General features: G+C 51.6%; 117 protein-coding genes, 1 tRNA gene and 2 pseudogenes (2 of these 120 only partly in view). 92 read left to right on the forward strand and 28 right to left on the reverse strand.

Annotation, left to right across the window (positions count from 1 at the left end; genetic code table 11):
- The 5 genes from LN341_RS04010 to narQ all read right to left on the reverse strand — a co-directional run.
- A protein-coding gene (locus LN341_RS04010) for a M15 family metallopeptidase (RefSeq protein ID WP_234204086.1) crosses the window boundary here: on the reverse strand, positions 1–498 show its 5' portion. Its footprint begins 192 nt before the window's first position; only the first 498 of its 690 coding nucleotides appear in the window; the start codon lies at positions 496–498; its stop codon lies beyond the left edge, outside the window.
- A complete protein-coding gene (dapE, locus tag LN341_RS04015; RefSeq protein WP_234204087.1) occupies positions 495–1,628 on the reverse strand; it encodes a succinyl-diaminopimelate desuccinylase in 1,134 nt (377 codons plus the stop codon). The genes LN341_RS04010 and dapE overlap by 4 nt, the downstream gene beginning before the upstream one ends.
- 46 nt (positions 1,629–1,674) lie before the next feature.
- The gene (locus LN341_RS04020) at positions 1,675–2,022 is read right to left on the reverse strand and encodes an ArsC family reductase (protein WP_234204088.1); all 348 of its coding nucleotides are present in this window, start codon (positions 2,020–2,022) and stop codon (positions 1,675–1,677) included.
- A 108-nt stretch (positions 2,023–2,130) separates the two neighbouring features.
- Complete coding sequence (locus LN341_RS04025) at positions 2,131–2,766, reverse strand: response regulator (protein ID WP_234204089.1); 636 nt, start codon at positions 2,764–2,766, stop codon at positions 2,131–2,133.
- A gap of 5 nt (positions 2,767–2,771) precedes the next feature.
- Positions 2,772–4,511 (reverse strand): nitrate/nitrite two-component system sensor histidine kinase NarQ, encoded by a 1,740-nt coding sequence (gene narQ, locus LN341_RS04030; protein WP_234204090.1) that lies wholly within the window; start codon positions 4,509–4,511, stop codon positions 2,772–2,774.
- A gap of 238 nt (positions 4,512–4,749) precedes the next feature.
- Here narQ and napF point away from each other — a divergent pair, with 238 nt between their 5' ends.
- Genes napF through LN341_RS04060 form a run of 6 tightly spaced genes read left to right on the forward strand, consistent with a single transcriptional unit; the run spans position 4,750 to position 9,285 of the window.
- A complete protein-coding gene (gene napF / locus LN341_RS04035) occupies positions 4,750–5,238 on the forward strand; it encodes a ferredoxin-type protein NapF (protein WP_234204091.1) in 489 nt (162 codons plus the stop codon).
- Between the two features lie 7 nt (positions 5,239–5,245).
- Positions 5,246–5,575 carry a chaperone NapD gene (locus tag LN341_RS04040; RefSeq protein ID WP_082095810.1) on the forward strand — a complete coding sequence of 110 codons (330 nt, stop codon included), beginning with the start codon at positions 5,246–5,248 and terminating at the stop codon, positions 5,573–5,575.
- On the forward strand, positions 5,572–8,058 hold the full coding sequence (gene napA, locus LN341_RS04045; RefSeq protein ID WP_234204092.1) for a periplasmic nitrate reductase subunit alpha: 2,487 nt from the start codon (positions 5,572–5,574) through the stop codon (positions 8,056–8,058). The genes LN341_RS04040 and napA overlap by 4 nt, the downstream gene beginning before the upstream one ends.
- A gap of 18 nt (positions 8,059–8,076) precedes the next feature.
- A complete protein-coding gene (locus tag LN341_RS04050; RefSeq protein ID WP_082095817.1) occupies positions 8,077–8,547 on the forward strand; it encodes a nitrate reductase cytochrome c-type subunit in 471 nt (156 codons plus the stop codon).
- 14 nt (positions 8,548–8,561) lie between these two features.
- Positions 8,562–9,137 carry a NapC/NirT family cytochrome c gene (locus tag LN341_RS04055; protein ID WP_046221479.1) on the forward strand — a complete coding sequence of 192 codons (576 nt, stop codon included), beginning with the start codon at positions 8,562–8,564 and terminating at the stop codon, positions 9,135–9,137.
- Between the two features lie 10 nt (positions 9,138–9,147).
- Positions 9,148–9,285, forward strand: a complete 138-nt coding sequence (locus LN341_RS04060; protein WP_082095809.1) for a TIGR02808 family protein — start codon at positions 9,148–9,150, stop codon at positions 9,283–9,285.
- On the opposite strand, the gene LN341_RS04065 is transcribed toward LN341_RS04060, so the two are convergent.
- The gene (locus LN341_RS04065) at positions 9,282–9,479 is read right to left on the reverse strand and encodes a hypothetical protein (RefSeq protein ID WP_046221478.1); all 198 of its coding nucleotides are present in this window, start codon (positions 9,477–9,479) and stop codon (positions 9,282–9,284) included. The two genes, LN341_RS04060 and LN341_RS04065, sit on opposite strands and share 4 nt — an antisense overlap.
- Positions 9,480–9,562: 83 nt before the next feature.
- On the reverse strand, positions 9,563–9,901 hold the full coding sequence (locus LN341_RS04070) for a DUF2956 domain-containing protein (protein WP_234204093.1): 339 nt from the start codon (positions 9,899–9,901) through the stop codon (positions 9,563–9,565).
- A 391-nt stretch (positions 9,902–10,292) separates the two neighbouring features.
- Here LN341_RS04070 and LN341_RS04075 point away from each other — a divergent pair, with 391 nt between their 5' ends.
- From LN341_RS04075 to LN341_RS04085, 3 genes are all read left to right on the forward strand, one after another.
- Complete coding sequence (locus LN341_RS04075; protein WP_234204094.1) at positions 10,293–10,736, forward strand: DUF2919 domain-containing protein; 444 nt, start codon at positions 10,293–10,295, stop codon at positions 10,734–10,736.
- 19 nt (positions 10,737–10,755) lie between these two features.
- The gene (locus LN341_RS04080; protein ID WP_234204095.1) at positions 10,756–11,151 is read left to right on the forward strand and encodes a hypothetical protein; all 396 of its coding nucleotides are present in this window, start codon (positions 10,756–10,758) and stop codon (positions 11,149–11,151) included.
- A gap of 222 nt (positions 11,152–11,373) precedes the next feature.
- On the forward strand, positions 11,374–12,273 hold the full coding sequence (locus LN341_RS04085; protein ID WP_046221474.1) for a Dyp-type peroxidase: 900 nt from the start codon (positions 11,374–11,376) through the stop codon (positions 12,271–12,273).
- 81 nt (positions 12,274–12,354) lie between these two features.
- On the opposite strand, the gene crr is transcribed toward LN341_RS04085, so the two are convergent.
- From crr to cysZ, 5 genes are all read right to left on the reverse strand, one after another.
- Positions 12,355–12,864, reverse strand: coding sequence for a PTS glucose transporter subunit IIA (gene crr / locus LN341_RS04090; protein WP_046219564.1), 510 nt, complete (start codon positions 12,862–12,864; stop codon positions 12,355–12,357).
- Between the two features lie 40 nt (positions 12,865–12,904).
- Positions 12,905–14,632, reverse strand: a complete 1,728-nt coding sequence (gene ptsI, locus LN341_RS04095) for a phosphoenolpyruvate-protein phosphotransferase PtsI (RefSeq protein ID WP_046219563.1) — start codon at positions 14,630–14,632, stop codon at positions 12,905–12,907.
- 52 nt (positions 14,633–14,684) lie between these two features.
- Positions 14,685–14,942 carry an HPr family phosphocarrier protein gene (locus LN341_RS04100; RefSeq protein ID WP_027253897.1) on the reverse strand — a complete coding sequence of 86 codons (258 nt, stop codon included), beginning with the start codon at positions 14,940–14,942 and terminating at the stop codon, positions 14,685–14,687.
- A gap of 318 nt (positions 14,943–15,260) precedes the next feature.
- On the reverse strand, positions 15,261–16,229 hold the full coding sequence (cysK, locus tag LN341_RS04105; protein ID WP_046219562.1) for a cysteine synthase A: 969 nt from the start codon (positions 16,227–16,229) through the stop codon (positions 15,261–15,263).
- 254 nt (positions 16,230–16,483) lie between these two features.
- On the reverse strand, positions 16,484–17,251 hold the full coding sequence (gene cysZ, locus LN341_RS04110) for a sulfate transporter CysZ (RefSeq protein WP_046219561.1): 768 nt from the start codon (positions 17,249–17,251) through the stop codon (positions 16,484–16,486).
- Positions 17,252–17,628: 377 nt separating this feature from the next.
- Here cysZ and zipA point away from each other — a divergent pair, with 377 nt between their 5' ends.
- The 4 genes from zipA (at position 17,629) to LN341_RS04130 (ending at position 23,284) form a co-directional block, all read left to right on the forward strand.
- Complete coding sequence (zipA, locus tag LN341_RS04115) at positions 17,629–18,726, forward strand: cell division protein ZipA (RefSeq protein ID WP_234204096.1); 1,098 nt, start codon at positions 17,629–17,631, stop codon at positions 18,724–18,726.
- Between the two features lie 222 nt (positions 18,727–18,948).
- Entirely contained in the window at positions 18,949–20,961 is a 2,013-nt protein-coding gene (ligA, locus tag LN341_RS04120) for an NAD-dependent DNA ligase LigA (RefSeq protein WP_234204097.1), read from the forward strand.
- Positions 20,962–21,139: 178 nt separating this feature from the next.
- Entirely contained in the window at positions 21,140–21,577 is a 438-nt protein-coding gene (tnpA, locus tag LN341_RS04125; protein WP_234204098.1) for an IS200/IS605 family transposase, read from the forward strand.
- A 576-nt stretch (positions 21,578–22,153) separates the two neighbouring features.
- Positions 22,154–23,284 carry a porin gene (locus tag LN341_RS04130; RefSeq protein ID WP_120510244.1) on the forward strand — a complete coding sequence of 377 codons (1,131 nt, stop codon included), beginning with the start codon at positions 22,154–22,156 and terminating at the stop codon, positions 23,282–23,284.
- A gap of 225 nt (positions 23,285–23,509) precedes the next feature.
- Here LN341_RS04130 and LN341_RS04135 read toward each other — a convergent pair whose 3' ends face one another.
- A complete protein-coding gene (locus tag LN341_RS04135; protein WP_234204099.1) occupies positions 23,510–24,148 on the reverse strand; it encodes a DUF2057 domain-containing protein in 639 nt (212 codons plus the stop codon).
- Positions 24,149–24,399: 251 nt separating this feature from the next.
- Here LN341_RS04135 and gltX point away from each other — a divergent pair, with 251 nt between their 5' ends.
- On the forward strand, positions 24,400–25,824 hold the full coding sequence (gene gltX / locus LN341_RS04140; RefSeq protein WP_234204100.1) for a glutamate--tRNA ligase: 1,425 nt from the start codon (positions 24,400–24,402) through the stop codon (positions 25,822–25,824).
- An 80-nt stretch (positions 25,825–25,904) separates the two neighbouring features.
- Here gltX and LN341_RS04145 read toward each other — a convergent pair whose 3' ends face one another.
- The 3 genes from LN341_RS04145 to LN341_RS04155 form a co-directional block, all read right to left on the reverse strand.
- Positions 25,905–26,078 (reverse strand): hypothetical protein, encoded by a 174-nt coding sequence (locus LN341_RS04145; RefSeq protein WP_160296953.1) that lies wholly within the window; start codon positions 26,076–26,078, stop codon positions 25,905–25,907.
- A 262-nt stretch (positions 26,079–26,340) separates the two neighbouring features.
- Positions 26,341–26,417: transfer RNA gene (locus LN341_RS04150), tRNA-Arg, on the reverse strand.
- A 55-nt stretch (positions 26,418–26,472) separates the two neighbouring features.
- On the reverse strand, positions 26,473–27,615 hold the full coding sequence (locus LN341_RS04155) for a flagella assembly protein FlgT (protein ID WP_046219555.1): 1,143 nt from the start codon (positions 27,613–27,615) through the stop codon (positions 26,473–26,475).
- Between the two features lie 255 nt (positions 27,616–27,870).
- Between LN341_RS04155 and LN341_RS04160 the strand changes: the two genes are divergently transcribed.
- Together LN341_RS04160 and LN341_RS04165 are read left to right on the forward strand one after the other, a co-directional pair.
- Entirely contained in the window at positions 27,871–28,506 is a 636-nt protein-coding gene (locus LN341_RS04160; protein ID WP_046219554.1) for a FlgO family outer membrane protein, read from the forward strand.
- Between the two features lie 8 nt (positions 28,507–28,514).
- Positions 28,515–28,943, forward strand: coding sequence for an LPP20 family lipoprotein (locus LN341_RS04165; protein ID WP_046219553.1), 429 nt, complete (start codon positions 28,515–28,517; stop codon positions 28,941–28,943).
- Between the two features lie 64 nt (positions 28,944–29,007).
- Here the strand turns inward: LN341_RS04165 and LN341_RS04170 are convergent, their stop codons facing one another.
- The 4 genes from LN341_RS04170 to flgA all read right to left on the reverse strand — a co-directional run bounded on the left by LN341_RS04170 (position 29,008) and on the right by flgA (position 31,488).
- Entirely contained in the window at positions 29,008–29,649 is a 642-nt protein-coding gene (locus tag LN341_RS04170; protein WP_046219552.1) for a trimeric intracellular cation channel family protein, read from the reverse strand.
- Positions 29,650–29,919: 270 nt separating this feature from the next.
- Positions 29,920–30,345 carry a flagella synthesis protein FlgN gene (locus LN341_RS04175; RefSeq protein ID WP_234204101.1) on the reverse strand — a complete coding sequence of 142 codons (426 nt, stop codon included), beginning with the start codon at positions 30,343–30,345 and terminating at the stop codon, positions 29,920–29,922.
- 42 nt (positions 30,346–30,387) lie between these two features.
- Entirely contained in the window at positions 30,388–30,699 is a 312-nt protein-coding gene (flgM, locus tag LN341_RS04180) for a flagellar biosynthesis anti-sigma factor FlgM (RefSeq protein WP_046219550.1), read from the reverse strand.
- 81 nt (positions 30,700–30,780) lie between these two features.
- Positions 30,781–31,488 carry a flagellar basal body P-ring formation chaperone FlgA gene (gene flgA / locus LN341_RS04185; RefSeq protein WP_370643694.1) on the reverse strand — a complete coding sequence of 236 codons (708 nt, stop codon included), beginning with the start codon at positions 31,486–31,488 and terminating at the stop codon, positions 30,781–30,783.
- A 138-nt stretch (positions 31,489–31,626) separates the two neighbouring features.
- Here flgA and LN341_RS04190 point away from each other — a divergent pair, with 138 nt between their 5' ends.
- The 50 genes and pseudogenes from LN341_RS04190 to LN341_RS04430 all read left to right on the forward strand — a co-directional run bounded on the left by LN341_RS04190 (position 31,627) and on the right by LN341_RS04430 (position 80,753).
- Positions 31,627–32,544 (forward strand): chemotaxis protein, encoded by a 918-nt coding sequence (locus tag LN341_RS04190; protein WP_046219548.1) that lies wholly within the window; start codon positions 31,627–31,629, stop codon positions 32,542–32,544.
- Between the two features lie 19 nt (positions 32,545–32,563).
- Complete coding sequence (locus LN341_RS04195) at positions 32,564–33,394, forward strand: protein-glutamate O-methyltransferase CheR (protein WP_234204103.1); 831 nt, start codon at positions 32,564–32,566, stop codon at positions 33,392–33,394.
- Between the two features lie 175 nt (positions 33,395–33,569).
- Entirely contained in the window at positions 33,570–33,965 is a 396-nt protein-coding gene (gene flgB, locus LN341_RS04200) for a flagellar basal body rod protein FlgB (protein ID WP_046219546.1), read from the forward strand.
- A gap of 3 nt (positions 33,966–33,968) precedes the next feature.
- Positions 33,969–34,385 carry a flagellar basal body rod protein FlgC gene (gene flgC / locus LN341_RS04205; RefSeq protein WP_046219545.1) on the forward strand — a complete coding sequence of 139 codons (417 nt, stop codon included), beginning with the start codon at positions 33,969–33,971 and terminating at the stop codon, positions 34,383–34,385.
- An 18-nt stretch (positions 34,386–34,403) separates the two neighbouring features.
- On the forward strand, positions 34,404–35,117 hold the full coding sequence (flgD, locus tag LN341_RS04210) for a flagellar hook assembly protein FlgD (RefSeq protein ID WP_120510256.1): 714 nt from the start codon (positions 34,404–34,406) through the stop codon (positions 35,115–35,117).
- Between the two features lie 93 nt (positions 35,118–35,210).
- A complete protein-coding gene (gene flgE / locus LN341_RS04215) occupies positions 35,211–36,512 on the forward strand; it encodes a flagellar hook protein FlgE (RefSeq protein ID WP_234204104.1) in 1,302 nt (433 codons plus the stop codon).
- A gap of 231 nt (positions 36,513–36,743) precedes the next feature.
- Complete coding sequence (flgF, locus tag LN341_RS04220; RefSeq protein ID WP_046219542.1) at positions 36,744–37,493, forward strand: flagellar basal-body rod protein FlgF; 750 nt, start codon at positions 36,744–36,746, stop codon at positions 37,491–37,493.
- Between the two features lie 18 nt (positions 37,494–37,511).
- Complete coding sequence (gene flgG / locus LN341_RS04225) at positions 37,512–38,300, forward strand: flagellar basal-body rod protein FlgG (RefSeq protein WP_046219541.1); 789 nt, start codon at positions 37,512–37,514, stop codon at positions 38,298–38,300.
- 18 nt (positions 38,301–38,318) lie between these two features.
- Positions 38,319–39,089 carry a flagellar basal body L-ring protein FlgH gene (gene flgH, locus LN341_RS04230; protein WP_046219540.1) on the forward strand — a complete coding sequence of 257 codons (771 nt, stop codon included), beginning with the start codon at positions 38,319–38,321 and terminating at the stop codon, positions 39,087–39,089.
- Positions 39,090–39,146: 57 nt separating this feature from the next.
- Positions 39,147–40,226 (forward strand): flagellar basal body P-ring protein FlgI, encoded by a 1,080-nt coding sequence (locus LN341_RS04235; RefSeq protein ID WP_046219639.1) that lies wholly within the window; start codon positions 39,147–39,149, stop codon positions 40,224–40,226.
- A 61-nt stretch (positions 40,227–40,287) separates the two neighbouring features.
- A complete protein-coding gene (gene flgJ / locus LN341_RS04240; RefSeq protein ID WP_234204105.1) occupies positions 40,288–41,289 on the forward strand; it encodes a flagellar assembly peptidoglycan hydrolase FlgJ in 1,002 nt (333 codons plus the stop codon).
- A 290-nt stretch (positions 41,290–41,579) separates the two neighbouring features.
- The gene (flgK, locus tag LN341_RS04245; RefSeq protein ID WP_234204106.1) at positions 41,580–43,463 is read left to right on the forward strand and encodes a flagellar hook-associated protein FlgK; all 1,884 of its coding nucleotides are present in this window, start codon (positions 41,580–41,582) and stop codon (positions 43,461–43,463) included.
- A 14-nt stretch (positions 43,464–43,477) separates the two neighbouring features.
- Positions 43,478–44,668, forward strand: a complete 1,191-nt coding sequence (gene flgL / locus LN341_RS04250) for a flagellar hook-associated protein FlgL (protein ID WP_046219536.1) — start codon at positions 43,478–43,480, stop codon at positions 44,666–44,668.
- Positions 44,669–45,009: 341 nt separating this feature from the next.
- Positions 45,010–46,158, forward strand: coding sequence for a flagellin (locus tag LN341_RS04255; protein WP_046219535.1), 1,149 nt, complete (start codon positions 45,010–45,012; stop codon positions 46,156–46,158).
- 343 nt (positions 46,159–46,501) lie between these two features.
- Positions 46,502–47,653 (forward strand): flagellin, encoded by a 1,152-nt coding sequence (locus LN341_RS04260; RefSeq protein WP_046219534.1) that lies wholly within the window; start codon positions 46,502–46,504, stop codon positions 47,651–47,653.
- A gap of 63 nt (positions 47,654–47,716) precedes the next feature.
- Positions 47,717–48,163 carry a flagellar protein FlaG gene (locus LN341_RS04265; RefSeq protein WP_046219533.1) on the forward strand — a complete coding sequence of 149 codons (447 nt, stop codon included), beginning with the start codon at positions 47,717–47,719 and terminating at the stop codon, positions 48,161–48,163.
- 22 nt (positions 48,164–48,185) lie between these two features.
- Positions 48,186–49,559 (forward strand): flagellar filament capping protein FliD, encoded by a 1,374-nt coding sequence (gene fliD, locus LN341_RS04270; RefSeq protein WP_046219532.1) that lies wholly within the window; start codon positions 48,186–48,188, stop codon positions 49,557–49,559.
- Positions 49,560–49,584: 25 nt separating this feature from the next.
- Entirely contained in the window at positions 49,585–49,884 is a 300-nt protein-coding gene (locus LN341_RS04275) for a flagellar rod protein FlaI (protein ID WP_234204107.1), read from the forward strand.
- A gap of 15 nt (positions 49,885–49,899) precedes the next feature.
- Positions 49,900–50,304: a flagellar export chaperone FliS gene (gene fliS, locus LN341_RS04280; RefSeq protein WP_046219637.1), complete on the forward strand. Its 405-nt coding sequence runs from the start codon at positions 49,900–49,902 to the stop codon at positions 50,302–50,304.
- A gap of 228 nt (positions 50,305–50,532) precedes the next feature.
- The gene (locus LN341_RS04285) at positions 50,533–51,996 is read left to right on the forward strand and encodes a sigma-54 dependent transcriptional regulator (RefSeq protein WP_046219531.1); all 1,464 of its coding nucleotides are present in this window, start codon (positions 50,533–50,535) and stop codon (positions 51,994–51,996) included.
- Positions 51,997–52,194: 198 nt separating this feature from the next.
- Positions 52,195–53,253 carry a PAS domain-containing sensor histidine kinase gene (locus LN341_RS04290; RefSeq protein ID WP_234204108.1) on the forward strand — a complete coding sequence of 353 codons (1,059 nt, stop codon included), beginning with the start codon at positions 52,195–52,197 and terminating at the stop codon, positions 53,251–53,253.
- Positions 53,250–54,399: pseudogene (locus LN341_RS04295) on the forward strand (sigma-54-dependent transcriptional regulator); the annotation flags it as partial. The gene LN341_RS04290 and the pseudogene LN341_RS04295, both read left to right, overlap by 4 nt.
- Before the next feature lie 74 nt (positions 54,400–54,473).
- Positions 54,474–54,650, forward strand: a pseudogene (locus LN341_RS21865) (helix-turn-helix domain-containing protein); the annotation flags it as partial.
- Positions 54,651–54,767: 117 nt separating this feature from the next.
- Positions 54,768–55,079 carry a flagellar hook-basal body complex protein FliE gene (fliE, locus tag LN341_RS04300; RefSeq protein ID WP_046219528.1) on the forward strand — a complete coding sequence of 104 codons (312 nt, stop codon included), beginning with the start codon at positions 54,768–54,770 and terminating at the stop codon, positions 55,077–55,079.
- 16 nt (positions 55,080–55,095) lie between these two features.
- Complete coding sequence (fliF, locus tag LN341_RS04305; protein WP_046219527.1) at positions 55,096–56,838, forward strand: flagellar basal-body MS-ring/collar protein FliF; 1,743 nt, start codon at positions 55,096–55,098, stop codon at positions 56,836–56,838.
- A complete protein-coding gene (gene fliG / locus LN341_RS04310) occupies positions 56,828–57,871 on the forward strand; it encodes a flagellar motor switch protein FliG (RefSeq protein WP_046219526.1) in 1,044 nt (347 codons plus the stop codon). The genes fliF and fliG overlap by 11 nt, the downstream gene beginning before the upstream one ends.
- A gap of 18 nt (positions 57,872–57,889) precedes the next feature.
- The gene (fliH, locus tag LN341_RS04315; RefSeq protein WP_234204110.1) at positions 57,890–58,705 is read left to right on the forward strand and encodes a flagellar assembly protein FliH; all 816 of its coding nucleotides are present in this window, start codon (positions 57,890–57,892) and stop codon (positions 58,703–58,705) included.
- On the forward strand, positions 58,702–60,018 hold the full coding sequence (fliI, locus tag LN341_RS04320; protein ID WP_234204111.1) for a flagellar protein export ATPase FliI: 1,317 nt from the start codon (positions 58,702–58,704) through the stop codon (positions 60,016–60,018). The genes fliH and fliI overlap by 4 nt, the downstream gene beginning before the upstream one ends.
- A gap of 36 nt (positions 60,019–60,054) precedes the next feature.
- Entirely contained in the window at positions 60,055–60,495 is a 441-nt protein-coding gene (fliJ, locus tag LN341_RS04325; protein ID WP_046219523.1) for a flagellar export protein FliJ, read from the forward strand.
- A gap of 98 nt (positions 60,496–60,593) precedes the next feature.
- Positions 60,594–62,045 carry a flagellar hook-length control protein FliK gene (locus tag LN341_RS04330; protein ID WP_234204112.1) on the forward strand — a complete coding sequence of 484 codons (1,452 nt, stop codon included), beginning with the start codon at positions 60,594–60,596 and terminating at the stop codon, positions 62,043–62,045.
- A 71-nt stretch (positions 62,046–62,116) separates the two neighbouring features.
- A complete protein-coding gene (gene fliL, locus LN341_RS04335; RefSeq protein WP_234204113.1) occupies positions 62,117–62,605 on the forward strand; it encodes a flagellar basal body-associated protein FliL in 489 nt (162 codons plus the stop codon).
- A 7-nt stretch (positions 62,606–62,612) separates the two neighbouring features.
- Positions 62,613–63,659: a flagellar motor switch protein FliM gene (gene fliM, locus LN341_RS04340; protein WP_046219521.1), complete on the forward strand. Its 1,047-nt coding sequence runs from the start codon at positions 62,613–62,615 to the stop codon at positions 63,657–63,659.
- A 12-nt stretch (positions 63,660–63,671) separates the two neighbouring features.
- On the forward strand, positions 63,672–64,061 hold the full coding sequence (fliN, locus tag LN341_RS04345; protein ID WP_046219520.1) for a flagellar motor switch protein FliN: 390 nt from the start codon (positions 63,672–63,674) through the stop codon (positions 64,059–64,061).
- A 4-nt stretch (positions 64,062–64,065) separates the two neighbouring features.
- Positions 64,066–64,458, forward strand: coding sequence for a flagellar biosynthetic protein FliO (fliO, locus tag LN341_RS04350; protein WP_234204114.1), 393 nt, complete (start codon positions 64,066–64,068; stop codon positions 64,456–64,458).
- On the forward strand, positions 64,458–65,309 hold the full coding sequence (fliP, locus tag LN341_RS04355) for a flagellar type III secretion system pore protein FliP (protein WP_046219518.1): 852 nt from the start codon (positions 64,458–64,460) through the stop codon (positions 65,307–65,309). Before fliO ends, fliP begins: the two co-directional genes overlap by 1 nt.
- A gap of 22 nt (positions 65,310–65,331) precedes the next feature.
- Positions 65,332–65,601: a flagellar biosynthesis protein FliQ gene (fliQ, locus tag LN341_RS04360; RefSeq protein ID WP_027253946.1), complete on the forward strand. Its 270-nt coding sequence runs from the start codon at positions 65,332–65,334 to the stop codon at positions 65,599–65,601.
- Positions 65,602–65,612: 11 nt separating this feature from the next.
- Positions 65,613–66,392, forward strand: a complete 780-nt coding sequence (fliR, locus tag LN341_RS04365) for a flagellar biosynthetic protein FliR (RefSeq protein ID WP_234204115.1) — start codon at positions 65,613–65,615, stop codon at positions 66,390–66,392.
- A 21-nt stretch (positions 66,393–66,413) separates the two neighbouring features.
- Positions 66,414–67,544, forward strand: coding sequence for a flagellar biosynthesis protein FlhB (gene flhB / locus LN341_RS04370; RefSeq protein WP_046219516.1), 1,131 nt, complete (start codon positions 66,414–66,416; stop codon positions 67,542–67,544).
- Positions 67,545–67,725: 181 nt separating this feature from the next.
- Positions 67,726–69,822: a flagellar biosynthesis protein FlhA gene (gene flhA / locus LN341_RS04375; RefSeq protein WP_046219515.1), complete on the forward strand. Its 2,097-nt coding sequence runs from the start codon at positions 67,726–67,728 to the stop codon at positions 69,820–69,822.
- A gap of 66 nt (positions 69,823–69,888) precedes the next feature.
- Positions 69,889–71,466 carry a flagellar biosynthesis protein FlhF gene (gene flhF / locus LN341_RS04380; RefSeq protein WP_046219635.1) on the forward strand — a complete coding sequence of 526 codons (1,578 nt, stop codon included), beginning with the start codon at positions 69,889–69,891 and terminating at the stop codon, positions 71,464–71,466.
- Positions 71,459–72,346, forward strand: coding sequence for a MinD/ParA family protein (locus LN341_RS04385; RefSeq protein WP_027253951.1), 888 nt, complete (start codon positions 71,459–71,461; stop codon positions 72,344–72,346). The genes flhF and LN341_RS04385 overlap by 8 nt, the downstream gene beginning before the upstream one ends.
- Entirely contained in the window at positions 72,339–73,064 is a 726-nt protein-coding gene (locus LN341_RS04390) for an RNA polymerase sigma factor FliA (protein ID WP_234204116.1), read from the forward strand. Before LN341_RS04385 ends, LN341_RS04390 begins: the two co-directional genes overlap by 8 nt.
- Before the next feature lie 56 nt (positions 73,065–73,120).
- Complete coding sequence (gene cheY, locus LN341_RS04395; protein WP_036748874.1) at positions 73,121–73,492, forward strand: chemotaxis response regulator CheY; 372 nt, start codon at positions 73,121–73,123, stop codon at positions 73,490–73,492.
- 35 nt (positions 73,493–73,527) lie between these two features.
- Positions 73,528–74,250 carry a protein phosphatase CheZ gene (locus tag LN341_RS04400; protein WP_046219513.1) on the forward strand — a complete coding sequence of 241 codons (723 nt, stop codon included), beginning with the start codon at positions 73,528–73,530 and terminating at the stop codon, positions 74,248–74,250.
- 9 nt (positions 74,251–74,259) lie between these two features.
- Entirely contained in the window at positions 74,260–76,410 is a 2,151-nt protein-coding gene (locus LN341_RS04405; protein WP_234204117.1) for a chemotaxis protein CheA, read from the forward strand.
- A 67-nt stretch (positions 76,411–76,477) separates the two neighbouring features.
- A complete protein-coding gene (locus LN341_RS04410; RefSeq protein ID WP_234204118.1) occupies positions 76,478–77,626 on the forward strand; it encodes a chemotaxis response regulator protein-glutamate methylesterase in 1,149 nt (382 codons plus the stop codon).
- Between the two features lie 9 nt (positions 77,627–77,635).
- Positions 77,636–78,415: a ParA family protein gene (locus LN341_RS04415; protein ID WP_046219510.1), complete on the forward strand. Its 780-nt coding sequence runs from the start codon at positions 77,636–77,638 to the stop codon at positions 78,413–78,415.
- Positions 78,405–79,805 (forward strand): chemotaxis protein CheW, encoded by a 1,401-nt coding sequence (locus tag LN341_RS04420; protein WP_234204119.1) that lies wholly within the window; start codon positions 78,405–78,407, stop codon positions 79,803–79,805. The genes LN341_RS04415 and LN341_RS04420 overlap by 11 nt, the downstream gene beginning before the upstream one ends.
- Before the next feature lie 22 nt (positions 79,806–79,827).
- Entirely contained in the window at positions 79,828–80,322 is a 495-nt protein-coding gene (locus LN341_RS04425; RefSeq protein WP_046219509.1) for a chemotaxis protein CheW, read from the forward strand.
- Positions 80,322–80,753, forward strand: a complete 432-nt coding sequence (locus LN341_RS04430) for a DUF2802 domain-containing protein (protein WP_234204120.1) — start codon at positions 80,322–80,324, stop codon at positions 80,751–80,753. The genes LN341_RS04425 and LN341_RS04430 overlap by 1 nt, the downstream gene beginning before the upstream one ends.
- 84 nt (positions 80,754–80,837) lie before the next feature.
- Here LN341_RS04430 and LN341_RS04435 read toward each other — a convergent pair whose 3' ends face one another.
- Both LN341_RS04435 and LN341_RS04440 read right to left on the reverse strand, forming a co-directional pair.
- A complete protein-coding gene (locus tag LN341_RS04435) occupies positions 80,838–81,137 on the reverse strand; it encodes an EscU/YscU/HrcU family type III secretion system export apparatus switch protein (RefSeq protein WP_234204121.1) in 300 nt (99 codons plus the stop codon).
- Positions 81,134–81,979: a hypothetical protein gene (locus LN341_RS04440; protein WP_234204122.1), complete on the reverse strand. Its 846-nt coding sequence runs from the start codon at positions 81,977–81,979 to the stop codon at positions 81,134–81,136. Before LN341_RS04440 ends, LN341_RS04435 begins: the two co-directional genes overlap by 4 nt.
- A 108-nt stretch (positions 81,980–82,087) precedes the next feature.
- On the opposite strand from LN341_RS04440, the gene ccmA reads away from it, so the two are divergent.
- From ccmA to LN341_RS04495, 11 genes are all read left to right on the forward strand, one after another.
- Positions 82,088–82,744 (forward strand): cytochrome c biogenesis heme-transporting ATPase CcmA, encoded by a 657-nt coding sequence (gene ccmA, locus LN341_RS04445; RefSeq protein WP_234204123.1) that lies wholly within the window; start codon positions 82,088–82,090, stop codon positions 82,742–82,744.
- Positions 82,744–83,412: a heme exporter protein CcmB gene (gene ccmB, locus LN341_RS04450; protein WP_234204124.1), complete on the forward strand. Its 669-nt coding sequence runs from the start codon at positions 82,744–82,746 to the stop codon at positions 83,410–83,412. The genes ccmA and ccmB overlap by 1 nt, the downstream gene beginning before the upstream one ends.
- A 46-nt stretch (positions 83,413–83,458) precedes the next feature.
- Complete coding sequence (locus LN341_RS04455; RefSeq protein WP_234204125.1) at positions 83,459–84,190, forward strand: heme ABC transporter permease; 732 nt, start codon at positions 83,459–83,461, stop codon at positions 84,188–84,190.
- A gap of 7 nt (positions 84,191–84,197) precedes the next feature.
- Positions 84,198–84,404: a heme exporter protein CcmD gene (ccmD, locus tag LN341_RS04460; protein WP_027253965.1), complete on the forward strand. Its 207-nt coding sequence runs from the start codon at positions 84,198–84,200 to the stop codon at positions 84,402–84,404.
- Positions 84,401–84,886: a cytochrome c maturation protein CcmE gene (ccmE, locus tag LN341_RS04465; RefSeq protein ID WP_120510294.1), complete on the forward strand. Its 486-nt coding sequence runs from the start codon at positions 84,401–84,403 to the stop codon at positions 84,884–84,886. The genes ccmD and ccmE overlap by 4 nt, the downstream gene beginning before the upstream one ends.
- Positions 84,883–86,880, forward strand: a complete 1,998-nt coding sequence (locus LN341_RS04470) for a heme lyase CcmF/NrfE family subunit (RefSeq protein ID WP_046219502.1) — start codon at positions 84,883–84,885, stop codon at positions 86,878–86,880. The genes ccmE and LN341_RS04470 overlap by 4 nt, the downstream gene beginning before the upstream one ends.
- A complete protein-coding gene (locus LN341_RS04475) occupies positions 86,877–87,431 on the forward strand; it encodes a DsbE family thiol:disulfide interchange protein (RefSeq protein ID WP_046219501.1) in 555 nt (184 codons plus the stop codon). Before LN341_RS04470 ends, LN341_RS04475 begins: the two co-directional genes overlap by 4 nt.
- Positions 87,432–87,457: 26 nt before the next feature.
- Positions 87,458–87,958 (forward strand): cytochrome c-type biogenesis protein, encoded by a 501-nt coding sequence (locus LN341_RS04480; protein WP_234204907.1) that lies wholly within the window; start codon positions 87,458–87,460, stop codon positions 87,956–87,958.
- On the forward strand, positions 87,955–89,166 hold the full coding sequence (gene ccmI / locus LN341_RS04485; protein ID WP_046219499.1) for a c-type cytochrome biogenesis protein CcmI: 1,212 nt from the start codon (positions 87,955–87,957) through the stop codon (positions 89,164–89,166). The genes LN341_RS04480 and ccmI overlap by 4 nt, the downstream gene beginning before the upstream one ends.
- 74 nt (positions 89,167–89,240) lie before the next feature.
- Positions 89,241–90,092, forward strand: coding sequence for an MlaA family lipoprotein (locus LN341_RS04490; RefSeq protein ID WP_234204126.1), 852 nt, complete (start codon positions 89,241–89,243; stop codon positions 90,090–90,092).
- 407 nt (positions 90,093–90,499) lie between these two features.
- Positions 90,500–93,007 (forward strand): glycosyl hydrolase family 18 protein, encoded by a 2,508-nt coding sequence (locus LN341_RS04495; RefSeq protein ID WP_370643698.1) that lies wholly within the window; start codon positions 90,500–90,502, stop codon positions 93,005–93,007.
- A gap of 98 nt (positions 93,008–93,105) precedes the next feature.
- Here LN341_RS04495 and LN341_RS04500 read toward each other — a convergent pair whose 3' ends face one another.
- The 3 genes from LN341_RS04500 to LN341_RS04510 form a co-directional block, all read right to left on the reverse strand.
- Positions 93,106–94,350, reverse strand: a complete 1,245-nt coding sequence (locus LN341_RS04500; RefSeq protein WP_046219497.1) for an outer membrane protein transport protein — start codon at positions 94,348–94,350, stop codon at positions 93,106–93,108.
- A 193-nt stretch (positions 94,351–94,543) separates the two neighbouring features.
- Positions 94,544–95,257, reverse strand: a complete 714-nt coding sequence (locus LN341_RS04505; RefSeq protein ID WP_234204127.1) for a DUF3379 domain-containing protein — start codon at positions 95,255–95,257, stop codon at positions 94,544–94,546.
- Positions 95,244–95,822 (reverse strand): sigma-70 family RNA polymerase sigma factor, encoded by a 579-nt coding sequence (locus tag LN341_RS04510; RefSeq protein ID WP_046219495.1) that lies wholly within the window; start codon positions 95,820–95,822, stop codon positions 95,244–95,246. Before LN341_RS04510 ends, LN341_RS04505 begins: the two co-directional genes overlap by 14 nt.
- A gap of 465 nt (positions 95,823–96,287) precedes the next feature.
- Here LN341_RS04510 and fadI point away from each other — a divergent pair, with 465 nt between their 5' ends.
- Complete coding sequence (fadI, locus tag LN341_RS04515; protein WP_027253975.1) at positions 96,288–97,598, forward strand: acetyl-CoA C-acyltransferase FadI; 1,311 nt, start codon at positions 96,288–96,290, stop codon at positions 97,596–97,598.
- A 14-nt stretch (positions 97,599–97,612) separates the two neighbouring features.
- A complete protein-coding gene (gene fadJ / locus LN341_RS04520; RefSeq protein ID WP_370643731.1) occupies positions 97,613–99,763 on the forward strand; it encodes a fatty acid oxidation complex subunit alpha FadJ in 2,151 nt (716 codons plus the stop codon).
- Between the two features lie 107 nt (positions 99,764–99,870).
- Here fadJ and LN341_RS04525 read toward each other — a convergent pair whose 3' ends face one another.
- Positions 99,871–100,176, reverse strand: a complete 306-nt coding sequence (locus tag LN341_RS04525; RefSeq protein ID WP_234204129.1) for a hypothetical protein — start codon at positions 100,174–100,176, stop codon at positions 99,871–99,873.
- A 236-nt stretch (positions 100,177–100,412) separates the two neighbouring features.
- Entirely contained in the window at positions 100,413–103,178 is a 2,766-nt protein-coding gene (locus LN341_RS04530; protein WP_234204130.1) for an insulinase family protein, read from the reverse strand.
- A 211-nt stretch (positions 103,179–103,389) separates the two neighbouring features.
- Here LN341_RS04530 and sixA point away from each other — a divergent pair, with 211 nt between their 5' ends.
- Positions 103,390–103,884 carry a phosphohistidine phosphatase SixA gene (sixA, locus tag LN341_RS04535; protein WP_046219492.1) on the forward strand — a complete coding sequence of 165 codons (495 nt, stop codon included), beginning with the start codon at positions 103,390–103,392 and terminating at the stop codon, positions 103,882–103,884.
- A gap of 97 nt (positions 103,885–103,981) precedes the next feature.
- On the forward strand, positions 103,982–104,341 hold the full coding sequence (locus LN341_RS04540) for a hypothetical protein (protein WP_234204131.1): 360 nt from the start codon (positions 103,982–103,984) through the stop codon (positions 104,339–104,341).
- A 78-nt stretch (positions 104,342–104,419) separates the two neighbouring features.
- Here LN341_RS04540 and smrB read toward each other — a convergent pair whose 3' ends face one another.
- A complete protein-coding gene (gene smrB, locus LN341_RS04545; protein WP_027253981.1) occupies positions 104,420–104,953 on the reverse strand; it encodes an endonuclease SmrB in 534 nt (177 codons plus the stop codon).
- A 53-nt stretch (positions 104,954–105,006) separates the two neighbouring features.
- On the opposite strand from smrB, the gene prmB reads away from it, so the two are divergent.
- The 11 genes from prmB to LN341_RS04600 form a co-directional block, all read left to right on the forward strand.
- On the forward strand, positions 105,007–105,939 hold the full coding sequence (prmB, locus tag LN341_RS04550; protein WP_046219491.1) for a 50S ribosomal protein L3 N(5)-glutamine methyltransferase: 933 nt from the start codon (positions 105,007–105,009) through the stop codon (positions 105,937–105,939).
- Positions 105,940–106,596: 657 nt separating this feature from the next.
- Positions 106,597–107,133: a YqhA family protein gene (locus LN341_RS04555; protein ID WP_234204132.1), complete on the forward strand. Its 537-nt coding sequence runs from the start codon at positions 106,597–106,599 to the stop codon at positions 107,131–107,133.
- A 329-nt stretch (positions 107,134–107,462) separates the two neighbouring features.
- Positions 107,463–107,699 (forward strand): helix-hairpin-helix domain-containing protein, encoded by a 237-nt coding sequence (locus LN341_RS04560; protein WP_218383717.1) that lies wholly within the window; start codon positions 107,463–107,465, stop codon positions 107,697–107,699.
- 412 nt (positions 107,700–108,111) lie between these two features.
- A complete protein-coding gene (locus tag LN341_RS04565; RefSeq protein ID WP_234204133.1) occupies positions 108,112–109,212 on the forward strand; it encodes an ISAs1 family transposase in 1,101 nt (366 codons plus the stop codon).
- Positions 109,213–109,224: 12 nt separating this feature from the next.
- Positions 109,225–109,515, forward strand: a complete 291-nt coding sequence (locus tag LN341_RS04570) for a GFA family protein (protein WP_234204134.1) — start codon at positions 109,225–109,227, stop codon at positions 109,513–109,515.
- A 63-nt stretch (positions 109,516–109,578) separates the two neighbouring features.
- Positions 109,579–109,977 carry a DUF6678 family protein gene (locus LN341_RS04575; protein ID WP_234204135.1) on the forward strand — a complete coding sequence of 133 codons (399 nt, stop codon included), beginning with the start codon at positions 109,579–109,581 and terminating at the stop codon, positions 109,975–109,977.
- An 86-nt stretch (positions 109,978–110,063) separates the two neighbouring features.
- Positions 110,064–110,690: a LysE family translocator gene (locus LN341_RS04580; RefSeq protein WP_234204136.1), complete on the forward strand. Its 627-nt coding sequence runs from the start codon at positions 110,064–110,066 to the stop codon at positions 110,688–110,690.
- Positions 110,691–110,801: 111 nt separating this feature from the next.
- Positions 110,802–111,287, forward strand: a complete 486-nt coding sequence (locus tag LN341_RS04585; RefSeq protein ID WP_234204137.1) for a DUF1456 family protein — start codon at positions 110,802–110,804, stop codon at positions 111,285–111,287.
- A 201-nt stretch (positions 111,288–111,488) separates the two neighbouring features.
- Positions 111,489–111,839: a putative quinol monooxygenase gene (locus LN341_RS04590; protein ID WP_234204138.1), complete on the forward strand. Its 351-nt coding sequence runs from the start codon at positions 111,489–111,491 to the stop codon at positions 111,837–111,839.
- A gap of 217 nt (positions 111,840–112,056) precedes the next feature.
- Positions 112,057–112,818, forward strand: coding sequence for a VIT1/CCC1 transporter family protein (locus LN341_RS04595; protein ID WP_234204139.1), 762 nt, complete (start codon positions 112,057–112,059; stop codon positions 112,816–112,818).
- A gap of 427 nt (positions 112,819–113,245) precedes the next feature.
- Positions 113,246–115,343: the 5' portion of a hypothetical protein gene (locus tag LN341_RS04600; RefSeq protein ID WP_234204140.1), read on the forward strand. The gene runs 1,532 nt beyond the window's last position; 2,098 of the gene's 3,630 nt are visible here — the first part of the coding sequence; it begins with the start codon at positions 113,246–113,248; the stop codon falls past the right edge of the window.

The raw sequence follows: 115,343 nt of genomic DNA on the forward strand, positions 1-115,343 counted from the left end.
AACGGCATAAGGCCGGTAGAAACCAAAACGGCCCATGTTGTCCGTCAGCCAGGTGTTGAATGCGGCCTGATGCCCGCCTTCTTCATACTCCCAGGGCTCTAGCTGTAACTGTGAGCCTTCCGGCAGGCAGTTGCGGGCATAAACATCCAGATCTGTTCCCCAGTGATGGCGACTGGCGCCGGGCAGGGCTGACCAGCGTAAAATGGCCCGGATCTTATCCAGTTCATTCAGACAGCTTGTATCCAGCGGCTGGCTGCAGCTGTCCAGTATCGGACGTACGCCATTGAACTTGTTATTCCAGATCAGCATCTGGCGCTCAAAGGAGCGGAAGGCGCTGGCGATTGTCAGCTCAAATCCGGCTTCAGCGGCCGCCTGTTGTAAGGCGGCCAGCGCATCGTGAACGTCCTGATGGATCAGACGCTGCTGATACTCACAGAGATGGCTTTCGTCCAGCCCTGTGAGTTGCTCCAGCGTCAATGTGCTTTGACTGAGTGTCATGCCAGGGCTTTTTCCATCACTTTCTGGTACATATCGGTGAGCTTTTCCAGATCGGCCATTTTCACACATTCGTTGACTTTGTGAATCGTGGCATTGACCGGTCCCAGTTCGACCACCTGAGCCCCGGTGCGGGCAATGAAACGGCCATCAGAGGTTCCGCCTGTCGTCAGCAGTTCAGGACGCTTATGGTTCACTTCCTCAATGGCGCTGACCACAGCTTCCAGTAAGGTACCTTCGTCGGTCAGGAATGGGTGGCCGCTGAAGGTCCAGATCAGATCATAGTCAAGGCCGTGAGCATCCAGGACAGAATGCACTTTGCGCTTGATATCATCCACTGTCAGCTCAGTGCTGAAACGGAAATTGAACTGGACGTGGAATTCGCCTGGGATGACGTTGGATGCCCCTGTGCCAGCTGCGACATTGGCAATCTGAAAACTGGTCGGTGGGAAGTAGTCGTTGCCGTTATCCCAGACAGTGGCAGAGAGCTCGGCTAAAGCCGGCATGGCTTTGTGAACCGGATTATCGGCCAGGTGAGGGTAGGCCACGTGGCCCTGGACGCCTTTCACGATCAGATCGCCGGTGATAGAGCCGCGGCGGCCGTTTTTCACCACATCGCCGACTTCATGGGTGCTGGACGGCTCGCCGACAATACACATGTCGATTTTTTCCTGTCGCGCTTCAAGCGTATCCACAACCCGGGTTGTCCCATTAATGAAAGGGCCTTCTTCATCGGAAGTGATCAGCAGGGCGATAGAGCCTTTGTGGTCCGGATGCTCAGCCACAAAACGTTCAATGGCAACGATCATGCAGGCCAGTGAACCTTTCATATCGGCGGCGCCACGGCCGTGCAGGTAACCGTCTATGATTGTGGGTTCAAACGGCGGGGTGTGCCATTGCGCTGCAGGTCCGGCAGGCACAACATCTGTGTGACCGGCAAACACAAATAAAGGGGCTTCTGTGCCACGGCGCGCCCAGAAGTTGGTGGTGTCTTCGAAGACCATGGTTTCAATCTTGAAGCCCAGTTTTTCAAGGCGGGCAATCATGACATCCTGACACCCGGCATCGGCAGGGGTGACTGATTGTCGGCTGATAAGGTCTTTGGCCAGGGCGATGACTGGGCTGTCTGACATCCGTGTTTCCTTCTAAATATGACGTAAATTAAAGTGGTTTCAAAAATTAAGCAAAAATGGCCTGATACTGATCCGGTTTGAAACCCAGATGATAACTTTGGTTGTGCACCAGTAACGGGCGTTTGATCATGGCCGGTTGTTCCAGCATCAAGGTGAGAGCGCTGTCACGGTTGAGAGTATTTTTCTGCTCGTCACTGAGCTGACGGAACGTGGTGCCGCGTTTATTCAGTAAGGCTTCCCAACCCAGTTCGGCTTCAAAGGTTTCAAGAAGGCTGCGATCCAGACCGTCGACGCGGTAGTCATGAAAACGGTACTCGATGCCTTGCTCATCCAGCCATTTTTTCATTTTTTTGATGGTATCGCAGTTTTTGATCCCGTAGGCGATGGTGCTCATAATCTAACCTGTTTGTCTGTCTGGCAGGAATAATAAAACAAGCCCCTTTTATAACGGGAATGCGCAGGGTTCGCAATGGCAAACCCTGATTGAAATGGGGGAGGAGGATTATCTGTCCTGCGTTTGCAGGTAGATGACGGTGGCTGCAGTTCGAGAGCCGACGTCCAGCTTTTTCAGCAGGCTTTTGATATGCACTTTCACGGTCGCTTCAGAAATGAACAGCTGAACAGCAATATCTTTGTTGCGTTTCCCCTGAGCGACCAGGTGGAGGATCTCTTTCTCTCTGCCGGTTAATTCATTGAGTGGATCCTCGGTATTGGCGTTGTCTGCCAGATACTGACTGATCTGATGACTGAACACCTGCTGGCCGGCAACGGCCTGATGCAGCAAAACCAGAAGTTGCTCCGGTTCGGTATCTTTCAGCAGATAGCCATCCGCTCCGGCTTTGATCAGGGCACGAATGTCACTGGGATTATCGGACACCGTCAGGATGACGACGATTGCCTGGCAGTTTTGTTCACGCAGCGCACGCAGGGTATCTAACCCGGATATACCTTTCATATTCAGGTCCAGTACAATCAGGTCAGGGTCGTGCTCGCTGGCAAGATCCAGAGCCTGATAGCCGTTGCTGGCTTCACCGACCAGCTCAAAACCGGCCTCCAGTTCGAGTAACTGGCCGAGGCCGCGGCGCATCAAAGGGTGGTCATCAACAATTAAAACCCGGTATGCCGGCGTGTCGCTCATGGTTATTATCCTGTGCTTTGTAATGCAAATTTCAGTTGAATCTGGCAGCCTTCACCGGGGGCGCTGGTAATGGTCAGCTGGCCGCCCAGGCTCTCAGCCCGCTCATTCATGATCGTCAGGCCGTAGTGGGCCGTTTTGCTGTGATCCGGATTGAAGCCCTGACCATCATCGGCAATGTTCACCAGAACATGGTTTTCCTGCTGAACACACTCGACTGTAATCGTTTGGGCTCTGGCGTGTTTTATCGCATTGATGACGGCTTCCCGGGTCAGGTGAAGCAGGTGAATCTGCTGCTGCGCTGTCAATTGAATAGACGGTAACTGATTATGCAGCAAAATGCTGGCATTGGTTTGATTCCTCAGCCCGTTCAGCATGTCGTTCAGGGCATCCCCCAGTTTGCCGGGTTTGACCGACAGACGAAAGGTATTGAGCAATTCGCGAAGCTGGCGGTAAGCCTGCGACAGGCCCTGGTCAATATCATCAATCACACCATTGGCAGACTCTGGTGACGTGGCCAACTGACGCTTGAGTAAAGTGAGCTGAATTTTCAGATAAGACAACGCCTGCGCCAGTGAGTCATGTAATTCTCTGGCGATGGTGGCTCTTTCTTCCATCAGGAGTAACTGCTCGTTCTGAACCTGGATCTGGTGAGCATGGAGGGCGCGACTCAACAGATGGCCGACGCTGATGATCATCGCCGGATCGGGACACGGCAGGGTATGCTGCCACCAGAGTGTGCCCAGATGTTGCGCTTCCTGCTTCAGCGCATGATGATGCCATGACTGGTTCTCGTCAGGCTTTCCGGCCTGAAATTCCGTTCGTATCCCTTGCCCTTCTTCAACCACCAGCCTGATCGCGGCAAAGCCTTCCAGCTGCATCAGCCGGCCCAGAACCTGGCTGAAATGTTTAGCCTGAATCCGGTTCATGGATAATAACTGTGCACAGTCATACAGGGTTTTCAGGGCGTTATTGGCTTCCTGCAGCCGGTGCGTTTTTTCTTCGACCGTGTGCTCCAGCGCCTGATAACTTTGCCCCAGCTCTTCGGCCATCTGATTGAACGCTCTAGCCAGAGTACCCAGTTCATTCTGGCTGTCTTCCTGTACCCGAACGGCAAAATTGCGCGACTGCACCTGCTGGCTGGCGATCAGCAGGTTGTGCAGCGGCGGCACGATAAACCGCCGGCTGTACTGAATCGCAAACAATGCCAGCAGCAGGATCAGTCCCAGACCCAGCCCGGCAATGATGGCCATCATTTGGAGTTTTTGCTTTGAAAAGGCCTGTAATTCATAGACGAAGTGATCGATCCGATCGACAAACTCGGGCACCTGACGAATAAAAAAATCAGGGGGCTGATCGGTTAACAAAGCACTGAGCCGCTGCCAGTCGTCCAGTATCGCCTGATAGCTTTGAGTCAGCTCCCTCGGGGTGGTCAGCCCGAGCAGGGAGGTCATTGCCGGTGTCGCCAGCGTCTGGCTGAACTGGGCGATATCCTGCGCATTCGCCTCACCTTGTTCTGCCAGCTGGAAGGCCAGCCGGTAGCTCTGCATGCGCAGTGAACCGGCCAGATTGACGACCTCAGCGTCATAACGGCTGGCATTGACCGCAAACATGGTTGCGCCTGTGGTCAGCAGGGAAAGTAACACAATGGCCAGCATGACTCTGGCCACAGTTCCCGTGACACTGCCAGCCAGCAGGCCAGATTTTGGCAGGGTGTTTGAGGGGAATAAATCCGGACGTTTGGGCACTCGTTCTCCTGCTCAGTGTGGGAGGCTTTCCATTTCAATAAGACTGTTTTCGCTGATGCTGTGCATTTTGTGAAGTTAAGCGTTGTACTTTCTTGATCTCAAACAAGGTTAGGCCCGAATTACCTCCTTCGGGGTATGTTAAGCCCTGAATACCCACACCTAAACTATGTCTATACTTTGACTGTTTATCTCTGAATATGTTGCCTTTTGCAGGCAGTGGAACCCATGTGTAAGACCTATGGCTGATTTAGCACGACGATTTTGGCTGCGGCGAGACAGTGCGCCGCAGGCGCCGCGTTTACCCTGGATGATCGACGATCACGCGTTCACGAATCAGTGTACGCGCTGTCAGGCCTGTCTGAATGCCTGTGAGACCCAAATCATCGTGCAGGGGGATGGCGGTTTTCCTCAGGTTGATTTTCAGCGCGGTGAATGCACCTTCTGTTATCAGTGCGCGCAGGCGTGTCCGGAACCGTTATTCCGTCCACAACAAGAACTGCCCTGGCAGGTCAGTATTGCCATCTCATCTGCCTGTCTGGCCAAACAAGGGGTGGATTGCCGGACATGCGGTGACGCGTGCGAACCGTTGGCCATACGTTTTGCCTTGCAGCCGGGAAAGGTTGCTCAACCGGTAGTCAATGACGCAGATTGCACTGGCTGTGGTGCCTGTCTGTCCGTTTGCCCAACTCAGGCGATTCAGACTCAGTCTGTCACTCAAGTGGAATAACACACTTATGAAGCAACGAAGTGCACCAAGTCATTCAGGTTCAGCGGTATCGGCCGGAACTTCCTTTTTATCTGAAGAAGTACATATTTCCAGTCTGGTGGTGCATGTCAAACCAGAAGGACTTGCGCAGGTCAAAGCACAGATAACTGCGCTGCCACAGGCCGAGGTGTACGGAGAGAGCCCGATCGGCAAGCTGGTTGTGGTGTTGGAAACGCCAAGCCACAGAGAGGTGACTGACATGATTGACACGATTAATGCATTTGAACATGTGCTGACGACCTTTCTGGTGTTTCACCAGGTTGAGCAGCAGGGACCTGACTTTGAGGACACACCATGAAAATGACCAGACGGGCGTTTGTGAAAGCAAACGCAGCGGCGTCGGCTGCAGCCGTGGCCGGGATTACTCTGCCTGCCTCGGCAACCAACCTGATTGTAAGCTCGGATGAAACCAAAATTCACTGGGATAAAGCGCCTTGCCGATTTTGTGGTACCGGCTGCTCAGTCCTGGTGGGAACGCAGGCGGGTCGGGTGATCGCGACTCAGGCCGATCCTGAAGCGGAAGTGAACCGGGGGCTGAACTGTATCAAGGGCTATTTCCTGTCGAAAATCATGTATGGTGCTGACCGCCTGACGACCCCTTTACTGCGGATGAAAGACGGTAAATATCACAAGGAAGGGGACTTTCAGCCTGTGAGTTGGGAGCAGGCGTTCGACATCATGGCTGAAAAATGGAAAGCAGCGCTCAAAGCCAAAGGGCCAACCAGTGTCGGCATGTTCGGCTCGGGTCAGTGGACTGTAATGGAAGGCTATGCGGCCTCCAAGATGATGAAAGCCGGGTTCCGTTCTAACAATATTGACCCCAATGCCCGCCATTGTATGGCCTCGGCCGTGGTGGGTTTTATGCGGGCGTTCAATATGGATGAACCCATGGGCTGCTACGATGATTTCGAGCACGCCGATGCGTTTGTCCTCTGGGGCTCGAATATGGCTGAGATGCACCCTATTTTATGGACGCGCATTACCGACCGGCGGCTTAGCCATCCACATGTCAAGGTCAACGTCTTGTCGACCTATTATCACCGCTCTTTCGAGCTGGCAGACAATGGGATGATCTTCCATCCGCAGACTGATCTGGCGATCGCCAACTTCATTGCCAATTACATCATTGAAAATGATGCGGTGAACTGGGATTTCGTCAATAAACATACCCATTTCAAGCGTGCGGATACCGATATCGGTTATGGCCTGCGCGATGATGATCCATTGCAGAAAGCGGCTGCGCATCCTAACTCAGGTGTCATGCATGACATGACGTTCGAGGAATACAAAAAATCAGTGGCTGAATACACACTGGAAAAAACCGTTGAAATGTCCGGTGTGGAAAAAGACAAACTGTTGGAACTGGCCAAGTATTATGCCGATCCGGAGACCAAAGTGATGTCGCTCTGGACCATGGGGATGAACCAGCATACCCGCGGTGTGTGGATGAATAATCTGGTGTACAACATTCACCTGCTGACCGGCAAAATTTCTCAGCCCGGCAACAGTCCGTTTTCCCTGACCGGGCAGCCATCGGCTTGCGGTACGGCGCGTGAAGTCGGTACGTTTGCTCACCGTCTGCCCGCAGATTTGGTGGTAACTAATCCTAAGCACCGGGCGACTGCAGAAAAAATCTGGAAACTGCCGGAAGGCACGATTCCGCCCAAGCCTGGCTTTCATGCCGTGCAGCAGGATCGGATGTTGCGTGATGGGGTACTGAATGCCTACTGGGTGATGTGTAACAACAATATGCAGGCAGGTCCGAATATCAACAAAGAACGCCTGCCGGGCTACCGCAGCCCAGATAATTTCATTGTATGTTCAGATCCTTATCCGACCGCCACAGCTCAGTCTGCGGATCTGGTCCTACCAACCGCCATGTGGGTTGAAAAAGAGGGCGCTTACGGTAACGCGGAACGCCGTACGCAAGCCTGGTATCAGCAGGTCGCCGCACCAGGCGAAGCCAAATCTGACCTATGGCAGATCATGGAATTCAGCAAACGCTTCAAAATGGAAGAAGTGTGGGACGAGGCCTTGCTCAACAGTATGCCGGAATACAAAGGCAAGACGATGTACGACGTACTGTTCCGGAACGGTCAGGTCGATCAGTTCCCGCTGGAGCAAGCGCAGGCGCTCAATGATGATGCCAAAGCCCAGGGCTACTACGTTCAGAAAGGGCTGTTTGAAGAATATGCCAGTTTTGGTCGCGGCCATGGCCATGATTTAGCCCCGTACGATGACTATCACAAAGCCCGGGGGCTGCGCTGGCCAGTGGTTGATGGGCAGGAAACACGCTGGCGCTATGCCGAAGGTTCTGACCCTTATGTGCCGGAAGGTAAAGGATTCTACTTTTACGGTCAGCCGGACGGGAAAGCTAACATCATCTTTGCGCCTTATGAACAGCCGCCGGAAGTACCGGATGAAGAATACGATATGTGGCTGTGTACCGGCCGGGTACTCGAACACTGGCACACAGGTACCATGACCCGCCGGGTGCCTGAACTGTACAAAGCCGTGCCGGATGCGGTGTGTTATATCCATCCTGATGATGCGCAAAAACGGAACCTTCGTCGCGGCGATGAAGTCATTCTGAGCTCCCGCCGCGGTGAGGTGCGCTGCCGGGTGGATACCCGGGGCCGCAACAGACCACCGGTCGGACTGGTCTTTGTGCCTTTCTTTGATGCCCGGGTGTTGATCAACAAGCTGGTGCTGGATGCCACAGATCCGCTGTCAAAACAGACAGATTATAAAAAATGTCCAATCAAGATCAGAAAGGCGTAAAGGGAGTCGACCATGAAAATGACAGCTAAATTTGCCAGTGGCTTGATGATCTTGATGCTTGCATTCGGGGCGGCGCATGCCGCTGACGAAGAGCTGGTGGGCGGCAACGGTGGTTTGCATTCGCTACGGGGCCAGACGGAAATTAAAGATACCTTTCCCGGCGAAAGCTGGAAAAAGTATCCCAAAGACGGCCAGCCGATTGACAGCGACTATGTCTACCAGCCGCCGTTGATCCCACACACCATTCGTAACTATGAGGTGTCGCTCAATGCCAATAAGTGCTTGTCCTGCCATAGCTGGAAATATGCCAACGAGATGGGGGCAACCAAAATCAGCGTGACGCATTACCGTTCTCCGCGTCAGGGGCAGGTCTTGTCCGATGTGTCGCCCAGCCGCTACTTCTGCCTGCAGTGTCATGTGCCACAGGCCGATGCAACGCCCCTGGTGGATAACACGTTCAAGCGGGTTGATGCCCTGGACGAAAAATAACGACGGAGCCAGTTATGAATATCATTAAACGCTTCTGGCGTCGTCTGAGTTCGCCGAGTAAAGCGGCAGCAGGTGTGGTGCTGTTTCTGGGCTTTATGGGCGGTTTGCTGTTTTGGGGCGCATTTAACACCGGGATGGAGGCCACGAACACCGAAGCTTTTTGCTCGGGATGCCATGCACCCATAGTGAAGGAGATCCGTGAAACCATTCACTATTCAAACCGATCGGGCGTTCGGGCAATCTGTTCCGACTGCCATGTGCCTCATGAATGGACAGACAAAATTGTCCGCAAAGTCCAGGCATCAAAAGAGCTGTTTGCATTCGCGATGGGGACAATAAACACCGAGGAGAAATTTCAGGCAAGGCGAGGGCATCTGGCGCATCGCGAATGGAGCCGGATGAAAAATAATGACTCCAAGGAATGCCGGAACTGTCATCAGTTTGAGTATATGGATTATTCGGAGCAAGGATTGCGTGCTGTGAAACAGCACTCAGAGGCGCTCGCATCGGGAGATAAAACCTGTGTGGATTGCCACAAAGGGATAGCCCACAAACTACCTGATATGAAAGACGTTGAAGGCTGGCAATAAGGAGAAAGCGATGAGTACACTGGAATCGGTGATCTGGCATGTGCTTGGCTATGCCGCCATGCCCGTGATCATCTTAACGGGCTTTCTGATGGTTGCTGTGGTGTCTTTGTGGATACTCTCAATCGGAAAAGACAAACCCGGCCGTTAGTGGCAGCCATTTCCCTGGCCAGGCGGCTTCCGGCTGACGGCGAAAGCAGCCAGCCAGGCGACATAAAGCGGCAGCCATTCTGTCAGAAATACGGCCAATGACGTGTGGCCTGCAAGCCAGATTTCACTCAAGTGAAGAACAGCAACGCAGGCCAGACCGAGCAAACAGATAATACGTAACACATTCCGCTCCATACAGATATCCTTTGAAAAGCTACGGATAAGTATAGATGCAAATGCTAATTGTTATCAAGTGCGTTTGTGAGGCTATTTATATATCACTTAATAAAATGCCAGCCAATGAAACCGCCCCAAGACAGCAGCAGTAAGATCCAGGGTAACGGACTCTGTCTGACGACTGTCTGCGCTGCATCATCCGACTGAGTTGTGTTCTCGGTATTGAATGCCGCTTTTTCTTTTAGTTGCTTTTTACGCAGTTTATCTCTGTCGCGCGCTTTGGCTTTTTGTTGTTTCTTATAGAGCTCAATACCCTTCTGAATCCCTTGAGCGATCAACTTGGTTTGTTCTTTTGTCTGTCCGGGTTTTTGGGTTGCTTTGGCAATTTGCATCGCTTCGGCTTGCGTTTCTGGTGAAGGGGCGTGGGATGTTCTGGTCATTGCGTACTCGTTAATGGTCAATTGATCGGTTTAATAGCATTTTATGTCGTTGCTATCGTTGTGGGAAATAAACCGGATTATGTAGGAATATTCCTACATTTATCGAAAGTTCAGATCTACCTGTGAGCGAGGTTTCGGCTGGCTCACAGGGGGTAAGTAAATGAAATACCATTAGTTATTATCGTGTTATTAAAAATATGGCTTCTGTAGAAATCATCGTACTTTCTATTGTTTGTTAAATATACGTAAAACCGTGATCATGATTGCAGGTTAAGTAATTAATCCGTGCGTTACAACGCAGAACGAATGTCTGTGCCTTTGCCAATTGATCCATATCATTTATTGTCAGCAGAGATAAATACGTTTTTCCCTGTTTCTGAGCGCCAGACGCATGTATTCAATTGATGCTTACGACAGCAATGGTCTGCTAAAACCTTCCGGCTTGTTATGGGTGAGCATGCTGTTCAGTGCCAGGGGATGGGGCGTGTTTGTCATGGCTGGTGTCAGCAGAACGCAAGGTGCTGAGCTGCTCCAGTTATTTTATCCTCACACAGAGAATTTGTACTTTCTGATGGGGATTGGTCTGCCAGCCTTGTGTTTGATGTGGCTGAGCGGACTGCGTCATAAAAATAACAAAATGATTAACGGCGCATGGCGGTATGGCAGATTGATTCTGCTAGCCGGATATGCACTGGATTTAGCGTTGCAAGTGTACCAACTGACATTGTTAAGAGGCGCCTTCAGCTGGCCAGCAGCGGTGACTTTGCTGGCAACCATCTGGCTGATGGCTTATCTGGTACGAAGTTCCCGAGTCAGACATACATTTGCCAATTAGCCCATGGAGAAAGTGTCAGATGAATGATTTGGGAAAAGGGGTGCTGTTCAGCGCCTTGTTAAGCCCGCTGGCAATGGCAGACTGGTTATTGAATGTGAACCTGGAGCTGTCAAGCGCAGGGGTTCACCAGTCGGTCGCCACCTCATTGCAATTGCTGCCAGGTGAGGAGACGGTGATTTTCGGCACTGCTGATGATGATCAGCGCCGCAAGTTTCTGGGCAGCGCTGAGCTACTTGAAGTGTCTGCGGAAGAAGTGAAAATTGCGTTTAAAATTCAGGAGCAGCTGGATGATGGTGCATGGCGGATATTGGCGGCGCCAGTGATTTCGACCGGACTTGATGCGCCTGCATCCTTTGAGTCATCCCAGGAAGATGAACAGTCGGTTAAACTTCAGGTTGCAGTCATGTCAGCCTAACAGCGTTTGAGTATCCTGGTTTCTGCGATGAAAGCGCCTTTTTGGCGCTTTTTGCATTTTCTCAGCCACATATTGTTGGAAATGAGCGCTTTTCTGACTTGGCTGTCCATGATCAATATGCTTAACTCAGAACGAGTTACAATAGACTTTTCTTCCTGGCTACTGCCATCAGACCGTTGGCTGCAGTCAGGCGCTAAGCATAGAAAATGCAACAATGGGAGAATGAATGTGACACCACAAAGTGCCATTTTACCTGAAGCGGGTCCGTATTCTTTGGTCTGCGTGTTTAACCTGGTTGGAAATAGAGACAAGGTTGTCCGTCAGTGCCAGGGACTGTTTGAAGTCGCGGAGAAGCTAAATCAGCAGCATGTCAGTGCTTGTGTTCGTCTGAGCTTTGGTTTCGGCAAAGCATTCTGGCAGCAATTTGAAAAAGGGTGTCCAAACGATTTTGAAGAATTTGCGCCGCTGGGAAGTGGGGATGTGACCGCACCCTCCACCGGGGGGGACCTATTGCTTCATGTTCACTCGAACCGTCATGATCTGAATTTTCACTTGTTGAGCAGCTTCCTGCAGCCGATTGCATCTGAAGTGGAATTAATTGATGAAACCAATGGTTTCCGGTATCTGGATGCCCGCGATCTGACCGGTTTTATCGACGGCACTGAGAATCCGAAGAAGCAGGCTGCCAGACATGAGGTGGCTATCCTACCTGAAGGACCGTTTGCAGGCGGCAGTTTCGTGATGGTGCAGCGTTTTGTTCATAATTTACCGGCCTGGCATGCTGTTCATGTTGCTCAGCAGGAGAAAATTATCGGGCGTACGAAACCAGACTCGGTTGAGCTGGATGAGGTGCCAGCTGATTCGCACGTTGGCCGGGTGGATCTGAAGGAAGCAGGCAAAGGGCTAAAAATTGTGCGTCATAGTTTGCCATACGGCACGATGAGCGGTGAGCATGGCTTGCTGTTTATTGCTTATTGTGCCCAGCAACGTAACTTTCGTGAAATGCTCAGCAGCATGTATGGTGAAAAAGACGGGCAGACGGATAAGTTGCTGGATTTTACCAAAGCGGTGACCGGGGCTTACTTCTTTGTCCCCTCGACGGAAATGCTGATGCAACTCTAGAGAGGATACACACATCCTTCACTTGTAAAAACGCCGCCTTTCAGGCGGCGTTTGATTCATGTTACGAGAAATCAAGAAACGTTATTTCTTAATGCGCAGTACTGGTGTTTCACCCACAGTCACAGCACCGGACAGTTTGCTCAGCTCTTTGATTTCATCCATGTTAGAAATCACAACGGGTGTCAGCGTTGACTTCGCTTTCTCTTCCAGAACAGCCAGATCGAACTCAATGATCGTGTCACCCACTTTCACGGTTTGACCTTCTTCTGCAATACGCGTGAAGCCTTCGCCTTTCAGTTCAACAGTATCGATACCGAAGTGAACGAACAGCTCTACACCATCGTCAGACTCAATAGAGAATGCATGGTTGGTTTCAAAAATTTTACCGATCGTACCGTTTACCGGGGCAACCATCTTGTTACCTGCTGGTTTGATAGCGATACCGTCACCAACAATTTTCTCAGCAAAAACAACATCAGGCACATCTTCGATATTTACGATTTCACCTGAAAGCGGGGCGATGATCTCAATAGCACCAGTTTCATTGGTGTCGTCAGAAACCAGCTTCTTCAATTTGTCAAACAGACCCATAGTGTTGCTCCTAAGCGTTGTTATTCTATCTGCAGCTATCTTAGCAGATGGTTTTTTCTGCGATAAATGTCTCTACGTGTGCTTCGATTTCAGCGGCAGTTGGAAGCGTAAGTGCTTGCTCTGCCATCAGCTTCACATCAGCAAAGTTACTGTTACGAATCACTTTTTTGATGCGTGGGATTGAAATCGCACTCATGCTGAACTCATCAAGGCCCATACCAAGTAATAGCAGGGTTGCACGATCATCACCAGCTAACTCACCACACATGCCAGTCCATTTACCTTCCTTGTGAGAAGCATCGATGACTTGCTTGATGACAGTTAACACTGCGGGTGACATTGGATTATATAGATGAGAAATCAGCTCGTTACCACGGTCAACAGCCAGAGTATACTGGGTTAAGTCGTTTGTACCAATGCTAAAGAAGTCGACTTCTTTGGCTAAATGGTGAGCAATTGCTGCTGCAGCCGGCGTTTCAACCATGACGCCAACTTCAATCTTGTCGTCGAATGCCAGACCTTCTTCACGAAGCTCTGCTTTGTAAGTTTCCATTTCGTTTTTCAGTTCACGAATCTCTTCGACAGAGATAATCATCGGGAACATCACACGCAGCTTACCGTGAGCAGAGGCACGCAGGATAGCACGCAACTGAGCACGCAGGATTTCACGACGATCCAGGCTGATACGCACAGCGCGCCAACCCAGGAATGGATTCATTTCTTTTGGCAGGTCCATGTATGGCAGATCTTTATCGCCGCCGATATCCATGGTGCGGATAATCACAGACTGACCAAGCATGGCTTCTGCCACATCTTTATAAGCCTGGTACTGTTCGTCTTCAGTCGGCAGTGAGTCGCGGTCCATGAACAGGAATTCAGTACGGTACAGACCGACGCCTTCGCCGCCGTTCCGGTTGACACCTTCACAGTCTTTGACTGTACCGATGTTGCCGCACACTTCAACTTGCTGGCCATCCAGTGTAATCGCCGGCAAATCTTTCAGTTTCGCGAGTTCATCTTTTTCTGCCTGATACTCATCGCGAATCGCTTTAAATTTAGACATCTCATCGGCTGACGGATTGATCACGATCTGGTTATTAATGGCATCCAATACCAGCATGTCACCGTTTTTCACTTGTTTGGTGATGTCGTTCGTCCCCACAATGGCAGGTAACTCAAGCGAGCGGGCCATGATGGAGGTGTGGGAGGTGCGGCCACCGATATCGGTCGCAAAACCCAGCACGTATTTCAGATTGATCTGCGCTGTTTCAGAAGGCGTCAGGTCGTTGGCCACCAGGATTACTTCTTCATTGATGGCACTCAGATTGACAATGTTGATACCCAGTGCATTTTTCACCACACGGTTACCGATATCACGGATGTCGGTGGCGCGCTCTTTCAGGTATTCATCATCCAGGGATTCCAGCGTGGTTGCCTGCTCTTCAATGATGGCGTGAATCGCATAGGCGGCCCGCGCTTTGTTCTCTTTAATGAAGGCTATGATTTCCTCTTCAAGCTCTTCATCTTCAAGCAACATGATGTGGCCTTCAAAGATGGCTTCCTTCTCTTCACCGAAGGTAATACGTGCTTTCTCTTTGATTACGTTAAGTTGCTCAGAAGATTTCTGACGCGCATTGAAGAAGCACTCAATTTCTTTCTCGATTTGATCGGCAGAAATGGGTGACTTGTCGAGAGTAATCTCTTCTTCCTGCAGGAGCAGCGCTTTACCAAAAGCGATACCGGGAGATGCCAGGATACCTGAAATCATAGCCTTACCTTAAATTTAACAAACAACTAGGGAAATAATGTGCTGCGGCCGATTAGTGCAGTTGGTCCATCAGGGCAACCAGGTGATCAACAGCTTCCTGAGCTTGTGAACCTTCAGCTGAAATGGTAACCACAGTACCTTTCACCAGGCCTAGTGTTTGCAGTTTGAACAGGCTTTTAGCGCTTGCGCTTTTACCGTTAGAAGTCACAGTGATGTCAGCGTCAAAACCTTTGGCTTCTTTAACGAATTGCGCAGCAGGACGAGTGTGTAGGCCGTTTTCTGCAGTGATCTCAACTTGCTTCTGATACATTTTTCACCCCGATTCTTAATATCGTATTATGTAATAATCACGTAACTGAAAGTAAGCTTAATCCCTATAGCGAAAGCATGCTAATTTAGGTTCTAATTTCACATTCACTTACATTGATTTAGTTTATCTCTGAAACCCATTCTAAGAGGTTTGCGACCCGGCAAACATCGACCAGGTCAATTTTTACCCTTTTATTTCGATGCTGAAAATAAAAGCGTGGTCGGATTTATATTAAAGCTAAGGTCAAAAAGCAATAAAAAAGCCCCTATTGAGGGGCTTGACTTTAACAAATGCTTATCAAAAATGGCAATTTTGTGATCACTGTTGGGTTTCTTTTTCGGTAAAGATACCAGCGAACAATGCCGATGAGAGGTAGCGCTCACCTGAACTCGGTAGCACTACAACAATGTTTTTGCCGGCAAATTCCGGACGCTCAGCAATACGGTTTGCAGCAACGACAGCGGCGCCAGAAGAGATACCCGCCAGAATGCCTTCTTCTTCCATCAGGCGCTGAGCCATTGCGATTGCGTCTTCTGAGCTGACACGCTCAACTTCATCGATCAGAGACAGATCCAGGTTACCCGGAATGAAGCCAGCGCCGATACCCTGAATTTTGTGCGGAGCCGGCTTGATTTCTTCACCGTTCATCGCCTGAGTAATCACAGGAGATTCACTTGGCTCAACGGCAACAGTGGTGATGGCTTTGCCTTTCTGTTGCTTGATGAAGCGGCTGACGCCCGTCAGCGTACCACCGGTACCCACCCCTGAAACGAACACATCAATGCCGCCTTCGGTTGCATCCCAAATTTCCGGACCTGTGGTCTTTTCGTGGATTTGCGGGTTAGCCGGGTTATCAAACTGCTGCAGCAGCAGATATTTTTCTGGATCAGAAGCGACAATCTCTTCTGCTTTTTCAATCGCACCTTTCATGCCTTTGGGGGCTTCAGTCAATACCAGGTTAGCACCGAGTGCTTTGAGCAGTTTACGACGCTCCAGACTCATACTCTCTGGCATGGTCAGAGTCAGTTTGTAACCGCGGGCTGCGGCAACAAAGGCAAGGGCAATACCTGTATTACCACTGGTTGGTTCAACCAGCTCCACACCTTGTTTGAGCACGCCACGTTTTTCAGCATCCCAAATCATGTTGGCACCGATACGGCATTTCACGCTGAAACTTGGGTTACGCGATTCAATTTTTGCCAGAACATTGCCTTTGCTGACACGGTTCAGGCGGACCAGTGGGGTATTACCAATTGTCAGAGAATTATCTTCGTAAATCTTACTCATGCTTGTCGTTCCTTGGTGACACGTTATCAACAAATGATAGTCAAAGCATAATCGCTGACCACGCATTGAAAAGTAATTTATTGTTATATCTTAGAGTTATAAGAAAAGGTGTGAGGTGTGCCGCTTTATTATTCCTGATGCGTAATATCTCGTAACACTCTGGACCGATTGAGGCAGCAAGAAACCGAGAACGTGAGCAAGAAAAATCAGAGACAGAGAAACCGAGAGGAGCACAAACTCCTCTCGGGCAGGGATTAGCGTCGGCCGTTCAGCATGGGCTGGCGGTAATGATCAACCCACATGGCTGTTGCACCGCATACGGCAACAGGCATGACAAACAGGTTGAGGATCGGTGTCATGGTACACAGCATAACGAGGCTGCCGAAGCTGAGGGATTTGCCGCGGCGTGCTTTGAGGGCATCACGCATGGTATTGAAAGGGATCTTGTGGTTGTCGAACGGGTAATCGACATACTGAATGGTCATCATCCAGGCGCTGAACAGAAACCACAAAACCGGGCCGAGGGTCTGGCCCACTGCAGGGATCCACAGCAGGATCAGTAAGCCCAGCGCTTTGGGCAGGTAATACTTCAGTTTGACCCACTCACGGTGCAGGATACGGGGGAGATCTTTGATAATTGCCCCGATTCCGGCGTCTGGCGCTGCTTCCCCTGTCAGTTTGGCTTCCAGGTGCTCGGCTAATAATCCGTTAAAGGGCGCAGCTATCCAATTGGCAATGGTACTGAAAAAATAGGACAGTATGACCAGCAAGGCGATGGCTAATAAAGGCCACAACAGATAAGACAGCCAATCCAGCCAGCCGGGGAGGTTGGATAGCCAGCCGTTAATCCAGTCATCCAATTGAGTCAGTGCGTAACCGAATGCGGCACCAAAGAGCAGGATGTTGATGAATAAAGGAATGATCACAAAACGGCGGGTGCCTGGCTGCATCGCCAGAGAGAAGCCGCGGAAAAAATAACCAGCCCCGCCAATGGGGGTGGTGTTATATGTCGTTTTAGACATGGATGGTCTCCTACTGGATGTCCTGTTGCATTGTCATCTAAGGCGTCAGGCTATGATGCAGGCATAGTAACGGGTACTGCCACGATGAATCAATCGGGAGACATAGCCTCTTAAGTCAAATTTGCCAGCAGTTTGGCGGAAAATTGTGCTCAAATGCACTATATGACATCAATCACCATATTGAACTTCTCTTTCGGATTTGAGTTTTGATACATTAAGGACAATACCTTCATGAGATAGGCTGTTTCGTTCAACAAAAATCTCAGGTGTGACTCGCTAAGTTGGTCTGCGTCTGAACAGCAATCGTATTCAGACTGAATGGATTCACTGCTTCAGGCCGTCTTTGTCAGGTAAACAAGTTATTCAGAGTATTCATAATGCAGGAATTGCGTCTGGTTCTAATTATTGTCGGAGTGCTGGCTATCTCAGCGCTTCTGTTGCACGGGTTATGGTCAAGCCGGAAGGATAAACCCGCCAAGTTCGGTGAGAAGCCGCTTGGTCGACTGGCTGAGAGTAAAGAAAGAGATAATGACGGCTTTGATCAGGACGGCATTGGCTCTGTCAGGGTGGTTGCCGGTAGCCCGGTTCCTGAAGGTGTGACAACGCGAACAGAGCGAAAAGAGCCAGCGCTGCATTTTGGTGACGAACTGGAGATTGATCCTCTGTTTAGTGCTTCCACCGCGGCGGTTGAGCAAGAACCCAAACCGGCCGTATCTGCTCTGGCGAATGAACCGGAATCTCATCGGGCCGCGTCAACTGCACAGCCGGTAGAGACTGTTCAGGAATCCGTTCCGGAAACTGTGCCTGAGTCGGTTCAGGCGCAGACTCAAACCTTGGCACAGGAGCCAGAACCTGCATCCGTCTGGCAATCTGTACAGGAAACGACTGATGAGCCTGCGCAAGTTCAGGCTTCAGAGCCCGCATTGACAGCGCAGAGCGAGATATCCGACTCAGACGCCACCGCAGAACACACGTCACTGGCAGCAACCCAAGGTGAAGCGATTTCACCGCAGACAGAAGCTGAAACAGCCGCAATGCAAACGGAGCAGGTTGCAGAAAAGCCGCCTGAGCCTGATTTCCTGGTTCTGAATGTACATGCCCGCCGCGGTGAAATGCTCATGGGGGTGAAGCTGTTTCAGTGTATGGAGCGGCATCATCTGATTTATGGCGAAAACTCTGTTTATCACCGACATGTTGATCTGGCGGGTACTGAGCCAGTGATCTTTACTGTTGCCAATATGGTCAGCCCGGGGTACTTCCCGCAAGATCAGTTGGATGAATTTGCGACACCTGGCATTGCTTTCTATTTGATGCTGCCTTGTCATGGCCGCGCGGATGAAAATTTCAACCTGATGCTGCAAACCGTTCAGCGCATTGCCGATGATATGGGTGCGGATATTTTAGATCACGAGCGTAACCTGATCACGCCGCAACGCTTGAAAGAATACCGGGAAAAAGCGAAAAAATATCTGTAACTGGGGTGCGTCTTGCCCAGAATGTATCAATACGAGGGCCCCGGTAGGGGCCCTATGTTTTCGTGTTCAGGAAACGGCGAGATGGCCTAGAAAATCAAATGAGGCTGTATTTCCGTTGAGCGTGCCATCGCAGGTAGTGCCATTACAGACAATGCCGTTGAAGCGCCCGCCAGTGATTGCGAAAAGAATGATAGCGATAAAAATTGATCTAGGAAAAGAAACATGACAGACATCCAAGCCAGGCTGACCTCTCTGCGCGAACAGCTTGCTTATCACGGCTACCGGTATTATGTACTGGATAACCCAGAAGTGCCGGACGCTGAGTATGATCGTTTGATGCAAGAATTGCTGACGTTGGAAGCTGCGCATCCTGAGTTGATCACGGCAGACTCGCCAAGCCAGCGTGTGGGCGGTGAACCCTTGGCAGCTTTTACCCAAGTCCAACATGAATTGCCCATGCTGTCGTTGGATAATGCGTTTTCCGATGAAGAATTACAGAGCTTCGATCGCCGGGTCCGGGAACGTCTGGCGGCGACGGCGACAGTGTCTTATTGCTGTGAACCTAAGCTTGATGGCCTGGCTGTCAGTCTGATGTATGAAAACGGCGTACTGGTTCAGGCCGCCACGCGTGGCGATGGCACCATGGGCGAGAATATTACGGCCAATGTCAAAACAATTCGCGCGATTCCTTTAAAATTACGCGGCAGCGACTGGCCTGCGCGCCTCGAGGTGCGTGGTGAAGTCTTCATGCCCAAACAGGGTTTTGAAGATCTCAATGCCAGGGCGGCCCAAAAAGGTGAGAAAGTGTTCGCCAATCCGCGCAATGCAGCCGCTGGCAGCCTGCGTCAGCTCGATCCGCGTATCACAGCCACCCGGCCTTTGAGCTTTTATGCTTACTCAGTCGGTGTTGTTGAGGGGGCGGAGCTGGCTGGCAGCCAGTATGAGCGCTTATGCCAGCTGAAAGAGTGGGGACTGCCCATGTGCCCGGAAACTCGGTTGCTGCAAAGCCTCAGTGACGTGATTGGCTTTTATCAGGGGATCGGAGAAAAACGTCAGACGCTGAGTTACGAGATAGACGGGGTTGTCATTAAGGTTGATGGGATTGGTCAGCAGCAGCAGCTGGGTTTTGTTGCCAGGGCGCCAAGATGGGCCATCGCATACAAGTTCCCGGCTCAGGAAGAGCTGACCCTGCTGAATCATGTTGAATTCCAGGTTGGCCGAACCGGGGCAATTACGCCTGTGGCGAAACTGCAGCCAGTGATGGTCGGTGGCGTCACAGTGAGTAACGCCACGCTGCACAATGCTGATGAAATTGCCCGTCTGGGTGTCATGATTGGCGATACTGTGGTGATTCGCCGTGCTGGCGATGTGATTCCGCAAGTTGTCTCCGTCGTCCTTTCCCGTCGTCCTGAGGATGCTCAGGCGATTGTGTTCCCGGAGACGTGTCCAGTCTGCCAGTCGGCCCTTGAGCGCGTTGAAGGGGAGGCGGTGACACGCTGCTCTGGCGGTCTGATTTGCCAGGCGCAACGTAAAGAAGCTTTAAAGCATTTTGTGTCACGCAAGGCGCTGGATGTGGATGGTTGTGGGACTAAGGTCATTGAGCAACTGGTCGACAAAGAAATGGTCGAAACACCGGCCGATTTATTTAAGCTGTCTGCCGGAATACTGACCGGCCTTGAGCGCATGGGGCCGAAGTCAGCCCAGAAACTGGTCGATGCATTCCAGAGCGCCAAGCAGACCACTTTGCCCAGGTTCCTGTACTCTTTAGGGATACGGGAAGTGGGTGAGGCGACCGCTGCGAATCTGGCCAGACATTTCTTAACGCTGGAAGCCGTCATGGCTGCCACGCCGGAACAACTGGTTGAAGTTCCCGATGTCGGGACAGTTGTTGCCGCCCACACACATAATTTTTTCCAGGAAGAACATAACCGGGCCGTGATCTTTGACTTGTTAAACCAAGGGGTCCACTGGCCGGATATAGAAAAGCCGGCTGATGATGCGCAATTGCCTCTTGCCGGTAAGGTGGTCGTACTGACAGGCACGCTTTCTCAGCTGAGCCGTACCGGTGCCAAGGAAGCATTAGAAGCGTTGGGCGCCAAGGTCACTGGCAGCGTTTCCAAGAAAACGGATTTGCTGGTGGCAGGGGAAGCTGCGGGTTCCAAGCTGACCAAGGCACAAGAGTTGGGCATTGAAATCTGGGATGAAGCGGAACTGCTTGCCAGACTCGAATCCTGATTGTTTATTTAAGTTGTGAAAATAGATGAAAGCCTGTCTGACAAAGACAGGCTTTTTATTGTCAGCCCTAAACCACCGCCTTGGGCGGTGGTGATTGTTCCTTGGGGCTATTGCCCGAAGTAGTGCCCATGTTAGAAGTAAACCTCTTATTCACCACAAGTAAGAGGAAACTAAAAACATGGGCGACTACAGAAGTTCATCACATGTATATTGGCGATGTAAATACCACATAGTGTGGACGCCGAAGTACAGATTTAAGATCTTGAAAGGCAATGTTGGCAAGGAGATTTACCGCTCAATCTACATTTTGTGCAATATGAAAGATTGTGAAGTCTTGGAGCTAAATGTTCAGCCAGATCATGTTCATCTGGTTGCGATACTGCCACCGAAAGTTTCGATATCGACATTAATGGGGGTATTGAAAGGGCGTTCAGCAATCCGACTGTTCAATAAATTCCCACATATTAGAAAGAAATTATGGGGAAATCATTTTTGGGCGAGAGGGTACTTCGTTGACACTGTCGGTGTAAATGAAGAAATCATCAGACGGTACGTAAGGCACCAAGACAAGAAAGATCAAGAATATGAGGCACAGTTAGAGTTGAAGATGAACTAACCGCGCAGGAATGCCCCCTTCCAGGGGGCTGTAAATCAAAGCCGCCTTCTAAGAAGGCGGATTTTTACTTATTGATCGGGTGAATGACTTTTTTCGAATCATGTTTTTTATGATCGGTTGAAAGGCGTTTTAATAGCCATTTCAAGATGAAATAATGGAAATGAAATAAAAATGGCATAAGAAGTAAGATCTTACATTTATATGAAACACTTGTTGAAACATGCAAAAAACTACTACCAAGCTCTCATTAATGAGATGGTTGTTTTCATAACCATTTGTTTTATAAGTGTTTATTTTTGATTTTATTACTGTTATTACAGTTTCATGACTAGGATCACTGTTATCGGATAAATTTGCGCTGAATCATATTTTTTTAACGACAAATTAACTTCTGATTGATGTTTTGCGCTGCGAAAGTAGTCTTAGCTGTGAACTTATAAAGTTCTCAACCAAACAAAAATATGGAAATGCAAACTCACGATAAGTTTGACTGACATATTGGGGAGAATCACCTGACGTCAACGGCGGCCAACCATTTTGACGCAGGTATACAGCTAGTTTTTTAGGAGTTTTTCCATGGAAAATGTGTTCAAGCGTTCGGTATTAGGAATTGCGGTTGCAGCAGCTGCAACTATGGCTGCATCAGCACAAGCAGCACCAGCAACAGATTCTGTTGATCTTTACGGTCAGGTTGCTGTCTCTGTCTGGCAATTCGGCGAAGATAAAATCGGTGGTGGCGACGCACCTCTGAATGTAGAAAATGAATCCCGTTTCGGTCTGCGCGGCTCTAAAGATCTGGCTCGCGGTCCAAACCTGATCTGGCAGCTGGAAGGCGGTAACGTTGGCGATGCCGGCGGCAATTCCGGTCTGGGTGTGCGTGATACTTTCGTGGGTGTGAGCTTTGATGACGGCGGCAAAGTGCGTCTGGGTCGTATGCTGACGCCTCTGTATGAAATGATTGACTGGCCTTACTCTGGCCAGCGTGCCGGCGCTATCTTTGACTGGGGCGGTGATGTACTAGGTGGTGCTCGATACGATCGTCAATCAAACATGGTGCGTTATGACTCGGGTAACTACAGCGGCTTCACTTTCAACCTGGCTGCTGGTCGTGGTACCGAGTCTGATAAAGACTCTAATTTCTACGGTATCGGTGCACATTACTCAACGGGTATGATCACACTGCACGCAGGCTATGAGCTGGGTCAAGATCGTAACGTCAGTGCTCTGAGCGATTTCTACAATACTTTCCTTGCACAGCAACCTGGTAACCCAGCTACCTTTACAGATATTGAAGGATCGCTGAAATCTGACACAGATGCATATCTTGTTGGTTTCGAATTGAACCTGGGTGACTTTGGTCTGTATGGTGCATTCAAATCTGAAGCAGCCGATTACACCGACGGTACAATCTCTGTTGACGGTACTTCTGTCAATGTAGCTGGTAACGATATGGATCAGGACAGCTATTCGATTGGCGCGGTTTACAGTGGTGTAGCAAACTGGCAATTTAAGGCGAACTATGCCGCTAACCTGGCTGCAGACGTGAACGGAAATGAAGTTACCGGTAGTGAAGACTACATCGTATCTGCTCAGGCACTGTACTTCCTGGATGATTCTGCCCTGACGTATGTTCGTCCATACATGATCTCGAAAAACGACTCAGACGCTGAGTTCGGTTGGGGATGGGGAGTAGAATACTACTTCTAATTGCTCAACTGCTACTGCCTTATTTCATTTTGGCCGGCCTTGATGGCCGGTCCTTTTACTTAGCCTGATTGAGCAATCATGATGAAGCTAAGCCGTGTTAAGGCAAGCAATGTCAGCGTTGGACTGGGATTTCAAAAGCACCTTTAAAGGTGCTTTTTTTATGGCTGATACAAAACCACCGCCAATGGCGGTGGTGATTGTTTTCTCAGTTTCAGCTAATCAGGCTTATTTATCCATGTTGCTGATTGCCCAGCTCAGGAAGGCTTTTCTGCTCTCCGGGCTGGCTTGCTCGAACCAGTATTTGAGCATGTTATCGGCATCGGGGTGGCTTGGCATTTGCGCTGTATTGGTTGTTACCGGTTGCGATTGCGGCACATTGCTTAACGAAGCGACACTCTGGGTTTGGTTGTACTCTTTGGTCAATGTGACATAGTTCGGTGAAATATCAAAACCAACAGACAGGGTATCCGACTTCACATCAATAGGCTTGCCATTGTCGAGCAAGTCGAAGCTGGGTGATTTATCATACTGCTGGCCTTGTGCCAGAGTATCAATGCGTGGGACATCCAGTGTCAGTGTTGTATCCCTGGCTTCAAAAAGCGCAACAATCGGGACTGAGTCGTATTTTGTCTTCAGACTGCCCGATTCCATGACAATTTTTCCAATGCGAAAAACAACCTGATTTTGTCCGTCAGGCAATTCCAGAACCGGTTGATGATTAAAGCCAAGTGAGGAATAACCAGCATCCTGGCCATTGACCACCAGAAGATGGACACCTTTCGGCAGTTCTAAATTTACCTGCGCCATTGACGGGGAAGCTAAAGCCAACAGCGCAGACGACAGGAGTAACTTTTTCAATTTCATTGGGGACATTCCTCAAGCGCTAAGGGTATTTTGAGTCAGGTTGATAAAAATACAGTTTACTGAGGCTGCTACTGGGGTAAAGCAGTAAAATTGGCAAACTTGTATAATCTGAAGCGGGTCACTCTCGCCGCGCTCGATTGCATCAGGTTTTCATCTCTTACCGGAATAGCAGGTTGAGGATTGGCGTGTCAGTGGTAGAATGCCGCTATTGCTCACTTATCGTTTGAATCATTTTGATTGAAGGTCTTTTCATGACGGTTAAAACTCGTTTTGCTCCAAGTCCAACAGGCTTCCTCCATGTCGGTGGTGCCCGTACGGCACTGTATTCCTGGTTATACGCTAAACACACCGGTGGCGAATTTGTACTTCGTATTGAAGATACCGATATTGAACGTTCCACCCAGGAAGCGATTGATGCGATCATGGAAGGTATGGAGTGGCTGGGCCTGAACTGGGATGAAGGTCCGTACTATCAAACCAAGCGTTTTGACCGTTATAATCAGCTGGTTGACCAACTGTTGGCTGAAGATAAAGCGTATAAGTGTTATTGCTCAAAAGAGCTGCTGGACGAGATTCGTGAAGAGCAGATGGCTGCTGGCCTGAAGCCCCGTTACGATGCCAATCATCCTCGGATTATTGCCGCTAATGCAGCAGCAACTGAAGACTCCCCGTTTGTGATCCGTTTCCGTAATCCGAAAGAAGGCAGTGTTGTGTTTGATGATCACATTCGTGGTCGTATTGAAATCAGCAACAGTGAACTGGATGATCTGATTATCCGCCGTACAGACGGCAGCCCGACCTATAACTTCTGTGTTGTGGTCGATGACTGGGATATGGAAATCACGCATGTGGTGCGTGGCGAAGACCATATCAATAATACGCCTCGTCAGATCAACATCTACAAAGCCTTGGGCGCACCAGTCCCTGAGTTTGCCCATTGTGCAATGATTCTGGGTGATGACGGTGCCAAACTGTCTAAGCGTCATGGTGCAGTAAGTGTGATGCAATATCGTGATGACGGTTACCTGCCGGAAGCACTGCTGAACTATCTGGTTCGGTTGGGATGGTCGCACGGCGATCAGGAAATTTTCTCTCAGCAAGAAATGATTGAGTTTTTCAGTCTGGACGATATCAGCAAGTCTGCATCTGCATTCAACACAGACAAACTGCGCTGGCTGAATAATCACTACATCAAAACCAGCGCACCTGAGTATGTGGCGAAACATCTGCAATGGCATCTGGACCACCAGGGCATTGACACCAGCAACGGTCCGGCTGTGACTGAGGTGATTCAGCTCCTGGCAGAGCGTTGCGATACCTTGGTTGAGCTTGCTGCCCAGTCTCGTTATTTCTATCAGGACTTTTCCGAATTTGATGAAGCCGCGGCGAAAAAGCACTTGCGCCCTGTGGCGAAAGAAGCCCTGGCGCTGGCAAAAGCCAAAGCAGCTGCATTGGAGAGCTGGAATACAGAAGCATTGCACCAGCTGATTCAGCAAACCTGTGAGGAGCTGGATCTGGGAATGGGCAAAGTTGGTATGCCACTACGTGTCGCGGTCACGGGTCAGGGACAATCACCATCAGTGGATGCCGTGATGAATCTGGTCGGTAAAGAGCGTGTTGTTTCACGCATTCAAATGGCGCTGGACTTCATCGCACAGCGCGAAGCGAATGCGTAACCGTCAGGTTCATGAGTTCTGAAAAACGCTCAAAATGAAAAGCGGAGGTCTGTGCCTCCGCTTTTTCTTTGGGTGGAGTGCTATTTGTTTTGTCTTTCAAATGTATCCACGCAAACCCAGAAGTTTTGTGCGCCAGCACAATATTGCATGGCATCTTGTGGGATTTGTGTTGGTGTTCCGGACAATGTATAAGCCATCGCATTAAAGCTTAACGCCATCAGTGCTGCGGTTACGAACATTGCGAACTTTTTCATAGCTCTCTCCTTTTGTGACGGCACAAAGCAACAGGTAAAAAGAGAATGTTATGGATTGATTCTCTGGTTTTCTACCATTGCTTGGCCTTTATCACTATTAGACTAGAACAAGATCATATTTTTCAATTATTAAAAAGACACAGAATCATGTCATGTAAATAGACTGGCTGAACGGTGAATAATTTCAGCCTGCACAGGGTAAAGGTGTGGGTTATCTCACCGGTGAGACAAGTTTGAGACAGAGAAGTGTCGAACCTGGAAATGGCGCTCCCTGCAGGAGTCGAACCTGCGGCCTTCCCCTTAGGAGGGGGACGCTCTATCCTGCTGAGCTAAGGGAGCCTTTCTGAATATGCAGAAAGGCCATTATACCCAAAAGTGATGGATTATTAAGTCATTAGTATCTGCGGGACGGTTGCTTGGTCAGTAAATCGCCAGGTTGGATGCTGGCCGCCAGTTCACTTTGTTGCACACTACCTTCCGCGGACGTCTCATAAACGCGGTCAATCACCAGTGTCATTGGGGTTTCAACCATTCGGTTGCGGGAAATACCATACTGGTCAATGAAGCCTGCGGTATGCCAAAGTTTTAACTCATCTCCCTGTTTGACGCCATGGACTCTGCCGACATTAATCTGCACTTGATTGCCATGCGCATTCACAACTTCAGGTAAGCTGGCCCGGCAGGCCAGAGACGATTCCATGTCCAGCATGATGTTTCGGCTCAGTCGTTGCAGTGCAGCACCATAAGGCGAGACCCAGAAGCGGGCGCTTTGGGTATCAACCTGACTGATGCGGGAAAACGGCCATTCTGCTACTTCCCGGTATTTTCGCTGGGACAGGATTTCCCCTGTTTTGCCGTTGATCACCATGGTGTCAACGGAAAACTGCCGGTTAATTTTGTCATCAGAGAGCAGGCTTTGATCCAGCGTGGAGGTCAGATCCGTCACCTGGCCGCTGATAATATATTGTGCATCATAATCTTCGGCCAGCATCATCATCGCGTCGGGGTTGCCGGGCTGAAGAGGGATCTCGCTGGTGCCTGTCACAACAAAACTCTGCGATTGTTTACCGATTTGCCGCTTGAGTAACTGGGTAAAATCTTTGCCGATCTGGTAAATGCCACCCAGTGCAGCCTGTTGAGGCACACTGAGGGTGAAATCACTGATTAGCAGCCCTTTCTTGTACTGGACGTTGTGGCAACTTTTTGCCGAGGGGTAAATATCAACCCTGGCAGTGACATAATAATTGCCGTCTTTGACAAACGCCTTGCTGATCTGCACGTGGCGAACTTCGGTGCCGTTAAACTGATAATCCTGCCTGTCTTCCTGAAAGTAAGGCTTCATTTGTGAAAAACTGGAAAAGTCAGCCCCTGAATAGTACATGGCACGGTAGACAGCGTCTTCAATGGCATTGGTCCGGGCCGATGTTTTGCTTTCCAGCAAAATAGCCTGACCGGTTACCTCAAACCAGGCAGCCTGCAGTGGTAAAGCAGTGAACATTCCCAGACCCAGAAGGGCTTTCCTGAGCATCTTTTTCATAGGTTTTCCAATCTCGGGGGCGGTTTCGGTACGATAATTGCTAAGTCTTACATGTCGTTCAGGTTGAATCACCATGGGTTCATGCTGATTAGCCTATCAGCTTTTTGCGGTGTCAACATCCTGAGTCGCTAGTGGATGCATGCAAAGAGTGTTCCCAAAATTTCAATTTGGGAGCGAGGCAATGAAAAGTCGTAAAGTTTTCGAGATAACGGACGATAAAAAGCCATTGTCTCGTTTCTTCCGGAGCAGGGTAGAATGAAAAAATGGACCATCTTGCTGTTGTCACTGCTGACAGCATCATGTGCATACTCACCAATTTATAACGGTAAAGAGAGCTATACGGGCAGTAATTTTTTGCTGGCGGAAACGCCTCGTCATACCATGGACTTTTTTATTGAAGGTCTGACCAAGCAGCTGGTCGACTCGAATCAGTACCTGACAGCGAAAACGCCGCTGGCCGTGACCTCATTTGTTGATATGCAGCAAATGAATGAAACAAACTGGCTGGGAAATGCCGTGTCTGAAGGTTTCATGTATCACATGCAGCAATTGGGATACACTGTGGTGGATTATAAGGCCACCGGTGCCATCCGTGTGACCGCAGAAGGGGATTTTTCTCTGAGCCGTAACTGGAAAGAACTGGCTGCCGAACAACCGGTGGACTATGTACTGACCGGGACCATGCTGCGGCAGGGGGGCGGGGTGTTGATCAATGCGCGTGTGATTGGTATGCGTTCCCGCGTTGTGATTGCCAGCGCTCAGGGGTTCCTGCCGGAAGATCGGATTGGACGCGATTTGGATACCCTCAATAAAATGCGTCTGGAAAATGGTGTCCTGATTCGTTCTGAAGCAACAAAGTTTGAAAATAATTCAATCATTTTAAAACCTTAGGAGTCACTATGCGGTTTTGGTGGATGGCTGTTTTGCTGATTACCCTGTCTGGTTGCCAGCCGTTAACAGAATTTCGCGATATTAATCTGGTTACTGCGGTTGGCTATGCTTCCATCAGCGAACAACGCGGACAAACCCTTGAAGAAAAACGCATTCGTGCGATGCGGGCTTCGAAAGTGGATGCTTACCGTGAGTTAACTGAACAGGTCTACGGCATGCGGATTAGCGCCAGGACTGGGCTGACTGATCAGCAACTGGATTCTGAAGAAACCGATGGTGCAGTGGATGGTGTGATTCGCGGTGCAGAAGTGATCCGCAGTTATCCGGTCGGCGACAGCTATGTGACTGAGATGCAGCTCGATTTAAATAAAATGGAGCGAATGAAGCAGCAGGGCGAAGTCTATCACGTGCCTGCGAATCAGGAAGTGATGTTCTAACCCGATTCATGTCAGACAAGGCGGCAACCTGATGCCAGTCTGCTTGCCGCCTTGTCTTTATCTGCTAACTCTTTGCTTCTTCTTTCGGCTTGTCTGCCGGCTCATCAATACGAAAAACTGGCAGCTGCCAGCTGAAACGAATAGCGGCAAGGCGCAGCAGAAATCCTGTGACCAGCGTGACCCCGATTGCGATATTCTCCGAAATGCCAAAGTGAAGCTGAGCCATGTAGAGCCCGGCAGCAATAAATGCGACCGACGCGTAAAGCTCTTTGTGAAGCACCAATGGCGTCCGGCGGCAAATCAGATCCCGCAACAAACCGCCAAAAACGCCTGTGACCACGGCAGCAACCAGACAGATGATCACCGGCTGTCCCATGTTCATGGCCACCCGGCAGCCTAAGATGCTGAACACGATCAGACCCAGGGCATCTAAAATCACGAAGACTTTGTGAAAGCGCACCACCAGCGGGGCAATCCAGGTGGTCGCTAAACCTGCCAGACATGTGATTAGCAGATATTGCGGGTTAGCAATCCAGTTCAGCGGATAGTGGCCTAACAGTATATCCCGAACGGTTCCGCCGCCGATGGCTGTCGCGCTGGCAACCAGCATCACACCAAACCAATCCATGTGGCGTTTGCCGGCAGCGAGAGCGCCTGTCATTGCTTCAGCAGTGATTCCGACAATGTATAAAATGGTTAACAGCATGAAAATCAGACTCTTAATGAATAGGGATGAGATACTGGGCGCAATGGTAAATGTGATTCAAGTCAATATCCAATGAAATTTTTGAGTGTTTTCATTAGCTGACGTAATTCTGACACCTGAGTGTCAGGAGGCGTCTCGCAAAGCGATTCAGAGCGAAGAGGGGATGCTCAGCTTGAACTGATTCTGTTGTGTGGCTTTGATGGATAACGCTTTTCAGAGTGACGGGAAGACGAGAACTTTGTGTCAAATAAATGACGGGTCATAAAAAGATCAGGCTTTCAGATTGGTGCCTAAAGAACGCAGGTTTTGTGCAACCCCTTCTTTGTTGTATGTCTGGTGGTGGCCCAGGCTCTGCTGAAACAGGTTGTTGAGTTTGTGGAAACTGAGCTGCGCGCGCTGCAAAGCGGCGCCATTAATCTCGTTCTGACTTCGACATTCGTCAAGCAGCGCCTGAATCGCTTCAACCTGACGGCTAAGCTCAGGGTTCTCTTTTAACTGAGCGCTTTGTGAATGACGGGCGATTTGCTGATCCTGAAGCTGAATTTTATCGACCAGTGATTTTTTGTCGCTGGCATGCCGGGTGATGTCGCCCGCCTCACGGTTCACAATTGACGCCCTTTCCTGTTCTAACAGGCGTAACAGAGCCTCAAGCGTGGCATGTTGCTGGGCAAGTAATTGTTCTATGGTTGGCGACATGTTTCTGCACTCCGGCGCTGAATCTGCGAGCTATGAATCATATCAGAGCCCGCGTAATTCGTCCTCAAATCGCAGCATATTACTGGCCAGTCGATCCGCATCCACCTGGTAGGAACCATTGCTGATGGCATTTTTTATCGACTCGACCTTGTTGCGATCAAAGCTCGGTTCCGAAGCCAGTTGCTGATGGATTTGCCCGACAGCACGTGCCTGTGAGCTCAGTGAGACTGCATCCCGAGGCGTGTGACCAGACTCTTCTCTGGCCTCGGTCCTGCCTTGCGTGTTGTTCGTACTGCTACTGTTGCGCAGGTTGCTTAACAGCTGACCACTGCGCAGGGAATCAATACTTGCCATAATCGTGTTGCCTTTAACAGATATTCATCGTTGATGCCCTGCTATCGGCAAGGCTCTGACTAACTTTAGCATTTTTTTCGCTCAGTACTTCACTGTGACTTCACCGACTGCGGTAATGGTCGCATTGATAATGCGGCGTGACTTGTTGTTTTGTACACGGATGTCTTCGCCTAGGGAGCCATCAGACAGTGCTGTCCCTTTCGTCACGATGTTCAGGCCACTCTGACCTGCTCGGATCAACACGGAATCATTGCGGCAAACCAGGCAGATATCATTACCCAGCACAGCTTCGCCCATGTTGATATTTCGTTTGACGGTCGAGCCAATAATTTGCTCCGGGTATTCGAATACGATGCCTCTCTGGTAACGGCTTTCCACCTGGCGTACCTGCAGGTCTGACTCTGCAATCACGGCGCCGCGGGCCAATGGCCTTGCCGCAACGACTCGGGGCAGCAAAAGAGAAACCTGGACAGGTACATAAACCTGCCAGTTTGCGGCAGGACAACTGACAAGAACGGTCACATTGCCGGTCAGAGATTGCTTACCCGGCACAGAAGTATCGAGCGCATCCTGGCAATCACCAATGCGCAACCGATTATCCAGTTCAGAGGCTGTAATGGCCAGTTCCCCGCGCTCAGGCTTGGTGACCAGACTTCTGATGTGATCCGCTGCTGCCTCGCGCACATTACTGAGCATATTATCGCTAGCAGCAATTGCATTCATGCTTAAGAAACCGCACAGTATGCCGATAAAGATGAAACAGAGTGTAAATTGTGTTCTTCCTGTCACGCTTTTCGCTCTTTTTATGTCGCTTTCTGGGGCTACAATTGCTCCATGATAGGGGATTTTGACTCGGATTACCCGTTGATCCTTCAAAATTGTCTATTTTTACAACAATTCATTTCGACAACTTTGGAGTCACGTTATATGTCGGGGATTTTGGATTCTGTGAATCAGCGTACTCAGCTTGTGGGACAAAACCGCCTCGAGTTGCTCACCTTCAAGCTGAACCGCCGCCAGCGCTACGGTATTAATGTCTTCAAGGTGAAAGAGGTGTTGCAGTGCCCCAAGCTCACAGCCATGCCGAATCTTCATCCGCTGGTGAAAGGTATCGCACATATTCGTGGTCAGACCATTTCTGTGATTGACATGAGCCTGGCAACCGGTGGACGTCCGATTGAAAACACAGAAAATTGTTTTGTGATCATCTCCGAGTTTAATCGCTCTGTGCAGGGTTTTTTGGTGTCTGCTGTTGAGCGAATCATTAATATGAACTGGGAAGATATTCTCCCGCCACCGAAAGGCGCAGGCACGGGCAACTATCTGACCGCAGTGACGGAAATTGACGGTGAACTGGTTGAAATTCTGGATGTGGAAAAAATCCTGGATGAAATTTCGCCAAGGCATACTGAAGTGTCACAGACATTGCGGGATGAGATGATTCGTGACAATCCTGTCACCCGCCGTGTGCTGGTGGCTGATGACTCCAGTGTGGCGCGGAAGCAGGTACAACGAGCCATTGAATCAATCGGTTGCGAGTGTATTCTGGTGAAAGATGGCAAGGAAGCGCTCACGAAACTCCGTGAGATGGCGACAGAAGATAGTATCTATAATCAGCTGGATTTGGTGATTTCTGATATCGAAATGCCTGAAATGGACGGTTATACCCTGACAGCGGCCATCAGAAATGATGCCAAACTGAAAGATTTACATGTTATCCTGCACACCTCGTTGAGTGGGGTATTTAATCAGGCCATGGTCGACAGAGTCGGTGCGAATGCGTTTATTCCCAAGTTTAACCCTGATGAACTTGGTGCAGCAGTGAAAGCGGCGATGCCTGAATAAATTAAAGTTAGAGTAGTAGATGACAGCCATAACAATTAAAGACCAGGAATATCGAGATTTTTGCCATTTCTTAGAAGGTCAATGCGGTATCATTCTTGGCGACAGCAAGCAGTATCTGGTGCGGAGTCGCCTGAGTCCTTTGGTCAACCGCTTTGGTCTGGCGTCGCTCTCTGAATTATTGCAGATCGTGATCAGTGGCCGTAACCGTGAATTACGGGTCGCGGCTGTTGATGCCATGACAACGAATGAAACCCTTTGGTTCCGGGATACCTATCCGTTTACTGTCCTGGCAGAGAAGATCCTGCCGGAACTGGCCGCAAATAAACGGCCGATACGGATCTGGTCTTCCGCAAGCTCTTCCGGCCAGGAGCCTTATTCCATTGCCATGACTGTGCTGGAAACTCAGCAGCGTCGGCCCGGCATGTTACCGCTGGGAATTCAGGTGACAGCGACAGATATTTCCCAAACCATGCTGGATATGTGCCGCACTGGTGTGTACGACAGCCTGGCCCTGGGGCGGGGTCTGTCGCCTGAGCGCCGGCAAGCGTTTTTTGAACCGATAGGTGACGGGCGGATGCGTATTGGCAGTAAGGTCAAGCAGATGGTGAATTTCCGCCCGCAGAACCTGAAAGACAGCTATGCCTTACTCGGCAAGTTTGATGTGATTTTCTGTCGAAATGTGTTGATTTATTTTGCGCCAGAGATGAAAGCGAAAGTACTTAATCAAATGGCGGCCAGTCTGAACCCGGGCGGCTACCTGCTGCTGGGGGCATCCGAGTCTCTGACCGGACTGACCGACAGGTTTGAAATGATCCGTTGCAACCCGGGCATTATCTATAAGCTGAAGTGATTCAGCCGGATTTCAATTGCGTTGTCAGAATCAGAAGGGTCCGCATTGGACCCTTTTTTGCTTTATCCCCTCCACCGACACAGACCAGCCACTCTTGTTCCATTCTTGTTCCGACTGTCTCAAATATTGGCACGCCCTTTGCAGGTAAATCAGTAAGTGATTCAGGAGGCAGACGATGGCCATTTCTTTTGATAAAGCATTAGGTGTGCACCAGTACACAGTGGGTGTGAGGGGTAAAAGGGCGGAAACCCTTGCCAGTAACATCGCTAACGCCAATACACCGGGTTATAAAGCAAAAGATATGGACTTTCAGCGCGCGCTGAATGCGGCAACGTCAGAGGCAAAAGTTGGCCTCAGCCGGACCAATGAGCGGCATATTGCTGCCTCCACCAAAGTCATGGGTGAACAGAAGTACCGTGTGCCAAATCAGCCAGACACCGGTGATGGCAATACGGTCGATGCTCAGCTGGAGCAAAACCTGTTCATGCAGAACGCGCTGGAGTATCAGGCATCGCTGGATTTTCTGGGCTCTAAATTCAGTAATTTGAGCAAGGCATTAAAAGGGGAATAATCAATGAGTTTGTTTAACGTTTTTAATGTCACCGGATCGGCAATGAGTGCGGAATCCGTACGGCTGAATACGACGGCCAGTAACCTGGCTAATGCCAACACCGTCAGCAGCTCTGCAGCGCAAACTTATAAAGCGCGTCACCCCGTGTTTGAGGCGGCACTGCAAAGTGCCAGCTATCAGCGTGAAGAAAGCGTTCCTGTACGGGTGAAAGCCATTGTCGAAAGCCAGAAGCCTTTGACGGCGGAATATAATCCGGCACACCCTTTGGCCAATGCCGAAGGCTATATCTATAAACCGAACGTTAACGTGATGGAAGAGATGGCAAACATGATCTCGGCTTCACGTTCCTATCAAAGCAATGTTCAGGTCGCAGATGCCAGCAAGCAAATGCTGATGCGAACACTGCAGATGGGCAAATAAGGGTAGGGAGTAACTGACATGACCGGTATTAAAGGCACAGGTCAAAGCCCTTTGTCCTATATTGACCAGCTTAAGAGCATGCAGGAGAAAAAACTGCAGTCTGAGCAGAAAGTAACTGGACAACAAGAGCTTAAGCAGGAAGATTTTCTGTCACTGCTGACCAAGCAGATGTCGCAGCAGGATCCGTTTAAGCCTGTGGGCAACGACCAGATGATTGCGCAGATGGCGTCGTTTGCCACAGTCGACGGCATCAGCAAGATGAACGAACAGTTTGGCGGTCTGAACGCAGCCATGACATCCAACCAGGCGCTGCAGGCTTCATCTCTGGTTGGCCGTGATGTGCTGGTGCCGAACTCAACCGGCTCGAAAACTGCCGAAGGCGGTGTCGCGGGCATGGTGAAGCTGCCGCAATCGCTCAATAACCTGATCGTCCGGGTTGAGAATGCAGCTGGTGAGTTGGTCCGCAGTTTTGATTTAGGCTCCAAGCCTGCCGGTGACCATCGTGTGGCGTGGGACGGCAAAGATGACCGCGGCAATATGTTGCCAGCCGGCAAGTATCAGCTGAAAGTCAGCGGACTGGCTGACGGCAAGAACTCAGAGTTTGACGTGTCGACTTACGCCAATGTGAACAGCGTGCTGCTGGGCAATGGTGACGGCAACGTCATGCTGAATCTGGCGGGATTTGAATCCCCGATCAAGCTGGCTGAAGTGCTGGAAGTCGGCAAAGCATAACGCCGGATGCATTTACAAATCACCAGCGGCAGATACGACGCTGCGGCTGGTGAACAATAAGTACGCTGTACACAGAATTCAGGAGAGTCACCTATGGGCTTTAATGTCGCACTGAGTGGACTGGGCGCCGCCCAGAAAGATCTGAACACCACAAGTAACAACATTGCCAACGCCAACACCTACGGCTTTAAAGAGTCGCGGGCCGAATTTGGTGATGTGTATTCAAGCTCCATTTTTTCCAATACCAAAACCACCACAGGTGGCGGTGTTCAGAATTCTGTGGTGGCTCAGCAGTTTCATGAAGGTTCCAGTATTTATACCAACAATCCGATGGATCTGCGTATTTCCGGGACCGGCTTTTTTGCCGTCGCGGACCAGCGTCTGGAGCCCAATAATAACAGTCTGACCCGTAACGGCGCTTTCCACCTCGACAAAGATAACTATATCGTGAACTCAGAAGATCAGTTCTTATTGGGTTATGGTGTGGATCAGGAAACGGATCAGGTTGTCTCTTATGAACCACAGGCACTGAAAGTGCCGGATCAGTTTGGTCAGCCGAAAGCCACCAGCCAGGTCGAAATTGGCGTGAACCTGCCAGCCAACGGCGATCCGAGAGATATCAACCAGTTTAACTTTGAAGACCCGGATACTTATAACAAATCCACTTCGGTCACTATGTATGACTCCTTAGGTCAGCCCTACAAAATGACCAGCTATTATGTGAAGGACAATACGCAGCCAAACCGCTGGGCGACTTTCTATACCGTCACGGATGCTGATGGTGAGAAACCACTGGATATTGACGGCGGCGCAGCGACCAATGTGGCCGGACATACCGGCGCACTGATCGATTTTAATTTCGACGGCACTGTGGCGCAGGTCAATGGCGGCAATCCGATGATTTCTGAGCAGTTTGCCGCGGCAGGTCTGAGCATGAACGGTGCGGACGGTTCACAGACGCTGAACTTTAATTTTGATGCCCCCACTCAGTTTGCGGCGCCGTTTGAAGTGCGTAAATTCAGTGAAAATGGTGCCACCACAGGTTATCTGGCCAAAGTGGACGTCGATGCTAAAGGCTCGATTGTTGCCACTTACAGCAACGGGGAAAACATTACCCTGGGCCGTGTCGGCATGGTGCGTGTCCCGAACGAGCAGGGCTTGCTTTCCAAAGGCGGGACGCAGTGGGCGGTTAGCCAGGAATCTGGCGCAGCTGTCTGGGGTGAAGCGACCTTTGGCGCTTTTGGTTCAGTTAAAAGCGGTACGCTGGAGCAGTCAAACATTGATATGACTCAGGAGCTGGTGGATTTGATCACCGCGCAGCGTAATTTCCAGGCCAACTCCCGTGCACTGGAAGTGGACAATAGTCTCCAGCAGACCATACTGCAAATTCGTTAATCTCATCTCGTCTGACATTGCCGCCTGCGCCTTCGCAGGCGGCAATCTTTGTCCTGAGCACATTGCTTGTACGCCATTTCTTTGGCACTCCACTGAATTCCTGTCGTTGTTATGGAAAGCATCTCTCACTAATTACCTGATCTTTCGTGACCTCAATACTGTTTTTCAGTTATTTACCAAATTGGTACGTATATTGCTTCTATTGCAGCAGTACTGATTGGGAGACTCGAAATGGATCGTGCACTGTACCTGGCCATGAGCGGCGCTAAACAAGATATGTATGGCTTGCAGCTTCATGCCAACAACCTGGCTAACGTTCGGACGACTGGCTTTCGCGCTGATTTAGAGCAGGCGCGGAGTATGCAGGCGTTTGGCGAAGGCATGCCGTCCCGCGTGTTCTCCATGACAGAAAGACCGGGGCAGGACTTTGCCCAGGGGGCTGTGATGACCACCGGCCGTGATCTGGATGTTGCCATTGAAGGGAACGGCTGGCTGGCGGTCTTGGATGCCAGTGGCCAGGAAGCCTATACCCGTGCCGGTCACTTGAAAATCGATCAGACAGGCTTGCTGCAAAACAGCAACGGAAGCCTGATGGTTGGTGAAAATGGCGGGCCGATTTTTATTCCGCTGCCAATCAGTAAAATTGCAATTGGTAAAGACGGCACTGTGTCGGTCCGTCCGCAGGGTGCGCCTGCCGACGCGATGGAAGTGGTTGATCGCATCAAAATGGTCAAGCCGGACAACAGTGAAGTGTTTAAAGACGTTGATGGTCTGTTCAAATCCAAAGTGCCGGCGCAGATTTTTGATGCCGATGCGGAGGTCACGCTGCTGAGCGGCGCGCTGGAAGGCAGCAATGTAAATGCCGTGGGCGAAATGACCAGCATGATCGATCTTCAGCGTCATTTTGAAATGCAAGTTAAGTTAATGAAAACCGCAGAGGAAATGGACCAGGCGTCTTCTTCTCTGCTGCGTTTGGGCTAATGAGGAAAGGAATAACACATGCATCCAGCATTATGGGTCAGTAAAACCGGTCTTGACGCTCAGCAAACAAACATCTCGACCATTTCGAATAACCTGGCGAACGCCTCGACCATCGGGTTCAAAAAGAGCCGCGCGGTGTTTGAGGATCTGTTTTATCAGAACATTAACCAGCCTGGTGGTCAGTCTACCCAGGATACGACTTTGCCATCCGGTCTGATGCTGGGGGCAGGTTCAAAGGTGGTGGCAACACAAAAAGTGTTCACTCAGGGGAATACCCAGACCACCAACAACGCCATGGACTTGATGATTGAAGGCGATGGCTTCTTTCAGATCCTGCTGCCGGACGGCAACATCGGCTACACCCGAAATGGTCAGTTCACGATCAATGAGGAAGGCCAGATGGTGACCTCAGGTGGCGGTTACTTGCTGCAGCCTGAAATCGTGGTGCCGGAAGATGCGGTCAGCATTACGGTCGGGACAGACGGTGAAGTCTCTGCCCGTATCCGTAACCAGCAGGAAAGTCTGGTACTGGGTCAGCTGACCACGGTTGATTTTATCAACCCGGGCGGTATGGAACCGATTGGTCAGAACCTGTTCCTGCCAACCGGTGCCAGTGGCGATCCGCAGGAAGGCGTGCCTGGTCTGGAAGGGTTTGGCCAGATCCGTCAGTCTATGCTGGAAACCTCCAACGTGAACGTGACAGAAGAGCTGGTCAATATGATTGAAGCCCAGCGTGTGTACGAAATGAACTCCAAAGTGATTTCAACCGTTGACCAGATGCTGAGCTACGTGAACCAGCAGCTTTAATAAAGAATGGGGTCTAAGATGAAAAACTGGTTGTTGACTGCTGTGATACTGACGCTGACCGGCTGTGTTCAGATGCCGGAACAACAGGATGAGCTGACACAGGCGACGACCAATGTCGATGCCGTAGAAGGAAATCAGGAGTCATCGGGCGGTGATTTGATTGACCTTGTTCGACGTCGTGATGACCCGCAGGCCGGCGATCCGGCCTGGAGCAGTATCCGCCCTCAGGATAAACCGGCCCATTACGCCACAGCGACCGGCTCTTTGTTCAGTCAGGCGCTGGCGCAGGATATGTATGACGATACCCGCCCGCGCGGGATTGGGGATATCGTGACCGTGATGCTGGCAGAGAAAAATAAAGCCAATAAAAGCGCCAGTACCGATCTCGACAAGTCGACAGATTTAACCATGGATCCCCTGACACTCGGCGGTAAACCACTGACGATTGGCGATCGTGACATCTCTTACGATGTGAATAACTCCAATACCTTTTCTGGCAGTACCTCGGCGGATCAGAGCAACAGTATTCAGGGCTCAATTTCCGTCGAAGTGGTTGACGTCCTGGCGAACGGGAATCTGCTGGTGCGCGGCGAGAAGTGGCTGACACTTAACAGCGGTGATGAGTATATCCGGCTGAGCGGCACGATTCGCCCGGATGACATCACACAGGAAAACACCATAGAGTCGACCCGGATTGCCAATGCCCGTATTCAGTATTCCGGTACCGGCGACAGGCAGGATGTGCAGGAGCAGGGCTGGCTGGCCCGCTTCTTTAACGTAAGCTTGTAACCGATTGATTTTTTCTAACCGCCACCTGATGATGAGAGTATGACAGTGACCAGACAGATGCTATGGGCAGGACTCGCCCTGTTGATGGCTTTTCCTTTGCAGGCCGCCCGAATTAAGGATGTCTCTGAAGTCGCCGGGGTGCGGAGTAACCAGTTATCGGGTTACGGTCTGGTGGTTGGTTTACCCGGCACTGGTGAAACTACGCCATTTACCGATCAGAGCTTCAATGCCATGTTGCAAAACTTCGGCATTCAGTTGCCGGCTGGCACGAAACCCAAAACTAAGAACGTGGCCGCAGTGGCGGTCAGCGCGACTTTGCCGCCTTTCACCAAGCAAGGTCAGCATATTGATATTACGGTCTCTTCCATCGGTTCGGCGAAAAGCCTGCGTGGCGGCACGCTAATCCAAACCTTCCTGCGTGGTCTGGACGGTAAAGTCTATGCAGTGGCGCAGGGCAGCCTGGTGGTGGGCGGCTTCAGTGCTGAAGGTCTGGACGGCTCTAAGCTGGTGGGCAATAACCCGACGGTCGGGCGCATCGCCAACGGCGCGATTGTCGAGCAGGAAGTCCCGAATCCGTTCAGCCGCGGTGATCATCTGACGTTCAACCTGTTTGAATCGGATTTCACCACAGCGCAACGGATGTCCGATGCGATTAATGAGTTTCTCGGCCCCGACATGGCCGCCCCGATTGATGCCACCTCAGTGCGTGTACGTGCGCCGCGGGATGTGAGCCAGCGCGTGGCGTTTTTGTCGACGATTGAGAACCTGGAATTCGACCCGGCCGATGGGGCGGCGAAAATTATCGTCAACTCACGTACCGGGACAATCGTGGTCGGGCAGCATGTGAAGCTTAAGCCTGCAGCGATTACCCACGGTGGCATGACCGTCTCGATCCAGGAAAACCCTACGGTCAGCCAGCCCAATCCATTTTCCGGCGGCGAAACTGTGGTGGTCCCTGACTCTCAGATTGAAGTGACGGAAGAAGATTCCCGCATGTTTACGTTCAATCCGGGCATTACGCTGGATGAGCTGGTGCGCGCGGTTAATCAGGTGGGGGCGGCGCCTTCCGATCTGATGGCAATTTTGCAGGCACTCAAACAGGCGGGTGCCATTGAAGGGCAGCTGATCATTATTTAATTTTGGCCGGTACCTGGATCCAGGTGCCGATGGTAAGCGCATTACAGGCAGAACACTGACGATGAAACCGACGGACCCAGGCTTTGTCAACGACCTTGCTAACCTTGACCGCCTTCGTGCTGGTATCAAAGGGAAGGGCGATAAGGAATCTTTGCGCGCAGCAGCAGAGCAGTTTGAAGCCCTGTTCACCCAAATGCTGTTTAAATCGATGCGTCAGGCCAATGAAGCCTTTGAGTCTGATCTGATGAGCAGCTCAAACACCAAATTTTTTGAAGAAATGCGCGATGAACAAATGTCCAGTGAGCTGAGCGCCCGCGGTTCGCTGGGGCTGGCTGATCTGATTGTGGAACAGCTGAGCGTACTCGATAAACCACCGGCAACACCGGAAGAGCAGGCAAAGTCAGCACAGGAAAAAGCCGCGGGTTTCGAGGCCATTCAGCAGTCACGTCAGGTGTCTGCCGATGATGTGCTGGCTAAAGTGTTTGCGCAGAAAGAACCCGCAGAGCCGGGTCAGGAGAAAACAGCGACGCTTTCTGTTTCTGCTGCAGCGGAAGTTGATGCTGGCCGTCCGCCATTGCGCCAGTCGCAGGAAAAACCGTTTTCCTCGCCTGAGGATTTTGTTCATCGCATGCGTCCGTTTGCTGAAAAAGCGGCAGGTATGCTGGGGACCGATCCGGCAGTGCTGATTGCGCAGGCGGCGCTGGAAACCGGCTGGGGCAAGAAAGTGGTTAAAAATGCCGCCGGTGACAGTAATAACCTGTTCAACATCAAAGCGGACTCACGCTGGGCCGGCAATAAAGTGGCCACCCAGACGCTGGAATATCATGACGGTATTCCGGTTCAGGAGCGGGCTGCATTTCGCTCTTACAATAATTATGAAGACAGCTTTAATGACTATGTGCGTTTTCTGAATGACAACCCGCGTTATTCAGAGGCACTGGCCTCGCCGCAAGATCCGCGCCGTTTTATCCGTAATCTGCATCAGGCCGGTTACGCGACTGATCCGAAATACGCCGATAAAATCATCAATGTGATGGAGTCGGTGAAAAAACTGATGAAGTAACGGATTCTGCCGGCATTGTCTGATGGCGGCAGTGATTGTCCAGCGTTGTTCGCCGTGCTGTGTATTCTCAGTGAGAATGATCGATAGATTTTGGCACTTTCAAGACAAGCGCGTCTGAGTGGACAGCATCTGTCATTGCGCTTATTTTCCGCTCTCCCTTCCCCGGCAACGAATTGCCATCTCTGATTACAGTTAACATAAATAACTGAAAATAAACAACTTAAACATTGGAACGATTTTTGCTTATTAATCTTCAGTGAAGGAACTCCCTGAGGTTTACTGGAGGCGCAATGGCGTTCGATTTGCTCAGTTTGGGCTCTCAAGGTGTGTTAACAGCGCAACGGCAGCTGAATACCACCAGCCATAACATCAACAACGTCAATACGGATGGTTACAGCCGCCAGTCTGTGGTGCAGCAGACCAATGATCCCCTGTGGTGGGGCGGCAATAATTACGGGACTGGCGTCCATGCGGCAGAAGTTCGCCGCGGTTATGATCAGTTTGCCACCAACGAGCTGAACCTCACCACGACCAACCACAGTTATGCCACTGAACGCGACGGCCAGCTGGAGCGGCTTGATAAGCTGCTGGCAAACAGTGCCAGTCAGGTGCCGCAGGATATGAACCAGTGGTACGACGCCGTCAAAGCCATGGCTGACAGCCCCAATGATCTGGGTACCCGCAAAGTGGTGCTGGAAAAAGCCAAAATGGTTGCGGCCGGTTTGAATGACACGCACAGGGTACTGGCCGAACAGAAAGACGTCACCAATGACGTACTGGCAAAAACCCTGAACCGGGTGAATGACATTGGCCGCGAGCTGGTGGAAATTCATGAAGCCTTGCTGAAAACCCCGGCCGGCGGCGCGGATAACGATCTGATGGACAGACATCAGCAGTTGATCAATGAGCTGTCGACCTATACCAAAGTCACGGTCACGCGTAAGAACGCGGAAACCTTCAACGTGCTGATCGGCAGTGGTCATACCCTGGTGTCCGGCACCCATTCCAGCGAACTGCAAATGATCAATGGCGATCCCGATCCGCAGCAGACCCGGCTGGCAGTGGTGGCAGGAAAATCTCTGAAAGCCATCAGCTCGGATGATGTTGGCGGCAAACTGGCGTCACTGTTTGAATACCGTGACAAAACCTTGCCACAGGTGATGGATGAGCTGGGCAAAATGACCATAGGTTTCACCGAGTCGGTAAATCAGCTGCAGGCACAGGGCCTGGATCTGAACGGTCAGGTGGGGGAGGCGATGTTTACCGATGTCAATGCCCCTGAGATTGCCGCCTCCCGTGCATTGATCCCTCAGGGATCCAGCGCAGAGGTGAAAGTGTACATCAATGATCTCAGCAAGTTGCAGGCTGGTGAGTACGAGCTGGGGTTCAACGGCAGTCAGCATACGCTGAAAATGCCGGATGGTTCGTCGCAATCTGTCATTCCGAGTGGTCTGCCGCCGACTTTCGAGGTTGATGGCGTGCGGATAGAAATTGCCGCTCCGATTGCCAGCGGCGAAAAAATTCTGCTGCGGCCTACCCGCAATGCAGCCAGAGACGTGCAGGCCGAAATGACCGATCCGGCAAAAATTGCGGCGCAGAGTTATCTCAGCTCGGCAACGCAGGCGCAGGGCAAGGCTGAATTTGCCATTACATCGGCGGGCCCGCTACGGGAGTTTCAGGTGGCAGTCTCGCCCGATTCGTCGCAGTTTGCAGTGCTGGATATGCAGGGCAATGTTTTGCAGGCGCCGCAGCCTTATCCGCCAAGTGGCCAGGTAGTGGTGGGCGGCACCGGGTTCACCCTGAGTAATGGTGCGGCGGGCGGCGACGTTTTTGCCGTCAATCTGAATGCAGCCAGCGGCGATAACGGCAACCTGATCAAAATGCAGGAACTTCAGGACACGAAGATCATGAATCAGGGGCGCTCCAGTGTGATCGATGTCTATGAAGGGCTGAATACCGAAATGGGTGTTCAGCGCGCATCGGCCGCCCGTCTGAAAGAAGTGGGGCGTCAGGAAAAAGAAGCGGCCGAGAGCCGTGTGGCTGAAATTTCCGGCGTCAACATGGATGAAGAAGCGGCAAACATGATGAAGTTCCAGCAAGCCTACATGGCATCGTCCCGCATCATGACGGTGGCGAATGAAACCTTTAATACTTTGCTTAATGCCGCGCGATAAGGAGTTAACGCCGTATGATTAGCCGAATTGCCAGCTTTCATAACTATCAGTCCGTGGCGAATGATATGAATCGCCAGCAAGTGAAAGTGTCGCAGAACCAGGAACAACTGGCGTCCGGCAAGCAGCTGCTGACCGCCGGAGACGATCCGGTTGCCTCAATTTATGTGCAGAATTTTTCGCAGCAAAATACCGAAATTGATCAGTCGCTGCGCTCGATTACCCTGGCACGTAATCGCCTGAACAGTGAAGAAACCGCGATTTCCGATGCCGAAACCCTGCTCGATGATGCCAAGCGCAAAACCATGTCTATGGTCAACGGCTCGCTGTCTGATGATGACCGAATCGCCCACATGCAGGATTTACGCGGCCTGTTCGATTCTATGATCCATCTGGTGAATACCCAGGATGAATCCGGTAACTTTGTTTTTGCGGGCAATCAGTATGACAAGCAGCCGTTTTTCCGTGACGGTAACGGCAATGTCAGTTACGTCGGCGACAGCTATCAGCGGATGTCTAAAGTGTCGCCGAACGTCGAAGTGCCGGTCAATGATCCCGGCGACAAGCTGTTTATGAACATTGAGAACCCGTACGGGGACTACCAGCCGGATTACGATCTGCAGTCCGGTTCGCTGCTGCTGCTGTCCCATGCCCGGAATAACAACCATTCGGACAATGCCAGTTATACCATTGATTTCACGCAAACGGGTTCAGGTGCTGTCTATGATCTTTATCAGGATGGCTTGCTGGTTGACAGTCAGCCTTTTGATCCGAAACGCGGCATCGAGTGGGGAACCTTGTCGGTACAGCTGGAAGGGGAAGTGACCGATGGCGATCAGATCATCCTGAACCGTCAGGAGACTTTCAGTGTGTTTGATTCTTTCAAACGCGGAATCGAAGTCTCTGCCCGTGCCCCTTCAGATGCATCGGCAACCGCTGAATTGCATCAGGTGGCGGAAGAGTTGTCACAGGCCTTCAAACATATTAACCGGGCGCGATCAGAAGTCGGTACCCGGCTGCAGACCCTGGATCGTCAGGCCGACATGCATGAAGACTTTAAGCTGGTGATCAATAAAGCGCGCGGGACGCTCGAAGATCTGGACTACGGCAAAGCCGTGGTGGAGCTCAATGAAAATATGCTGGCGCTGCAGGCTTCCCAGCAGGCGTTTGCGAAAACCAAAAACCTGAGCCTGTTTAACTATATCTAAGTTCTGGTCCTGGCAGGCCATGTGATGAGCCCCTTTACCGGCATCTCAGGTAAGGGGGCTTAGTTTTTACTTTGCCGCTGGCCACTTGCCGGGCGGCAAGGCTTGGCGGCAGAGCGGCTCAATACGCTGGCATGGCTTTGCCGCTTTGCTCCAAGCGGTCATGAAAAATAATGTAAACCATTGAAAGTAAATGACTATAATTTTTGGCACAGTAATTGCTAAATTAATATTGTGATTTTTATTAACGACATTTTTACTAACGCTGGTCCCGCTTCACTCTCTGATGGGTTGACGTTGCGGGTAGCTGTTTCGCTAACAGCGAAAAGTCAAAGGAGAGCAAAATGGGTGTAACAGTGAACACCAACGTGTCTGCCATGACTGCGCAGCGCTACCTCAACAAAGCATCTGAGGGCCTGAGCCAATCCATGGAGCGTCTGTCTACGGGGAGTCGTATTAACAGCGCCAAAGACGATGCGGCCGGTTTGCAGATTTCCAACCGTCTGATTGCGCAGACCCGGGGTCTGAACGTGGCGATGCGAAATGCCAATGACGGGATTTCAATTGCGCAGACCGCAGAAGGGGCGATGCAGGAATCTACCAGCATTTTGCAACGGATGCGTGATCTGTCGCTGCAATCGGCGAACGGTGCCAACTCAGATGACGACCGTGTCGCGATTCAGGAAGAAATTACCGCGCTGCAGGACGAACTGAACCGTATCGCGGAAACCACGTCGTTCGGTGGCCGTAAACTGCTCAACGGTACCTTTGGTGAAGCGGCCTTCCAGGTCGGTGCCGATGCCGGTGAAGCGATTGTGGTCGGTCTGGACAGTGTCCGTGCCGACGAAGCGAAAATGGGCGGCAGCCTGCTGGTTTCCACCAACACGATTCAGCCGGATGCAACGCTGGCTGCAGATACCAGTATTGAACTCAGTGTTACGGCCGCAGACGGCACGGTCACTCCTGTGACAATCGGCCTGATCGGCGGTGATGATGTGGAAGAAATTGCCACCCGCATTAACGGCCAGAATGGCCTGATCAATGCGTCTGTCACAGAGAAAGGCGAACTTCAGCTGGTTTCCAGCGACGGTACAGTGGGTGTTACCAACGGCGCGATCAGCATGATCAACAGCGACGGTACCACAGTTGCGGGTGATATTGCCGGTACGGCAACCGACATTACGGTTTCGCAGATCGATGTCTCAACCGCCGGTGGTGCGCAGCGTGCGGTACCTTTGATTGACTCTGCGCTGAAATATATCGACAGTATGCGAGCCGATCTGGGTGCCAAGCAAAACCGTCTGACACACACAATCAACAACCTGGCCAATACTTCTGAGAATGTGTCTGCCTCGAACAGTCGTATCCGCGATACCGACTTCGCGAAAGAAACCACAGAAATGACCAAGAATCAGATTCTGCAGCAAGCCAGTACCTCGATTCTTGCGCAAGCCAAGCAGATCCCGCAGTCGGCTCTGAACTTACTGCAATAATCGCAATAAGCGGTATTTTCCCGAACGGCAAGGTGGCAATCCCTTGCCGTTTTTTATTGGTGCCCGCCAATAAAAAATAGCAAAAAAATCTTGTAAAGTTTTCTCTCACCTCGCCGATAACCCTTATAGAACAAGAAAGTGCGTCGCCATTGAATCAAGCAAATGAATTCTGATTCGTTGTTTATTGGATTCAGATTCACACTTTTTTGCCCAGTAAAAAAATTTCAAAAAAAACCTTAAAGCTTTCTTCACCCGTGCCGTTAAAGGTGATGTACGAAGAATAACTCGGACTTGCCGGCTGAGCTGGTCAAGCCACAAAGAAGCACAAGTAAGGAGAATTACTATGGCAGTTACAGTAAACACGAACGTTTCTGCAATGACCGCTCAGCGTTACCTGAACAAAGCTAGCGATAACACAGCAGCTTCTATGGAGCGCCTGTCTACCGGTTCACGCATCAACAGTGCAAAAGATGACGCAGCAGGTCTGCAAATTTCTAACCGTCTGATGACTCAGAGCCGTGGCCTGGATGTCGCAGTCCGTAACGCCAACGACGGTATCTCAATGGCTCAGACTGCTGAAGGTGCAATGCAAGAAACCACCAGCATTCTGCAGCGTATGCGTGACCTGTCTCTGCAATCAGCAAACGGCTCTAACTCAGATGACGACCGTAAAGCGATTCAGGAAGAAGTGACAGCACTGAACGATGAACTGAACCGTATCGCAGAAACCACTTCTTTTGGTGGTCAGAAGCTGCTGAATGGGTCATTTGGTACCCGTGCCTTCCAGGTAGGCGCAGATTCCGGTGAAGCGGTACAGATCACACTGAAAAATATGCGTTCTGACAGCACTGACATGGGCGGCAGCCTGCTGGTGTCAACGAATCAGGTGGCAGATAAAAACTCTACCCTGGATGCAGATACCACGATTGAGCTGAGCGTCACAGATGCTGACGGTAATGCGACAGCAATCAGCATCGACCTGGTTGGTGGCGACGATATCGAAGAAATCGCGACCCGTATCAACGGTCAGAATGACCAGATTAATGCCTCCGTTTCTGAAAACGGTGAGCTGCAGTTGTTCTCATCTAACGGTGATGTTGGTGTGACGACCGGTACCATCGCAATGACTGACACCGCAGGTAACGCTGTCGATGCATCAATCGCAGGCACAGCTGCTGATATCACAGTATCTCAGCTGGACGTGAGTACTGTGGGTGGCGCGCAACAAGCTGCGGCAATTCTGGATGGTGCGATGCAGTTTGTTGATTCACACCGTGCAGAGCTGGGTGCGAAACAAAACCGTATGGATCACACCATCAGCAACCTGAACAACATCAACGAAAACGTGGCCTCTTCTAACAGTCGTATCCGTGATACTGACTTTGCGAAAGAAACCACCAACCTGACTAAGAACCAAATCCTGCAGCAAGCGTCGACTTCTATCCTGGCGCAAGCGAAGCAGGCGCCTCAGGCGGCACTGAGCCTGCTGGGCTAATCCGTTCAGTGAAGCGGCAGGGGCAAGCCCTTGCCGCTTTTTTCGATCAGAAGGTGTCAGAAAATGGACGTAAAATCTGTACTAAACCCTTCATTTCTATCCCGCTTTTCTTCAACTGGTGCGAAATCACCTGTTGGCACAGATGTTGCAAACCCTTCTGTTGGTCATCCACGCGAAGATTCTCTGGCGGTCGTAACCCCAGGGCACAATGGCTCAGGTGTGGCAGCAAACACGGACGTCAGGCGCGTAGAGCAGTCGGCCAGGCTGGAAGAACAGCAACAGTTACATCGCCAGCAATTAGAGAAACTGGTGGAAAGTATTGAAGATTTTGTCGGCTCAATGAATAAAGGGCTGGCATTCAGAATTGATGAAGAGTCTGGACGTCAGGTCGTGACCGTTTATGAAAAAGCAAGCGGTGAAGTCGTCCGGCAGATCCCCGATGAAGACATGCTGGCGCTGTCACGGCAGATAGCGACTTATACCACCGGGCTTCTGACCACCAAAGTGTAATCGTAACTGATTGAGGTTGTAGATGAATATTGGCGCAATGGGTACGGCATCCGGCCTGGATATCAATGCCATGGTCGACAAGATAGTCGCCGCAGAGCGGGCGCCAAAAGAAGAGCGCATCAATCAGCGAAAAGAGCAGGCCAATGTTGAGCTGAGTGCTTACGGACGGCTGAAAGGCGCTCTGGATGGGATGAAAACCCTGATGGCAGATATCAGGCAAAATCATACCCTGGCTGAGCGTACGGCTTCTTCAGACAATCAGGATTTAGTGTCTGTCCGTGCCAGCCATGAAGCGCAACCCGGACGATATTCTGTCGAAGTCAAGCAACTGGCGACGTCGCACAAAATCGCGTCCTTGCCTGTTGATGATCAATCAGCCATGGGTGCCGGAAAATTGACACTCTCTGTTGGTGGTCAGTCTTTTGACGTTTCATTCGACCAGGATCAAACCAAACTGCTGGATGTGGTGCGTGAGATAAACCGTCACCCGGACAACAAAGGTGTGCTCGCCACTGTCATTAAAGACGCCAGCGGTGCCCGATTGGTGCTGAATTCTGATAAAACAGGCGCTGGTAATCCGCTGAAAGTGGTTGTCGAGGCGCAAGCCGGCAGTCCGTTACAGTCTTTTGCCTTCGACACGGCTAATCCGGACAGCCCAATGCTGGAGATGCAGGCCGCTTCTGATGCCAAAGTGCTCATTGACGGTCTGGCAGAAGTGACAAGCAGTACCAATACCCTGACCGATGCGATTCCCGGTCTGGATATGGATTTGAAGCAACTGTCAGTGAATGCTGAGAAGCCGCAGGCTGTGATTGAAATCGGTTATGACAAAGATCAGGCCGGGGCACAGATTGAGCGGTTTGTGAATGCATACAATCAGTTTTACGACACCGCGCTGGAGCTGGGAAAATTTGATCCCAATACCCAGAGCAAAGGGCCGCTGGTGGGTGACAGCATGTTGCGTTCCTCAGTTCAGCAGCTGAGAAATGCATTCAGTACACCACTGGAAGACGGGCCTCCGGGCCTGCAAACCCTGAGTGAACTGGGTGTGACCACCACGCTGAGTGGTCATCTGGAAATCGACTACGATAAACTCGACAGGCAACTGAACCAGAATTTTGCCGGCGTCGGAGAATTTTTTGGCAGCCGGAAGGGGTTTGCCCGTCGGATTGAAGATATGTTGCATGCCTATACGGGCGTGACCGGCAGTATCTCCAACCGGGAAAAAAGTATTAACGAGCAAGTGTTATCGCTCAATGATGATCAGCGCGAGCTGGACCGCCGTATGGAAGGTGTCTACCAGCGTACCCACGACCAGTTTTCGGCGATGGACCATGCCATGGGGCAGATGCAGAGCCAGCTGGGATCAATGATGAGTATGATGCCGCAGACCTGACAGCGGAGAACGATGAGGGAAGGCAATGTCAACGAAGATGATGCAAACCCTGGCCGACATCGATCAGCAACTGAACCAGCTGATTGATGACGGTACGGACATTGACGTGGAAACACTGTACCGGTTACTGGCGGATCGCCAGACGGTATTGAATGATCTGAAAGCTGTGCCAGAAATGCTGGATCAGGTCAGCTGGCAGGAAGCTATCAACCGAACATCGGATTTGCTGGCAAGATTGCGTGAAAGACGCGAAAAGTCAGCAAATCAACTGAAACGATTACAGCACGGACAACGTTCGCTGCAGGCATATAATCAATTTCGTTAAGGTAACATCATGGTCATGAGAGGAAATCTACAGGCTTATAAACGAGTCTCAGTAGACAGTCAGTTAACATCCGCATCACCTCACCGTGTGATTCAAATGCTGATGGCGGGTGCCATAGAGCGTTTGATTCAGGGTAAAGCGGCCATGGAGCAAGGGTCAATTGCCACCAAAGGTGAGCGTCTGGGTAAAGCTCTGGATATCATTATCAGCCTGCGTGGCTGCTTGTCGTTTGATGATGGTGGCGAGATCGCCAGCAATCTGGACTCGTTGTACCTGTATATGATTGAAAAAATCACCACAGCCAACCAGAAAAACGAGGTAGAGCATGTGGATGAAGTGATCGAGATGTTAAGAGAGCTGAAGTCCGCCTGGGATCAGATTCCTCCAGAGCATCACAATATTACACAAATGGAGTATTAACTCCTTCATCAGTCATGTTTCCGGCTTCCGTTCTTTGCACGATGTTGGCGAATATTTAGCCAGCAAATTGTGTATCTAGCCTCATTCCGTGGCACTGGGCTCACAGCTTTTCACTGTGCCCGGTTGCCAAGTCCTGTTCTTTTATTACAATGGACAGCAATTAATTTTGGTTGCTGTTCCGTTTGAATACGCCATAAGAATACATAAAGACAGGCAAATATCACTTCTATGCAAGGTTTAGCGAAGACCCTCGTCATTGATGACGACCCGCAGCACCGTCACGATCTCAGCGTGATCCTTAATTTTGTCGGTGAGCAGCATGAAGCGATATCCACCGATGAGGCTGAAGGCGCACTCTGGGAACAACCCTGGGGCGCCTGTTTAATTGGCAATATCCATTCTGTGAAAAAACAGAATCAGGTGCTGGAACAACTGCGTCAGCGATATCACATTCCTGTACTGTCCATGCCTCAGCATGAAAAAGCAGTCTCTGGGATGCCGAATTTTGTCGGCACCCTGGCCCATCCGTTGCATTACAGTCAGTTGATGGATGCGCTGCGTCATTGCCAGGAATTTCAGGGGAAACATCATTTTCAGGTGCCACAGTTGTCCCGGAAAAATACCCTGTTCCGCAGCATGGTCGGCCGCAGTGAGAGTATCAGTCAGGTCCGTTACCTGATTGAACAGGTTGCAGGCACAGATGCCAGTGTCCTGATCCTTGGTGAATCCGGCACAGGCAAGGAAGTCGTTGCCCGTAATATTCATTACCATTCTTCTCGCGGTAAAGGCCCGTTTGTACCGGTCAACTGCGGCGCAATTCCGCCTGATCTGCTGGAGAGTGAGCTGTTTGGTCATGAAAAAGGTGCCTTTACCGGCGCCATCTCTTCACGCAAAGGCCGGTTTGAGCTGGCAGAAGGCGGCACCCTTTTCCTGGATGAAATCGGCGATATGCCAATGCCGATGCAGGTCAAACTGCTGCGTGTGATTCAGGAGCGCTGTTTTGAGCGGGTGGGGGGCAATCAGTGCATTAAAGCCAATGTCCGTATTATTGCTGCGACGCACCGTAATCTGGATACCATGATTGCAGAAAACCTGTTCCGGGAAGATCTCTATTACCGTTTGAATGTCTTCCCGATTGAAACACCGCCATTGCGCGAGCGGCTGGAAGATATTCCTCTGCTGTTGCAGGAATTGCTGTCCCGGATGGAAGCTGAAGGCGCGCGGTCGGTGCATTTTACCCCGCGAGCGATCACCTCGTTAATGGAGCATGACTGGCCGGGCAACGTGCGTGAACTGGCCAATCTGGTCGAGCGCCTGATGATTCTGTATCCGGGTGAAATGGTGGATGTCAATCATTTACCGGTGAAGTACAGATATTGTGATCTGCCGGATTTCCGTCCTGAAGAGCGAATCATGTCCGTTGAGGAAGAAGAGCGCGCTCTGTTAGCCGATGTTTTCTCCGACAGTTACGGTGATCAGGAAGACAGTTTCGGCTTCAGCGATTTACCACCGGAAGGCCTGAACCTGAAAGAGATGCTGGCCGAGCTGGAAATTGACATGATCCGACAAGCGCTTGATGCGCAAGCGGGAGTGGTCGCGCGGGCGGCTGATATGCTGGGTATGCGCCGCACCACACTGGTTGAAAAAATGCGGAAGTACAATATCTCAACCAAAGAGCCTGTGCGTGAATAAGAGCTGCAGCCGGTAAACATCTCACCGGGAACTTATCATTTTTTTGTGGTGTTCCAGGAACCGACAAGAGTGATGTCAAAATTCTGACATCACTCTTTTTTTATGATCTTGTTGTAAATTATTGTTTTTTATTGAGTATTTTTGGCATAAAAAGTGCTTAATTCATATCACAAAGGACAATGCGAAAATAGGTGCAAGGTGGAAGAAGGGCAGTCTGTCTCCCCGCTGGGAAACCTGAGTCAACAGGTCAGCAGGTACAAGCAAGTGATTGAGGTCATGCCAACCGGTGTGATCCTGCTCGATGGAATGGGCATGGTGTGTGAAGCCAACCCTGAAGCCGTCCGCCTGTTAGGAGAGCCGCTGGCCGGGGAGCGCTGGCTGGATGTGATACAACGCGCCTTTGCACCCCAGGAAGACGACGGTCATGAAATTTCTCTGCGCAGCGGTCGCAAAGTTAAACTGGCGATCTCCGCATCAGCCAGCGGACAGCTGATCGTGATCACCGACATGACAGAAACCCGCCTGCTGCAGTCCCGCTTCAGTGAGATGCAACGTTTATCTTCCCTGGGACGTATGGTGGCCTCGCTGGCGCATCAGGTCAGAACGCCGCTGTCCAGCGCCATGCTATATGCTGCGAATCTGTCATCACCACAACTGACCGCGCAAACCCGGGACAGATTCCAGACCAAACTGATGGACAGGCTGCGGGATCTGGAAAAGCAGGTCAATGACATGCTGCTGTTTGCCAAGGGCGGTGATAACAAAGTGGTGGCACCTTTTACGCTCGAAACTCTGTTCAACGAACTGGACGCCATGATCGAGGCGCAGATCGTCGCGAATCAGGTCGATTTCTCGATTGAGTGTGATGATGAAAGCCCTTGTATTTTGGGGAATGCGAACGCCCTGGCCAGTGCGATCAGTAATTTGATCACCAATGCGATTCAGATGTCAGGCAAAGCCTGCACCGTCTGTTTATCGGTCCACGGCAACGCCGATATGATCCACCTTAGCGTGACTGATAACGGCCCCGGCATAGCCCCTGAAATGCAGAACAAAGTCTTGGAACCCTTTTTTACCACCCGTCAGCAGGGTACAGGCCTGGGGCTTGCCGTCGTGCAGATGGTGGCGAAAGCACACAATGGCAGCCTTTCATTGTTTTCGACTGTGGGCGAAGGCGCCACATTTACGCTCAGCCTGCCCAAGGCAGAAAGTCATGAGCAAGCCGATGAATTAACAGCAACAGGAGACAGGCAATGACAAGCCGAGTACTGATCGTTGAGGACGACGAAGGTCTGCGTGAAGCGTTAGTGGATACTCTGGCGCTGGCCGGTTATCAGTGGCTGGAAGCAGACAGTGCCGAACAAGCCCTGTTGCTGTTGAAATCTGAGCCGGTGGATATCGTGGTATCCGATGTTCAGATGGCCGGTATGGACGGACTGGGCCTGCTGCGCAATATCAAGCAACACTGGCCCAAATTACCGGTCTTGCTGATGACGGCCTATGCCAATATTGAAGATGCTGTGCTGGCAATGAAAGACGGCGCGATTGATTACATGGCTAAGCCTTTTGCACCGGAAGTGCTGTTGAACATGGTGAGCCGCTACGCCCCCGTGCAGGTGGTCAGCAGTCAGGCTGTAGCCGCCGACGAGAAAAGCCTGAAATTACTGGCGCTGGCGGAAAGAGTGGCACAGACTGACGCCAGCGTGATGGTACTCGGGCCGAGTGGTTCGGGCAAAGAAGTCATGTCGCGATACATTCATGAGCACTCACTGCGTCGTGAAGGGCCTTTTATCGCGATCAACTGTGCCGCGATTCCTGACAATATGCTCGAAGCAACCTTGTTTGGTTATGAAAAAGGTGCCTTTACCGGCGCCGTTCAGGCTTGCCCCGGCAAATTTGAGCAGGCACAGGGCGGGACCATCTTGCTCGATGAGATCAGTGAGATGGATCTGAACCTGCAGGCAAAACTGCTGCGCGTCTTGCAAGAGCGCGAAGTCGAACGTCTGGGCAGCAGGAAAAGTATCAAGCTGGATGTGCGGGTGCTGGCCACCAGTAACCGGGACCTGAAACAATACGTGGCGGAAGGAAATTTCCGGGAGGATTTGTACTATCGCCTGAATGTTTTTCCGCTGGTCTGGCCGTCGCTGTCTGAACGTCCGGGCGATATCATGCCGTTGGCCAGCCACCTGGCCGAGCGGCATTGCAAGAAACAGGGCATGCCATCGCCGGTCTTTTCTGCCGCCGCGCAAGCCAAACTGCTGCAGTATGGCTGGCCGGGCAATGTCAGGGAACTGGATAATGTGGTCCAGCGGGCACTGATTCTGGCCGGTGATGCCGACATCGGTGGCGAGCATATTCTGCTGGAAGGCATGGACTGGATGGATTCACACAGCCTGCAGCACGCGATTAGTCTCACTCCGGTGGCATCGCAGGAAGTGAACGACACACAGGTCCATGTGATACCACCGGGCGTGGCAGGGGCGGACAGCCTGGGCAGCGAACTTCGCGAACAGGAGTTTGCCATTATTCTGGAAGCCATCCAGGCCTGTGACGGCAAACGAAAAGAAGTGGCCGAGCGATTAGGCATCAGTCCGCGTACGCTCAGGTATAAATTAGCCAAGATGCGGGATGCCGGAATCGAGATCCCAGTTTGACCATAAATGCGGAATTAACAGATTAATTTCATATTTTTGGCGTTAAGCTTGCACAACTTTATCTTTTACGATGCGATTCATATAGATTGTGTCAAAAAAGTACCACGGAGATAGTCGATGAAAGTCAACGGATTTATGTCAGAAATGCAGGCAATGAAAATGGAAGCCAGCAATGCGTCACGTCCGGCGACTGGCGCGAAGGTCAGTGCTGATTTTGGTGCAGCCCTGCAAGATGCAATACAGACGGTAAACGGATTACAGAATACATCCAGTGAGATGACCAGCCGTTTTGATCAGGGCGATCGCAGTATTTCGCTGTCAGATGTCATGATCGCGCGCAATAAATCCAGCGTGGCTTTCGAAGCAACCGTTCAGGTAAGAAATAAGCTGGTTGAAGCTTATAAAGAACTGATGAATATGCCGGTTTAATTCAGGAATTAAGTGAGTGTCGGAACAAACCTCCAACGAACTCGCCATAGCGGGTAGTGCTGCAGTCCCTGTCGCTGGTAACAACGACCTGGATATGCAAAATCCGGATCTTGAAGAGAAGAGTGCCAGCACGCGTGTTGACAGCATGCTGGGCAATCTTGATTTGCTGCGTCAGATCATTCTGGTGCTGTCAGTGGCGATTTGTGTCGCCTTGATTGTGCTGGTTGTCGCCTGGCTGAAAGAACCGGAAATGCGCCCGCTGGGTAATTTTTCCACTGAAGAGCTGATCCCGATTCTGGATCATTTCGACCAGAAGCAAATTGAGTATCAACTGGAAGGCAACACCATCAGAGTGCCTGCCGATCAGTACGGTGCGCTCAAGCTGGAGCTGACCCGCGCAGGTCTGAACAACCCGACGGCGGAAGGGGATGATATCCTGCTGCAGGATATGGGATTTGGGGTGTCGCAACGGCTTGAACAAGAGCGGCTGAAACTGAGCCGTGAACGTCAGCTGGCAAGAGCCATCGAGCAGATCAGACAGGTGCGCAAAGCCCAGGTACTGCTGGCGATGCCAAAGCAAAGTGTCTTTGTCCGTCATAATCAGGAAGCGACGGCCAGTGTCTTTTTGACCCTGGGTACGGGCGGCACACTGGGTCAGCAGGAAGTGGACTCGATTGTTGATATGGTCTCTACCGCTGTCCCTGGTCTGAAACCAAGCCGCGTCACAGTGACCGATCAGCATGGTCGATTGCTCAGCTCTGGTACCGAAGACCCGGCAGCGACGGCACGCCGGAAAGAATACGAACTGGAGCGCAAACAAGAGCAAGCCTTGCGTGAAAAGATAGATGCCATCTTAATTCCTGTTCTGGGACTGGGCAATTACACCTCTCAGGTCGATGTCTCGATGGACTTCAGTGCCCAGGAAGAAACACAAAAACGTTTTGATCCCAATACGCCGTCAACCCGCAGTGAATATACGCTGGAAGATTACAACAATGGTCAGGCTGTGGCGGGTATTCCGGGCGCCCTGAGTAATCAGCCGCCACAGGATTCTGCCATACCTCAGGACGTGATTGATCTGCAAACCGGCAAGAGTGGTAACGGCTCGGTGCACCGTGAGGCAACGCGAAACTTTGAGCTGGATACCACGATTCGTCATAAGCGTTCGCAAACCGGCACGATCAGTCGTCAGACGGTTTCGGTGGCGGTCAATTACAAGTCGCAGCTTAATCCGGAAACCGGCGAAATGACTCGCATCCCGGTGACAGAGGAAGAGCTGGTGAAAATCCGTCGTCTGCTGATGGGCGGGGTCGGCTTCCTGCAGGATCGCGGCGATATGCTGGAAGTGATTTCTGTACCTTTCGCCACCCAGGAGCAGGAACGTATTGTTGACTTGCCTATCTGGGAGCACCCGAATTTCAATACCTGGGTACGCTGGCTGGCGGCGGCGCTGGTGATCATTGTGGTACTGATGGTGCTGGTGCGTCCTGCGATGCGCAAACTGCTCTATCCGAATCAGGCTGCCGATGGCACTCCGTTGGATGAGAATGGCATGCCTATCCTGGCGGGGGACGGCTCAGAACTGATCGGGGCCGATCTGGACGGTGTCGACGGTATTGATTTAACCAATAACAACCTGGATCTGCCAAATCTGCACAAAGATGACGACTTGCTGAAAGCTGTGCGTGCGCTGGTGGCCAACGAACCGGATCTGGCGGCTCAGGTTGTGAAGAACTGGGTATACGAAGATGGCAAATGAAGTCGCGACGACAGATGAAAAACCGTTTGACATTAATAGCTTAAGTGGAACGGATAAAGCGGCCATCCTGTTGCTCAGTCTGAATGAACAGGATGCGGCTTCTATCATCCGTCATTTGGAGCCCAAGCAGGTCCAGCGTGTGGGCGGGGCCATGGCCAGTATGAAGGAACTGAGCAATGACAAGGTCACGGCTGTGCACCGTCAGTTCCTGACCGATATCCAGAAATACACCAGCATTGGCATGGGTAGCGCCGACTTCGTCCGCAATACCCTGATCGCTGCGCTGGGTGAAGATAAAGCCAATAATCTGGTGGATCAGATCCTGATGGGCAGTGGCTCCCGCGGCCTGGATTCTCTCAAATGGATGGATCCGCGTCAGGTGGCCAGCATCATTCTCAATGAACACCCGCAGATCCAGACCATTGTCCTGTCGTATCTGGATCCCGAGCAATCGGCTGAGATTTTATCTCAGTTCCCTGAGCGCGTGCGTCTGGATCTGATGATGCGAATTGCCAATCTGGAAGAAGTTCAGCCGGCAGCTCTGCATGAACTGAACGATATCATGGAGAAACAGTTCGCCGGTCAGGCGGGCGCCCAGGCCGCGAAAATTGGCGGCATGAAGGCTGCCGCCGATATCATGAACTACCTCGACAACAACATCGAAGGTCTGCTGATGGATCAGATCCGTGAGAACGACGAAGAAATGGCCGTACAGATCGAAGACCTGATGTTTGTGTTCGAGAACCTGGCTGAAGTCGACGATCGGGGGATTCAGAGCCTGCTGCGGGAAGTGCCTCAGGAGCTGCTGCAAAAAGCGCTCAAAGGGGCCGACGATATGCTGCGCGAGAAAATCATGCGCAATATGTCCAAGCGTGCATCTGAACTGCTGATGGATGACCTTGAAGCGATGGGGCCGATCCGTGTCTCTGATGTGGAAGCGGCACAGAAAGAAATTCTGTCCATTGCCCGTCGTCTGTCTGAAGCCGGTGAGCTGATGCTGAACGGTGGTGGTGGCCAGGATGAATACCTCTAATTCAGCCGGGGAAGCGCAATGACGATTGAACGCCGTCGGGGCTTTGTCCGTCTGAGTGGCCATCAGGCGGAAGAACTGGAACGCTGGGCTTATCCCGATTATACGGATGAAGATCAGGGTCCGGTTGAAAACGCGTTAAATTATGATCCGGGCTGGCGCCCCAGAGAAATGCCGGATGAAGAGCAAGCGCCTCAGCCATTAACGGCGGCGGATCTGGACGAAATCCGCCAGTCTGCCTACGAAGAAGGACTGGCCGAAGGCCGGGCTGCCGGTCATGCCGAAGGTTTCGAAGCCGGTCATCAGGAAGGTGTCTCAGCGGGTCATCAGGAAGGACTGGCCGCTGGCCGGGAAGAAGGGCTGGCAGACGGACAGGGCATTATTGAGCAGCATGTGGCTCATTTAACACAGGTTTTTGACAAACTCGCCCAACCGCTCCAGCAGGTCGATCAACAGGTAGAAAGCCAGCTGGTGGACATGGTCAGCGTGTTGACCCGTGAACTCATCCGGGTTGAAGTACAAACCAATCCGCAGGTGATTCTGTCCACCTTACGAGAAGCGATTGCAACCCTGCCTATGGCTGCTCAGTCTGTTACAGTGCAGCTGCATCCGGAGGATCTGGCGCTGGTGAGCGCGGCATACAGTCAGCAGGAACTCGATAACCGTCGCTGGCAGTTGCAGGCAGAGCCCGGTCTTGAGCGTGGTGACGTTCAGCTCAGTGCCGGTGATTCTGCGGTGGATTATCGGATGGAAGATCGCATTCGCCACCTGCTGAACCAGTTTCTGGGCATGAATCAGCGTCCGGCTGACGTTTCAGCACAGGATACCGTGGAATGACCCTGTCGCAACGGCTGGGTAGCTACCGTTTACAGGGGCTGGCCTGTCGCCCCGTCGCCTCCGGACGTTTAGTGCGTGTGGTGGGTTTAACCCTGGAAGCCATTGGCTGCCGGGCGCCGGTTGGCAGTGTGTGTCGTGTCGAAGCGGTACAGGGCAATATCGAAGCCGAAGTTGTCGGCTTTAGTGGTGACACCCTGTACCTGATGCCCAGTGAACAACTGACCGGGGTGATGCCCGGTGCGAAAGTCACACCTGTGATGAGCGACGGCGGCCTGCCGGTCGGTCCTGAGTTACTGGGCCGGGTGATTGACGGCATGGGCAACCCCCTCGATGGTAAAGGACCGATTTATACCTCGGCCCGTGCCGCACTGAATGCGGAACCGATTAATCCTCTTGCAAGAAAACCGATCAGTGAACCGCTGGATGTCGGGCTAAAAGCCATCAATGGCCTGCTGACCGTCGGTAAAGGCCAGCGAATTGGCCTGTTTGCCGGTTCCGGGGTGGGCAAGTCTGTCACCCTGGGCATGATGACCCGGGGCACCACGGCGCAAGTGGTGGTGGTCGGACTGATTGGTGAGCGTGGCCGCGAAGTCAGAGAATTTATTGATGAGATCTTAGGGGAAGAAGGCCGCCAGCGTGCGGTCGTGGTGGCCGCCCCGGCGGATGCCTCCCCGCTGATGCGCCTGAAAGGGTGCCAGACCGCCCTGACCGTAGCGGAATATTTCCGCGACCAAGGTTTAGATGTGCTCCTGCTGATGGACTCGCTCACCCGCTTTGCTCAGGCGCAGCGTGAAATTGCCCTGTCGATTGGCGAACCACCGGCCACCAAAGGGTATCCACCCTCTGTCTTTGCCAAACTCCCGGCTCTGGTTGAACGCGCTGGCAATGGTGGTGATCATCAGGGGTCAATCACGGCTTTCTTTACGGTGCTGACCGAAGGTGATGATTTACAGGACCCGATTGCCGATGCATCACGAGCGATTCTTGACGGTCATATCGTGCTGTCACGTGAGATGGCCGACGCCGGTCATTATCCGGCGATTGATGTTGAGCGCTCTGTCAGCCGCGTCATGCCGGCTATTGTTGATGAAGAGCAGATGCTGATGTCGAAAGCCGTCCGGCAAATCTTGTCTGTTTGCCGTAAAAATCAGGATCTAGTGTCTATCGGTGCCTATAAGCCGGGGTCTGATCCGGCGATTGATCAGGCATTTACCCTAAAGCCCAGATTGGATCAGTACTTGCAACAAAGTATGAAAGAGTCAGTTCCCTATGACATGTGCGTCAATATGCTGCGATCTACACTGGGAGCCTGAGTATGAAACCAATAAGCCATCTGGCCGGAGGCACTGATGTCTGATCAGGCTCTGACCCTGATACTTGAACAGGTCAAAGACAAAGAACATCAAGCATTTCTGGCACTCCAGCAGGCCAAGCGGGAGCTGGACAGCTTTTACCAGCAGCGCGAACAAATTGAAAAGTACCGCTACGATTACTGCCAGCAATTGACCGAGCGGGGTCTGAATGGCCTGACGGCCAGTCAGTTCAGCCATCTGCATAAGTTTCTGGGCCAGCTAGACGAAACTCTGGTTCAGCAGGGAGCGGCCGGCCGAGAATTTGAACGCCAGGCAGAGCAATGCGCTGAGTTGTGGCAACAGGCCCGGACTGAGCGAAAGTCCGTTGAATGGCTGCTGGAAAAAAAACACACAGAGCGGGAGCAGCGTCTGGCTCGTCAGGAGCAAAAATTAATGGATGAGTTTGCCACGCTGCAATCTGCCCGCCGCCGGTGTTAACGGCTGATTGCCGCTGTCTTAATAGCTGGTTCACTTCTTGCATGGTCTTGGGTATATCCACGACTTTGGTCGTCAAATAATTGTCAGTGTAGGTAGTTATGAAACCGTCCAGCAGCATTTCTGTCGATTTTAGTACGCCCGGACCTTCCGTCCGGCCGGGTAAGCCTGCTCGTTCTGACAGCCGTGAAGATACAGGATTATCGGGTTTTTCATCACGACTTGAATCTGCCGTTCACAGCGAAAACAAGACGCGGAGTCAGCGTCAAAAAATTGAATCGTCTGCTGTGCAGCCGGCGAAATCCAGCGACAAAACAGCGCAGGCACATCAGGCGAAAGACGCTCAGCGGCAAGAAAGTGCAGAGCAAGCCGCAGCGGAGAAACCATCGGAAACCGCGGCTGATAGCAACCAGACAGTGGCACATGAAACGCCTGAGTCTGAGAGTGCGGAAGAAAGTATCCGCGCTGAGGCTGAGGCTCTGTTAGACCGGCTCAATGCCTCCAGCCAGCAACTGCAGGTGGCAACAGATGGCAAAGAATTGCCACCTGAGTCTGAAAGCAGTGACGTGCAAGGGGCAGATGTCGCCTTATTATCGGCAGGCGTCCCTCTGCAATCTGGAGCTCAGGCGCAAAATGCTGACATGTCTGAGGCCGGAGATGAGCTGAGTGCGGCTGGCGGGCAATCGGGTAAGCTTTCCGAGATGCTGGCCGCAGTCAGCAAAGGGACGGCGTCTGATGGGAAAGGTCAGGGTGAGAAGCCTGATCTGACACGCGTGGCAGGTTCAGTTCAGTCGGCCATTCAGGGCGACGCTGCGACGGGCAGCGAAGGAGATGCGCAACCAGACTGGCTCAGTGATGCCATTGCCCGGTTGTCAGCCTCCGCCAAAGGCGGGGAAGCAGGCACGGCTGACACGACTCATGCGAATCAGGCGGGAGCGGGTCAACCTGGTGTCTCCGCTTCACTTCAGGCCGCTTTGTCTGATGCCGGGCTGCAGATGGAGTCGGTGCAAAAAGACGCTCTGGCGACCGGGACGGCATCCGGCACCAATGCGATTACCGGCCAGTCTACTTCACTGGCTGCGATGCAGCGGGCTGAAGCACAGACGCAGCCCACCGCACTGCCATTACAAAAAGAGATGGCGGGTGAGCAACTGGCGGAGCGGGTGCAGATGCTGATGAGTAAAAACCTCAAGCATGTCGATATTCGTCTGGATCCGCCCGAACTGGGCCGGATGCAGATCAAACTGGCCATCAATAACGACCAGGCCTCAGTCCAGTTTCAGGTCGGCAACGCGCAGACCCGGGATTTGATTGAACAGGCGATGCCGCGATTACGGGAACTGCTGCAGCAACAAGGCATTCAGTTAACTCAGGGCAGTGTGCAACAGGACAGCAATCCGCAGTTTGCCGGCCAGCATTCCGGCTCACAACCGGGTGAAGAAGGCATGGCCAGAGGCGGCCAGAACGGCCAGTCGCAGCAGGATGATGACGATGCTCATGCGATTGCCGTGACTGTCAGTGAGCAAAGCGACGGCATTGATTATTATGCATAACCCCCGGCGGCGCAGCGGGTATGTTGCGACAACCAAATGACGATGATTGACCCGTGAAGGGAATGGGAAATATGGCTGACTCAGCAGCAACAACAAATAGCAAAAAACGCATTATATTGATTTTAATTGCATTGGTCCCCGTGCTTTTGGGGGGCGCTGCAGCCTGGTTTTTCCTGTCTGGCGATCAGCCTGAAGCGGGTCACGACAGCCTGTCGGCAACCTCTGCTTCAGGGAAGCCGGAACCGGCTTATTACGTGATCTTGCCACATCCCTTTATTTTTAACGTGACCGGGGATACCCAGCAGCGGCTGGTCCAGGTCAAAGTACAACTGATGGTACGCGGTGATGAGAATGATACGCTGGCCCGTCAACACATTCCTTTGGTCGAAAGCACCCTGCTTCAATCGTTCGGTGCTGCCAGTGTAGAGCAGCTTCGTTCACCCAGCGGGCGGCTTGAACTCCGTCAGCAGTCCCTGCAATCGGTGCAGTCTGCGCTGGTGAAAGTGTCTGGCAGCCCTGTGGTCGAACAGGTTCTGTTTACTGGCTTTGTAATGCAATAGGTTCCCAGTGACTGATTTATTAACCCAAGACGAAATTGATGCGCTGCTGCATGGCGTCGATGATGTAGAGGATGATCACCCCCGGCAAGAGGAAGGCACCGGGGTTATCTCGTTTGACTTCTCATCACAAGACCGCATTGTCCGTGGCCGGATGCCGACGCTTGAGCTGATCAACGAGCGTTTTGCCCGCCATATGCGGATCAGTTTGTTTAACATGCTGCGCAAGACGGCAGAAGTGTCGATCAATGGTGTACAGATGCTCAAGTTCGGTGAGTATCAGAACACCCTCTATGTCCCGACCAGTCTGAACATGGTGCGTTTTCGCCCTTTGAAAGGCACGGCCTTGATTACCATGGAAGCCCGGCTGGTCTTTATTCTGGTTGAAAATTTCTTTGGTGGCGATGGCCGTTTCCACGCCAAGATTGAAGGGCGTGAATTCACCCCGACAGAGCGCCGCATTGTTCAGATGCTGTTGAAACTGGTGTTTGAAGACTACCGGGAAGCCTGGTCGCCTGTGATGGGAGTGGAGTTCGAATACCTGGATTCCGAAGTGAACCCGACCATGGCCAATATCGTCAGCCCGACAGAAGTGATTGTCGTGAGCTCTTTCCACATTGAAGTGGATGGCGGCGGCGGTGATTTCCATGTGGTGATGCCATATTCCATGGTGGAGCCGATCCGCGAATTGCTTGATGCCGGTGTCCAGAGTGACAAGATGGATACCGATGTCCGCTGGAGCAAGGCACTGCGGGATGAGGTGATGGATGTTGAAGTGAATCTGCGTGCCAAATTACTCGACATTGACCTGACCCTGCGGGATCTGATGGAGCTGCATGCCGGCGACGTGATACCGATTGAATTGCCGGAGACGGCCACGCTTTATGTCGAGGATCTGCCGACTTACCGCGGAAAAATGGGTAAGTCAGGGGATCACGTGGCGATAAAGATTTCCAAGAAACTGAAGCGGCCAGATACGGTGAAAACGGACCTTGCCTTCTTAGATGGCGACGAACTGAGTCCGACTTTCTCCGCCACTGACCCGATTGACGATTAATACAGGTGACTTATGTCAGATAAAGATCAACAAATTGCTGACGACTGGGCGGCAGCCCTGGCTGAACAGGCCGACGACCATATTGAAGCGGCACCGCTGGAAGAGCTCACAGACGAAAGTACCCCGATTTCGGATGAGGAACGTCGTCGTCTGGATTCCATCATGGATATTCCGGTCACGATTTCGATGGAAGTCGGGCGTACCAAAATCAGTATCCGTAACTTACTGCAACTGAATCAGGGGTCGGTCGTTGAACTGGACCGTGTCGCCGGTGAGTCGCTGGATGTTCTGGTTAATGGCACCTTGATCGCCCACGGTGAAGTGGTGGTGGTCAACGATAAATTCGGTATTCGTCTGACTGACGTGATTAGTCAGACTGAACGTATCAAGAAGCTGCGGTAACAGAATGAAAGCATTGAAAAGCACATTGCTCGCCGGTCTGGCCCTGAGCAGCCAGCCGGTCTGGGCGGCCGGGGCACCGGAGCTGGATATGGGCGCCACGATAGGGTCGTTGCTGCTGGTCCTGGTTCTGATCGTTATTCTGGCCTGGCTGCTGCGCCGCATGAAACTGCCGGGAGTGAGTGGCGGAGAGAACGGGCTGCAGATTGTCCGCCAGGTGGTGGTGGGCCAGCGCGAGCGAATCGTGCTGGTGCAGGTGGGTGACGAGCAGTTGCTCATTGGTGTGACGCCGCAAAATATTTCAATGCTGACCAAGCTGGAAACCCCCTTGCCGGTCAGTGCCGGTGCAGGCAACGGTGAGTTTGCACAGCAACTCGGTAAATTGTTGAAAAGACAATGATGTATAGATCTCACTTCTTAATCTGGGTCGTCGGTGCACTGTGTTTGCTGCTGTCCGGCATCGCCAGTGCGCAGAGCGAAGAGGGCGGTCTGGGCAATGTGGCGGGCAGCAATGTCACTGTCAGCGAGATGCAGAGTGACAAAGGGGCGGCAACCCTGCTGACCACCAAAGGCGGTGGCGGTATTCCGGCATTTTCTGTGTCGGTGAACCCGGATGGCACCGAAGATTATTCAGTCACGCTGCAAATCCTGGCGCTGATGACAGCGCTGGGCTTTTTGCCCGCTATTGTGATCCTGATGACCTCATTTACCCGTATCGTGGTGGTGATGTCGATTTTACGTCAGGCGCTCGGTCTGCAGCAGACCCCGTCAAATCAGGTGATTATCGGGATTGCCTTGTTCATGACTTTCTTTGTCATGTCTCCGGTCTTGGATGAGATCAATACCAAAGCCGTTCAGCCTTACATCAATGAAGAACTCTCTGCCCGTGAAGCGCTGACGGTCGCCCAGGATCCGCTGCGCCAGTTCATGCTCAAACAAACGCGGGTCAAAGATCTGGAAACGTTTGTTGATATGTCAGGATCGCAGGCAACGGACCCTCAGCAAGTGCCGATGACGGTCCTGATCCCTGCCTTTATTACCTCGGAGCTCAAAACGGCGTTCCAGATTGGCTTTATGCTGTTTCTGCCATTTCTGGTCATCGATCTGGTCGTGGCTTCCATACTGATGGCCATGGGTATGATGATGCTGTCGCCGATGATCGTCTCACTGCCGTTCAAGCTCATGCTGTTTGTACTGGTGGATGGCTGGAACCTGATCCTGTCAACACTGGCTGGCAGTTTCGGCACCTGATGACAACGGAGAAACACAGACAATGACGCCAGAAGCCTTCGTCGAAATTTTTCAGGAAGCCCTGTATATGGTCCTGGTGATGGTCTGTGTGATTGTCATCCCTGGCTTGCTGATTGGTTTGGTGGTTGCGGTTTTTCAGGCCGCCACTTCTATTAATGAGCAGACGTTAAGCTTCCTGCCGCGTCTGGTGATCACCCTGGTGGCGCTCATGGTGTTTGGTCATATGATGACCCGAATGCTGATGGATTATTTTCATCGCATCATTGAGCACATTCCTCAAATCCTTTACTGAGCAGACTGGTCATGACGTATCCGGCGGAGGTCATCTTAGATTGGCTGGCCAACTATTTTTGGCCACTGACCCGCATCGGCGCCATGATGATGAGCATGACCTTTTTCGGCGCCCGGTTTGTGTCGATGCGCATCCGGCTGTATCTGTCGCTGACGGTCACTTTTGCTGTGATGCCCATGCTGCCCCAGGTGCCTGACATACCTTTGTTATCCTTTCAGGGCTTTCTTACCACAGGCCAGCAAGTGATCATCGGGGTTGCGATGGGGCTGGTGACCCAGTTTGTCACTCAGACTTTTGTTTTATTGGGACAGATACTGGGGATGCAGTCCAGTCTGGGCTTTGCCTCCATGGTCGACCCGGCCAACGGACAGAACACTCCAGTACTGGGGCAACTGTATATGATGCTGGCCGTGATGCTCTTTCTGGCAACGGACGGGCATCTGGCAATGCTCAGGCTGGTGGTGCTGAGCTTTACCACTTTGCCGGTCGGCCAGTCGATGTTGCAGGCGGTGGATTATCAGCAACTGGCGGGCTGGTTCGGCTGGATGTTCAAAGCGGGATTAAACATGTCGCTGGCAGGCATTATTGCGCTGTTGACGGTGAACCTCTCATTCGGGGTGATGACCCGTGCGGCACCTCAGCTGAATATTTTCTCTCTCGGCTTCTCATTTGCGCTCTTGCTGGGGTTGTTTGTCAGCTGGTATCTGCTCATTGGCATTCAGGCGCAGTATGAAGAGCACTGGCAACTGGGTACCGAGCAAATCTGCAGCCTGATCAGGCTGGATTGCTGATGACAGGTAGGAGGGAGTCTGATGGCTGAGTCAGACGGACAAGAACGTACTGAAGACGCAACCCCCCGACGGTTGCAGCAAGCGCGGGAGAAAGGTCAGGTCGCGCGCTCAAAAGAACTGGCGTCGGTCGCGGTACTGGTCGCCGGAGCGGTTGGCCTGATGTGGTTTGGCGAAATGCTGGCCGTTGCTTTGAGTGAAGTGATGCGCAAGTTCTTTACGCTCAGCCGGGAGGAAGTGTTTGATTTTACCAAACTGCTTTCGGTGACCGGGGACGCCATCGCGCATATGCTGTGGCCTTTGCTGCTGGTGCTGATCTTTCTTTTTGTGGCGGCACTGATCGGCGCTTCCGCCCTGGGCGGAATCAGTGTTTCCGCTGAAGCGGCCAGACCTAAACTTTCCCGGATGAACCCGGCCAGCGGCCTTAAACGTATGATAGGCAAGCAAAGTGCCGTTGAGCTGGTGAAATCCATCCTCAAAGTCACTTTGGTGGCCGGCGTTGCGTATTACCTGATGTACAGCAGCCTGGAAGGTTTCTTTCAGCTCAGCATTGAGACCTATCCGAGCAACATCTTTCATGCGCTGGAGATTTTACTGCGCTTTGTCTTGCTGATCTGTTGCTCGCTGCTGGTGGTGGTGGCGATCGATGTGCCGTACCAGATCTGGCAGCATAACGAGCAGCTGAAGATGACCAAGCAGGAAGTCAAAGACGAATATAAAGATGTCGAAGGGAAACCTGAGGTCAAAGGTCGTATCCGTATGCTGCAGCGTGAAATGGCGCAGCGGCGCATGATGGCGGAAGTGCCTAAGGCCGATGTAGTCATCACCAACCCGGAGCACTTCTCTGTGGCCTTGCGTTATGACCCGAAACTGGATCGGGCGCCTGTGGTCATCGCCAAAGGAACCGATCACATGGCGATGAAAATCCGGGAAGTGGCCAACCAATACAAGATTGACATCGTGCCTGCGCCGCCGCTGGCACGTTCCCTCTACCACAGTACCGAACTGGAACAGCAAATACCGGATGGTCTGTTTGCTGCAGTCGCGCAGGTACTGGCGTACGTGTTCCAGCTGAAACAATACCGGCGCGGTCAGGGTAAGCGGCCCAAGTTATCTGCTGGTGCTGTGGATATTCCTCCTGAATTACGCCACTGATCCTTTGCGGCAGAATGTTTTGGCTGCAGGTCAAAAAATTGACTTATCAAAGCGGTATAAATTTTGCTTTATGCGAAGCTTAGCCCGTTCAGATGTCTGATATTCACGGACAACGCCCAGTGAAGTCACCGAGCGCGCTGTGAACACTGACGATTAACCGATCCCAACCCAGTAAGAATGCATGAAGCTGCCGATACCCTTTTCAGATAAATTGCCTTTACACAGATTACAGTCATTGCCTGCAATCGGTGCCCCTGTCATGGTTCTGGCAACATTGGCGATGGTTGTGTTGCCAATGCCGCCCCTCCTGCTGGATATGGCCTTTTCCTTTAATATTGCCCTGGCTCTTGTGGTGCTGTTGGTGACTGTGTACACCCGTCGCCCGCTGGATTTTGCGGCTTTTCCGACCGTACTGCTGATTGCCACCCTGCTCAGGCTGGCACTGAACGTGGCATCTACCCGGGTTGTACTGCTGAATGGTCATGAAGGCCCGGAGGCGGCAGGTCAGGTGATCGACGCCTTTGGCTCTGTGGTGATCGGGGGAAACTATGCGGTGGGTCTGGTGGTCTTCCTGATTCTGATGATCATCAACTTCATGGTCGTGACCAAAGGTGCCGGCCGGATTTCAGAAGTCAGCGCCCGCTTTACCCTGGATGCCTTGCCGGGTAAGCAGATGGCGATTGATGCTGATCTCAATGCCGGGCTGATTGATCAGGAGCAGGCGCGCACACGCCGCAGCGAAGTTACCAAAGAGGCTGACTTTTACGGCTCAATGGACGGTGCGTCTAAGTTTGTGAAAGGGGATGCCATTGCCGGTATCCTGATCCTTTTCATTAATATTATCGGCGGCCTGATTATCGGGATGGGCCAGCATGGTCTCGGCTTTAATGAAGCGATTGAGATTTACAGCCTGCTGACTATCGGGGATGGTCTGGTGGCGCAAATCCCGTCTTTGTTGCTGTCCATTGGCGCTGCCATGATGGTGACTCGTCAAAATACTGACGAAGACATGGGGCAGCAGATGCTGTTCCAGATGTTTAACAATCCCCAGGCTCTGATCATCACAGGCGGAATACTGTTTGTGATGGGGATTGTTCCCGGCATGCCGCATATTCCGTTTCTGCTGCTGGCGCTGATGATCGGCCTGATTGCCTATTGGCGGGTGAAGAAAGCGCAACAGGCAAAAGTATTGGCAGAATCCGCCCCGCCTGAGGCGCTCGACAGCAAGCCTGTGACCAAAGAGCTGTCGTGGGATGATGTCCAGCCTATGGATACCATCAGCCTGGAAGTTGGCTACCGCTTGATCCCTATGGTCGATAAAGAGCAGGGCGGCGAGTTGCTGGAGCGGGTCAAAGGTGTCCGGAAAAAGCTGTCACAGGATTTTGGCTTCCTGGTGCCGCCTGTTCATATCCGCGATAACCTGGAACTGCCGCCCAACACTTACCGCATCAGTCTGATGGGGGTGAACAATGGCGAATCCAACATTCACCCGGACATGGAGCTGGCGATCAATCCGGGTCAGGTCTTTGGCAGCCTGGAAGGGGAGCGCACCACCGATCCTGCATTCGGGCTGGAAGCGGTGTGGATTTTAGAATCACAGCGCGAGCATGCTCAGGCACTGGGCTATACCGTTGTTGATGCCGCCACTGTCCTGGCTACTCACTTGAGTCAGATTCTGGTGAACAATGCTTCTCAGCTGCTCGGCCATGAAGAAGTACAGAACCTGCTGGAAGTGCTGGGGCAGTCGACGCCGAAACTGGTGGACAATTTCGTCCCGGATCAGCTGCCGTTAGGGGCTGTGGTAAAAGTACTGCAGAACCTGCTGCATGAAGGGGTACCGATCCGTGATATCCGCACCATCGTCCAGACTTTGTCCGAGTATTCCGGTAAGAGTCAAGATCCCGACATTCTCACCGCAGCGGCACGGATTGGCCTGAAACGCCTAATTGTTCAGGAAATCAATGGAATAGAGCCTGAACTGCCGGTTATTACTCTGGTTCCTGAGTTGGAACAAATTTTGCATAAAACTATGCAGTCAAGCGGGGGCGAGTCCTCCGGGATTGAACCGGGTCTGGCTGAACGCTTGCAGCGCTCTCTGACCGAAGCCACACATCAGCAAGAGTTGAAAGGCGAACCGGCGGTACTGTTAACGTCTGGCGTACTGCGCGGCACGTTAGCCAAGTTTGTGAAAAACACCATCCCGACACTGCGGGTGCTGTCTTATCAGGAAATTCCTGATGAAAAGCAAATCCGTATTGTGAATGCAGTGGGTAACTAGGTGTCTCAGGCTGACTGAGTCAGCCGAAACGTGCAGGGTAATCCGTCACCGGATGGGAAGACTGAATTGAAAATTAAACGATTTTTTGCCAAGGATATGCGAACCGCGCTGAGTGAAGTCAAAGAACAACTCGGTGCGAATGCGGTGATCATGTCCAATAAGAAAGTGACCGGCGGGGTTGAGATCGTGGCGGCGGTGGACAATGACGCCAGCGAAGCTAAGGTCCCCTCACCGTCACAACCTGCCCGTGATGCCCTGGCGGAACGTTTTGGTGAGGCCAGACGCAAATTGGCGGATGACAAGGTCCAGTTGCAGCAGCCAGGCAGCGGTCACTTTGCCCGAGTGCTGCAAAATTACGCTCAGGAGCCTGAAACTGAAGTGGACTCTCTGTCTGCTTTGTTGCAGCGTCAGTCGAAACACAGCAGCGGCCACTCGGCTGAGCGTCAGGGATATGACTTTTCCTCCCGTCCTCCCTCGGAAAAAAGCCCTTACGGCGGTGACAGACGTCAGACGACACACCCTTATGGGGCTGCCGGACGTCAGTCTCAGACCAATGCTTACGGTGATTACCGCCAAAATCATGACGCAGATGCACCGGCAGGGCGAACCGGCCGAACAGCTCAAGCCGGCGCCAGCCAGAAAAACAGTGGATTTCAGAACCGTCTGGATCCCAGCCGTTATGAGTCGCGTGCACCCCGTCGCGACGATGATCTGGATGCGATGCGCAGCGAGATGGCGTCGATTCGTCGTCTGCTGGAGCACCAGTTGTCCGGTTTGATGTGGCAGGAGGTTGAGCGGCGTGAGCCGATGCGGGCCATGATGATCAAACGGCTGGAAAAAATGGGCTTATCTTCAGAGCTGGCCGATCAGCTGGCTTGTTATATTCCGGAAGATGTCCCGCCGCACAAGGCCTGGGCATCCCTGCTTCAGTTACTGGCCGATCAGATCATTACCACAGATGACTGCATCCTCGAAACCGGGGGCGTGGTCGCGCTGCTCGGTCCGACCGGTGTCGGAAAAACAACGACCATTGCCAAACTGGCCGCCAGAGCGGCGATGGACTTTGGTCCTAATGAAATCGCATTGGTCACCACAGATACTTATCGTATCGGTGCACATGAACAACTGGCAACCTATGGTCGAATTTTGGGCTGTCCGGTCAGAGTTGCTAAAGATGCCGAAGAGCTTGCCGATATACTTCATCAGTTACGGCATCGCCGCCTTGTCCTGCTCGATACAGCAGGCATGGGGCAAAGGGATCTCCGCCTGCAGGAACAGCTGGATACCCTGATGCACAATAGTGGCTCACAAATTCGTAGCTTTCTGGTATTACCGGCAACCTCCCAGCGCCGCGTTCTGCACGAAACCATTGAGCATTTCCGTCGTATCCCGCTGTCGGGCTGCGTGCTGACGAAGCTGGACGAAACCCTCAGTTTGGGTGAAGTGATCAGTGTCACGCTGGAAAGTGCGTTGCCGATCGCCTACCTGGCGGATGGTCAGCGGGTGCCTGAAGACATTAAAGTCGCCACAGGACACTTCATGGTGAATCGTGCAAACGAGTTGTTGGAAAACGACATGGGCCAGCAAACCCACTTCTGGAGCAGCGATAGCGCAGATAACCAGGGGGCGGATTTTTATGATTGAGAACATGATGCACGATCAAGCAAGCGGCTTGCGCCGTATGACAAAACTGGCCTCGACCAAAGTGATCACCGTCAGTGGTGGTAAAGGCGGTGTGGGTAAAACCAACATCACGCTCAATATGGCGATTGCCATGGCCCGGCAGGGCAAGAGAGTGATGGTGCTGGATGCCGATCTTGGCCTGGCCAATGTTGATGTGATGCTGGGGCTGCGAGCAGGTCGTAACCTGTCTCATGTCCTGTCGGGAGTGTGCGATCTCCGGGATATCATCATTGAAGGCCCTTACGGCGTCAAAATCATACCGGCTTCTTCTGGCACGCAAAATATGGCGGAACTGTCCAGTGCTCAGCACGTGGGCCTGATCCGCGCGTTTGCCACCCTGGAAGATGAAGTGGATGTTCTGCTGGTCGATACTGCCGCAGGGATCTCAGATATGGTATTGAGTTTTGCCGGTGCCGCCCAGGATGTACTCATTGTCGTATGTGATGAGCCGACCTCAATTACCGATGCGTATGCGCTGATTAAAATCCTGAACCGGGAATACCAGGTGCAGCGGTTTAAAATTGTGGCCAATATGGTCCGCAGTTACCGTGAAGGGCGAGAGCTGTTTGCCAAGCTGACCCGGGTGACTGAACGATTTTTGCAGGCCAACATGGAGTTGGTTGCCTGTATTCCATTAGATGACAGGGTACGTCAGTCGATTAAGCGGCAAAAAGTGGTTGTGGAAGCGTTCCCGCGTAGCCCAGCGGCACTGGCCCTGACAACGCTTGCCAACAAAGCGTTAACCTGGCCGGTACCGAATAATCCGGCCGGACATCTGGAATTTTTTGTTGAAAAGTTATTAGTAAAACCAACACCTGAAGAGGTACCTCTGGGTGAATAAAGCACAAACATACGGCCGATATCAGGAATCCCCCCATGCGTTTGTTGAGCGGTATTCGTCACTGGTGAAGCGGATCGCGCATCACCTGATGGCGCGATTGCCACCCAATGTGCAACTGGAAGATCTGATCCAGGCTGGCATGATTGGTTTGCTGGAAGCACAACAGAACTATGATCCGGGCAAAGGAGCCAGTTTTGAAACCTTTGCCGGAATTCGAATTCGGGGCGCCATGCTGGATGATATCCGTCGTGGCGACTGGGTTCCTCGCTCCGTATACAAAAACAACCGCCGGATATCTGACGCTATTGCTCAGTTGGAAAGCCGCCTTGGCCGCGATCCAAATGACCAGGAAATTGCTGAATATCTCGAAATGACACTCGAACAGTACCATCAGGCATTAAATGATGTTAATTGTGGTCGCCTAGTGGGTATGGACGACCTGGGTGTCTCAGAAGATACGGTAGCAACCGAAGATTCAGTGGCAGAAAACCTCCCTTTTCAGGATGTTGCGGATGGCAGCTTTCGCCATGCATTGGCGGGTGCTATTCGTACTTTGCCGGAAAGGGAAGCACTGGTGTTGTCGTTGTATTACGACGAGGAACTCAACCTCAAAGAAATTGGTGCCGTTTTAGGTGTCAGTGAATCCCGTATTTGCCAGATTCACAGTCAGGCAATGCAGCGTCTGCGGGCCAAGTTGTCTGCTTGGACTGCTTCATAAACACACGATTTAGAAGAAACACTGTGACCTCAGTGGAGGCAACTTTGAATAAAAATATGAAAATCCTCATTGTTGACGACTTTTCAACAATGCGCCGTATCGTCAAGAACTTACTACGTGACCTGGGCTTTAATAACACCCAGGAGGCGGATGATGGATTGACTGCGTTACCCATGTTAAAGAAAGGCGACTTCGATTTCGTCGTCACCGACTGGAATATGCCGGGCATGCAAGGCATTGACTTGCTCAAGCAGATCCGGGCCGATGCCAGCCTGAAACACCTGCCAGTACTGATGATCACTGCTGAAGCTAAGCGCGAGCAGATCATCGAAGCTGCTCAGGCCGGTGTGAATGGCTACATTGTTAAGCCATTTACCGCTGCGACGCTGAAAGAAAAACTGGACAAGATTTTTGAGCGTATGCAGTGATGCCGTCAGTCTGACGCTAACTAGGGTAGGCACATATGATTTCACTTGAACAGGCGAAACAACTCGTCGCGCTGCTGGAAGAAGACCGGCAGGCGGACGCGGATGAGTTGTTCCGAAGCCTGGTGTCGGATTGTCGGGATCCGATGTATCTCGAAGTGGGGAAATTGACGCGTCAATTACATGACTCATTACAGAATTTTCGTCTGGATCCCCGTATTGCTGATTTGGCGACGACTGACATTCCTGACGCGCGCGGACGTCTGAATTATGTGATCGATAAAACCGAGGAAGCCGCCAACAGGACCATGGATGCTGTTGAAGGCACGCTTCCAATCGCAGATTTATTACGTGAACGTCTGATGCAAGTGAAACCCCAGTGGCAAAGTTTAATGCACGGGGCGATCACCCTTGGTGAGTTCAAGCAGCTTTGTCACGATATTGACGCATTATTAGTTCAGCTCGACGGTGACAGTGAGACGCTGCACCGTCATCTGACTGAGATTCTGATGGCACAGGACTTCCAGGATTTGACAGGCCAGGTGATTCGCCGGGTGATTGAACTCGTTCATGAAGTGGAGCATCAGCTGGTTGAGATTCTGAAAGCTGCCGGTATTGAACAGAGTGAAAGCTCAGTGGTCGTGAGCCAGAAAGACAAAACACTCTCCCCGGAAGGGCCAATTATCAACAGTGCTGAACGCACTGACGTTATGTCTACTCAGGATGACGTCGATGATTTGCTATCAAGTCTTGGATTTTAGGGGAAGCTTATGAGCTTTGATTTAGATGAAGATATCCTGCAGGACTTTTTAATCGAAGCCGGGGAAATTCTGGAATTACTTTCCGAGCAGTTAGTGGATCTGGAGCGTCGTCCGGATGATACAGATCTACTGAATGCAATTTTCCGCGGCTTCCATACGGTCAAAGGTGGTGCCGGGTTTTTGTCGTTAACAGCACTGGTTGACGCTTGTCACGGTGCAGAAAATATTTTTGATTTACTCCGCACTGGTAAACGCACGGTGACGTCAGAGTTGATGGATGTCATTCTTCAGGCGTTAGATACCATTAATGTGATGTTTTCACAGGTGCAGGACCGTGAGCTGATTGAACCTGCTGAACAGAGTCTGCTGGATGCGCTGCATTATTACAGCCAGCCACCGGGTGCCGAAGAACTGGCGGCAGCGGTTGCAGCCCCGGCATCGGTTGAAGTTCCCGTAGCGGCACCGGCTTCGCCTGAACAGCCTGCGATTGCTGGCGATTCGGTGGATGAAATCACCCAGGATGAGTTTGAGCGTCTGCTGGATGAGTTGCATGGTGCGGGGGGCAGCCCAAGCGCCAAGCCAGCCAGTGCCGTTCAGAGTGCACCCGTCTCGACCGACATTGATAATGGCGATATCACAGATGATGAGTTTGAACGCCTGCTGGACGAGCTGCACGGTATAGGAAACGCACCTGGCGCCGAAACGCCGGCCGCACCTGTTGCTGCGCACGTGCCTGAGCCACCGGCTGCTGCCAGTTCGACTGGCGACAGCGACTTAATGACAGATGATGAATTTGAACGTCTGCTTGATGAACTGCACGGGAGCGGTAAAGGCCCGTCAGATGAAGAGCTGGCGATTGCAACCAAACCGGCTTCCGCGTTGCAGGCGAAAGCGGAACCTGAACCGATCAGCGTTCAGCCTGTTGCTGAGATGCCACAGCCTGTGGCTGAGCGTAAAGCGACCGGGGTGAAAGAAAAATCCAAGACGCAGACGGAAGCGACCGTCCGTGTTGATACCTCGACCCTGGACACCATCATGAATATGGTTGGCGAGCTGGTATTGGTCCGAAATCGCCTGATCAGCCTGGGTCAGAACAGCAATGACGAAGAAATGTCAAAAGCTGTAGCGAACCTGGATGTGGTGACCGCAGATCTTCAGGGCGCGGTCATGAAGACGCGTATGCAGCCTATCAAGAAAGTTTTTGGCCGTTTCCCCCGCGTTGTACGCGATCTGGCCCGCAGCCTGAAAAAAGAAATTGTGCTGGAAATGCGCGGTGAAGAAACCGATCTCGATAAGAATCTGGTGGAAGCACTGGCCGATCCGCTGGTCCACCTGGTGCGTAACTCGGTTGATCACGGCATCGAAATGCCGGATGTGCGTGAGAAATCCGGCAAGCCACGTATTGGTACTGTACTCTTGTCTGCCGCGCAGGAAGGGGATCATATTTTGCTGACCATCGAAGATGATGGCGGCGGTATGGATCCGGATCGGCTGCGTCAGATTGCCGTTGAGCGCGGTGTGATGGATGCGGATGCCGCTGCGCGTTTGTCAGACAGCGAATGCTATAACCTGATTTTCGCGCCCGGTTTCTCAACCAAGAAAGAAATTTCAGATATTTCCGGCCGTGGTGTCGGTATGGATGTTGTGAAAACCGCGATCAGCCAGCTGAACGGTTCTATCTATATTGATTCCAATCTGGGCAAAGGCACACGCATCGATATTAAAGTGCCGTTGACGCTGGCGATTTTGCCAACGCTGATGGTCGGTGTGGCCGACCAGCCTTTTGCTTTGCCACTGGCCAGTGTGAATGAAATCTTCCATTTGGATCTCAGGAAAACCAATGTGGTTGATGGGCAACTGACCATCATCGTGCGCGATAAAGCGATCCCGCTTTTTTATCTTCAGGATTGGCTGGCAGGCAACAGTGTTGCCAAGCGGGAAAAACAGCTTGGGCATGTGGTGATTGTGCAGATTGGCCACCAGAGAATGGGATTTGTCGTCGATACGCTGATCGGTCAGGAAGAAGTGGTGATTAAGCCGCTCGATGAATTATTGCAGGGCACGCCGGGTATGGCGGGTGCCACCATCACCAGTGATGGCCATATTGCACTGATTCTGGATGTCCCCAACCTTCTGAAACATTACGCAGGCCGCAGATAATAATAACTGACAGGGGCTTAGAAGGCCCCTGTTCATTCAGGCCTGATTGCTTACGGAATGATAAAACATGGCTGTAAAAGTGTTGGTGGTGGACGACTCCAGTTTTTTCCGCCGCCGGGTGAGTGAAATTATTAATGCAGATCCGCGCCTTGAAGTGATTGGCGATGCAGTAAACGGCAAAGAAGCCGTTGAAAAAGCGCGGACACTGAAACCGGATGTCATCACGATGGATATTGAAATGCCTGTGATGGACGGTATCACCGCAGTACGCGAAATCATGAAGTCGAACCCGACGCCGATCCTGATGTTTTCGTCGCTGACCCATGAGGGCGCGCGGGCGACGTTAGATGCGCTGGACGCGGGGGCGTTAGACTTTCTGCCGAAAAAATTTGAAGATATTGCGCGCAATAAAGATGAAGCGATTTCTTTGTTGCAAAAACGTGTTGCCGAGCTGGCCCGTAAACGTGTGTTCATGCGAGCGCCGGTGCGACCCAGTAGTCCGGTCGCGCCATCGCCCGCCGAACGCCCGCTGACGTCAAGCCGCACGGCTGTCAGTTCTGGCTCTGCTGCTACCACGACGCTATCACGGCCGGCTCCGGCGCAGGTTCGGCCTGCAGCGCGATTTAAGGCGACAGGCAAGCAGTATCAGCTGATGGCGATTGGCACATCGACCGGTGGTCCTGTCGCATTACAAAAAATTCTGACTCAGTTGCCTGGCTCATTTCCGTATCCCATTGTCCTGGTGCAGCATATGCCCGCAACATTCACCGCGGCCTTTGCGGCGCGTTTGAATAACCTTTGCAAAATCGGCGTGAAAGAAGCCGAAGATGGCGATATCTTACGTCCCGGTACCGCTTATCTGGCACCCGGTGGTAAACAAATGATGCTGGAAGGCCGCCCGGGTAATGTGCGTTTGCGCATTATTGATGGGGGAGACCGGATGAACTACAAGCCCTGTGTGGATGTTACTTTTGGCTCTGCAGCCAAGGTATATCATGACAAGGTGCTATCCATGATCCTGACCGGCATGGGCGCGGACGGCCGTGACGGTGCACGTATGCTGAAGTCTGCCGGCGCAACCGTCTGGGCACAGGATGAAGAAAGTTGTGTGGTTTATGGTATGCCACAGGCGGTGGCCAAGGCGGGAATCTCAACCGAAGATCTGCCTTTGGACCGCATTGCTGAGCGTATTCTGATTGAGGTTGGCTTAGCTTAAGGAGATGTCGTGGTAGTCTGGAGCATTGCTAACCAGAAAGGCGGCGTGGGGAAAACCACCACAACTGTCAGCCTGGCGGGCCTGTTGAGTGAGCGAAACAAGCGTGTCCTGTTGGTGGATACTGACCCGCATTCATCACTGACAACTTATTTGAATTTTGACTCAGATCGCCTTGAATCCAGCCTGTTTGATTTGTTCCAGCTGTCAACGATTGATCGCGACACTGTCAAACCCCTGGTACTGGAAACGCGGTTTAACAATATCCATCTGATACCCGCGCACATGTCGCTGGCGACCCTGGACAGAGTGATGGGTACCCGCAGCGGCATGGGACTGATTCTGAAAAAGGCACTGAAATGTCTGGAAGAAGAATATGATTATGTGCTGATTGACTGCCCCCCGATCCTGGGTGTCATGATGGTCAACGCACTGGCGGCCAGCGAGCGGATTCTGATCCCGGTACAAACGGAGTTTCTGGCAATGAAAGGCCTGGAGCGCATGATGCGTACGTTGCAAATCATGCAAAAATCCAGACCGGATGAATTTAAAGTCACCATTGTGCCGACTATGTACGACAAACGGACCCGGGCATCGCTGGAAACGCTGCAGGAACTCAAGCTGCGTTACGCCAGTCAGGTCTGGGCTTCTGCTGTGCCGATTGATACCAAATTTCGTGATGCCAGTATCAAGCATATGCCGCCATCTCTGTATGCCCGTGGCTCTCGCGGTGTGTTTGCGTATAAAACTTTACTGAATTATCTGGAGCGGCTTGGTCAAGATGAGCGATAACGCAAAGCTGTCCAGTGAACAGGCATTAGATGATTACTTTTTTGGGCTGCTGGATGATTCGTTGCTGCCCGAAGACGATAGCGCGGGTGTCTTAGACTCGCAGGATGACTTGTCAGTGTTCGCGGAAGAGCACGACGGCCAGGCGTTGTTGTCTGATTCTGCTGTTGAGCAGGCTGAGTTGCAAAGCGGCAGTGAGTCCGATGATGCGGTAAGCCATTCGGAGAAAATCCAGAGTCATCAGCCCTTTGATTTTAATCGTCTGGATGAATCCGGGCGAGATAACGCGTCTGTGAACTCCTTTACTGAAGGTGGCGAACCACCTTCATTGCGGGCAATGGCAACCCAGCTGCCAAGCACTGCTGCCCCGGTTTCGTTTTCCGCAGAGCCGGAGCTGAGCGTGCCTGAAGTCAGGTTTACCCCGCCGCGTAGCAGAACTGATCTGGAGCAGTTGCAGCGTCTTCTGGACCAGATGTCAGAGATGCAGGAGGAAGTCATTATTGAAAGTGAAGCCTGGATTGCCGAGCAGCAGCAACTGGCTGAACTGGAAAAACAGCAAACAGATGATATTCAGCCAGCACTTTTAGATGATCCGGGCTGGTTTGAGGACGACAGTACACAGACACAGACCTCTGCGCCTGAACCGCTGCAAAAATCGCTGACAGAGTCTGCTCAGACGTTCGCTGAGAATTCAGCACCGTATGCAGAACCGGAAAGCAGTGTTCAGCTGATGCAGATGCTGCCGAAGGTCGCCGAAGCACCAGTCGTCTCAGAAACAGCTGAACCTGTGGCTGAATTGGAAACAAGCTCTCAGCCTCAGGATGAAATAGTTGCAACCGAGCCTGCGCAAGACATCCTTGATCAGGAGGCGTCTGCGCAGGACAGAGTGTCTGAAGTCGTTGCTGAGCCGCCACCGCCGCTCTGGACCTTACCTGATGCCAGTGAGCAGACGGAGTTTCAGGCGCTGTTTTTTGTGGTCAACGGTGTGACTTTTGCCGTACCGCTGACAGAGCTGGGGGGGATTCACCAACTGGGTGAGCTGAACCATCTGATCGGCAGACCGGATTGGTATCTTGGCTTGCAGCCGGTCCAGAACCGAAAACTGGATGTGGTAGACACCGCCAGATGGGTGATGCCTGAATCGATTCGCAATGATGACCATCAGGAAAACTACCGTTATGTGGTCATGTTGGGAGAAAGTAAATGGGGACTGGCTTGTGATCAACTTCACGGAACAGAAACCCTGACAAAACAAAGTGTTCGCTGGCGGGAAAAGGCAGGTAAAAGGCCTTGGCTGGCGGGTATGGTGAAAGAGAAAATGTGTGCTTTAATTCATGTCAATGAGCTCATTTCCATGTTGAAAGCGGGTTTGGACGTGAAGAGCGTTTTGTGACGATGGCCGGAGAGGATACAGCATGTCGCAGGTAAGTGTTGCCGAGATTCAAAAAGAAGACAGTAACGATCAGGTATTACAGTGGGTGACTTTCCAGCTGGAAGAGGAAACCTACGGTATCAATGTCATGCAGGTTCGTGAAGTGCTGCGTTACACTGAAATCGCCCCGGTGCCGGGTGCACCTGATTACGTTCTGGGAATTATCAACCTGCGTGGCAATGTGGTCACTGTGATTGATACCCGTGCACGGTTCGGTCTGATGTCGGGTGAGATCTCAGATAATACCCGTATCGTCATCATTGAAGCTGAAAAGCAGGTGATCGGTATTCTGGTCGACAGTGTGGCGGAAGTGGTTTATCTGCGCAGTTCTGAAATCGACAGTACACCAAGTGTGGGTACGGATGAAAGTGCCAAGTTTATTCAAGGTGTCAGCAACCGTGATAATCAACTGCTGATCCTGGTTGATCTGAATAAGCTCCTGTCTGATGAAGAATGGGAAGAGATGGCGTACCTCTGATGCGCGCAATGTTGCTCGAATGGCTGCCATTGGCTGTTGCTTTGCTGGCCATGGTGCTTGCTGTCATACTGGTCCGGCGTGAGCGCAAAGCACGTCAGGATCTGGAAAACAAGTTTGCTGCCGCAGAGCTGTTGTTAAAAACGGCCAGGCAGCAGCAGGAAAGCTTAACCAAGCAGTTTCATGAGTTGCGGGCGGGGACAATGGCGATGAGTAACAAAATGGCCATCCTCACCCGTCAGCAGGAAGAACTGTCTGAGCGTCAGGGCGAAATGGCGATGCAGGATCCCGACGGTCGCCTGTATAGCCGTGCCAGTAAAATGGTTGAATTAGGCGCTGACGTGAATGAGCTGATGGAAGAGTGTGATTTGCCCAAAGCAGAAGCCGAGTTGTTGCTCCGGTTACAGCAGCGCATGAATAAAGGCCGGCGCTAGCCACCTAGGTGCTTTCCGGGCACTTCGATTCATCGCGAAAACGCTCCCTTTCACCCACAGAACAGAGGGAGCGGTGCAACAGCCTCAGACGGTTTCGTTGACAGACACAGGCCCTTCCCATCCGGGAGGGGTTTTTCCGTTTAAGACCCAGGAAAAAGCAATCAGTTCGGCAATGATCACAAACAGCGCCGGCGGGATGTTATCCCCGGCCTCCAGGTTGTTGAGGTAGTCAGCCAGTACCGGATCCTGGTGGATCAATCCTCCCTGGGCTTTGACCTGCTCGATGATCTCTCTTGCCCAGTCGTCATAGCCTTTCGCTGACACATACGGGGTGTGATAGCCATCGTAGCTCAATGCGATAGCCCGGCTTTGTTCTGTTGTCATACGCTGATCCTGATGCCGTGTTGCGGGAGTATTTCTGGTGCTGAATCGTCACTGATCTGCGCCTGATGAAAACTCACGGACTCACAGTGAATCTCCAGCTGTTTCAGGCGACGCATCAGCTGAGGCATTAATTGTTCAGTCAATGTCAGTATGTCTGGCTGCTCGCAACTGAACGTCAGACTAAGCGCGCTGTCCTGCCAGACGGCTGTGGCTTCCAGGGTATTTGATTCACCGACAGGCAGTCCCAGTCTGACTGTCCAGGCCCGGCCGGACGATGGTCGCTTCGAGGCTTGTCGTGCGGGTTTCGCATCCACATGAAGTCGGATTTCACGGCCGTTGCTTTGTGGTAAATGCAGGATAAAACCTGTGTTCTCGTCGCGCCCGGCGGGTGCGCCAGCGATGCGTTGCTCAGCGGCCAGACGGATCAGGGCTTTGAGCTCGGCTTGCGATTCAGCCGGCAGGCTGGCAAGCAACCGGGCCAGCGGACTGTCGGGCTGTGACAACTGAGTCACCAGTGCTTTCAGGCTGTTACTGCCGGCACCTTGTTGCAGCCAGGTGGCGATATCGGCCGGCGTGCGCGGCAGCACCAGCTGTGACAGCCATGGTGCGATCGGTGAACCCTGGCCGCTGACCGCCGGAGGCAAACTGGCAAATAATCGTTGCAACACATGAAGTTGTGTTAGCAAGTGTGAAAGTTGGCTGATTTGCTGACCGGATTGGAATACAGTTGCACTCGCCTGAGGCTGAGCCGGACTGACCGAAGCGGTCTGCTGCGGTGCTGTTGTTTTCGACGCGCTGGCCGCTGCAGGCGGATAAGCAGAAGATTGAGATATAGAGGTCACATTTACTTACCTTGCTGCCGGATTGATAACAGGCTGAAACTAACAAAGATCTCAGTCGCTGTGATATTATCCGAGGATTATTTGTGTCATTCAGGATGTCTCATCCCTATGTTATCAGTCAAAGGATTGAGCTGTACCCGTGATGAGCGCGTATTGTTCGATGACCTCCAATTTCATGTTGCTTCTGGCGAGCTGGTTCAGATTGAAGGCCGCAACGGGGCCGGTAAAACGACCTTATTGCGTATCATCGCAGGGCTCGGCTCTCCTGATACCGGCGATGTCTATTGGCACGATAACAAGATAGGCCATGTGCGTGAAGAGTATCATAGCCAGATGCTGTTTTTGGGACATCAAACTGGGGTCAAGCGCGAATTAACCGCTTCAGAAAACCTGGCGTTTTTCCAGGCCATGCATACGCTGGATAACAGCGAGAGACTCAGTGGTCAGGCGAGAGTATACGGGGATGATGCTATCTGGCAGGCCCTGGCCCATGTGGGCTTGGCCGGACGCGAAGATGTGCCCGCCGGACAATTGTCCGCTGGTCAGCAGCGCCGGGTGGCACTGGCCCGCTTGTGGCTGAGTAACCATCCGTTGTGGATTCTGGACGAGCCGTTGACCGCCATTGATAAACTGGGGGTTAAAGTGCTGGAGCAGCTGTTTGTTTCCCATGCCGAACGCGGCGGGATTGTGCTGCTGACGACTCACCAGGATATGTTTTCTGCGCAGAACCGATTGCGCAAAGTAACACTGGGGCAGGCACTGTGATGTTGCATTCTGTGTATCAGGTCATCCGGCGTGAATTGTTGATCGCGTTTCGTCGTCAGGCCGATGTGTTCAACCCTTTGTGGTTTTTTATTATCGTGATCACCCTGTTTCCGCTGGGGATAGGACCGGAACCGAACCTGCTGGCGCGTATTGCGCCCGGTATTATTTGGGTGGCCGCCCTGCTTGCGGCTTTGCTGTCACTGGAGCGTCTGTTCCGGGACGATTTTGTTGACGGTTCGCTGGAACAAATGATGCTGATGCCAACCCCGTTATCGGTCTTGGCACTGGCAAAAGTGGTGGCTCACTGGTTGCTGACGGGCTTACCTCTGATAATAATCAGTCCGTTATTGGCAATTTTATTGTCACTCGACTGGTCAACTTGGACTGCGGTGGTATTGACCTTGCTGCTGGGCACGCCAACACTGAGCTTTTTAGGTGCGATTGGGGTTGCGCTGACGGTGGGTTTGCGTAAAGGTGGAGTATTATTGAGCTTGCTCATCTTACCGTTGTTTATACCCGTGCTAATCTTTGCAACGTCAGCGATAGAGGCGGCGTCGCTGGGAATGAGTTATCAGGGGCAACTGGCTTTGATGGGAGCAATGTTAGCCGGCTCAGCCACACTGGCTCCTTTTGCCATCTCAGCATCACTGCGTATCAGTGTGAACTGACGCGTGAATATCACGAATATTATTATTAATCATAGAGTAAAAAACTATGTGGAAGTGGTTACATCCCTACGCTAAAGCAGAAAACTGCTACCGCCTGTGCGGAACCCTGCTGCCCTGGTTTGCAGCACTGTCTGTGATCAGCCTGATAACAGGCACTGTCTGGGGGCTGGCTTTTGCGCCAACCGATTACCAACAGGGGGACAGTTTCCGCATTATTTATCTGCATGTCCCGGCCGCGATCTGGTCCATGGGGGTTTATTTCTGGATGGCAGTGGCTGCTTTTATCGGCTTAGTCTGGCAGGTGCGCTTGTCTGACATGGCGGCTGCAGCCATGGCACCGATTGGCGCCGTATTCACCTTTATTGCATTGCTGACCGGCGCTGTCTGGGGCAAACCCATGTGGGGCGCCTGGTGGGTGTGGGATGCACGCCTGACATCTGAACTGATTCTGCTTTTCCTCTATCTGGGTGTGATTGCACTGTATAACGCTTTCGACGATCAGAAAACGGCGGCCAAAGCGGCCGGTATCCTGGCGATCGTGGGTGTGATCAATCTTCCTATCATTCATTACTCCGTCGAGTGGTGGAATACCCTGCATCAGGGGGCCACGATTACCAAATTTGCCAAACCGTCGATCGACAGCCGGATGCTGTGGCCATTACTGCTGAATATTTTGGGTTTTGCCTGCTTTTTTGGTGCGCTGACTCTGATTCGGTTACGCAATGAAATTCTGACCAGGGAAAGCCACCGCCCCTGGGTTCGTCAGTTGATGCAGTGAGGTGAGTATGCATTTCGATTCGTTCAGTGATTTCCTTGCCATGGGCGGTTACGCCAGTTATGTCTGGGCGGCCTATGGGATATCTGCTTTATCTTTGCTGATTCTTTTATGGTCCAGTATCCGTAAGAGTCGCCGTCTGGCAGCTGACATTAAAAATAAAATTGCCCGTGAGCAACGCATCAAAGCGGCCGAGAATTTGGAGAATACCTTATGAACCCAAGACGTAAAAAACGCCTGACCGTGATCATTGCCTTGCTGGCCGGTCTCGGGGTGACGGTTGCCCTGACCTTGTATGCCATGAGCCAGAATATGGACCTCTTCTATACCCCAACGGAGCTGGTAGAGGGCAAACCGGATGGCACCAAACCCGAAGTGGGTCAGCGTTTACGCATTGGCGGCATGGTCGTCAAAGGCTCAGTCAGCCGTGATCCCCACTCGCTGCAGGTCAGCTTTAAAGTGGCTGATGTCGGCCCGGCCGTGACGGTAACTTATGACGGTATTTTGCCTGACCTGTTCCGTGAAGGGCAGGGCATCGTTGCTCAGGGCGTGCTGGTTGATGCTCAAACGGTGGAAGCCCATGAAGTGCTGGCGAAGCACGACGAAGAATATATGCCGCCAGAAGTGGCTGAGGCGATGCAGAAAAATCATAAGCCTCTGAAATATACCGAACAACAAATGCAAGGTAGCGTGCAATGATTGCAGAATTAGGCCAGTTCAGCCTTATCCTGGCACTGGGTTTATCGCTTCTGGTGAGTGTCTATCCGCTCTATGGTGCCCATCAGGGCAACCCGGTGCTGATGCGTTTGGCCAGACCCCTGACCTTTGGTGTCTTTGCAATGCTGCTCGTGTCTTTTGCATTGCTGTCGTGGGCCTTTTACATCAATGATTTTACGGTGACTTATGTCGCCAGTAACTCAAACAGTAATCTGCCCTGGTACTACCGACTGACGGCGGTCTGGGGTGCGCATGAAGGGTCATTACTGCTTTGGGTCTTAATTCAGGCTACCTGGGCTGCAGCCGTGGCCATGTTCAGCCGGGGCATGCCGCAGGAATCTGTGGCACGGGTACTGGCTGTGATGGGAATGATCTCAGTTGGTTTCCTGCTGTTTATCATCATTACCTCCAATCCGTTTGAGCGTACGCTGCCTTATTTCCCCGTTGATGGCCGCGATCTGAACCCCTTGTTGCAGGATCCGGGCTTAATCATTCACCCGCCTATGCTGTATATGGGCTATGTCGGCTTCTCTGTGGCTTTTGCCTTTGCCATTGCTTCTTTAATGACAGGCCGGCTGGATACGGCCTGGGCGCGCTGGTCGCGTCCCTGGACGATTGCCGCCTGGTCGTTTCTGACCGTAGGGATTGCGCTGGGCTCCTGGTGGGCCTATTACGAGCTCGGCTGGGGCGGCTGGTGGTTCTGGGATCCGGTCGAAAATGCGTCTTTCATGCCCTGGTTGGCCGGTACGGCACTCATGCATTCGCTGGCCGTGACGGAAAAGCGCGGCACCTTTAAAGCCTGGACTGTGTTACTGGCCATTTCGGCGTTCTCTCTGAGCTTGCTCGGTACTTTCCTGGTCCGTTCCGGCGTACTGGTTTCCGTGCATGCCTTTGCCTCCGACCCGGCACGGGGCATGTTCATTCTGGGCTTCCTGGTGGTGGTGATCGGTGGCTCGCTCCTGCTGTACGCCCTGCGCGGTGCGCAAATTCGCTCTCATGGTAGTTTCAGCCTGTTTTCCAGAGAGAACTTCCTGCTGGCGAACAACCTGCTGCTGATCACCGGCCTGCTGGTGGTCTTGATCGGTACCTTGTTACCTCTGGTACACAAGCAGCTTGGTCTGGGCTCCGTCTCGATTGGGGTGCCTTTCTTTAATACCCTGTTCACCTGGCTGATGATTCCGTTTGCTTTCTTCCTGGGGATTGGCCCGCTGGTGCGCTGGAAGCGTGAGAATTTCTCGACGATTCGCCGGCCTTTACTGATGACCGCCTTGATTACCCTGCCATTAGCCCTGTTGGTGCTGTGGCTGCGCCCTGATCCCATCCAGCCGCTGGCTGTACTGGGGATGGTGATGGCCTTCTGGATCATTATCCTGCAGGGGTATGAGGTTTATGAGCGCGCTACCCATCGCCATCGCCTGATGGTCGGCCTCGGTAAGCTTGGTCGCAGCCATTGGGCCATGGTACTGGGCCATATTGGTCTGGCCGTGACCTTGATCGGTATTACGCTGGTTTCCAATTACGATCTGGAGCGTGACGTTCGCCTGGCCCCTGGCCAGAGTGTGAATGTTGAAGGATTTGATTTCAGACTGGCCGGCTTGCGCAATGTGGAAGGGCCGAACTATGACGGCTTTATCGGCGACTTTATGGTCTCTCGCAACGGGAAACACATCGCTGAACTGCATGCTGAAAAGCGTTTTTACACCGTATCCGGCTCAATGATGACCGAAGCGGCGATCGACAGCGGTGTCACCCGTGATCTATATGTGGCGCTGGGTGAACAACTCGATGACAACGCCTGGGCGGTCCGGATTTACTATAAGCCGTTTGTGAACTGGTTATGGCTGGGTGCGCTGATGATGGCATTGGGTGGCGCTTTAGCCATCAGCGACAAGCGTTACCGTTTCCGTCGCCGCTTTCACAAAGAGGCGAAAGACGACACGGTTGTCAGTACCCCGCATGCGGAGGTGAATGGATGAACAAGAAGCTGCTTTTTATTCCTTTAGTCCTGTTTCTGGGCCTTGTGGCTGTCTTTCTGGTGCAGCTGACCCGTAATGCTGACGGTGACGATCCGACGAAACTCGAATCTGTGCTGGTCGGTAAGCCTGTGCCAGCGTTTCGTCTTGAAGATTTGGCTGATGCGAACACAGTGTATCAGCAGGATATTTTCCTCGGCGAGCCACTGTTACTGAATGTCTGGGCAACCTGGTGTCCAACCTGTTATGCCGAACACCGCTATCTCAATGAGCTGGCCAGTCAGGGCGTCAAAATTATTGGTCTGAACTATAAAGACGAGCGCGATAAAGCCAATCGCTGGCTGAAAGATCTCGGTAATCCTTATGTGCACAGCCTGTTTGATGGCAGCGGCATGCTGGGGATGGATTTAGGTGTATACGGCGCACCAGAAACCTTTCTGATCGATGCCAGTGGTGTGATCCGTTATCGTCATGTCGGCGATGTGAATCCGCAAAACTGGGAAGAAACCCTCAAGCCGATTTATGAACGTCTGCAAGAGGAAGCGAAAGGATGAAACACGCGATAGCGGTATTGACGCTGATGTTCGGGAGTTGGTTTGCCGCCACTGTGCCCGTTCAGGCGGCGATTGATGTCTATGAATTTGCGACGCCGGAGCAGGAAGCTGCGTTCCAGGATTTGACGGCCACATTGCGCTGCCCGAAATGTCAGAATAACAATATTGCTGACTCCAATGCAGAACTGGCCAAAGACATGCGTCAGAAAGCATACGAGATGCTGAGTGAAGGGAAATCCCAGCAGGAAGTGATTGATTATATGATTGCCCGCTACGGCAATTTTGTGACTTATGATCCGCCTCTGATGCCATCGACCCTGATTCTGTGGCTTGGCCCTTTGTGTTTCCTGCTGATTGGCGCCAGTGTGCTGGTGTATCGTTCCCGCAAGGGAGTGATGTCTTCATCTCAGCGCATGGATCAAAAAGAATCCGCCCGTCTTCATGCATTGCTCAATGAGATTGAAAAAGAGGCAGACAACCCGCACGCCGCCAGTGGTTCGGCAGGTGAAAGCAAGGTGAAAAAATGACGTTATTTTGGATCTCCACCCTGATACTGGTGCTGATTGCGCTGGCTTTTTTCATTGTCCCGGCTTTTGTCGGAAGTAATCAGGATCAGGTTGCCAGCCGGGATGAGCTGAACAAAGCTTTCTTTCGTGACCGGTTGGGTGAGCTGAAAGAAGAAAGCAATGAAGGGCTGGTGTCGAATCCGGATGAACTGGAAGTGGAACTGCAGCAGTCTTTACTTGATGACGTGCCGGAAACACAGACACAGCAGAGCAGCCAGTTTAAACCCTGGTTATTGCTCCCGGGTATTCTGGTCGTGGTGGGTGTAGCTTATGGCCTTTATGGGGCTGTTGGCCATCAGCAAGAAGTGACGGACTGGCAGCAGACGGTCTCTAAATTGCCTCAGCTGACTCAGCGTCTGATGGGCGATAATGCTTCCCCGCTCACAGATCAGGAGATGGAAGAGCTGACTTTAGGCCTTCGGACCCGGCTTCATGAGCGTCCGAATGATGCTACCGGCTGGCTGTTGCTGGGCCGTATCGGGATGGCAAACCGAGATGTTGAAACGGCCCAGGGGGCGATGAAGCGCGCCCTGGATCTGGAACCGAATGATCCGAGCTTGCAACTCAGCTATGCTCAGACCCTGATGATGGGCGGACAGCCAGGTCAGGTGCAGTTGGCCCGTAATATGCTGACGCATTTGCTGGAGCGTGATCCTGAGAATCTGCAGGCTTTATCCCTGATGGCATTTGATGCCTTTGAGCAGGCAGATTACCAGGCTGCTGTGACCTACTGGGAGCAGATGAAATCGCAGCTCAACCCGGGAGATAACCGCATTGCTATGCTTGAACGCAGTATTGCTCAGGCCAAGGCAGAACTGTCGCAGGCTGCTAATCCCAGCCCGGGTGTCAGTGTGACTGTTGCGCTTGGCGACTCGGTGATCTTGCCGGCGCAAGGCATGCTTGTTGTGTCTGTGCATACCGCAGATGGTGCGCCCATGCCGTTGGCCGCCAGACGTTTGCCCTTGTCCCGTTTTCCGTTGACGCTCACCTTAACTGATAAAGACAGCATGATCCCGGATCGGCTGATGTCGAAACAATCCGAGCTGATCATCAGGGCCAGAGTAGACAGTGACGGTAACGTTGCAACCAAAGAGGGTGACTGGTTTGGTGAAAGCGGCATTGTGCCACTGGGCGGGGAAACAACAATCACAATTAACACTCAGTATTAAAACATACTGGCAGTTAAGAAACAGACTGGATATTATTATCCAGTCTGTTTTGCATTGAATAAGTGGCTAACACATTGAAATCAAATCTGTTCGTATCCCTGTTTTTTACATTCATCCTGATGGGATGTGCCAGCTCGCCGCCAGAACCGTCGCCGGAAAAACTGGCAGGGAACGAATACGGTCTGGATGATGAGGAGCTGGAAGCAGCGGGTCTGGATGTCGAAGAACTGGAAGCTCTGGGTGAACCGGAAAATGCGGTTTATGATCCTTTTGAAGGCTTTAACCGTGCGATGTGGACAGTCAACTACGATTATCTTGACCCTTATTTTGTCCGTCCTGTCTCACTGGCTTATGTCGATTATGTGCCGTCGCCGGTGCGTACCGGGTTAAGAAACTTTCTGTCTAACCTTGAAGAACCGGCAAATATGCTGAACAGCTTCCTGATGCAGAACCCGGAAAAGGCGGTGGATCATTTTACCCGTTTCTGGATTAACAGTATTTTTGGTCTGGGCGGATTGATTGATATTGCCGCCGCGGCAGATATTCCCCCACCGGGAGAGCAGGCATTTCCTGACACTTTGGGTTATTACGGTGTCGGCAACGGTCCTTATTTCATGATACCGGCTTATGGTCCTCTGACTTTACGAGAAGGGATCGGGGACCGCGTCGATGCGCTGTATTTCCCGCTCAACCTGCTGACATTCTGGCAAAGCGTCGGCAAGTGGGCGCTAGAAGGCATGGAAGACAGGGCTAAACTGGTGGCACAGGAACCTATGCTGAACAACTCACCGGATCCGTACGCCTTCACGCGCGATGCCTATATTCAGTATAAAAACTTCCGGGCCGGCGGTAGCGAATCTGAACCGGCACAGCCACAAAACGAAGAATATCTTGATGATTTTCTTGATGAAATAGACAGCGAGTAGCTGTTGTTGTTTGAGTGTCAGAAAAACCAGAGCCTGAGTGCTCTGGTTTTTATCCACCCGAATGAGTCTGTTGTTAATTTTTTGTAAATATAAACATTTCTGACAAAGTTAACACTTTGTGTGATTTGTTGTTCAGTCACTCTCAGTCATCACGCGAAAAAGTGCTTCTTATTTGCTTTGCTGAATGAAGGGGTTTCAAACGAACCCAATATCTGCATCAATTATCATTTCACTACATTTCATTGCCATGAATTTCATTTCGGTTGGCATAAGATCACAAAGCGTAATACCCAAAATAAAAATCCCACTTTCTTTCTTTGCGACAAAAAGAAACTGAACTATTGATTATCAGGCATGGTTTCATATCCATGCTTTATTACTTACTTTTTAACTCAAGGAACGAAGTAATGTTTTTCAATAAGTTGAATCCTATCGCAGCAGGTATTGCTGTGATGACTATGTCGTGGGGAGCGATGGCTGCACCAGGTACACCGCAAATTGCCTGGATGGAAACAGATTATGCTATCGTCGAGGTTGATCAGGCGGCCTCAGCCTATAAAAGCTTAATTACAGTGAAACCGGCGGCAGAAGTGCCGGTTGCCTGGCAGCGTTATTCCGGTGAAACCGCGGATCTGTGGCGAGTGAAGCTGAATGGGGAGGTGGTGTTTGAGCAGAGCATTGCACCGGCTGCCAGCGGAGCCGGTTCAACCACCTTGTCTGTGGCACAGGGCGGGCAGTATGCCATGACAGTCGAGCTGTGTAGCGGTACAGGAGCGGCACAAGCCTGTACCAGCAGTGCGGCAACCAATATTGTTGTTGCCGATACCGATGGCAGCCACTTAGACCCATTACCGATGAACGTGGATGGCAATAATGGCAATTACACCACGCCAGCGAACACTGTGGTCGGTGCTTACTTTGTTGAGTGGGGCGTGTATGGCCGTAAATTCTCGGTGGATAATATTCCGGCGCAGAACCTGACCCACATTTTGTACGGCTTCATTCCTATTTGCGGACCGAATGAATCTCTGGGTGAGATTGAAAATGGTAACAGCCTGGCCGCACTGAATCGTGCCTGTCAGGGAACACCTGATTATGAAGTGGTAATCCATGACCCTTGGGCGGCAGTTCAGATGCCTCAGCCCCAGTCAGGCCATACTCACAGCACACCGTATAAAGGGACTTATGGTCAGATGATGGCGCTGAAGCAGCGTTATCCGGATCTGAAAATTGTGCCTTCTATCGGCGGCTGGACTCTGTCCGATCCTTTCTACTCCTTCACCGACAAAGCCAAGCGTGACATTTTCGTCGCCAGTGTGAAGAAATTCCTCAAAACATGGAAATTTTTCGACGGTGTTGATATCGACTGGGAATTCCCGGGCGGTAAAGGTGCAAATGCGAACCTGGGTGACCCGGTCAATGATGGTCCGGCGTATGTGGCGCTGATGCGTGAACTGCGTGCCATGCTGGATGAACTGGAAGCCGAAACCGGCCGCCAGTATGAGCTGACATCTGCAATTGGTGTGGGCTATGACAAGATTGACGTCGTGAACTATGCCGATGCGGTTCAGTATATGGACTACATTTTCGCCATGACCTATGACTTCTTCGGCGGCTGGAATAACGAGCCTGGCCACCAGACAGCATTGTTCTGTGGCAGCCACATGTCTGCTGATGTCTGTAACGGCACGGGCGTGGATGAAAACGGCGAACCGCGTCAGGGTCCGGCTTATACCGCCGCAAACGGTATTGACCGCCTGTTGGCGCAGGGTGTTCCTGCCAACAAACTGGTTCTGGGAACAGCGATGTACGCAAGGGGCTGGACGGGCGTCACCGAAGCCAGCATGACCGATCCGACAAATCCAATGACGGGTAAAGGTACAGGTCCGGTCCCTGGTTCGTGGGAAGCCGGGGTCATTGACTACAAAGACGTGGTGACGGATTACATCAATAACGCTGCGGTGACTAAGGGTTATGACGCACAGGCTGAAGCGCCGTGGGCGTACAATCCAAGCAGCGGTAACCTGATCACCTATGACGACCGTCGTTCCGTGCTGGCCAAAGGTCAGTATGTCCGCAATCTGGGTCTGGCTGGTTTGTTTGCATGGGAAATTGATGCCGATAACGGCGACATCCTGAATGCAATGCAGGATTCACTGGCGGGTGGCGGTGGCAACTATGCCCCGGTTGCGAAAGCCGGTGCCGATCAAGTGGTCAGTGGCGCGGTGTCAGTGACGCTGGACGGCTCTGCATCCAGTGATCGTGATGGTCAGATCGTGAGCTACCAGTGGACACAGACCAGTGGTCCGGCACTGACGCTGACCGGAGCAGATACTGCAACAGCGACTGTTGCGGTTCCTGAAGTGACGGCTGATACTCAGTATGTGTTTACACTGACAGTGACCGATAATGCCGGCGATACTGCCACTGACAGCGTCACCGTCTCGGCGAAAGCTCCGGGTTCAAATAACGCGCCTGTGGTCGTTGTGTCTGGTCCGGCGACGGCCAGTGCCGGTGATACCGTGGTACTGGATGCCTCGCAATCCACAGATGCCGATGGTGATACCCTGACCTTTACCTGGACAGTGCCTGCTGGTGTGAACGCGACTGTGAATGGCGCAACGGTGAGCTTTGTTGCTGACAGCTACACAGTCGATACACCACTGAACTTTACGGTTGCAGTCTCAGATGGGACGGATTCAGCGACCGACTCAGTCTCAGTGACAGTACTGAAAGATGGCGGCAGCACTGGCTGTACCAATGCCTGGGCAAGCGGTAGTGTGTATAACGCCGGTGATATCGTGACGCATTCAGGCAAATCCTGGAAAGCGAAATGGTGGACAACCGGTGAAGAGCCTGGAACAACGGGCGAGTGGGGCGTCTGGGAAGATTTAGGCGCGGCTAACTGCCAGTAAATTCTGATATCCGCCTGATGGCTGAGAATTTAGAACAGGCGTAAAGAAAAGCCGCTCTAACGAGCGGCTTGTTTTTTCTGGCAATATTTCGTTCTTCGTTAGAAAGAGCGGCTGTACTGTACACCGTACAGCAGTGCATCTGCACGGGTTGTCGCACTGATAGCGGTTGCTGTCGTTTGTTCCGTGGCTTTGATGTCTTCACCCATAAGATAGGTCAGGCCAAAGTCCAGTGTCGACTTGCTGTCCAGGTTATAGCTGAAGCCGCCGGAGAACCACTGGCGATCTGAATCCGGCACAGAAATCGAGGTTTTTTTGTCTTGAGCACTGGTGTCGTACATATAACCGGCACGCAGGGTCCAGTCAGCATTCACAGTGTAAGTACCACCAATCGCATAGTGCCAGCCATCCTGCCACTGGTAATCATTCAGTGTCACGTCTTGGTTGGTCTTCAGCGCATCAAAGCTGCTCCACTCAATCCACTGAACGCTATAGTGAACGGCGAACTGGCTGTTCAGTTGGTGGAAGCCGGAAAACTCAACCATGTCCGGCAAAGGCATCAGCAGCTTCTGACCCTGGAGGTTACCGCCGGCTGGCTGGGCATACATATCCCCTTCGGCTTTCAGCTCAGGGCTGTAATGATAGGACAAGCCGAAACGGTTGGCATCATTGAGTTCGTAAACTGTACCCAGATTAAAACCCAGTGCAGTACCGTCAACATCCACATCCAGCAGTGGGCCGGCGACACCGGTTTGCTGCTGAACCAGTCCTTCTAAGGTCTGATTGGAACGCTGCAGTTTACCCTGACCGTAAATGATGTCTAAACCGCCACCGACGCTCCACTGATTATTCAGTCGATAAGCTGCATTCAGCGTCAGGTTCAGACTTTTCACATCTGTCAGACCACCAAACTCGTTGGCAGCGAAGCTGTCGCTGAATTCGGTTTTGGTGCCGAAGTTTGAATAAATCCCTGCACCCAGTGCCAGTTTGTCATTCACCGGATGTACATAGTACAGGTTCGGCACATAAGAGCTGCCGCCAATCTGGTCATCGTCCAGCGATGAAGTTCCAAATGGCGTAGTATATTGGCTGTTTTTCACGGTAATGTCAGTGTCAATGACATTCAGGCCCAGTGACATTGCAGGTGCATTAAACAGGGTCATCGCCGCGGCGTTACGCGCCATCACGGAAGCATTGTCAGCAATGACGGCATCACCGGCAAACGCACGGCCCAGGCCGGTGGCAGATTGTGAGTTAAGCTGGAACCCGGCAGCCAGTGACTGCTGAGAGGCCAGCATGACGGCGGTTGCCATCAGAGTTTTTGTAAACAGACGCTTCTTGTACATAGTTATTTTTATCCTGATCGTTTTTTGCTGGCACTTTCACTGGGCCAGTCGCGGGGGGATTGTAGGAGCAGGCAAAAAAACAACAAATCAGACCAGTAGGTAATTTGTTGTTTTTTATAGAGTGGCTAGTGTCTGTTTGACGAAAAGATCGGCATTTTTTGCGGTGGTCACTCTGGAGGAGACCACCGCAAGGTTAAATACGGGTCCAGCGCATAGCGTCTTTCAACTGTTCGGCAACAGGCATGACATCTTCACCTTTGTTGCCCACCACGATCAGACTGGCGTTCTGAGAAGGCATGACAACGCCGCGCATTTTGCCGTCTTCGAAGCTTCTCATGGCGTTGGAGGATTGAGGCACGACAAAGACAGTGATCTTACCGTGCTTGCCGCCGATCACCATATGTAAGGCTTCGCCACCATCAAAACCGCAATGGTTGAGATAGTAAACATGCGCCGGCAAGCCACTGAGTTCCGGCCCGAAAGGCTTGAGTTTGGCGTTTACCTGAGTCAGTGAGACACCTTCATCGACCTGATCGACAAACGGGGCTTCATTATAAATATGCGCCAGTGCTATCTGACCCATGTCTTTGTCAGGGCTCAGCGTAAACCCTGGCTGAAACAGACCGATCAACAAGCCGCACAGGAAAGCGACGGACGCCGCAATGGCTAAATGGCGACGCACTTTTTTCTCGGCCTGATAACCTTGTCCGGATTGGCGGAACAGGATTTTGTCAGCCAGATCATCCGGGACATCGACTTTCATCGCTGCAGACAGTTTACTGTCTAATTGTTGTAACTCATCATGGAGTTTACGGTTCGCGACTGACGCATTTTTTGTAGCGACCATTTCTGGACTCTGATCATTAGGATCTGCCAAAATTCGGCGACGAAATTCAAGATCGTCCATTCTGCTGGCCCCTCCGTTCGGTTTGCTTCTCTAAAGCATCTTTTAACTGATTACGCGCCCTGAACAGTCGGGTCATGACTGTATTTCTGTTCAGCCCAAGGATAGTCGCAATTTCATCGCCGTTGAATCCAGCCATGACCTGTAAAACCAAGGGCTCACGGTATTCGGATGGTAGTTGTTTGATCATGTATTGTAACTGGCTCAGCTCAGATTCCTTTAAACCGCCTGCGTCTGAGTCCTGATCATCCGCAATCGGGTGTTCTTCTATATCAACCAGATCGAGTTGCTTACGCTCAAAGCGGCGGGCATTTTCACGACGCAGAATGGTGATCAGCCAGGCTTTGGCCGCGCTGTCATCCTTCAGACTGTCTAAAGAGCGCCACGCGCGCAGGCAGGTTTCCTGCACTAAATCTTCGGCAATATGTTGATCATGGCACAGCCAGTAGGCGTACCTGTAGAGGTCTTTGTGCCAGGCCCTGACCAGGGCTTCATAACGTGTCTGCTTATTCATATCCACAGAGACCGAGGTATCTGTGTTTTTCTTGCGAAAAAATTGCTTCATCATGATGTAGCCCGTCCGTATCCATTGAGCCGTTGTCAGTAATACGGGAGATAACAGGAATTGGATTCATAAAATAGACTGTTGTGTTCTTGATTTCCCTCAATATCTGTCAGCCTGCTTTCGTTATAGTCACTGTGTTATCTGGGTTGACCCCTGATAATGTCCTTTACGGACTGAGTATACCCTTCAACGACTTGCGTGCAGGACGTATCAGTGCTTCGATTGATAACTCAATAAGGAATACTGATCGTTATTGTCCGCTATTTTATCAAATCTTGCACAATTGACTGACATCTTGAGTGTGTCAACCATACCACAGCGGTGTGGTTTTTTTTTGCGTCATATTTCATTCCTTACATTTTTCATTGTTTTGGGCTGCTCCAACTTCTTAAACATTAATTTGAATTAAATAACAATGCCGTTACAATCAGTGTGGTCTGACCTCTACCATAATGATAAGGAGCCGCGATGACACGTCGCCAGAATCTCACGACCCAACAGGGTGAACGCATCGCTGTTGTCACCGGATTACGAACCCCTTTTGCCCGCCAGGCCACAGCCTTTAACGGTGTGCCCGCACTGGATTTAGGCAAAATGGTGGTCAATGAAATGCTGCAAAAGATTGATTTTGATCCCGCTTTGATTGAACAGGTGGTGTTTGGTCAGGTCGTGCAGATGCCTGAAGCGCCGAATATTGCCCGTGAAATTGTGCTGGGCACGGGGATGAATATCCACACGGATGCTTACAGTGTGACCCGGGCGTGTGCAACGAGTTTCCAGGCAGCGGCCAATGTGGCTGAAAGTATCATCTCTGGCACAATTGATATCGGGATCGCCGGTGGTGCCGATTCCTCATCAGTTTTACCTATAGGCGTGTCGAAAAAGCTGGCAGCCACATTACTGGCGCTCAGCAAAGCGAAAACCATGAGCAAAAAAATGGGCCTGCTCAGTAAGCTCAGCCTGAAAGATTTAATGCCGGTTCCGCCTGCGGTTGCCGAATACTCAACAGGCCTGAGTATGGGCCAGACGGCGGAGCAAATGGCAAAAACACACGGAATCAGCCGTGAAGAGCAGGATGCGCTGGCTCACCGTTCTCACAGCCTGGCAGCCCAAGCATGGCGGGATGGGTTGATTCAGGGGGAGGTGATCACCGCTTTCCCTGAACCCTATCGTCAGTGGATCGATAAAGACAACAATATTCGCGAAGATTCCTCGGTAGAAGGCTACGCTAAACTGCGTCCGGCTTTTGACCGTAAATTCGGCACAGTCACGGCGGCGAACAGCACGCCGCTGACCGACGGCGGCGCAGCGGTATTGCTGATGCGCGAAGGGCGGGCAAAAGAGCTGGGCCTGAAACCGCTGGGCTATATTCGTTCTTATGCCTTTTCTGCGATAGGGGTTGAGCAGGACATGCTGATGGGCCCATCGTATGCGACACCGCTGGCACTGGACCGTGCCGGCCTGACACTCTCCGATCTGACGCTGATTGAAATGCACGAGGCATTTGCCGCGCAGACCCTGGCGAATGTGAAAATGTTTGCTTCCAAGAAGTTTGCGCAGGAAAAACTCGGCCGCAGTGATGCAATTGGCGAGATCGACATGGATAAATTCAATGTCCTGGGTGGCTCGCTTGCTTATGGTCACCCCTTTGCCGCAACCGGCGCACGGATGATCACACAAACGTTGCGCGAGCTTCAGCGGCGCGGTGGCGGTCTGGCACTCAATACTGCCTGCGCCGCCGGCGGTTTGGGTGCTGCCATGATCCTGGAGACTGAATAATGACGGATGTAACCATGACTGAACAGAATAATACTGAACATACTGTTGAGCAGGCGCAATCAGCCTTCAGCCTGAGCTACGGCGAGAATGGTCTTGCCTGGCTGAAAATTGATGTGCCGGGGGAGAAAATGAATACTCTCCAGGCCGCCTTTGCCGCTCAGGTCGGCAGCGTGCTGGACGAGCTGGAAGCGAAAAAAGCAGACATCAAAGGCTTGGTGGTGTATTCCGGCAAGCCGGATAACTTTGTGGCCGGGGCGGATATTCGCATGCTGGCAGCCTGTACCACGGCCAAAGAAGCCGAGCAGCTGGCGACGCAGGGGCAGCAGATGTTCCAGCGCATTGAAGCGCTGCCGTTTCATGTGGTCGCCGCCATTCACGGTCCGTGCCTGGGCGGCGGTCTCGAACTGGCGCTGGCGTGTCATAGCCGGGTATGTAGCGATGCCGACGCCACCAAACTGGGCCTGCCCGAAGTTCAGCTTGGTTTACTGCCAGGCTCAGGCGGTACACAGCGCCTGCCGCGCCTGATTGGTGTCGCCAATTCACTCGATATGATCCTGACCGGTAAACAGCTGCGCGCCAAAAAAGCGAAGAAACTGGGCGTGGTGGATGAGTGTGTGCCGGAAAGTATTTTGCTCAAAGTGGCAGAAACACTGGCCCTGAAAGGCAAGCCGGTACGTAAGCACAGTTTCCAGGACTGGGCGATGGGCGGTAATCCTGTCGGTCGCGGTCTGGTGTTTGATCAGGCCCGTAAGAAAACACGGGAAAAAACCCGTGGCAATTATCCGGCGGCGGAAGCCATTTTAGATGTCATCAAATATGGCTTACAGCACGGTATGGTCAAAGGGCTCAAAGAAGAGGCACGTCGGTTCGGCGAGCTGGTGATGACTGCCGAGTCGGCCTCACTGCGCAGTATCTTTTTTGCCACCACTGCCATGAAGAAAGAAACCGGTGCTGGTGAGGATGTCAAACCGGCCGAGGTGAAGCGTGTCGCTGTGCTGGGTGGTGGACTCATGGGGGGCGGCATCAGTCATGTGACCGCATCAAAAGCCGGCTTGCCGGTCAAAGTGAAAGACATCGCCAACGATGGCATTCTGAATGCACTGGCGTATAACTACAAGCTGCTGGATAAAAAGCGGAAGCGCAAAATTATCAGTAAAGCTGAGTTGCAAAAACAAATGCTGATGATCAACGGCGGTGTGGATTATCAGGGCTTTGATAAAGCCGATGTGGTGATTGAGGCGGTCTTTGAAGATCTCAGCCTGAAGCATCAGATGGTGAAAGAAGTAGAAACTCACGCCAGACCCGACACCATTTTTGCCACCAATACGTCCTCGCTGCCGATCAATCAGATCGCTTCGGCTGCTGAGCGTCCTGAGCTGGTGGTCGGCTTGCATTACTTCAGCCCGGTCGAAAAAATGCCGCTGGTAGAAGTGATCCCCCATGCCGGGACCTCGGCGCAAACGGTCGCGACCGTGGTGAAGCTGGCGAAAAAGCAGGGCAAAACCCCGATTGTGGTTGCCGATAAAGCCGGCTTTTATGTCAACCGTATTCTGGCGCCGTATATGAATGAAGCCGCGCTGGCTCTGCTGGGCGGAGAGCCGGTAGAACATATTGATAACGCGCTGCTGGACTTTGGTTTCCCGGTCGGACCGATCACTTTGCTGGATGAAGTGGGCGTGGACATCGGCGCCAAAATCAGTCCGATTCTGGAAAAAGAGCTGGGCGATCGATTCAAGAGCCCGGATGTTTTCGACATCTTACTGAAAGATGGCCGCAAAGGCCGTAAGTCTGGCAAAGGTTTCTATCTGTACAACGGTAAGAAAAAAGGGGTTGATAAAAGCGTTTATAAACTGCTGCAGCTCAATCCTGCGCGCAAAGCATCAGGCCACGACATTGCAATCCGCTGTACACTCATGATGTTGAATGAAGCGGCCCGTTGTCTGGATGAAGGTGTGGTTCACAGCGCCCGTGACGGCGATATTGGCGCCATCTTCGGCATCGGCTTCCCGCCGTTCCTGGGCGGTCCGTTCCGTTATATGGATCAGCTCGGAGCCAAGCGTGTCGTTGAGTTACTCAATGAGCATGTGAACAAATACGGTGATCGCTTCCGCCCTTGCGAGCGTCTGTTGCAGATGGCGCAGGATGAGCAGCGTTTCTACGACTGATACCCAGCCAAAGAATGCATCAATCAAAGGCCTGCTTAGCAGGCCTTTCTCGTTAGAGGGAGTTGGAGATGGAACAGAATTTTGTGAGCAGATGCAAGGTTAAGTCGTTAAGTGATTTTGTGCTGTTTTAACCCTTGCTGCACGTTGATGCCCAGGCGAAAGCGGCGGTAGAGGCTTTTCGGGCGAACTAAGTGCAGCAGCAGGATGACCGAGCCAGCCACCATCAGTGGATTAAAGCCAATCCACAACATAAACGTCAGTGAGCATACGGCGATCACTGTGAGCAGACACAGCATGCTGTCTGGCTGGCGGGGATGAATCGCCTTCATACAGGAGCGGCAGAACAGCTGGCTGTGTAAGCTCTGGTTTTTCGCCGTAATAGACTGACGGCAGATCGAACAGGCGTGTGACATAACAGGTTCCTGAACATAGTTCTGAGAAATGATGCTTATTCGACCTCACGGCTTCTTGCATCACTTTCCGATGCAGACGGCCAGCCTGAGGCTGTACTTTTTGATTTGTTAATCTAGTTAATCGACTGACAGAAAAAGGAAAATTAGGCGTGATGTCAAAAGTGGAATCGTGATTCCACTTTTGACGGTTTGACTATGCACACAGTCACCCCTGAGCAGGAAACTCAGGGGAGGGGTTATTGGGCGTGACGCTGAAAATGGCTTACGGAGGCAATCGGCTCACCGACTTCCAGCGGAGTCAGATTCAGGTGGGCACCGCCTTGATAATACATCACCAGCCGGTTTGCGGTTCTGGGTTTAATGTCTTCGACCAGAAAGCGGACGAGCTCAGCACGGGACAACGCGGCCATTTCACGGGCAATTTTCTGTCTTTGGTCGAAATGATCATCTTTGTGACCGATACTGACCCAATAGCGCTGAGCTCGTGCGCGCAAATTGGTGTCCGGCTCGGATAGCTGAGCAATCAGCCCTTGTTTGCTGGCTTGCCACTGGCTCTCATTGAGCTCTAGCAGCACCAGTGCAAACGCATTGGTGAATTCATCAATGGCTTCGAGCAGTTGCAGAGGGCCGGCCACCGGCGACTGAATATACAGCAGCAGGCCCGGATAGCGGTTCAGTGGCAGATTCGCAGTACCAACCATATAGCCCAGCTGTTGTTCGGTTCGCAGCTCGTGGAAGAAAGTCGTCGACATCAGATGATTGGCCAGGGTGTAGGTGGCAATTTCTTTGGGCGACTGTTCCCGCGACTGGTAGTAAATCAGGATGGCGGAATCGGCATGGCCGCAATCGACCTCATAGCGCAGTGTGCCGCATTCCCCCAGATGGACCAGTGGCCGCTGTGCTTCACCATAGAGCTGATCGGTGACCCGAAACGCGTCTTTCAGCACCTCGGCCAGTGCCAGCGCATCGTCTTTGCGCCAGTCGCCATAGACGAAAGTATCGATGTGCAGTTCGGCAAACATGGCTTCAACAAAACCGGGCAATTCCTCCACTGCAACGGTTTCCAACTCTTTGATCATGGCCGGGTAGGGCGGGTTATTCGGTTGCAGCAGACCTGTCAGCTGATTAAACAACTGAGAAATCGGCTTATCTTCTGCAGCATTGCGCCAGTTACGCAGCATCTGTGCTTTGATGCTGTTAAACCGGTCGATATTGAACGTGCGGCCGGAGAATTTTTCCAGCAGCAGTTTGAGCAGCAATGGCTGCTTCTCGCTGAAACCGGATAACTGGAGTGTTACCCCGCCCTGATGGGCGTACAGGTTATAGGCCATCCCCGCCACTTCTGCCGGGTAGGCCACTTCGTTGCAGGATTCCATCAGCATTTCGACACACAGGCGCGTCTTGACGATATTGCGCACAGAGCTCACCGCGTGCGGGCTGTCGATAGCGACATAAACCAGGCCTTTGGGTACTCTGAACTCATGTTCTTGCATAAACCACAGCCTGAACCCTGGCAGATCCTGAATTAACTGAGGTATCGCTTCTTGTTCATCGGTCAGCGGGTGAGGATCCAGACGCTGGCACAGGTATGGATTCTGCTCAGGCAGCAAGAGTGCCGGGTTGTCGCCTGGCTCAGCCCAGGCACTGAGCTGTGCTTCAGTAAAGGGCGTGACCGAATAAGGGGTGTGATACCAGTCGGCCACCCGATCGTGCTTTTGACCCTTAGCAACCAGCGTCAGGCGCAGGTTATCCGGACGAAAATAGCTGAGCACCTCTTTGAGCAGTGCTTCATCGTACTGGCTCATCATGTAATCGCCGTAGACGATATCTTCCGGCGCATAGTGCAGCAGGTTCATCACCAGATAGCTGACGGTATCAAGCGGCCTGCTTTTTTCCTGATAGCGGAATGCCTGCTCCAGCACGGCTTTTTTTTCCAGGTAGCGCCACTCGGCCAGCCCTTGTTGGGTAATGAGCCGGATGTACTGGAAAATGGTGGTGACGATATGATCAACACGTTTCAGGCCATTGGGGGTCAGGTTCAGACCGATAGTAAATTCCCGGAAATTACTGCCGCTGATCCCGCCGCCCGCCGCCAGGGTATTGATCAAACCTTCGCTTTTGAGGACTGACATCAGGCTGCCTGTACCTTCATTGCCCAGTAAATGCGCCAGATACGATAATGGCTTGCTGCGATAATGGGCATCCATGGGGGGCAGGGAAAAAGACAGCGTGAGTTTGCGCACTTCTTTAATCGGTTCAATCGCAATAAAACAGGCGTTTTCTCTGTCTGTTACCAGAGGAACATCGATCGCAGGTTTGTCTTTGCCCGAGTTGGGGATCGCCCCAAAGAACTGCTCGGCATAGGTCGTCAGTTCTTCCAGCGACTGCGGCCCCTGCAGCACCAGGCCCATCTGATTGGCAGAATAATGCTGCTGGTAGAAAGCAATCAGTTCATCGCGAACCGGGTTATCCGGCCTGTCTTCCAGGGTGGTGATATCGCCCACGGAAAACTTAGCAAACGGGTGCTCAGGGTTAATGGTTTCTTTGTGAACCTGGTAAAGACGGCGCACATCGTCTTTGAGCTTGAGTTTGTATTCAGAATCGACCGCCTGGCGTTCCTTGTCGACTGCATCAGCATTGAACAAGGGAGCAATAAAAAATTGGCCGAAACGTTCCAGACCGGCAGCAAATGCTGGTGGGGCGATGTCAAAAAAATAGGTAGTGTTTTCTGTGCCGGTCCAGGCATTGTTACTGCCGCCGTACTGGTTTACGAAGGACTGGAATTCACCCGGATTCGGGAATTTTTCCGTCCCCAGAAAGAGCATGTGCTCAAGAAAGTGTGCCATTCCCTGACGATCCAGAGGATCATCAAAGTGGCCGATGCCGACAGAGAGCGCTGCTGCAGCCCGGGGTGCCGTGTGATCATGAACCAGCAAGACCCTGAGTTGATTGCCCAGTGTCAGATAGCGGTACTCTTTGGGATCGTTCGGACTTTTGAACACAGGAAGCGCCTATATTTACAGGGAATTAGGGTAATTATGACGCCCATTAATGGCACTGGCAAATTCTGTCTGGCAAGGATGTGTGACTGTGTGCCAGTAAAAAGAGCGATTCAGCCGTCACGCTTTCACATTGCGTAATCGGAAATGGCTACCCGGTCTGTGCCAGCCTTTGCTAGCATAACGACAGAAACGCGCAATCGGATTGGAGACTATGCGAATTTTTATCATGCGTCATGGCGAAGCACAGCATTTTGCCCCAAGTGACGCGGAGCGCCCCCTGACCGCTCAGGGGAAGATGTATTCCCGGCAGATGGCCAAGCAGTTAGCGAGCCACCTGGACGAACAGTTGGATCTGGTATGGGTCAGTCCGTATCTGCGCGCTCAGCAAACCTGGCAGGCGATGTCGGAAGAACTGCCTGTACCAAAGACTCTGATGACGGTCGATGATATCACGCCTTACGGTGACGCCAGTCAGGTCGCGGATTACCTCAAAGCCGTGATTGCGCTGGAGAAGCCGAAAACGGTTCTGCTGGTGTCGCATTTACCGCTGGTGGGCTATCTGAGCGCCGAACTGGTGCCGGGATTACAGCCCCTGATGTTCCGAACTTCATCCATTGCCGCGGTGGATTTTCATCCTGAGGGTGAACCGTCCGCCTTATTATGGCAGGAGAACCCTGTCGAAGCTGTCCAGCCCAATCACCATTGATGGACTGCGGGACGCAGTTTTACTTTGCCAGCCTGTCCTGATCCGGCAGGTCTGGTACAATGCACAACAAAAATAAAGACTGATAAATAAAGTGGTTATGAGAAAGATTGCATTCGTATTGCTGGGCTGTCTGGGACTGACGGCCTGCGTAACAAACATGGTGAAGCCCAACATTGTGGCCAACGGGGCGATCAAGTGGGCCAATGGCGTGAGAGAAGAAATGAACATTTCTCAAACCGGCAGCACCTTAACATTTCTGACGCCGGCTTCAATGCTGAATCCGGGTGGTATCACCATCTTTTCCCGAATCGACAGTGCCCGTAACGGCAACTGTGAGCACTATTACAATGAAGGCTCGGTCAAAGTCAGAATGCAGGTCTGCGATACCGGCGAAGTGACCCTGATCCAGGACGGCCAGGTGGTGAACGTCGGTTCATTGTCTCAGGCTGTGTATTGATCAGATAAAAGCAGCACTGCTGAGCGAGGCGTCAGGCGCAGTTGCCTGACACGCTTTCGTTTCGGGGGGGAAGTTGCTTTACCGCTCGGGCACTTCAATCAGCACTAACAGGGCGCCGGCGCCACCAAACTCCAGCGGCGCCTGGTGAAATGCCATCACATCCGGGTGTTGTGCCAGCCAGAGCGGCGCTTTCTGCTTCAGAATATGTTTGCCGATCCCGTGCATCACACAGGCGCACGACACCCCGTCCTTAATGCAGGCTGCAATCATGGCTGCCAGTTCACGTTTGGCTTCTTTTTGTGTCATGCCATGCATATCGAGAAAAATATCCGGCACATAGACACCGCGCCGTAATTTTTTCACTTCATACTTGGAGACGCCGGATCGGGCATATTGCATCGGGCCATGTTCGCTCAGATGAGGTTCGAACTCGTCTGAGAAATAAAACTCGTGATTATGACTCTCTTTGGCACTCACATTGCGCTTATCGGTCTTCGGGCTCTGTCGGCGCGAAGTGATTATGGTATCATGCGACAACTTTTTAACGCCCTTCACTGCATCCTGAAAGAGCGAGAAATCGTCCTCTTCCAGTGCAGGGTCTTTTTTACTCATAATGAATTTCCAACTACTTTATCGCGGTATTGTAGCGCCATTTGGAGGCTATTTTGGATAAGATTTTTGTCGACGAAGCCGTCAACGAACTTCACACACTGCAGGATATGCTACGTTGGACCGTCAGCCGATTCAACGATGCCGGCCTGTTTTATGGCCACGGCACAGACAATGCCTGGGATGAAGCGGTGCAGCTGGTGCTGCCAACCCTGCACCTGCCGATAGATATTCCGGCTGACGCGCGTTTCTCGCGCCTGACCAGCAGCGAGCGCCGAACGATTGTCGAGCGCGTGGTGCGCCGGGTGACCGAGCGTACTCCTGTGTCCTACCTGACCAATAAAGCCTGGTTTTGTGGCCTGGAATTTTTTGTCGACGAGCGCGTGCTGGTGCCACGCTCACCGATTGGCGAACTGATTGATAACGGGTTCGAACCTTTCCTGACCCGTGAACCCACCCGCATCATGGACTTGTGTACCGGCAGTGGCTGTATCGGCATCGCCTGTGCCTATGCGTTCCCGGAAGCCGAAGTGGATCTGGTGGATATTTCCACCGATGCCCTGGCAGTGGCCGAGCAGAACATTCACGACCACGGTCTGGAACAGCAGGTGATCCCGCTGCATTCGGATCTGCTGCGTGACGTACCCAAAGACAAGTACGATATCATCGTATCCAACCCGCCTTATGTGGATCAGGAAGACATGGACAGTCTGCCGGAAGAATTCCGTCATGAGCCTGAACTGGGTCTGGCTGCCGGTTTTGATGGCCTGGATCTGGTGCGCCGCATTCTGGCCAATGCCCCGGATTATCTGGCAGACGACGGTATTCTGATTTGTGAAGTCGGTAACTCCATGATCCATATGGAAGAGCAGTATCCACACATCCCGTTCACCTGGCTGGAATTTGAAAACGGCGGCCACGGCGTCTTCATGATGACCCGTGAACAACTGGTCGATTGTGCGGGCGACTTCGCCGACTACAAAGACTGATTCCTGCTTCAGCGCTCTTAAATAAAACGAAACAGCCAGATTGCAATCTGGCTGTTTTTGTCTGCGATTTTTTCATCACATCCCTCTAAAAGTTGTTCTAAGCCACAGATACGACACACCAAATTCGCATAATAATGATACCTCTCCCATATCACCATATGATGCTTAATAAACCGAGCTTCACTATCTAAACCGAGGTGACTTGATTGTCAGGGGCGGTAGCGTCTTTCACAGTGAGACTCACTGGACATCGTACTGGTCGATGGAAAAGTCAGTGCTGGGCAGTGGATACAGTGTTTTATTGGTCATCCCCTTGTCTGCGAATCGACCTTGGTTACTTTCTCGGGCTAGGTGCTGAACCTTATCGTGGCCCGATCAATATCGACAATAAATAGAGCATTGCCTGATTTACCCCACCGTGGATGCTGAAATAGTATATTGTTAAATCAACACCATAGACAGATTGTGGCATGGTTGTATCTAATGATTCGGTAATCAGATTTACCAAGTGTGTAAGGTCTAGCGAGGGGGGGAGTTCATGCTATTCGTTATGTATAGTCCACCTGAGTGTTTAGCCGCGGATGGTCGAGGTAATGGGATTCGGCTTTAAATGAATACGACCCAGGTATTTATCACGAGTTTTAAAGGTTGCATTTTATGAAAAAGATTGAAGTATTTTTCGAAAAGTTACTGTGGAGCTCAAGGTTTCTGGTTCTAATTGCTGTTGTTTCTAGTCTGCTTGGCTCCTTAGTTCTTTTTCTAGTTGGTACCTTGGATATACTTGAGGTGACTAAGAAAGCATTTTATTATTATCTTGGTCGAAATGGTCATGATATACACGAGTTCATTATTACTGATATAATTATTGCCATCGATATTTATTTGGTGGCGGTTGTTCTTCTTATTTTTGGTGTTGGTTCATATAGGCTGTTTATTTCACCAATTGATGAATTGGTGGATAGTAATCTCGCACACCCTTTTAATATTCAAACATTTGATGAGCTTAAGGATAAGATTGTTCGGGTTGTCATCCTTGCAGTAATCATCGAGTTTTTCAGGGCGGTTGTGGATATTCGGTTTTCCACGCCACTGGATGCGATATACTTAGCATTGTCTGTTTTGGCACTAGCAGTATCTGTTTATCTGATGAATATAAATAATGATAAGAAGAGAGAGAACTATAATGGAAAATAAGCTGTATGAAATAATATAAAAGTTTAAGTGAGAGCATATTTTTTATTCGGTATATCTAGTTAATCAATCATATAGATTTTGTGCCATTACTGGTGCCATTGATATCAAAGTGGCACCTCAAGACAGCTTGATAATAGCATGATCTTTAGCGAACGTACGAGATTATTATTTTTTGTCCCGTAATGAGCAATGCTAAAGATTCCCACTTCGATGATAACTGACGGAATATTTTAAAAAATATTAAAGACCTTCGATTGAATGATTTTATTGGATCTGAATATTTTCTGATGTAGAGGATGTTACTCGTTATATATGAAGAAGGAGATCTTATGGCATTTTCTGATCGAGAAAGAGAGCTGCTTTTGGCTGTGAAAGGTGTTGGCCCGACTGTCATCAAAAGGTTCGAGGAAATTGGAATCAACACTCTGTCTGATTTAGCCACTTATCAGGTCGATGATATCGCTGAAATGGTGGCTTCCATGTTACGAACCACCTGCTGGAAAAATAGCCCCCAAGCCAAAGCTGCTATTGCGGCTGCCATTTTATGTGCCAAAGAAAGTGTGTAACCAGAGCGGTAGCCATACAGAGCAAGGGATTCGGGTGCAGCTGCTGGATTTTTCCGTCCTTGTTAACACTTTGTCTTGGTGATTTTCAGTGTGGATAACGAAGCTATGTTTCGCTAAATCAATACCATGAACCGAATGTGGCAGAGTGGCCTCCGGTTCGTGTGGAATCGGGTTGATCCAGTGCAGTGGGGGGAAACGTAAGATGAGTAACACATACCAAGGGTCTTGTTTATGCCGGGGCGTTCAGTTTTCTGTTAACGGTTTCAGTGAACAGGCGGCGAACTGTTATTGTTCTATGTGTCGTAAATTTCATGGTGCTGCTTTTGGAACTCTGGTTGGGGTGCCAGGGCGGGATCGCACTTTGTTAAAAACTATGATCTAATAAACGTAAACTCTTAACTAGCCTACGAAATTGAACCTTATTGAATATCTTTCTGTGGTGACAGAAAACCGCTCTGACATTAATCGAAAGCATGATCTTGTTGATGTCATCTTCCTTGTTATCAGTGCCATCACATCAGGTTGTGAAGGCTGGCAAGACATTGAAACTTATGGTGATGAGAAGCTTCACTGGTTGCGAAAGTACCGCCCGTTTACACATGGTATCCCGCGCCGACATACCATTGCTCGCATATTACGTTCGGTGGTGGCAGAGTCATTACTTGAAGCACTCGCTCTTTGGATTAATGACCAGCGAACGACTCAAAACAAGCCAGTCATCGCTTTTGATGGCAAGGTACTGCGTGGTGCCTATCGTGGCGATAAGAAAAACGCCTTACAGCTCGTCACTGCCTACGATACTGAACGTGGTTTAGTCCTTAGCCAAAAGCCAACTGAAAGCAAAAATGGTGAAATCAGTGTTGTGAGGCAACTACTTGATATAATTAATGTAAAAGGAAGTATCATCACGCTCGACGCTTTGCATTGTCAGCGCGAAACTCTCGAAAAAATTTCAGAGAAAAAAGCGCACATTGTCGTTCAAGTGAAAAACAACCAGCCAAAGCTTCGTGAAGCCGTTGTTTCTCAGTTTCAGGCGGTATTCGACGCACAAAAAGAGCAAGTTGTTACAGAAATTGTTCAAGAGCAACATGGTCGTAAAGAAGAGCGGTATGTTTTTCAGCTGAAGGCCAATTTACCCGACGATTTGAAAGAAAAGTGGCCGACGGTTCGAAGTATCATCGCCGTGGAGCGGCATCGTGTTATCAAAGGTAAAGGTAGCGTCGAAACGTCTTATTACGTGAGTTCATTGTCACCAAAGCATAAGCTTCTCGGGCATTATATTCGTCAGCATTGGCGTATAGAGAACAGCCAGCATTATGTGTTAGATGTTGTTTTAAAAGAAGATAGCTCACGAATAACCCTAGATGGTGCGGTTGAAAATATAGCGCTATTCAGGCGTTTTGTAATGAACATGCTAAAACAGTGTGACTGTGGCGCCCCAAGCCAAAAAGTAAAACTGAAAAAGGCTGCTTGGAGCGATGATTATCGGACAAGAGTTTTCTTCGGGCTATAAAGTGAGCAAAGTATGCTCCCGCCCTGGGTTGGGGTGCAGGGCTTAAACTGGCTTTCTGGCAAGCAGTTGCTGAAAGAGTTCGTTGCCCCCAATGGCACGATTCGAACCTTTTGTTCCCATTGCGGTTCCAGTTTGGGATTTCGCGTAAAAAATGCGACGCCGGATGACATTGAGCTCGCTATCTCGGCGTTTGACGGCGATATTCCCGTTCAAGTCGATGCTCAAATTTACACCGCATACAAGCCAAACTGGTGTCAATTGCATTCCAATTTACAGACGTTTTCCGAAAGTCGCGAAGATTAGGTGTGCGTGGTTGTCTGATGCGGCTTATCTTATTGCGGGTTACATGAAAATCTGGAGAGCATTGTGTTGGATAGAGAGAGCGCTAAATTTTCGTATTCGTGTATGTCCAATGCGAAATGGAGGAAACTATTTCGCGTCATTAATGACTCTCATTTAGTACTGGAAAATTGTATTTGGAAACTCGTTGGGGAGGACGAAGCAAAACATGGTTTTGTTCCCGATGACGAACAACTTGGTGAAAACTATGTTGGTGATTGTGGGGCTTTGAATGGTCCGTTTGAATTCAAGAAAATTGAGTGGCTTAAACTGCCAAATCGCGTTGGATACAAGCCATATGAAAATGCACCGACACAGTATAAAACGCAGAACCTTTCTATCATGATCGAACAGCTTAGTATGATAGGGTGCTTTGAAATTGATACTGATGCAGAAGGTGTCACAATCTACGGGTACAAGCCGTAATCAGCACATGTTGTTGGTCAAATATCTCGATGAGGGATAAACAATAAAATCAGTCTTCATCAGCCCAAACAGGGAGTCAGAAAACAATGGAAGAGATTAATTATCTGCTCATTATTGTGTCTGCTTTCGCAGCGATTGCCAGCCCGGGGCCAGCGACGTTAGCGATAGCCGGTGCCTCTATGAAGCATGGACGTTATCTGGGGTTATCGCTGGCCGCCGGCGTGCTTACCGGTTCATTGTTGTGGTCTGCTTTTGCCGCGTTTGGTCTGGCAGCCTTAATGCATACGAATGTGTGGCTTTTTGAAACGATGAGGTACTGCGGGGCGTTGTATTTGCTGTATTTAGCATGGAAGTCGTTACGATCCGCTTTTCAATCGGCTTCGTTAACACTGCCAGACAGTCAGATATCGACAGCAAAAGGCAATTACTTAAAAGGTCTGCTGATTCATCTGACGAACCCCAAAGCCGTGTTGTTTTTTGGCGCTCTGTATTCCATGGGCGTGCCAGCAGCGGCCAGACCCGCTGATCTGATCTCTGTCATTCTTGTGGTTGGTTTGGTCAGTGCATCTATTTTTCTGGGCTACGCAGCGCTTTTTTCCCGCTCAGGGATCCGGCAGCTTTACCTCAGGTCCAAAAGGGGATTTGAAAGTCTGTTTGCATTGTTTTTCGGAGCCGCCAGTTTGAAGTTGCTGCTCAGTGCGAGTGGAAAATAAGCTTTGCGGCGACATGAGCAATTGATAGGGCTTGGCTCGCAAGTCTGGTAAAATCGCCGTTCTCCAGCAATCGTGTTGATTGCCATGGCATACCTAAGACTAGGATCTATTTTGACCAATAATGATATCTTGCGTCGTGTACGCGATACCTTTGATTTTAAAAACAATACTATGATTGAAATCTTCGCGATGGCGGATTTCAGTGCAACCGAAGAACAGGTTGCGGGTTGGTTAGAAAAAGACGCTGCCGAGACCTTTATCAAGCTGACAGACACAGAATTAGCCGTGTTTCTGAATGGGCTGATCAATTTCAAACGTGGTAAGCGCGACGGTGAGCAACCCAAACCGGAAGCACACCTGAACAACAATATGGTATTCCAGAAATTACGCATTGCCCTGAATTTAAAAGCAGAAGAGATTCTTGGGATGTTGCAGACGGTTGGTGTGAGCTTAAGCAAGCATGAACTGAGTGCCTTTTTCCGCAAACCAGAAAACAAGCATTACCGGGAATGTAAAGACGACATCCTGCGTCAATTTTTATCCGCTGTTCAGCGCCAGTCAGGTGCCAACGCTAGCGGTACAGAATCCGGCGCGTAATGATAAATCCATAGCTTCCCCTGTTCTGTTCGGAACAGACTGATGATGGCGTCAAAGAATCAAGCAGAAGTATTGCTAAGCTTTCTTCTTGATTTGACGCCATTTCACCACATTGCTCCTGGCAGCCTTCAACTTTCCCACTTCTATGCTATCGTTTGCTGACGACATTCTCTTAACGTTCAGAAATAGAAAGGAAATCGAATGACAAGTCGCGTTTATGTGTTGGCTCAATTTAAACCCAAAGCAGGCAAAGAAGCCGAACTGTTTGAAGTGCTGAAAGCACTGGAACCGGATTCGCTTCGTGAGGAAGGCTGCGTGCAATACATCCTGACCCGCCAGATCGACCACCCGAGTGCGACCAGAAACGACTATCCCATCGTATTTAACGAAATCTGGGCAAGCGCTGAAGACTGGTCTGCGCATGGTCGCCGGCAACAAATTCAACACTTTTTCGAAACCCAGGTGAAAGCGGAATCAGGCTTGGTTGAAGATGCAATCGTGACGGCCTATTCCGATGAAGGGTACAACTTTGACGCCCCTGTTTACGACTAACCGCTGCGTATAGTGCTCATCTTGATTTGTGTTCACCGCAAGCGGCTCAGCGGAATGTGTGCCGCTTGCGGTGTTTTTCTCACCGCCGCCGAACCGGCCCACCTGCCGCATGACCCCGCCACACGATAGAGCGGTTGGGCTATGCTTACGGAGCAAGTCTTACGAGGCAACGCTTGCATACGTGAGGCATTGCAGAATCGTGCGGGGTTGCGGGTGCATGGCTGATGAAAACGGTGAAAAACTTTCCAGAGAACATCGACCTGAGGTGATCCGAGAGAGGCTGACAAAGCCGGCGAAGGAAAACCTTGCGTCAGATATGGTTCTCGGGGGGATTGATGGCTGCGTAACCACCTTTGCTGTGGTCTCTGGTGTTGTTGGCGCGGGCTTTTCGCCCATTGTGGCTCTGGTGCTGGGGTTTGCAAATTTGCTCGCCGATGGTTTCAGTATGGCTGTCAGCAATTATGAATCGATTAAGACTCAGGGCGAATTTATTAAAAGCCTTCGCGATCAAGAACAGGAACACATCAAAAAGATACCTGAAGGCGAAAGGGAAGAGATTCGGCAAATCTTCAAAAATAAAGGTTTCTCCGGGGAGACGCTGGAAAAAATTGTAGACACCATCAGCGCCGATCAGCAGTTATGGATTGATACCATGCTCATTGAGGAGCATGGGGTGCAAAAAACACACCGAAATCCGGTGAAGGCCGCTATTGCCACATTTACGTCGTTTGTGCTTGTTGGATCTGTGCCGTTAATACCCTTCATGATCTCCGGATTAGAACAATCCGGGCAGTTTACCTTCAGTGCCTGTCTTGCCGCGCTTATGTTCTTTTCAATTGGTGCTTTGAAAAGCCGGTTTTTTGCCAAGCCCGTCTTTCTTGCCGGAATCAGCACGCTTCTCACCGGTGGCGTCGCTGCCTCGCTGGCCTTTCTGGTCGGTTACGTTCTTCGGGAAATTTTTGGGATCGTGGCGATGTAGGGGCATTGAATCCGAACAGAGCCCCTAAAAATCTGCGTATCAACCATGGTCCTGATGTTATTTCAGTTGAGTTTGATAAGTGGACTCAATACTGCAATCGAAAAGACCGCAATAAATTAAGGTTCACGCAACGATCTGACATCATGGCCTATCAGGGATTCGATCACTGAGTGTGAACCCGAATATGTGTTGCTCATTCGGTCAGGTTGACCATTCATGATTGGTATGGCGATCCAATAAAAGAAACTTGGATGGTTTCCCGTCTGATGAAGCCAAAAAAATTCAGATATGCTCACCTTCAGTGTACTTGTTACCAAGAAGATATTCTTTTTGTAGAAGGCTTTCGTCAATTCGCTGATCGATAAAGAGAATGTTGTGATCTCGCATCTGGCATAAAAATGGGTGCAAAAATAAGCAGGAATAAATCATGAGTAACTTTATGAATGCAGGCCTTGATCCGGATAGCGGGACGCAAGAACTCATCTATATCGATCCTGAACATGGTGCGCCACGGGTTTATTACCTCAGCCCGAATCACGATGAAGCGAATTTAACTCTGGTTTGGGCCACTGCGCTGTTGAAAGCCAAAGGCAATATCAATCTGACCGGTTTTTTCAGTGCCGAACCTGGTTATGAGCGATGCCGTATCGCTTATGACCGCAGTGGTTGTTTATATCTGGTGGATGAGAAGAATCAAAAGGCAGATTTTATTTATGACTACGGCATCGATGATATCCGGGCGGTCATTCTCTCTGATGGCCGGACACTGGCTGTTTTGTTTGAACCGGAGTGGGCTGACAATCATAGCGTGGAATTCTGGCAGTTTACCGGCACCAAACTGAGCCGTTCCTATCCGATAGAGCTGGATTGTTCTGCTGAAGAAGACGAGGACAATGACGAGCCATCGGGCAATCTGTTGCCCCTGTACGAGATTCAATTTGATGACTTTCTCTTCGCGGGGCCGGATAACAGCCTGATTCTTTATGCCTGCGGTGAGCGCAGTTTTACCGACCTGAAAAGTCGTCCGCTGCAATTTCTGATGCGGATCGATCTGAACCTGCCCCAGGGGAAAGCCAGTATTCGTGTTCAGCGGCTGGAGACGCCGCCGAAGCGGTGGAACCCGGAGAGGTGCTGTATTGCCGTGGATATCAAGCGTGGTCTGCTGGCAATGCCCGGTATGGCGATTGAAACGACACCCGGTCATGACATGGGCCAGCCAGGCTATCTCCAGCAGGTCAACCTGATTGATTTGAACCGTATTCCGCCAGCAGGAGAGGCGCCGTTACCTGTGCAAGAGCTGATGTTGCGTATCCCGGTGCGTTCTTATTCAGCAGAGGATCTGGGCAGTCGTTTTGATCCGGAAAATCAAAGAGATCAGGCCGCATTGATCCAACGCATAAATAGTTTGCAGTTCAGTGAGCAGGAGGATGCCCTCTGGGTTTGCTGGCACGATCATGCCATACGCAAAACGGCCCTGGATGGCCAGTGGCGTTCTCCTGTTCTGGCCGTTGCCGATAAAGCGGACCCGGAGCGAATTCGTACGTCTCGAAGCGAGGCAAGCCTGCTGCAGGCGATGCCTTCTCCGGCCAAGCCGAGGATCCTGCTGGGTGGCTGGCATGATTTGTATACTCTGAGGTTATCGACGGAGCAGCTGGCTGCTCTGGCAATGACAAGTCCAAGTGCAGCGCTTGAGGGCTGGTCTGTGGTGCAGGAAGAGGTCTGTGACTGGGGAGATGACTGGTCTCAGCCGCACAAGCAAAGTGACGAGCAGAAACTGCATCTGGCGCTGCTGGGAAAGCGGAAAACCAGAGTTGCCGATTTCGGGTCTGAACAGGCGCTGGGGGCTGCGCTTTATTACCTGTCGCTGAAATGCAGTGATATGGCAAATTTTTGTACCGGAAATCATCTGATCCTCGCTTTTACAGACGGCAAAGAAGTCTGGAATGAAGAACAGTTTTTCAGCACAGTGATACAGCTGCCTTTTGAATCAGCTGCAGAATTGATGGCAGATATTCTGAACAGTTTTATCGCTTACGAAGGCGCTGATTATTGTTTCAGTGAAAATGAAAAACCGGCACTGGCAGATTGCGCACTGCATCTTGGCCTATCTGACAGTCGTTGGCTGCCGCTGATTAGCCGTTACCTGAATGCCATCGACCCGGATCATGAAGCGTTTTTTACCGGGGAGGGAGTCCGCCTGCTGGAATCACGTCACGGTAATAGCCCTGAATGGGACAGCTTCTATCAGTCTTTGCCTGACACGATGGCCTACCACGAAGAAGACTTTGATGATGCGGACGAAGACGAGGAGGACAATGACAATGATGCTCCCCGGCGTTCGGATGAAGAAGTACGTGCCAGCATACCTGCTGAACTGCTGGCGCAACTCGCCGTCAAAGAGCAAGAAGCCAGGGACGCTTACCAGCACCAGATTGATCGGGTAAGTGAAGCTGAGACCCAGGCGCAGATTAGCGTGCTGCTCGATGAGTGGCTGAACGAAAGCCACAAGGCTTATATTGATCCGG

It is taken from the genome of Photobacterium sp. TLY01, assembly GCF_021432065.1.
Classification (GTDB): Bacteria; Pseudomonadota; Gammaproteobacteria; order Enterobacterales; family Vibrionaceae; genus Photobacterium; species Photobacterium halotolerans_A.

Bases quoted from the DNA above. Each gene is read 5' to 3' on its own strand.
- LN341_RS04595 (WP_234204139.1), top strand. From the start codon at position 112,057: ATGGCTGATGAAAACGGTGAAAAACTTTCCAGAGAACATCGACCTGAG.
- LN341_RS04040 (WP_082095810.1), top strand. From the start codon at position 5,246: ATGAAGCAACGAAGTGCACCAAGTCATTCAGGTTCAGCGGTATCGGCC.
- tnpA (WP_234204098.1), top strand. From the start codon at position 21,140: ATGGGCGACTACAGAAGTTCATCACATGTATATTGGCGATGTAAATAC.
- ccmE (WP_120510294.1), top strand. From the start codon at position 84,401: ATGAACCCAAGACGTAAAAAACGCCTGACCGTGATCATTGCCTTGCTG.
- LN341_RS04170 (WP_046219552.1), bottom strand. From the start codon at position 29,649: ATGCTGTTAACCATTTTATACATTGTCGGAATCACTGCTGAAGCAATG.
- fliJ (WP_046219523.1), top strand. From the start codon at position 60,055: ATGTCTGATCAGGCTCTGACCCTGATACTTGAACAGGTCAAAGACAAA.
- LN341_RS04430 (WP_234204120.1), top strand. From the start codon at position 80,322: ATGCGCGCAATGTTGCTCGAATGGCTGCCATTGGCTGTTGCTTTGCTG.
- sixA (WP_046219492.1), top strand. From the start codon at position 103,390: ATGCGAATTTTTATCATGCGTCATGGCGAAGCACAGCATTTTGCCCCA.
- LN341_RS04410 (WP_234204118.1), top strand. From the start codon at position 76,478: ATGGCTGTAAAAGTGTTGGTGGTGGACGACTCCAGTTTTTTCCGCCGC.
- ptsI (WP_046219563.1), bottom strand. From the start codon at position 14,632: ATGATTTCAGGTATCCTGGCATCTCCCGGTATCGCTTTTGGTAAAGCG.
- cheY (WP_036748874.1), top strand. From the start codon at position 73,121: ATGAAAATCCTCATTGTTGACGACTTTTCAACAATGCGCCGTATCGTC.
- LN341_RS04080 (WP_234204095.1), top strand. From the start codon at position 10,756: ATGAATGATTTGGGAAAAGGGGTGCTGTTCAGCGCCTTGTTAAGCCCG.
- LN341_RS04285 (WP_046219531.1), top strand. From the start codon at position 50,533: ATGCAAGGTTTAGCGAAGACCCTCGTCATTGATGACGACCCGCAGCAC.
- fliQ (WP_027253946.1), top strand. From the start codon at position 65,332: ATGACGCCAGAAGCCTTCGTCGAAATTTTTCAGGAAGCCCTGTATATG.
- LN341_RS04580 (WP_234204136.1), top strand. From the start codon at position 110,064: ATGGAAGAGATTAATTATCTGCTCATTATTGTGTCTGCTTTCGCAGCG.
- LN341_RS04560 (WP_218383717.1), top strand. From the start codon at position 107,463: ATGGCATTTTCTGATCGAGAAAGAGAGCTGCTTTTGGCTGTGAAAGGT.
- LN341_RS04145 (WP_160296953.1), bottom strand. From the start codon at position 26,078: ATGAAAAAGTTCGCAATGTTCGTAACCGCAGCACTGATGGCGTTAAGC.
- LN341_RS04590 (WP_234204138.1), top strand. From the start codon at position 111,489: ATGACAAGTCGCGTTTATGTGTTGGCTCAATTTAAACCCAAAGCAGGC.
- crr (WP_046219564.1), bottom strand. From the start codon at position 12,864: ATGGGTCTGTTTGACAAATTGAAGAAGCTGGTTTCTGACGACACCAAT.
- LN341_RS04470 (WP_046219502.1), top strand. From the start codon at position 84,883: ATGATTGCAGAATTAGGCCAGTTCAGCCTTATCCTGGCACTGGGTTTA.
- LN341_RS04260 (WP_046219534.1), top strand. From the start codon at position 46,502: ATGGCAGTTACAGTAAACACGAACGTTTCTGCAATGACCGCTCAGCGT.
- LN341_RS04265 (WP_046219533.1), top strand. From the start codon at position 47,717: ATGGACGTAAAATCTGTACTAAACCCTTCATTTCTATCCCGCTTTTCT.
- LN341_RS04175 (WP_234204101.1), bottom strand. From the start codon at position 30,345: ATGTCGCCAACCATAGAACAATTACTTGCCCAGCAACATGCCACGCTT.
- LN341_RS04160 (WP_046219554.1), top strand. From the start codon at position 27,871: ATGAAAAAATGGACCATCTTGCTGTTGTCACTGCTGACAGCATCATGT.
- fliP (WP_046219518.1), top strand. From the start codon at position 64,458: ATGTATAGATCTCACTTCTTAATCTGGGTCGTCGGTGCACTGTGTTTG.
- fliR (WP_234204115.1), top strand. From the start codon at position 65,613: ATGACGTATCCGGCGGAGGTCATCTTAGATTGGCTGGCCAACTATTTT.
- LN341_RS04085 (WP_046221474.1), top strand. From the start codon at position 11,374: ATGAATGTGACACCACAAAGTGCCATTTTACCTGAAGCGGGTCCGTAT.
- LN341_RS04025 (WP_234204089.1), bottom strand. From the start codon at position 2,766: ATGAGCGACACGCCGGCATACCGGGTTTTAATTGTTGATGACCACCCT.
- LN341_RS04100 (WP_027253897.1), bottom strand. From the start codon at position 14,942: ATGTATCAGAAGCAAGTTGAGATCACTGCAGAAAACGGCCTACACACT.
- LN341_RS04155 (WP_046219555.1), bottom strand. From the start codon at position 27,615: ATGAAAAAGATGCTCAGGAAAGCCCTTCTGGGTCTGGGAATGTTCACT.
- LN341_RS04420 (WP_234204119.1), top strand. From the start codon at position 78,405: ATGAGCGATAACGCAAAGCTGTCCAGTGAACAGGCATTAGATGATTAC.
- fliH (WP_234204110.1), top strand. From the start codon at position 57,890: ATGACGATTGAACGCCGTCGGGGCTTTGTCCGTCTGAGTGGCCATCAG.
- flgB (WP_046219546.1), top strand. From the start codon at position 33,570: ATGGCCATTTCTTTTGATAAAGCATTAGGTGTGCACCAGTACACAGTG.
- fliG (WP_046219526.1), top strand. From the start codon at position 56,828: ATGGCAAATGAAGTCGCGACGACAGATGAAAAACCGTTTGACATTAAT.
- LN341_RS04540 (WP_234204131.1), top strand. From the start codon at position 103,982: ATGAGAAAGATTGCATTCGTATTGCTGGGCTGTCTGGGACTGACGGCC.
- LN341_RS04405 (WP_234204117.1), top strand. From the start codon at position 74,260: ATGAGCTTTGATTTAGATGAAGATATCCTGCAGGACTTTTTAATCGAA.
- LN341_RS04435 (WP_234204121.1), bottom strand. From the start codon at position 81,137: ATGACAACAGAACAAAGCCGGGCTATCGCATTGAGCTACGATGGCTAT.
- flgL (WP_046219536.1), top strand. From the start codon at position 43,478: ATGATTAGCCGAATTGCCAGCTTTCATAACTATCAGTCCGTGGCGAAT.
- fliN (WP_046219520.1), top strand. From the start codon at position 63,672: ATGTCAGATAAAGATCAACAAATTGCTGACGACTGGGCGGCAGCCCTG.
- flgH (WP_046219540.1), top strand. From the start codon at position 38,319: ATGAAAAACTGGTTGTTGACTGCTGTGATACTGACGCTGACCGGCTGT.
- zipA (WP_234204096.1), top strand. From the start codon at position 17,629: ATGCAGGAATTGCGTCTGGTTCTAATTATTGTCGGAGTGCTGGCTATC.
- LN341_RS04330 (WP_234204112.1), top strand. From the start codon at position 60,594: ATGAAACCGTCCAGCAGCATTTCTGTCGATTTTAGTACGCCCGGACCT.
- flgG (WP_046219541.1), top strand. From the start codon at position 37,512: ATGCATCCAGCATTATGGGTCAGTAAAACCGGTCTTGACGCTCAGCAA.
- LN341_RS04400 (WP_046219513.1), top strand. From the start codon at position 73,528: ATGATTTCACTTGAACAGGCGAAACAACTCGTCGCGCTGCTGGAAGAA.
- flhB (WP_046219516.1), top strand. From the start codon at position 66,414: ATGGCTGAGTCAGACGGACAAGAACGTACTGAAGACGCAACCCCCCGA.
- ligA (WP_234204097.1), top strand. From the start codon at position 18,949: ATGACAGACATCCAAGCCAGGCTGACCTCTCTGCGCGAACAGCTTGCT.
- LN341_RS04055 (WP_046221479.1), top strand. From the start codon at position 8,562: ATGAATATCATTAAACGCTTCTGGCGTCGTCTGAGTTCGCCGAGTAAA.
- LN341_RS04075 (WP_234204094.1), top strand. From the start codon at position 10,293: ATGTATTCAATTGATGCTTACGACAGCAATGGTCTGCTAAAACCTTCC.
- cysK (WP_046219562.1), bottom strand. From the start codon at position 16,229: ATGAGTAAGATTTACGAAGATAATTCTCTGACAATTGGTAATACCCCA.
- LN341_RS04555 (WP_234204132.1), top strand. From the start codon at position 106,597: ATGAAAAAGATTGAAGTATTTTTCGAAAAGTTACTGTGGAGCTCAAGG.
- ccmI (WP_046219499.1), top strand. From the start codon at position 87,955: ATGACGTTATTTTGGATCTCCACCCTGATACTGGTGCTGATTGCGCTG.
- ccmD (WP_027253965.1), top strand. From the start codon at position 84,198: ATGCATTTCGATTCGTTCAGTGATTTCCTTGCCATGGGCGGTTACGCC.
- fliI (WP_234204111.1), top strand. From the start codon at position 58,702: ATGACCCTGTCGCAACGGCTGGGTAGCTACCGTTTACAGGGGCTGGCC.
- cysZ (WP_046219561.1), bottom strand. From the start codon at position 17,251: ATGTCTAAAACGACATATAACACCACCCCCATTGGCGGGGCTGGTTAT.
- LN341_RS04165 (WP_046219553.1), top strand. From the start codon at position 28,515: ATGCGGTTTTGGTGGATGGCTGTTTTGCTGATTACCCTGTCTGGTTGC.
- LN341_RS04070 (WP_234204093.1), bottom strand. From the start codon at position 9,901: ATGACCAGAACATCCCACGCCCCTTCACCAGAAACGCAAGCCGAAGCG.
- flgC (WP_046219545.1), top strand. From the start codon at position 33,969: ATGAGTTTGTTTAACGTTTTTAATGTCACCGGATCGGCAATGAGTGCG.
- fliE (WP_046219528.1), top strand. From the start codon at position 54,768: ATGAAAGTCAACGGATTTATGTCAGAAATGCAGGCAATGAAAATGGAA.
- dapE (WP_234204087.1), bottom strand. From the start codon at position 1,628: ATGTCAGACAGCCCAGTCATCGCCCTGGCCAAAGACCTTATCAGCCGA.
- LN341_RS04050 (WP_082095817.1), top strand. From the start codon at position 8,077: ATGACAGCTAAATTTGCCAGTGGCTTGATGATCTTGATGCTTGCATTC.
- LN341_RS04060 (WP_082095809.1), top strand. From the start codon at position 9,148: ATGAGTACACTGGAATCGGTGATCTGGCATGTGCTTGGCTATGCCGCC.
- LN341_RS04255 (WP_046219535.1), top strand. From the start codon at position 45,010: ATGGGTGTAACAGTGAACACCAACGTGTCTGCCATGACTGCGCAGCGC.
- flgD (WP_120510256.1), top strand. From the start codon at position 34,404: ATGACCGGTATTAAAGGCACAGGTCAAAGCCCTTTGTCCTATATTGAC.
- ccmA (WP_234204123.1), top strand. From the start codon at position 82,088: ATGTTATCAGTCAAAGGATTGAGCTGTACCCGTGATGAGCGCGTATTG.
- fadJ (WP_370643731.1), top strand. From the start codon at position 97,613: ATGACTGAACAGAATAATACTGAACATACTGTTGAGCAGGCGCAATCA.
- fadI (WP_027253975.1), top strand. From the start codon at position 96,288: ATGACACGTCGCCAGAATCTCACGACCCAACAGGGTGAACGCATCGCT.
- napA (WP_234204092.1), top strand. From the start codon at position 5,572: ATGAAAATGACCAGACGGGCGTTTGTGAAAGCAAACGCAGCGGCGTCG.
- ccmB (WP_234204124.1), top strand. From the start codon at position 82,744: ATGTTGCATTCTGTGTATCAGGTCATCCGGCGTGAATTGTTGATCGCG.
- fliL (WP_234204113.1), top strand. From the start codon at position 62,117: ATGGCTGACTCAGCAGCAACAACAAATAGCAAAAAACGCATTATATTG.
- LN341_RS04505 (WP_234204127.1), bottom strand. From the start codon at position 95,257: ATGGACGATCTTGAATTTCGTCGCCGAATTTTGGCAGATCCTAATGAT.
- smrB (WP_027253981.1), bottom strand. From the start codon at position 104,953: ATGAGTAAAAAAGACCCTGCACTGGAAGAGGACGATTTCTCGCTCTTT.
- LN341_RS04475 (WP_046219501.1), top strand. From the start codon at position 86,877: ATGAACAAGAAGCTGCTTTTTATTCCTTTAGTCCTGTTTCTGGGCCTT.
- flgJ (WP_234204105.1), top strand. From the start codon at position 40,288: ATGAAACCGACGGACCCAGGCTTTGTCAACGACCTTGCTAACCTTGAC.
- LN341_RS04500 (WP_046219497.1), bottom strand. From the start codon at position 94,350: ATGTACAAGAAGCGTCTGTTTACAAAAACTCTGATGGCAACCGCCGTC.
- LN341_RS04130 (WP_120510244.1), top strand. From the start codon at position 22,154: ATGGAAAATGTGTTCAAGCGTTCGGTATTAGGAATTGCGGTTGCAGCA.
- LN341_RS04525 (WP_234204129.1), bottom strand. From the start codon at position 100,176: ATGTCACACGCCTGTTCGATCTGCCGTCAGTCTATTACGGCGAAAAAC.
- LN341_RS04495 (WP_370643698.1), top strand. From the start codon at position 90,500: ATGTTTTTCAATAAGTTGAATCCTATCGCAGCAGGTATTGCTGTGATG.
- LN341_RS04455 (WP_234204125.1), top strand. From the start codon at position 83,459: ATGTGGAAGTGGTTACATCCCTACGCTAAAGCAGAAAACTGCTACCGC.
- fliS (WP_046219637.1), top strand. From the start codon at position 49,900: ATGAGAGGAAATCTACAGGCTTATAAACGAGTCTCAGTAGACAGTCAG.
- LN341_RS04135 (WP_234204099.1), bottom strand. From the start codon at position 24,148: ATGAAATTGAAAAAGTTACTCCTGTCGTCTGCGCTGTTGGCTTTAGCT.
- fliD (WP_046219532.1), top strand. From the start codon at position 48,186: ATGAATATTGGCGCAATGGGTACGGCATCCGGCCTGGATATCAATGCC.
- fliO (WP_234204114.1), top strand. From the start codon at position 64,066: ATGAAAGCATTGAAAAGCACATTGCTCGCCGGTCTGGCCCTGAGCAGC.
- flgM (WP_046219550.1), bottom strand. From the start codon at position 30,699: ATGGCAAGTATTGATTCCCTGCGCAGTGGTCAGCTGTTAAGCAACCTG.
- LN341_RS04190 (WP_046219548.1), top strand. From the start codon at position 31,627: ATGTCGGGGATTTTGGATTCTGTGAATCAGCGTACTCAGCTTGTGGGA.
- LN341_RS04195 (WP_234204103.1), top strand. From the start codon at position 32,564: ATGACAGCCATAACAATTAAAGACCAGGAATATCGAGATTTTTGCCAT.
- flhA (WP_046219515.1), top strand. From the start codon at position 67,726: ATGAAGCTGCCGATACCCTTTTCAGATAAATTGCCTTTACACAGATTA.
- LN341_RS04480 (WP_234204907.1), top strand. From the start codon at position 87,458: ATGTTCGGGAGTTGGTTTGCCGCCACTGTGCCCGTTCAGGCGGCGATT.
- LN341_RS04425 (WP_046219509.1), top strand. From the start codon at position 79,828: ATGTCGCAGGTAAGTGTTGCCGAGATTCAAAAAGAAGACAGTAACGAT.
- LN341_RS04275 (WP_234204107.1), top strand. From the start codon at position 49,585: ATGTCAACGAAGATGATGCAAACCCTGGCCGACATCGATCAGCAACTG.
- LN341_RS04235 (WP_046219639.1), top strand. From the start codon at position 39,147: ATGCTATGGGCAGGACTCGCCCTGTTGATGGCTTTTCCTTTGCAGGCC.
- LN341_RS04570 (WP_234204134.1), top strand. From the start codon at position 109,225: ATGCTCCCGCCCTGGGTTGGGGTGCAGGGCTTAAACTGGCTTTCTGGC.
- flgK (WP_234204106.1), top strand. From the start codon at position 41,580: ATGGCGTTCGATTTGCTCAGTTTGGGCTCTCAAGGTGTGTTAACAGCG.
- LN341_RS04510 (WP_046219495.1), bottom strand. From the start codon at position 95,822: ATGATGAAGCAATTTTTTCGCAAGAAAAACACAGATACCTCGGTCTCT.
- LN341_RS04020 (WP_234204088.1), bottom strand. From the start codon at position 2,022: ATGAGCACCATCGCCTACGGGATCAAAAACTGCGATACCATCAAAAAA.
- LN341_RS04065 (WP_046221478.1), bottom strand. From the start codon at position 9,479: ATGGAGCGGAATGTGTTACGTATTATCTGTTTGCTCGGTCTGGCCTGC.
- flgE (WP_234204104.1), top strand. From the start codon at position 35,211: ATGGGCTTTAATGTCGCACTGAGTGGACTGGGCGCCGCCCAGAAAGAT.
- napF (WP_234204091.1), top strand. From the start codon at position 4,750: ATGGCTGATTTAGCACGACGATTTTGGCTGCGGCGAGACAGTGCGCCG.
- gltX (WP_234204100.1), top strand. From the start codon at position 24,400: ATGACGGTTAAAACTCGTTTTGCTCCAAGTCCAACAGGCTTCCTCCAT.
- LN341_RS04385 (WP_027253951.1), top strand. From the start codon at position 71,459: ATGATTGAGAACATGATGCACGATCAAGCAAGCGGCTTGCGCCGTATG.
- flgF (WP_046219542.1), top strand. From the start codon at position 36,744: ATGGATCGTGCACTGTACCTGGCCATGAGCGGCGCTAAACAAGATATG.